General features: G+C 70.4%; 111 protein-coding genes and 1 pseudogene (2 of these 112 only partly in view). 64 read left to right on the forward strand and 48 right to left on the reverse strand.

Annotated elements, in window-relative coordinates:
- The 11 genes from ACZ60E_RS02210 to ACZ60E_RS02260 all read left to right on the forward strand — a co-directional run.
- Positions 1 to 567, forward strand: partial view of an SDR family NAD(P)-dependent oxidoreductase gene (locus ACZ60E_RS02210; protein ID WP_384796780.1) — the 3' portion only. Its footprint begins 258 nt before the window's first position; 567 of the gene's 825 nt are visible here — the last part of the coding sequence; its start codon lies off the left edge, out of view; its stop codon occupies positions 565 to 567.
- A complete protein-coding gene (locus ACZ60E_RS02215) occupies positions 560 to 1498 on the forward strand; it encodes an amidohydrolase family protein (protein ID WP_469437147.1) in 939 nt (312 codons plus the stop codon). Before ACZ60E_RS02210 ends, ACZ60E_RS02215 begins: the two co-directional genes overlap by 8 nt.
- Positions 1495 to 2880, forward strand: coding sequence for an FAD-binding oxidoreductase (locus tag ACZ60E_RS02220; protein WP_469437149.1), 1386 nt, complete (start codon positions 1495 to 1497; stop codon positions 2878 to 2880). The genes ACZ60E_RS02215 and ACZ60E_RS02220 overlap by 4 nt, the downstream gene beginning before the upstream one ends.
- A gap of 99 nt (positions 2881 to 2979) precedes the next feature.
- Positions 2980 to 4392 carry an FAD-binding oxidoreductase gene (locus tag ACZ60E_RS02225; protein ID WP_469437151.1) on the forward strand — a complete coding sequence of 471 codons (1413 nt, stop codon included), beginning with the start codon at positions 2980 to 2982 and terminating at the stop codon, positions 4390 to 4392.
- A gap of 174 nt (positions 4393 to 4566) precedes the next feature.
- A complete protein-coding gene (locus ACZ60E_RS02230) occupies positions 4567 to 5619 on the forward strand; it encodes an ABC transporter substrate-binding protein (RefSeq protein ID WP_469437153.1) in 1053 nt (350 codons plus the stop codon).
- A 21-nt stretch (positions 5620 to 5640) separates the two neighbouring features.
- The gene (locus ACZ60E_RS02235) at positions 5641 to 6513 is read left to right on the forward strand and encodes an ABC transporter permease (RefSeq protein WP_469437156.1); all 873 of its coding nucleotides are present in this window, start codon (positions 5641 to 5643) and stop codon (positions 6511 to 6513) included.
- A gap of 14 nt (positions 6514 to 6527) precedes the next feature.
- Positions 6528 to 7343 (forward strand): ABC transporter permease, encoded by an 816-nt coding sequence (locus ACZ60E_RS02240; RefSeq protein WP_453790191.1) that lies wholly within the window; start codon positions 6528 to 6530, stop codon positions 7341 to 7343.
- Positions 7340 to 8278, forward strand: coding sequence for an ABC transporter ATP-binding protein (locus ACZ60E_RS02245; RefSeq protein WP_469437158.1), 939 nt, complete (start codon positions 7340 to 7342; stop codon positions 8276 to 8278). The genes ACZ60E_RS02240 and ACZ60E_RS02245 overlap by 4 nt, the downstream gene beginning before the upstream one ends.
- A 3-nt stretch (positions 8279 to 8281) precedes the next feature.
- Positions 8282 to 8686 carry a VOC family protein gene (locus ACZ60E_RS02250; protein ID WP_469437160.1) on the forward strand — a complete coding sequence of 135 codons (405 nt, stop codon included), beginning with the start codon at positions 8282 to 8284 and terminating at the stop codon, positions 8684 to 8686.
- Between the two features lie 178 nt (positions 8687 to 8864).
- Positions 8865 to 9950: a LacI family DNA-binding transcriptional regulator gene (locus ACZ60E_RS02255; RefSeq protein WP_469437162.1), complete on the forward strand. Its 1086-nt coding sequence runs from the start codon at positions 8865 to 8867 to the stop codon at positions 9948 to 9950.
- Positions 9951 to 10018: 68 nt separating this feature from the next.
- Positions 10019 to 10921 carry a DUF1963 domain-containing protein gene (locus ACZ60E_RS02260; protein WP_469437164.1) on the forward strand — a complete coding sequence of 301 codons (903 nt, stop codon included), beginning with the start codon at positions 10019 to 10021 and terminating at the stop codon, positions 10919 to 10921.
- 104 nt (positions 10922 to 11025) lie between these two features.
- Here ACZ60E_RS02260 and ACZ60E_RS02265 read toward each other — a convergent pair whose 3' ends face one another.
- The gene (locus ACZ60E_RS02265; protein ID WP_469437167.1) at positions 11026 to 11895 is read right to left on the reverse strand and encodes an alpha/beta fold hydrolase; all 870 of its coding nucleotides are present in this window, start codon (positions 11893 to 11895) and stop codon (positions 11026 to 11028) included.
- Between the two features lie 77 nt (positions 11896 to 11972).
- A complete protein-coding gene (locus ACZ60E_RS02270; protein ID WP_469437169.1) occupies positions 11973 to 12950 on the reverse strand; it encodes an acetylxylan esterase in 978 nt (325 codons plus the stop codon).
- Between the two features lie 575 nt (positions 12951 to 13525).
- Between ACZ60E_RS02270 and ACZ60E_RS02275 the strand changes: the two genes are divergently transcribed.
- The 5 genes from ACZ60E_RS02275 (at position 13526) to ACZ60E_RS02295 (ending at position 19643) form a co-directional block, all read left to right on the forward strand.
- Positions 13526 to 14770 (forward strand): sugar ABC transporter substrate-binding protein, encoded by a 1245-nt coding sequence (locus ACZ60E_RS02275; protein ID WP_385832172.1) that lies wholly within the window; start codon positions 13526 to 13528, stop codon positions 14768 to 14770.
- 35 nt (positions 14771 to 14805) lie between these two features.
- On the forward strand, positions 14806 to 15786 hold the full coding sequence (locus tag ACZ60E_RS02280) for a carbohydrate ABC transporter permease (RefSeq protein ID WP_469437171.1): 981 nt from the start codon (positions 14806 to 14808) through the stop codon (positions 15784 to 15786).
- Complete coding sequence (locus tag ACZ60E_RS02285) at positions 15783 to 16661, forward strand: carbohydrate ABC transporter permease (RefSeq protein WP_384796822.1); 879 nt, start codon at positions 15783 to 15785, stop codon at positions 16659 to 16661. The genes ACZ60E_RS02280 and ACZ60E_RS02285 overlap by 4 nt, the downstream gene beginning before the upstream one ends.
- Before the next feature lie 174 nt (positions 16662 to 16835).
- Complete coding sequence (locus ACZ60E_RS02290; RefSeq protein WP_469437174.1) at positions 16836 to 18038, forward strand: glycoside hydrolase family 1 protein; 1203 nt, start codon at positions 16836 to 16838, stop codon at positions 18036 to 18038.
- 183 nt (positions 18039 to 18221) lie between these two features.
- Entirely contained in the window at positions 18222 to 19643 is a 1422-nt protein-coding gene (locus ACZ60E_RS02295; protein ID WP_469437176.1) for a glucoamylase family protein, read from the forward strand.
- Positions 19644 to 19666: 23 nt separating this feature from the next.
- Here ACZ60E_RS02295 and ACZ60E_RS02300 read toward each other — a convergent pair whose 3' ends face one another.
- Positions 19667 to 20533, reverse strand: coding sequence for an alpha/beta fold hydrolase (locus ACZ60E_RS02300; protein ID WP_469437178.1), 867 nt, complete (start codon positions 20531 to 20533; stop codon positions 19667 to 19669).
- A gap of 108 nt (positions 20534 to 20641) precedes the next feature.
- Here ACZ60E_RS02300 and ACZ60E_RS02305 point away from each other — a divergent pair, with 108 nt between their 5' ends.
- Positions 20642 to 21148, forward strand: a complete 507-nt coding sequence (locus ACZ60E_RS02305; RefSeq protein ID WP_469437180.1) for a CGNR zinc finger domain-containing protein — start codon at positions 20642 to 20644, stop codon at positions 21146 to 21148.
- 82 nt (positions 21149 to 21230) lie between these two features.
- Here the strand turns inward: ACZ60E_RS02305 and ACZ60E_RS02310 are convergent, their stop codons facing one another.
- The 3 genes from ACZ60E_RS02310 to ACZ60E_RS02320 form a co-directional block, all read right to left on the reverse strand.
- Entirely contained in the window at positions 21231 to 21407 is a 177-nt protein-coding gene (locus ACZ60E_RS02310; protein WP_384796837.1) for a hypothetical protein, read from the reverse strand.
- Between the two features lie 91 nt (positions 21408 to 21498).
- Positions 21499 to 22578: an NAD-dependent epimerase/dehydratase family protein gene (locus ACZ60E_RS02315; protein WP_469437182.1), complete on the reverse strand. Its 1080-nt coding sequence runs from the start codon at positions 22576 to 22578 to the stop codon at positions 21499 to 21501.
- A 52-nt stretch (positions 22579 to 22630) separates the two neighbouring features.
- Positions 22631 to 23077 (reverse strand): MerR family transcriptional regulator, encoded by a 447-nt coding sequence (locus ACZ60E_RS02320; protein WP_469437184.1) that lies wholly within the window; start codon positions 23075 to 23077, stop codon positions 22631 to 22633.
- 304 nt (positions 23078 to 23381) lie between these two features.
- Between ACZ60E_RS02320 and ACZ60E_RS02325 the strand changes: the two genes are divergently transcribed.
- A complete protein-coding gene (locus tag ACZ60E_RS02325) occupies positions 23382 to 23831 on the forward strand; it encodes a DoxX family protein (RefSeq protein WP_384796846.1) in 450 nt (149 codons plus the stop codon).
- A gap of 76 nt (positions 23832 to 23907) precedes the next feature.
- Here the strand turns inward: ACZ60E_RS02325 and ACZ60E_RS02330 are convergent, their stop codons facing one another.
- Positions 23908 to 24558, reverse strand: a complete 651-nt coding sequence (locus tag ACZ60E_RS02330; protein ID WP_469437186.1) for a TetR/AcrR family transcriptional regulator — start codon at positions 24556 to 24558, stop codon at positions 23908 to 23910.
- Positions 24559 to 24751: 193 nt separating this feature from the next.
- On the opposite strand from ACZ60E_RS02330, the gene ACZ60E_RS02335 reads away from it, so the two are divergent.
- The 3 genes from ACZ60E_RS02335 (at position 24752) to ACZ60E_RS02345 (ending at position 28782) form a co-directional block, all read left to right on the forward strand.
- A complete protein-coding gene (locus ACZ60E_RS02335; RefSeq protein WP_469437188.1) occupies positions 24752 to 26248 on the forward strand; it encodes an APC family permease in 1497 nt (498 codons plus the stop codon).
- A complete protein-coding gene (locus ACZ60E_RS02340) occupies positions 26248 to 27363 on the forward strand; it encodes an alcohol dehydrogenase catalytic domain-containing protein (RefSeq protein WP_469437190.1) in 1116 nt (371 codons plus the stop codon). The genes ACZ60E_RS02335 and ACZ60E_RS02340 overlap by 1 nt, the downstream gene beginning before the upstream one ends.
- An 84-nt stretch (positions 27364 to 27447) precedes the next feature.
- Positions 27448 to 28782, forward strand: a complete 1335-nt coding sequence (locus tag ACZ60E_RS02345) for an NAD-dependent succinate-semialdehyde dehydrogenase (protein WP_469437192.1) — start codon at positions 27448 to 27450, stop codon at positions 28780 to 28782.
- Positions 28783 to 28848: 66 nt separating this feature from the next.
- On the opposite strand, the gene ACZ60E_RS02350 is transcribed toward ACZ60E_RS02345, so the two are convergent.
- Positions 28849 to 29628: an SDR family NAD(P)-dependent oxidoreductase gene (locus ACZ60E_RS02350; RefSeq protein WP_469437194.1), complete on the reverse strand. Its 780-nt coding sequence runs from the start codon at positions 29626 to 29628 to the stop codon at positions 28849 to 28851.
- Positions 29629 to 29714: 86 nt separating this feature from the next.
- A complete protein-coding gene (locus ACZ60E_RS02355) occupies positions 29715 to 30533 on the reverse strand; it encodes an SDR family NAD(P)-dependent oxidoreductase (RefSeq protein WP_469437196.1) in 819 nt (272 codons plus the stop codon).
- A 108-nt stretch (positions 30534 to 30641) separates the two neighbouring features.
- On the opposite strand from ACZ60E_RS02355, the gene ACZ60E_RS02360 reads away from it, so the two are divergent.
- Genes ACZ60E_RS02360 through ACZ60E_RS02385 form a run of 6 tightly spaced genes read left to right on the forward strand, consistent with a single transcriptional unit; the run spans position 30642 to position 36504 of the window.
- The gene (locus tag ACZ60E_RS02360) at positions 30642 to 31514 is read left to right on the forward strand and encodes a fumarylacetoacetate hydrolase family protein (RefSeq protein WP_469437198.1); all 873 of its coding nucleotides are present in this window, start codon (positions 30642 to 30644) and stop codon (positions 31512 to 31514) included.
- A gap of 4 nt (positions 31515 to 31518) precedes the next feature.
- Positions 31519 to 32373, forward strand: a complete 855-nt coding sequence (locus ACZ60E_RS02365) for a fumarylacetoacetate hydrolase family protein (RefSeq protein WP_469437200.1) — start codon at positions 31519 to 31521, stop codon at positions 32371 to 32373.
- The gene (locus ACZ60E_RS02370; protein WP_469437202.1) at positions 32370 to 33656 is read left to right on the forward strand and encodes an amidohydrolase family protein; all 1287 of its coding nucleotides are present in this window, start codon (positions 32370 to 32372) and stop codon (positions 33654 to 33656) included. The genes ACZ60E_RS02365 and ACZ60E_RS02370 overlap by 4 nt, the downstream gene beginning before the upstream one ends.
- Positions 33653 to 35092, forward strand: a complete 1440-nt coding sequence (locus tag ACZ60E_RS02375; protein ID WP_469437204.1) for a carboxylesterase/lipase family protein — start codon at positions 33653 to 33655, stop codon at positions 35090 to 35092. Before ACZ60E_RS02370 ends, ACZ60E_RS02375 begins: the two co-directional genes overlap by 4 nt.
- A gap of 42 nt (positions 35093 to 35134) precedes the next feature.
- Entirely contained in the window at positions 35135 to 35698 is a 564-nt protein-coding gene (locus ACZ60E_RS02380; protein ID WP_469437206.1) for a carboxymuconolactone decarboxylase family protein, read from the forward strand.
- Entirely contained in the window at positions 35695 to 36504 is an 810-nt protein-coding gene (locus tag ACZ60E_RS02385) for an SDR family NAD(P)-dependent oxidoreductase (RefSeq protein WP_469437208.1), read from the forward strand. The genes ACZ60E_RS02380 and ACZ60E_RS02385 overlap by 4 nt, the downstream gene beginning before the upstream one ends.
- Before the next feature lie 63 nt (positions 36505 to 36567).
- Here ACZ60E_RS02385 and ACZ60E_RS02390 read toward each other — a convergent pair whose 3' ends face one another.
- Complete coding sequence (locus ACZ60E_RS02390) at positions 36568 to 37308, reverse strand: GntR family transcriptional regulator (RefSeq protein WP_107014712.1); 741 nt, start codon at positions 37306 to 37308, stop codon at positions 36568 to 36570.
- Positions 37309 to 37460: 152 nt separating this feature from the next.
- Here ACZ60E_RS02390 and ACZ60E_RS02395 point away from each other — a divergent pair, with 152 nt between their 5' ends.
- The gene (locus ACZ60E_RS02395; protein WP_469437211.1) at positions 37461 to 38435 is read left to right on the forward strand and encodes an alpha/beta fold hydrolase; all 975 of its coding nucleotides are present in this window, start codon (positions 37461 to 37463) and stop codon (positions 38433 to 38435) included.
- A 68-nt stretch (positions 38436 to 38503) separates the two neighbouring features.
- On the opposite strand, the gene ACZ60E_RS02400 is transcribed toward ACZ60E_RS02395, so the two are convergent.
- The 6 genes from ACZ60E_RS02400 to ACZ60E_RS02425 all read right to left on the reverse strand — a co-directional run bounded on the left by ACZ60E_RS02400 (position 38504) and on the right by ACZ60E_RS02425 (position 49339).
- Complete coding sequence (locus tag ACZ60E_RS02400) at positions 38504 to 40492, reverse strand: hypothetical protein (protein WP_469437213.1); 1989 nt, start codon at positions 40490 to 40492, stop codon at positions 38504 to 38506.
- Between the two features lie 290 nt (positions 40493 to 40782).
- Complete coding sequence (locus tag ACZ60E_RS02405; protein ID WP_469437215.1) at positions 40783 to 42201, reverse strand: erythromycin esterase family protein; 1419 nt, start codon at positions 42199 to 42201, stop codon at positions 40783 to 40785.
- A gap of 170 nt (positions 42202 to 42371) precedes the next feature.
- Positions 42372 to 45389, reverse strand: a complete 3018-nt coding sequence (locus ACZ60E_RS02410; protein ID WP_469437217.1) for a 3-keto-alpha-glucoside-1,2-lyase-like domain-containing protein — start codon at positions 45387 to 45389, stop codon at positions 42372 to 42374.
- Positions 45390 to 45612: 223 nt separating this feature from the next.
- On the reverse strand, positions 45613 to 46896 hold the full coding sequence (locus ACZ60E_RS02415) for a hypothetical protein (protein WP_469437220.1): 1284 nt from the start codon (positions 46894 to 46896) through the stop codon (positions 45613 to 45615).
- A gap of 111 nt (positions 46897 to 47007) precedes the next feature.
- Positions 47008 to 48555, reverse strand: coding sequence for a protein kinase domain-containing protein (locus ACZ60E_RS02420; RefSeq protein ID WP_469437222.1), 1548 nt, complete (start codon positions 48553 to 48555; stop codon positions 47008 to 47010).
- 19 nt (positions 48556 to 48574) lie between these two features.
- Complete coding sequence (locus tag ACZ60E_RS02425; protein WP_469437224.1) at positions 48575 to 49339, reverse strand: serine/threonine protein kinase; 765 nt, start codon at positions 49337 to 49339, stop codon at positions 48575 to 48577.
- 504 nt (positions 49340 to 49843) lie between these two features.
- Here ACZ60E_RS02425 and ACZ60E_RS02430 point away from each other — a divergent pair.
- From ACZ60E_RS02430 to ACZ60E_RS02440, 3 genes are all read left to right on the forward strand, one after another.
- Positions 49844 to 52120 carry an MMPL family transporter gene (locus tag ACZ60E_RS02430; RefSeq protein ID WP_469437226.1) on the forward strand — a complete coding sequence of 759 codons (2277 nt, stop codon included), beginning with the start codon at positions 49844 to 49846 and terminating at the stop codon, positions 52118 to 52120.
- Between the two features lie 182 nt (positions 52121 to 52302).
- Positions 52303 to 53499, forward strand: coding sequence for an ATP-binding protein (locus tag ACZ60E_RS02435; protein WP_469438307.1), 1197 nt, complete (start codon positions 52303 to 52305; stop codon positions 53497 to 53499).
- Positions 53496 to 54179 carry a response regulator gene (locus ACZ60E_RS02440; RefSeq protein WP_469437228.1) on the forward strand — a complete coding sequence of 228 codons (684 nt, stop codon included), beginning with the start codon at positions 53496 to 53498 and terminating at the stop codon, positions 54177 to 54179. Before ACZ60E_RS02435 ends, ACZ60E_RS02440 begins: the two co-directional genes overlap by 4 nt.
- Before the next feature lie 25 nt (positions 54180 to 54204).
- Here the strand turns inward: ACZ60E_RS02440 and ACZ60E_RS02445 are convergent, their stop codons facing one another.
- On the reverse strand, positions 54205 to 54918 hold the full coding sequence (locus ACZ60E_RS02445) for a TetR/AcrR family transcriptional regulator C-terminal domain-containing protein (RefSeq protein WP_385832129.1): 714 nt from the start codon (positions 54916 to 54918) through the stop codon (positions 54205 to 54207).
- 97 nt (positions 54919 to 55015) lie between these two features.
- Here ACZ60E_RS02445 and ACZ60E_RS02450 point away from each other — a divergent pair, with 97 nt between their 5' ends.
- From ACZ60E_RS02450 to ACZ60E_RS02465, 4 genes are read left to right on the forward strand one after another with little or no spacing between them, the layout of a single operon-like run.
- Positions 55016 to 56122, forward strand: a complete 1107-nt coding sequence (locus tag ACZ60E_RS02450) for an MBL fold metallo-hydrolase (protein ID WP_469437230.1) — start codon at positions 55016 to 55018, stop codon at positions 56120 to 56122.
- A gap of 11 nt (positions 56123 to 56133) precedes the next feature.
- Positions 56134 to 56694 (forward strand): ester cyclase, encoded by a 561-nt coding sequence (locus ACZ60E_RS02455; RefSeq protein WP_385832126.1) that lies wholly within the window; start codon positions 56134 to 56136, stop codon positions 56692 to 56694.
- Between the two features lie 28 nt (positions 56695 to 56722).
- The gene (locus tag ACZ60E_RS02460; protein ID WP_469437233.1) at positions 56723 to 58315 is read left to right on the forward strand and encodes a zinc-binding dehydrogenase; all 1593 of its coding nucleotides are present in this window, start codon (positions 56723 to 56725) and stop codon (positions 58313 to 58315) included.
- Positions 58312 to 59112 carry an MBL fold metallo-hydrolase gene (locus ACZ60E_RS02465; RefSeq protein WP_469437235.1) on the forward strand — a complete coding sequence of 267 codons (801 nt, stop codon included), beginning with the start codon at positions 58312 to 58314 and terminating at the stop codon, positions 59110 to 59112. Before ACZ60E_RS02460 ends, ACZ60E_RS02465 begins: the two co-directional genes overlap by 4 nt.
- Before the next feature lie 107 nt (positions 59113 to 59219).
- On the opposite strand, the gene ACZ60E_RS02470 is transcribed toward ACZ60E_RS02465, so the two are convergent.
- Together ACZ60E_RS02470 and ACZ60E_RS02475 are read right to left on the reverse strand one after the other, a co-directional pair.
- Positions 59220 to 60590: a hypothetical protein gene (locus ACZ60E_RS02470; RefSeq protein ID WP_469437237.1), complete on the reverse strand. Its 1371-nt coding sequence runs from the start codon at positions 60588 to 60590 to the stop codon at positions 59220 to 59222.
- Complete coding sequence (locus ACZ60E_RS02475) at positions 60590 to 61942, reverse strand: hypothetical protein (protein WP_469437240.1); 1353 nt, start codon at positions 61940 to 61942, stop codon at positions 60590 to 60592. Before ACZ60E_RS02475 ends, ACZ60E_RS02470 begins: the two co-directional genes overlap by 1 nt.
- A 106-nt stretch (positions 61943 to 62048) precedes the next feature.
- On the opposite strand from ACZ60E_RS02475, the gene ACZ60E_RS02480 reads away from it, so the two are divergent.
- Positions 62049 to 63311 (forward strand): glycosyltransferase, encoded by a 1263-nt coding sequence (locus ACZ60E_RS02480; RefSeq protein WP_469437242.1) that lies wholly within the window; start codon positions 62049 to 62051, stop codon positions 63309 to 63311.
- Here the strand turns inward: ACZ60E_RS02480 and ACZ60E_RS02485 are convergent.
- The 3 genes from ACZ60E_RS02485 to ACZ60E_RS02495 form a co-directional block, all read right to left on the reverse strand.
- On the reverse strand, positions 63297 to 63668 hold the full coding sequence (locus tag ACZ60E_RS02485) for a YybH family protein (protein WP_469437245.1): 372 nt from the start codon (positions 63666 to 63668) through the stop codon (positions 63297 to 63299). The genes ACZ60E_RS02480 and ACZ60E_RS02485 overlap by 15 nt on opposite strands.
- An 86-nt stretch (positions 63669 to 63754) precedes the next feature.
- Positions 63755 to 64468, reverse strand: a complete 714-nt coding sequence (locus tag ACZ60E_RS02490) for an SDR family NAD(P)-dependent oxidoreductase (protein ID WP_469437247.1) — start codon at positions 64466 to 64468, stop codon at positions 63755 to 63757.
- Positions 64469 to 64688: 220 nt separating this feature from the next.
- The gene (locus ACZ60E_RS02495; RefSeq protein ID WP_469437249.1) at positions 64689 to 65609 is read right to left on the reverse strand and encodes a LysR family transcriptional regulator; all 921 of its coding nucleotides are present in this window, start codon (positions 65607 to 65609) and stop codon (positions 64689 to 64691) included.
- Positions 65610 to 65726: 117 nt separating this feature from the next.
- On the opposite strand from ACZ60E_RS02495, the gene ACZ60E_RS02500 reads away from it, so the two are divergent.
- Positions 65727 to 66332, forward strand: coding sequence for a GOLPH3/VPS74 family protein (locus ACZ60E_RS02500; protein ID WP_469437251.1), 606 nt, complete (start codon positions 65727 to 65729; stop codon positions 66330 to 66332).
- 56 nt (positions 66333 to 66388) lie between these two features.
- Here ACZ60E_RS02500 and ACZ60E_RS02505 read toward each other — a convergent pair whose 3' ends face one another.
- Positions 66389 to 67057, reverse strand: coding sequence for a TetR/AcrR family transcriptional regulator (locus ACZ60E_RS02505; protein ID WP_469437254.1), 669 nt, complete (start codon positions 67055 to 67057; stop codon positions 66389 to 66391).
- A 23-nt stretch (positions 67058 to 67080) separates the two neighbouring features.
- Positions 67081 to 67554: a winged helix-turn-helix transcriptional regulator gene (locus ACZ60E_RS02510; protein WP_453790151.1), complete on the reverse strand. Its 474-nt coding sequence runs from the start codon at positions 67552 to 67554 to the stop codon at positions 67081 to 67083.
- A 113-nt stretch (positions 67555 to 67667) separates the two neighbouring features.
- Between ACZ60E_RS02510 and ACZ60E_RS02515 the strand changes: the two genes are divergently transcribed.
- A complete protein-coding gene (locus ACZ60E_RS02515; protein ID WP_384796948.1) occupies positions 67668 to 68165 on the forward strand; it encodes a PaaI family thioesterase in 498 nt (165 codons plus the stop codon).
- Positions 68166 to 68260: 95 nt separating this feature from the next.
- Here the strand turns inward: ACZ60E_RS02515 and ACZ60E_RS02520 are convergent, their stop codons facing one another.
- Positions 68261 to 68884 (reverse strand): CGNR zinc finger domain-containing protein, encoded by a 624-nt coding sequence (locus tag ACZ60E_RS02520; RefSeq protein WP_469437257.1) that lies wholly within the window; start codon positions 68882 to 68884, stop codon positions 68261 to 68263.
- Positions 68885 to 69010: 126 nt separating this feature from the next.
- Here ACZ60E_RS02520 and ACZ60E_RS02525 point away from each other — a divergent pair, with 126 nt between their 5' ends.
- Positions 69011 to 69964, forward strand: coding sequence for an alpha/beta fold hydrolase (locus ACZ60E_RS02525; RefSeq protein ID WP_469437259.1), 954 nt, complete (start codon positions 69011 to 69013; stop codon positions 69962 to 69964).
- A 6-nt stretch (positions 69965 to 69970) separates the two neighbouring features.
- On the opposite strand, the gene ACZ60E_RS02530 is transcribed toward ACZ60E_RS02525, so the two are convergent.
- Both ACZ60E_RS02530 and ACZ60E_RS02535 read right to left on the reverse strand, forming a co-directional pair.
- Positions 69971 to 70786, reverse strand: coding sequence for a PH domain-containing protein (locus ACZ60E_RS02530; RefSeq protein WP_384796957.1), 816 nt, complete (start codon positions 70784 to 70786; stop codon positions 69971 to 69973).
- Positions 70787 to 70862: 76 nt separating this feature from the next.
- Positions 70863 to 71459 (reverse strand): TetR/AcrR family transcriptional regulator, encoded by a 597-nt coding sequence (locus ACZ60E_RS02535; protein ID WP_469437262.1) that lies wholly within the window; start codon positions 71457 to 71459, stop codon positions 70863 to 70865.
- Between the two features lie 128 nt (positions 71460 to 71587).
- On the opposite strand from ACZ60E_RS02535, the gene ACZ60E_RS02540 reads away from it, so the two are divergent.
- From ACZ60E_RS02540 to ACZ60E_RS02550, 3 genes are all read left to right on the forward strand, one after another.
- Positions 71588 to 72652, forward strand: a complete 1065-nt coding sequence (locus ACZ60E_RS02540; protein WP_469437265.1) for an alpha/beta hydrolase family protein — start codon at positions 71588 to 71590, stop codon at positions 72650 to 72652.
- Between the two features lie 127 nt (positions 72653 to 72779).
- Complete coding sequence (locus ACZ60E_RS02545) at positions 72780 to 72998, forward strand: hypothetical protein (protein ID WP_469437268.1); 219 nt, start codon at positions 72780 to 72782, stop codon at positions 72996 to 72998.
- Between the two features lie 55 nt (positions 72999 to 73053).
- Positions 73054 to 73323 carry a hypothetical protein gene (locus ACZ60E_RS02550; RefSeq protein WP_384796969.1) on the forward strand — a complete coding sequence of 90 codons (270 nt, stop codon included), beginning with the start codon at positions 73054 to 73056 and terminating at the stop codon, positions 73321 to 73323.
- Between the two features lie 76 nt (positions 73324 to 73399).
- Here the strand turns inward: ACZ60E_RS02550 and ACZ60E_RS02555 are convergent.
- Positions 73400 to 73563 (reverse strand): annotated as a pseudogene (locus ACZ60E_RS02555) (LLM class F420-dependent oxidoreductase); the annotation flags it as partial.
- Between the two features lie 493 nt (positions 73564 to 74056).
- On the opposite strand from ACZ60E_RS02555, the gene ACZ60E_RS02560 reads away from it, so the two are divergent.
- The 7 genes from ACZ60E_RS02560 (at position 74057) to ACZ60E_RS02590 (ending at position 79396) form a co-directional block, all read left to right on the forward strand.
- Positions 74057 to 74923 carry an ABC transporter permease gene (locus ACZ60E_RS02560; protein ID WP_453790146.1) on the forward strand — a complete coding sequence of 289 codons (867 nt, stop codon included), beginning with the start codon at positions 74057 to 74059 and terminating at the stop codon, positions 74921 to 74923.
- A 155-nt stretch (positions 74924 to 75078) separates the two neighbouring features.
- The gene (locus ACZ60E_RS02565) at positions 75079 to 76134 is read left to right on the forward strand and encodes a taurine ABC transporter substrate-binding protein (RefSeq protein ID WP_453790145.1); all 1056 of its coding nucleotides are present in this window, start codon (positions 75079 to 75081) and stop codon (positions 76132 to 76134) included.
- Positions 76121 to 76942 carry an ABC transporter ATP-binding protein gene (locus tag ACZ60E_RS02570; protein WP_469437271.1) on the forward strand — a complete coding sequence of 274 codons (822 nt, stop codon included), beginning with the start codon at positions 76121 to 76123 and terminating at the stop codon, positions 76940 to 76942. The genes ACZ60E_RS02565 and ACZ60E_RS02570 overlap by 14 nt, the downstream gene beginning before the upstream one ends.
- 204 nt (positions 76943 to 77146) lie before the next feature.
- Positions 77147 to 77695 (forward strand): hypothetical protein, encoded by a 549-nt coding sequence (locus tag ACZ60E_RS02575; RefSeq protein WP_469437273.1) that lies wholly within the window; start codon positions 77147 to 77149, stop codon positions 77693 to 77695.
- Between the two features lie 51 nt (positions 77696 to 77746).
- The gene (locus ACZ60E_RS02580) at positions 77747 to 77935 is read left to right on the forward strand and encodes a hypothetical protein (RefSeq protein WP_469437275.1); all 189 of its coding nucleotides are present in this window, start codon (positions 77747 to 77749) and stop codon (positions 77933 to 77935) included.
- Between the two features lie 179 nt (positions 77936 to 78114).
- Positions 78115 to 78408, forward strand: a complete 294-nt coding sequence (locus tag ACZ60E_RS02585; protein WP_469437277.1) for a hypothetical protein — start codon at positions 78115 to 78117, stop codon at positions 78406 to 78408.
- Positions 78409 to 78661: 253 nt separating this feature from the next.
- Positions 78662 to 79396, forward strand: coding sequence for a VOC family protein (locus ACZ60E_RS02590; RefSeq protein WP_469437280.1), 735 nt, complete (start codon positions 78662 to 78664; stop codon positions 79394 to 79396).
- Here the strand turns inward: ACZ60E_RS02590 and ACZ60E_RS02595 are convergent.
- The gene (locus ACZ60E_RS02595; RefSeq protein ID WP_469437282.1) at positions 79374 to 80102 is read right to left on the reverse strand and encodes an alpha/beta fold hydrolase; all 729 of its coding nucleotides are present in this window, start codon (positions 80100 to 80102) and stop codon (positions 79374 to 79376) included. The genes ACZ60E_RS02590 and ACZ60E_RS02595 overlap by 23 nt on opposite strands.
- A gap of 253 nt (positions 80103 to 80355) precedes the next feature.
- Here ACZ60E_RS02595 and sigK point away from each other — a divergent pair, with 253 nt between their 5' ends.
- Complete coding sequence (gene sigK / locus ACZ60E_RS02600) at positions 80356 to 80964, forward strand: ECF RNA polymerase sigma factor SigK (RefSeq protein ID WP_469437284.1); 609 nt, start codon at positions 80356 to 80358, stop codon at positions 80962 to 80964.
- On the forward strand, positions 80961 to 81713 hold the full coding sequence (locus ACZ60E_RS02605; RefSeq protein WP_469437286.1) for an anti-sigma factor: 753 nt from the start codon (positions 80961 to 80963) through the stop codon (positions 81711 to 81713). Before sigK ends, ACZ60E_RS02605 begins: the two co-directional genes overlap by 4 nt.
- Before the next feature lie 153 nt (positions 81714 to 81866).
- Here the strand turns inward: ACZ60E_RS02605 and ACZ60E_RS02610 are convergent, their stop codons facing one another.
- The 3 genes from ACZ60E_RS02610 to ACZ60E_RS02620 are packed head-to-tail and all read right to left on the reverse strand — an operon-like array spanning position 81867 to position 83493.
- Complete coding sequence (locus ACZ60E_RS02610) at positions 81867 to 82289, reverse strand: hypothetical protein (RefSeq protein ID WP_469437288.1); 423 nt, start codon at positions 82287 to 82289, stop codon at positions 81867 to 81869.
- A complete protein-coding gene (locus ACZ60E_RS02615) occupies positions 82289 to 82912 on the reverse strand; it encodes an Asp23/Gls24 family envelope stress response protein (protein WP_469437290.1) in 624 nt (207 codons plus the stop codon). The genes ACZ60E_RS02610 and ACZ60E_RS02615 overlap by 1 nt, the downstream gene beginning before the upstream one ends.
- The gene (locus ACZ60E_RS02620; protein ID WP_384797006.1) at positions 82909 to 83493 is read right to left on the reverse strand and encodes an RNA polymerase sigma factor; all 585 of its coding nucleotides are present in this window, start codon (positions 83491 to 83493) and stop codon (positions 82909 to 82911) included. Before ACZ60E_RS02620 ends, ACZ60E_RS02615 begins: the two co-directional genes overlap by 4 nt.
- A gap of 312 nt (positions 83494 to 83805) precedes the next feature.
- Here ACZ60E_RS02620 and ACZ60E_RS02625 point away from each other — a divergent pair, with 312 nt between their 5' ends.
- The 8 genes from ACZ60E_RS02625 to ACZ60E_RS02660 all read left to right on the forward strand — a co-directional run bounded on the left by ACZ60E_RS02625 (position 83806) and on the right by ACZ60E_RS02660 (position 88836).
- Positions 83806 to 84318: an Asp23/Gls24 family envelope stress response protein gene (locus tag ACZ60E_RS02625; RefSeq protein ID WP_469437292.1), complete on the forward strand. Its 513-nt coding sequence runs from the start codon at positions 83806 to 83808 to the stop codon at positions 84316 to 84318.
- Positions 84319 to 84438: 120 nt separating this feature from the next.
- Positions 84439 to 84624, forward strand: coding sequence for a hypothetical protein (locus ACZ60E_RS02630; protein ID WP_384798237.1), 186 nt, complete (start codon positions 84439 to 84441; stop codon positions 84622 to 84624).
- Positions 84621 to 85805 carry a DUF6286 domain-containing Asp23/Gls24 family envelope stress response protein gene (locus ACZ60E_RS02635; RefSeq protein WP_469437295.1) on the forward strand — a complete coding sequence of 395 codons (1185 nt, stop codon included), beginning with the start codon at positions 84621 to 84623 and terminating at the stop codon, positions 85803 to 85805. Before ACZ60E_RS02630 ends, ACZ60E_RS02635 begins: the two co-directional genes overlap by 4 nt.
- Positions 85805 to 86386 (forward strand): Asp23/Gls24 family envelope stress response protein, encoded by a 582-nt coding sequence (locus tag ACZ60E_RS02640; protein ID WP_469437297.1) that lies wholly within the window; start codon positions 85805 to 85807, stop codon positions 86384 to 86386. The genes ACZ60E_RS02635 and ACZ60E_RS02640 overlap by 1 nt, the downstream gene beginning before the upstream one ends.
- Positions 86376 to 87335 (forward strand): YihY/virulence factor BrkB family protein, encoded by a 960-nt coding sequence (locus tag ACZ60E_RS02645; protein WP_469437300.1) that lies wholly within the window; start codon positions 86376 to 86378, stop codon positions 87333 to 87335. The genes ACZ60E_RS02640 and ACZ60E_RS02645 overlap by 11 nt, the downstream gene beginning before the upstream one ends.
- A gap of 54 nt (positions 87336 to 87389) precedes the next feature.
- Positions 87390 to 87728 (forward strand): ArsR/SmtB family transcription factor, encoded by a 339-nt coding sequence (locus tag ACZ60E_RS02650; protein WP_385832076.1) that lies wholly within the window; start codon positions 87390 to 87392, stop codon positions 87726 to 87728.
- Positions 87725 to 88201, forward strand: coding sequence for an SRPBCC domain-containing protein (locus ACZ60E_RS02655; protein WP_469437302.1), 477 nt, complete (start codon positions 87725 to 87727; stop codon positions 88199 to 88201). Before ACZ60E_RS02650 ends, ACZ60E_RS02655 begins: the two co-directional genes overlap by 4 nt.
- Positions 88198 to 88836, forward strand: a complete 639-nt coding sequence (locus ACZ60E_RS02660) for a dihydrofolate reductase family protein (protein WP_469437304.1) — start codon at positions 88198 to 88200, stop codon at positions 88834 to 88836. Before ACZ60E_RS02655 ends, ACZ60E_RS02660 begins: the two co-directional genes overlap by 4 nt.
- 217 nt (positions 88837 to 89053) lie before the next feature.
- Here the strand turns inward: ACZ60E_RS02660 and ACZ60E_RS02665 are convergent, their stop codons facing one another.
- The 4 genes from ACZ60E_RS02665 to ACZ60E_RS02680 all read right to left on the reverse strand — a co-directional run bounded on the left by ACZ60E_RS02665 (position 89054) and on the right by ACZ60E_RS02680 (position 92830).
- Positions 89054 to 89512, reverse strand: a complete 459-nt coding sequence (locus ACZ60E_RS02665; RefSeq protein ID WP_469437306.1) for a hypothetical protein — start codon at positions 89510 to 89512, stop codon at positions 89054 to 89056.
- Between the two features lie 127 nt (positions 89513 to 89639).
- On the reverse strand, positions 89640 to 90881 hold the full coding sequence (locus tag ACZ60E_RS02670) for an FAD-dependent oxidoreductase (protein WP_469437308.1): 1242 nt from the start codon (positions 90879 to 90881) through the stop codon (positions 89640 to 89642).
- Between the two features lie 171 nt (positions 90882 to 91052).
- Entirely contained in the window at positions 91053 to 92000 is a 948-nt protein-coding gene (locus tag ACZ60E_RS02675) for an ornithine cyclodeaminase family protein (protein WP_469437310.1), read from the reverse strand.
- Complete coding sequence (locus tag ACZ60E_RS02680) at positions 91997 to 92830, reverse strand: IclR family transcriptional regulator (protein ID WP_469437312.1); 834 nt, start codon at positions 92828 to 92830, stop codon at positions 91997 to 91999. Before ACZ60E_RS02680 ends, ACZ60E_RS02675 begins: the two co-directional genes overlap by 4 nt.
- Before the next feature lie 203 nt (positions 92831 to 93033).
- On the opposite strand from ACZ60E_RS02680, the gene ACZ60E_RS02685 reads away from it, so the two are divergent.
- A complete protein-coding gene (locus ACZ60E_RS02685; protein ID WP_469437314.1) occupies positions 93034 to 94344 on the forward strand; it encodes an amidohydrolase family protein in 1311 nt (436 codons plus the stop codon).
- Positions 94341 to 95414: a dipeptidase gene (locus ACZ60E_RS02690; RefSeq protein WP_469437316.1), complete on the forward strand. Its 1074-nt coding sequence runs from the start codon at positions 94341 to 94343 to the stop codon at positions 95412 to 95414. The genes ACZ60E_RS02685 and ACZ60E_RS02690 overlap by 4 nt, the downstream gene beginning before the upstream one ends.
- A gap of 39 nt (positions 95415 to 95453) precedes the next feature.
- Here the strand turns inward: ACZ60E_RS02690 and ACZ60E_RS02695 are convergent, their stop codons facing one another.
- The 7 genes from ACZ60E_RS02695 to ACZ60E_RS02725 all read right to left on the reverse strand — a co-directional run bounded on the left by ACZ60E_RS02695 (position 95454) and on the right by ACZ60E_RS02725 (position 103161).
- Positions 95454 to 96482, reverse strand: a complete 1029-nt coding sequence (locus ACZ60E_RS02695) for an iron-siderophore ABC transporter substrate-binding protein (RefSeq protein ID WP_469437318.1) — start codon at positions 96480 to 96482, stop codon at positions 95454 to 95456.
- 122 nt (positions 96483 to 96604) lie between these two features.
- Positions 96605 to 97504: an ABC transporter ATP-binding protein gene (locus ACZ60E_RS02700; RefSeq protein WP_469438309.1), complete on the reverse strand. Its 900-nt coding sequence runs from the start codon at positions 97502 to 97504 to the stop codon at positions 96605 to 96607.
- A gap of 98 nt (positions 97505 to 97602) precedes the next feature.
- Positions 97603 to 98733: a FecCD family ABC transporter permease gene (locus ACZ60E_RS02705; protein WP_469437320.1), complete on the reverse strand. Its 1131-nt coding sequence runs from the start codon at positions 98731 to 98733 to the stop codon at positions 97603 to 97605.
- Complete coding sequence (locus ACZ60E_RS02710; RefSeq protein WP_469438311.1) at positions 98730 to 99674, reverse strand: FecCD family ABC transporter permease; 945 nt, start codon at positions 99672 to 99674, stop codon at positions 98730 to 98732. The genes ACZ60E_RS02705 and ACZ60E_RS02710 overlap by 4 nt, the downstream gene beginning before the upstream one ends.
- Before the next feature lie 374 nt (positions 99675 to 100048).
- Complete coding sequence (locus ACZ60E_RS02715) at positions 100049 to 101659, reverse strand: sodium/solute symporter (protein WP_469437324.1); 1611 nt, start codon at positions 101657 to 101659, stop codon at positions 100049 to 100051.
- The gene (locus tag ACZ60E_RS02720) at positions 101656 to 102084 is read right to left on the reverse strand and encodes a DUF485 domain-containing protein (RefSeq protein WP_384797054.1); all 429 of its coding nucleotides are present in this window, start codon (positions 102082 to 102084) and stop codon (positions 101656 to 101658) included. The genes ACZ60E_RS02715 and ACZ60E_RS02720 overlap by 4 nt, the downstream gene beginning before the upstream one ends.
- Positions 102085 to 102708: 624 nt before the next feature.
- Positions 102709 to 103161 (reverse strand): MarR family winged helix-turn-helix transcriptional regulator, encoded by a 453-nt coding sequence (locus ACZ60E_RS02725; protein WP_210885660.1) that lies wholly within the window; start codon positions 103159 to 103161, stop codon positions 102709 to 102711.
- 179 nt (positions 103162 to 103340) lie between these two features.
- Between ACZ60E_RS02725 and ACZ60E_RS02730 the strand changes: the two genes are divergently transcribed.
- Positions 103341 to 104798, forward strand: a complete 1458-nt coding sequence (locus ACZ60E_RS02730) for an MFS transporter (RefSeq protein ID WP_469437326.1) — start codon at positions 103341 to 103343, stop codon at positions 104796 to 104798.
- 334 nt (positions 104799 to 105132) lie between these two features.
- Here the strand turns inward: ACZ60E_RS02730 and ACZ60E_RS02735 are convergent, their stop codons facing one another.
- Positions 105133 to 105507: a nuclear transport factor 2 family protein gene (locus ACZ60E_RS02735; RefSeq protein WP_469437328.1), complete on the reverse strand. Its 375-nt coding sequence runs from the start codon at positions 105505 to 105507 to the stop codon at positions 105133 to 105135.
- A gap of 58 nt (positions 105508 to 105565) precedes the next feature.
- The gene (locus tag ACZ60E_RS02740) at positions 105566 to 106486 is read right to left on the reverse strand and encodes a LysR family transcriptional regulator (protein WP_469437330.1); all 921 of its coding nucleotides are present in this window, start codon (positions 106484 to 106486) and stop codon (positions 105566 to 105568) included.
- Positions 106487 to 106666: 180 nt separating this feature from the next.
- Between ACZ60E_RS02740 and ACZ60E_RS02745 the strand changes: the two genes are divergently transcribed.
- Both ACZ60E_RS02745 and ACZ60E_RS02750 read left to right on the forward strand, forming a co-directional pair.
- Positions 106667 to 107932: an MFS transporter gene (locus tag ACZ60E_RS02745; protein WP_469437332.1), complete on the forward strand. Its 1266-nt coding sequence runs from the start codon at positions 106667 to 106669 to the stop codon at positions 107930 to 107932.
- 302 nt (positions 107933 to 108234) lie between these two features.
- Entirely contained in the window at positions 108235 to 109080 is an 846-nt protein-coding gene (locus ACZ60E_RS02750) for an MHYT domain-containing protein (protein ID WP_384797068.1), read from the forward strand.
- Here the strand turns inward: ACZ60E_RS02750 and ACZ60E_RS02755 are convergent.
- From ACZ60E_RS02755 to ACZ60E_RS02765, 3 genes are all read right to left on the reverse strand, one after another.
- Positions 109072 to 109893: a rod shape-determining protein gene (locus tag ACZ60E_RS02755; RefSeq protein ID WP_469437334.1), complete on the reverse strand. Its 822-nt coding sequence runs from the start codon at positions 109891 to 109893 to the stop codon at positions 109072 to 109074. The two genes, ACZ60E_RS02750 and ACZ60E_RS02755, sit on opposite strands and share 9 nt — an antisense overlap.
- A complete protein-coding gene (locus tag ACZ60E_RS02760) occupies positions 109890 to 110282 on the reverse strand; it encodes a TraR/DksA family transcriptional regulator (protein WP_469437336.1) in 393 nt (130 codons plus the stop codon). Before ACZ60E_RS02760 ends, ACZ60E_RS02755 begins: the two co-directional genes overlap by 4 nt.
- 65 nt (positions 110283 to 110347) lie before the next feature.
- On the reverse strand, positions 110348 to 110362 hold the 3' end of the coding sequence (locus ACZ60E_RS02765; protein ID WP_469437338.1) for a TraR/DksA family transcriptional regulator. 324 nt of this gene lie beyond the right edge of the window; only the last 15 of its 339 coding nucleotides appear in the window; its start codon lies off the right edge, out of view; it ends in the stop codon at positions 110348 to 110350.

Raw genomic sequence — 110362 nt, forward strand, 5'->3', positions numbered from 1 at the left:
TACTTCCGGGAGACCGAACGGCAGGCGGGACGCATCGACATCCTGGTCAACAACGTCGGGGGCTCCCGTGCCGGGGGAGCGGCCGAACTGTCCCTGGAGGACTGGGACAGCCAACTGCGCACCAACCTCACGAGCGCCTTCCTGGCCTGCAAGCACGCCGTCCCCATCATGCGGCGCGCGGGCGGTGGCTCGATCGTCAACACCGCCTCGGCGTCCGGACTGCGCTGGACCGGCGCGGCACAGGTGGGCTACGCGGCGGCCAAGGCGGCCGTCATCCAGCTCTCCCGGGTGACAGCCGTCCAGTACGCGCCCGACCGCATCCGGGTGAACACCGTCGTCCCCGGACAACTGCACACCCCGATGGTCGAGGCGCGCCTGGCCCACCAGCGTGCCGACGGCGACGTGGACAGACTGCTCGCCCAGCGGCAGGCCCGTATCCCGCTGGGATTCATGGGCGACGGCCGCGACACGGCGTACGCGGCGCTCTTCCTGGCGTCCGACGAGGCCCGGTTCGTCACCGGCACCGAGATCGTCGTCGACGGTGGAATGACGGCGCGCTGTGACTGAGCCCGCCCTCCGCGCGACGCACCCGGCACCCTCGCCGGGCTGCCCGCCCCCGCACCCGGCTCCGCGCAGACCCACTCTGGTGCTGCCGCCGGGCAGTTGCGACGCGCACTGCCACATCCTCGGCCCCGCCACGGTCTTCCCGTACGCGCCCGAGCGCACCTTCACCCCGGTCGACGCCCCCAAGGAACAGGTTGCGGCCCTCCACGCCCACCTGGGCCTGTCCCGGGCGGTCGTCGTCCAGTCGTCGTGCAACGGCCACGACCACCGCGCGCTCCTGGACGCCCTCACAGCGGGCCGTGGCACGCTGCGCGGAGTCGCCCTCATCGGCGAACGGACCACTCGGGTGGAGATCGAGGAACTCCACCGTGCCGGAGTCCGCGCGTTCCGGCTCAACTTCCTGCCGCACCTGCGCATCGCGCCCACCCGCGAGGAGATCGACTCCGTGCTGGAACGCGTCGACGGTCTCGGCTGGGCCTGCGAACTCCACCTGACCGGGGCCGAGGTCGCCGACCACGAAGCCCTCATCCGTTCCCTGCCCGGCCGGGTGGTGATCGACCATCTCGCGCGGGTCGACCTCGGCGACGGACCGCACGGTCCCGCCCTGCGCAGTCTGCGCCGCCTCCTCGACTCCGGTGCCGTCTGGCTGAAGGTGAGCGGCGTGGACCGGGTCTCGCGGCAGGGGCCGCCCTACGCGGACGCCGTGGCCCTGGCCGCGTCCTTCGTGCGGCAGGCGCCCGACCGGGTCGTGTGGGGCACCGACTATCCCCACGTGAACATCCGGGGCGCCGCGCCGGACGACGGCCTGCTGGTGGACCTGCTCGCCGACATCGCCCCCGATCCCGCCCTGCTGCACCGGCTCATGGTCGACAACTCGGCCGAACTCTTCGACTTCCCGCCCGACCCCGGCGACCCGCACGTGGAGCAGACATGAGCGACTTCGACGGCATCCTTCTCACCCGGGGCGCCCCCGGCTACGAGGAGGCGCGGCTCGCCGCCGTCTGGAACCTGCGCAAGCCCGACCGCCGTCCCGACGCCATCCTTGTGGCCGCCGGCGACCGCGACGTCCAGGCGGGAGTGCGCTGGGCGGCGGCCCGCGGACTGCGCGTCTCCGTCCGCTCCGGCGGCCACAGCTGGACAGGCAACGGGGTGCGGGACGGCGGACTGCTGATCGACCTCTCCGCCCTGGACGAGGTCGTCGTCGACGCCCGCCGACGCCGGGCCACCGTCCGCCCCGCCGTCCAGGGCAGCCGCTTCAACGCGCTGCTCGCCGCCGAGGGACTGGTCTTCCCCAGCGGCCACTGCCCCTCCGTGGGCGTGGGCGGATTCCTGATAGGCGGCGGCTACGGCTGGAACTCCCGTGCGCTGGGACCGGCCTGCTTCAGCGTGGAAGCGGTCGACGCAGTCCTCGCCGACGGCACCCTGGTGCACGCCACCGACGAGACCCACCCGGACCTCATGTGGGCCGTACGCGGCTCGGGGCCGGGCTTCTTCGCGGTGGTCACGCGCTTCCATCTGCGGGTGTACCCGGCGTACGAGCAAATCCTGCGCAGCGCGTACGTCTTCCCGCCCGAGCTGCGCGACGAGGTGCTGGCCTGGACCTACGAGGCCGTGCCGGGGATCTCCGACTCCCTGGAGATGTCGGCCAAGGTCGCCCATACGCCGGGCGTGCCGCGGCCCACCACGATGATCACGGCAGCCGCCTTCTGCACCCCGGAGGAGGGTCCGGAGATGCTGGAACCCCTGGAGAAGGCACCCTTCCTGCGTCATGCGCTGCGCAAGGTGGAGCGGGTGCCCTCGACCCTGGACGACCTGTACGCCCTCTCCGACGGCCTGACTCCCCGGGGCAGACGCTATGCGGTCGACGGAGTGTGGACGGAGGCGCCGGTCCACGACGTGCTCGACGCCGGCCGCGAGGTGCTGGACGGACTGCCCGGCCCGGACAGCTTCCTGCTCTGGATGCTCTGGGGCGGCCAGGCCACCCGGGAGAACGCCTGCTGGTCCACTCAGGCCCGGCTGTACTTCTCGCCGAACGCCGTGTGGCACGACCCCGCCGACGATCTGCGCCACGAGACCTGGGCGCACGACGCGCTGCGGGCCATGGCCCCGGTCGCGCACGGCACCCAGTTCGCCGACGCCAATCCGGCCGACCGTCCCGACCACGGGCTGGAACCGCGGCAGACCGTGCGCCTGGAGGAACTGCGGCGCCGGTACGACCCCGAGGGGCTGTTCCGCTCGTACCTGTCGCCCGAGGAGTCGACGACAGCGCTGGCCGCACACCGGCGCCAGAGCGGGCAGCCTACAAGCTCGCGCTAGTGTCGACAGAAAGCCGAAATTATCGGCGTACGGCCTCTTGACCTCCATTTTGTGTCGACAGTACCGTTCTGAATGTCTGCACCACCCAAGGAGCCACACTTGCCCAGGACGCCCGATCCCCATACTGCCCCGTCCCCGCGTGGAGCCGTCGGCGGAGATGTCACCGGCGCTCTCCTCCGCCGTGGCGACGCGAGTTATGAGAAGGCCCGTCTCGGCGCCGTGTGGAACGCGCGCAAGCCGGACCGGTTCCCCGAGGTCATCGTCGTCGCCGAGGACGAGCGGGACGTCGTCCTGGCCGTACGGCTGGCGCGGGCCGAAGGACTTCGCGTCTCCGTCCGCTCGGGCGGGCACAGCTGGGTCGGCAACGGCGTACGGGAGGGCGGACTGCTGATCGATCTGTCCCGTCTCCAGGGGATCGACGTCGACCCGCACGGCCGTACCGCCGCCGTCCAGCCCTCGGCGAAGGGGCCGGCGATCCAGCGGGCCCTCGCCCCGCACGGGCTGTTCTTCCCGACCGGTCACGCACCCACCGTCGGTATCGGAGGCTTCATCCTCGGCGGTGGCTACGGCTGGAACTCCCGCCACCTGGGGCCGGCCTGTCTGAGCATCCGCGCGATCGACGTCGTCCTCGCCGACGGCACCCTGGTACATGCCACCGACGAGACCCACCCCGACCTGCTGTGGGCGGCCCGGGGCAGCGGCCCCGGCTTCTTCGGTGTCGTCACCCGTTTCCACCTGGACGTCCACGAACGGCCGACCGAGATCCGGCGGACGGTGCACAGCTACCCCCTGGCACTGCGCGACGAAGTGCTCGCCTGGTCGTACGACCTCCTGGAACGACTGCCCAGCACCGTGGAGTTCTCCGCCAAGGTCGGCTTCACCCCGGGCCTCGGCACCCAGGCGATCTCCCTGACCGCCACCGCCTTCTGCACCCCGGCACACGGGCCCGGGACCCTGGCCCCGCTGGAGGAAGCACCCTTCCGCGACCAGGCCCTGCGTGCCACGGTCGGCGAACCGATCACCATCGACGAGCTGTACGACATCGCCGACCGCCTCAACCCGGAGGGCCTGCGCTGGGCCGTGGACGGTGTGTGGGCGGAGGGCACGGCCGAGGAGATCGTCGGGGCCGCGCGGCCGGTGCTGGACACCATCCCCGACGGGACCAGCTTCGTGCTGTGGATGCTGTGGGGCCACTACCCGCCGCGCCCCGAAGCCTGCTGGTCCGCCCAGGCCAAGGCCTATCTCTCACCCAACGCCGGCTGGTACGACCCCGCCGAGGACCTCGCGCACGAGAACTGGGTGCACGGCTCGCTGTCCGCCGTGCACCACCTGTCCCGGGGCCTGCAGTTCTCCGACAACAACCTCGCCGACCGCTTCGACCTCGGCCTCAGCGCCGAGAACGCCGAACGGCTGGAGAGGATCCGTGCCGTCCACGACCCCGACGGACTCTTCCGCACCTATATGACCCCGGCCGAGTCGACCACCGCCTACGCGGTCGCCCGCCGCGCGTGACGCCGTACGCCCTGTGCCGTGCCCTGTGTCTCATGCCTGACGAACGCCGCGCCTGAAGCCGTACGGCCCGCGCGGTTCGCCATCCGTACGGGCGACCGCCTCGCCCGGAGAGCCGCATCCGCCCGTGGGGCCGCATCCACGGGCCGCCACAACTGTGCAAAGGAGCACACCCTCATGCCGAAGAGCACGCGACGCATCAGAAGCACGGGAAGCACGCCGAGCGGGGGAAGGGAGCGAAGCCCGTTCGGCCGCCTCGCCGTCGGAGTGGTGACGCTCGTCGTCGCCGCCCCGCTCGCCGCCTGCGGGTCGGGTGACGCCACCTCGGCCGGCAGCGACGGGTCGGCCAAGATCACCGTGCTGCGCTCCAACGGCGCCCTGTTCGAGCCGCTGTACATCGCCGAGCAGCAGGGCTACTTCGAGGACGCGGGCCTGGACGTCACCATCAAGGCCGGCGCCCAGGACACCTCGCAGAACGCCCCGTCCGTCCTCAACGGCGAAGCCCAGTTCGCGATGACCGACAGCTCCGGCTTCCTCAAGGGCGCCGCGAAGAACATGCCGATCCGCATCGCCACCGGGCTGGTGTCCGCCACGACGAAGACCGACCCCACCGACGGTCTGCTGGTCAAGAAGAGCAGTTCCATCAAGGGGTTCGCCGACCTGGAGGGCAGGACCGTGGGGCTGTCGGCCCTCGGCGGCACGATCCAGTTCATCGTCGAGTATTTGGTCGAGAAGGAGGGCGGCGACCCCAGCAAGGTCAAGTTCGTCTCCCTGCCGACCACCTCGCTCACCGACGCGGCCACCACCGGCAAGACGGACGCCGTCTACTCCTTCGGGGCCTTCTTCGCGGCCGGCAAGCAGGCAGGTCTGCGCTCCATCGGCAACGGGATGAACGACCTGCCCGGCATCACCCAGGGCGTCCTCTTCGCCACCCAGAAGTACCTGTCGTCGAACTCCGCCACGGCGAAGAAGTTCACCGACGCCGTCGCCAAGGCGATCACCTACGCCAACGCGCACCCCGACGCCGTCAAGGCGATCGACAAGAAGTACACCCAACTGCCCGCGGACTACATCGAGAAGTCGCAGATCGCCTACTACGACAAGAACATCGACACCACCGTGATGCGCACCGTCATCACGAAGATGCACGGCTACGACCTGCTCAGCAGCGCTCCGAAGGACGACGCCATCTACTGGGACAAGGCTCCGACGGTCACCGCCGGCAGCTGAGAGCGGCAGAGGTACACCACCATGGCCATCTCATCGACGGACCGGCCCCCGGCGGCCCCGGCCCGAAAGCGCCCCGCCCGGTCCACCCGGCGCGCACGGCGTACCCGGCACACCCGGGCCGGGAACCCGGGGCGCCGCGTGCTCCTGATGCTCCAACTCTCCGCCGTCCTCGCCGTTCTGCTGATCTGGGCGGCGCTCGCGGCGGCCCGGCTGGTGAGCGCGACCGCGCTGCCCGGCCCGACGGCGGTGTTCGGGCAGTTCCCGCACCTGTTCGGCGACCCCGTCTACTGGCAGGCGGTGGGGGACACCCTGAACGGAGCGGTGACCGGCTTCCTCGCCGCCGCCGTCATCGGCGTACCACTGGGCCTGGTCACGGGCACCTACGCGGCGGCCGAGCAGTCGTCCCGGCTGCTCGTCGACGTCCTGCGGTCCTTCCCGGTCATCGCCCTGCTGCCGGTGTTCCTGCTGGTGCTGGGGTCCACGCCGACGATGAAGACCACGGTCGTCCTCCTCGCCTGCGTCTTCCCCGTCTTCCTGCAGGCCCAGTACGGCGCCCGGTCCGTGACCCCGATGATCGCGGAGACCATGGACAGCTACCGCGTCCCCCGGCTGCTGCGCTTCCGCAAGGTGATCCTGCCCAGCGCCACCCCCTCGGTCATGACCGGACTGCGGCTGGCGGCGACGACCTCCGTGCTGGTGGCCATCGGCGTCGAGGTGCTCACCACACTGCCGGGCATCGGCCACGAGGTCGTGCAGGCGCAGCAGGGCGGGGCCGCGGCACGGGCGTACGCCTACATCGTCACCGCGGGCGCGATCGGCTACACGATCAACCTGCTGTCCCAGTTCGCCGAACGACGCCTGTTGCGCTGGCGTCCGCCGACCCACACCGACTGACGAGGGGAGACACCATGTCCACGCGTTCCTCGGGCGCCCTGTGGCAGTCCCTGCTCAAGCAGTTGTGGCTGCCGGTCCTGTGCGTCGCCGTCCTGCTGCTCGCCACCGCGGGCAGCACCAGTTTCTACTTCCCGCCCGCCACCGATGTGCTCGCCACCCTGTGGCGGGAACTCCTGCACGGCGGACTCGTCGGCGACCTGCTGTTCTCCCTGCGCAACATCGCCCTCGGGCTTGCCCTCGCCACGGTCGTGGGGGTCGGCGCCGGCCTCGTCATCGGCGAGATCGATCTGCTGAGACAGGCGACCGGCCCGCTCCTGGACTTCGCCCGCGCGACCCCTACGGTGGCGTTCGTCCCGGTCATCATCCTGACCCTGGGCATCGGATCGGGCCCGAAGATCTTCCTCATCGCCCTCGGTTCGCTCTGGCCGATCCTGCTCAACACCATCAGCGGGGTGCACGGCATCAACCCGGCCGTGCACGAGACCGCCCGCGGCTACCGCATCCCCTGGAGACTGCGGTTGTTGAAAGTGGTGCTTCCCGGAGCCCTGCCGCAGATCTTCGCCGGTATCCGCGTGGCCCTCTCGATCGCGGTGGTCCTCATGGTCGTCAGCGAGATCTACGGATCCCCCGTGGGCCTGGGCAACTTCATCCTGCAGAGCGGCTCCAGCTTCGCCGTCCCGGAGACCTGGGCCGGCACCGTCCTGATCGGCATCCTCGGCTACGGCCTGAGCGTGCTCCTCCTGGCGGCCGAGTACATGCTGCTCGGCTGGTACCACCAGCGTCCGCCGCGTGCCCGGCGGCCCATGTCCCGAAGCGAGGCCAAGACATGACACAGCGACACGCGAAGACGGGCAGGGGCGGCTCCAGCCTGGTCGTGGAGGACGTCGGCAAGTCGTTCGGCCACGGCGCGGACGAGCACCGGGTGATCGAAGGCCTGTCCCTGCGGGTCGACCCCGGTGAGTTCGTCTGCGTCGTCGGCCCGTCCGGCGCGGGCAAGACCACCCTGCTGCGCTGTCTGTCCGGACTGATCCGCCCCACCACGGGCACGATCCGCTACGGCGACGAACTCCTCACCCGCCCGCACGCCGACATCGCGGTCGTCTTCCAGGACTACCGCGGTTCCCTGCTGCCCTGGATGCGGGTACGGGACAACGTGGCCTTCCCTCTGGAGGGAATGGGAGTCAAGCGCGCCGAACGCAACCGGCGGGCCGAGGAATGCCTGGACGCCGTCGGCCTGGCGGACGTCGGCGACAAGTACCCCTGGCAGCTCTCGGGCGGTATGCAGCAGCGGGTGGCCATCGCCCGCGGACTCGCCTACGAGGCGCCCGTACTGCTGATGGACGAGCCCTTCGGGTCGGTCGACGCCCAGTCCCGCTTCGACCTGGAGGACCTGACACTCTCGCTCCGCGCCTCCCTCGGCATCACCGTCGTCCTCGTCACCCACGACATCGACGAGGCCGTCTACCTGGGCGACCGCGTGGTCGTCATCGGCGGCCGTCCGACCACCGTCGTCGACAACCTCCAGGTCGGCCTGGGCCCCGACCGCGACCAGATCACCACCCGCGCCGACCACCGCTTCACCGACCTGCGGACCCAGGTCCTGACCATGATCCGCGAGGCACAGGGGCCGGGGAGGGGGCCCACCGTGCGAGCTGAGCCGGCGCCCGATGAGCCGGTGCACGACCGGTCGTCCGGCGACACCGCAGGTGGCACCCGGCGGGGCGACGGCCCGGCCCGGGAGAAGACCGTACGGGCGGTGCGCTGACCGATGACACGCTTCGACCACGTGGGCATCTCCGTGCCCGACCTGGAGGCCGCCACCGCCTGGTACTGCGATGCGCTGGACCTCACCGCGGCCCCGGTGTTCGCGATCCCGGGCACCGATCTGCGCGGGGTCATGCTCCTGCACGCCGGCGGCTACCGCATCGAACTGCTCCACCGCCCCTCGGCCCGCCCGGGCCCGACACCGGGCAGCGCCCTCGACGAGGCGGGCACACACGGCTTCGGCCATATGTGCCTGTGTGTGGAGGACGTGACGGCGGAGTTCGCACGACTCGTCGCGGCCGGCGCGGGAGTGAGCATGACTCCGCGCCCGGCCCCACGCCCCGGCGCCGTCATGGCCTTCGTCACCGACCCGTACGGCAACCTGATCGAACTGCTCGACCGCGACTGAGGGGCCAAGTCCGTTCAGCCGTTCAGCCGGTCGGGCTCGTCGGGCTTGGCCGTGGACTTGGCCGGTCAGAGAGGTTCCGGTTGCCTCACAGGCGTGCACGCCCCTAGTGTGAATGCGCTTTCATCGCCATGCATGCATCACAAGAGACGGGGGCCTGACCCATGAACGGCGCCGCATCGTGAACGCGAATCCCACGGTGTACGACGTGGCCGAACGTTCCGGAGTGTCCATCGCCACGGTGTCCAGGGTGTACCGCAGCCCCGACTCCGTACGGGCCGCCACCCGCGAACGCGTGCTGGCGGCGGCGAGCGAGCTGGGATACGTGCCGAGCGGCAACGCCCGGGGTCTCGCCAGCCGTTCCACCGGTGTCCTCGGCCTGTGCTTCCCGGACTACTCCGACCCCGACACGGTCGGCGCCGAGGACGACGACGCCGCGATGCTCTACTCGGACCAGATCATCCGGGGCATGGAACGCGCGGCCCGCCGGCACGGGTACGCGCTGCTCATCGCGGCCTCCCTCGCCGGGGGCCCGGAGAGCCTGGTGGCCCAGGTCGCCGGCCGGGTGGACGGCTTCGCCGTGATGGCCCGCACGGTGCCGACGGAGGAACTCGAAGCGATCTCCCGGCGCCGACCGGTGGTGATGCTGGCCGGACCCCGTGCGAAGGACCCCTCCCTCGACCATCTCGACCACGTCGAGGTCGCCAACGAGGACGGCCAGTACGAGCTGACCCGGCACCTGGTCCACGACCACGGGCTGCGCCGCCTCGCCTACGTGGGGCTCCTGGACGACTCACCCGATGTCGAGGCACGCTTCCGGGGCTTCCGCCGGGCCTGTGTCGAGGCAGGCATCGAGACCGCCGTCGCACCGGCCCTGCGCATGCCGATGATGACCCAGGCCGAGGGCGCCCGCGCCGCACGCCTGCTGTGCGAGGGAAGCAGCGACCGGCCCGAGGCGTTCGTGTTCGCCAACGACCAGATGGCGGTGGGCGCGCTCCAGGCCCTCGAACGCCGTGGCCTGCGCGTACCCGACGACGTCGTCGTGACCGGCTTCGACGGCATCCCGCTGAGCCGCATGGTGCGCCCCGCGTTGACCACCGTGCGCCAGCCGATGGTGCGTATGGGGGAGGAGGCCGTCGACCTGCTCGTACGACGGCTGGGCGCACAGCCTCCGCAGGAGCCCGTCTCCCTGATGCTGCCGGTCAGTGTGGCCCGCCGGGCGAGCTGCGGCTGTGAGGAGACGACGGTCCTGCCGACGGTCGTCTGACGTTCGTCCGGCCGCCCACGGCCCGGTGCCGGAGCCTGCGTGTCAGAGCCTCCCACTACGGTTCGACCATGACTTCTGGCATGGCTTCCGAGATGCAGGACCGGTTACGGCTGTTCCGTGACGAGTCGATCGCGCGCGGCGTCCCGGCCGACGACGTCGAGCGATGGACGAACCTCGCCCGCCCGTGCGCGACGCTCACACAGGGCGAGGGCGAGGGCGAGGGCGAGGGTGAAGGCGGCGGAGGCCCGGTCGTGGGCCGGTTCGGCGGTCCGCTCCTGCTTCCCGCCGACACACCGGATCCGGAGCACCCCTTCGTCGCCTCCATAGACCTCGCGGCCCTGCCCGCCGACGCGACGGACCTCCCGCTGCCTCCCGACGGCCACCTGCTGCTGTTCGCCTTCCCCGAGACGGCGGACGACCACGAGACCATGGGCAGCGCGGTGTACGTTCCGGTCGGCACGGCCGTCGTGGAACGGGACAGCCACGCCTGGAACCCCCACGACTTCGACGACTACGAGGCGATGTTCGAGGAGTTCCCGCAGGGTCCGCTGCGGGCGACGGCCGAGGTGTCGCTGCCGTACCACCACGCGGTCGAGATCTCGGGGAAGCCGGGGAGCGGACCGCTTCCCGGACATCCGCGCTCGGAGGAACTCGTCGCGGCCTGGGACCACACCCGAGGGGCGATCGCTCCCGAAGGGCCGCTGCAGATCGGGGGATACGCCGACGAGGAGGTCGTCTACACGGACCCGGTCGCCCGTGCCGTGTTCAGGGTGCTGCGGGCGGTGGAAGCGGGCCGCTGGGACGGACCGGTCTCGGACGATGTCGCGGACTGGGTGCTGCTGGCGGACTGGCATGCGGGCATGGACGTACAGGGCTGGGAGGGTTCCAGCGTCCACTGGGTGATCCAGCGGACGGACCTGGCGGCGCGGCGCTTCGACCGCACGTTCACCGAGGTGTTCTGGAACCCCTGATCCGGGCCGAGTGCCGGCACCGGTTCGCAGGCCCACGTCCCAGCAGCGGGTCCCGGAGCCAGGTCCCGACACCGGGTCCCATAGCTGAATGTCAGTGCCGGATCTCAGAACACCTGGATCAGTTCGTCCAGCATGCGGTCGGCGGCGCCCACGGCCACCGAGAGGTGGCCCTCACCGTCTTCGAGGTGGACCACGGCCCGCGGAAGGTTCGCCGCGAGCCATTGCCCGTGGGCGAACGGCACCATCAGGTCTTCACTGCCCTGCCAGACGAAGCCGGGCACCGTGATCTCCTCCAGCGAGAACCCCCAGGGCCTGGTGAACGCGAGGTCGTCATCGACCCAGCCGTCCACGCCGAGCCGCAGTCCCTCCGCGAAGTTCGCGGCCAGATCCTCGCCGAGCTCCTCCGTCAGCGCGGCACGGTCGACCGGGGACAGCACGCTCCGCATACCGGCGATCAGTCCCGCCGCGTCGGTGTCGCGCAGTCCGGCCGCCTCCCTCTCCAAGTAGGGGCGCAGCGCGGCCTCCCCGCGTACGGTCAGGCCGAACTCCTCGATGTTCCCCTCGCCCATGCCGGCCAGGAAGTCCATCTCCGGCAGGCCGTACGGCGCGACTCCGGCGATGACCAGGACTCCGGCGACCCGGTCGGCCAGCCGTGCCGCCGTGGCCAGGGCGTGTGGCCCGCCGCCCGACCAGCCGCTGACCAGGCAACGCGGCGCACCGAGGTGGTCGAGCACGGCCCGCACGTCCGAGGCCACGTCCACGACAGCGCGGCCCGGCGCGCGTGTGGACCCGCCGTACCCGGCACGGGAGAAGGTCACGAACCGCAGCCCGCGTGCGTGAGCAGCGCGTTCCATGGAGCGGATCGGCCGCAGGCTGCCGGGGGTGCCGTGGTGGAAGAGCAGCGGAATTCCGTCCGCGGGCCCGGTCACGGCCATGTCGAGCTGTCGGCCGTCGAGCGTCGAGATCGTTGTCATGAGGGGAAGTGTGCACGAGCCGACGAGAGACCTGTTTCCGGTAGCCGGTTATCTCCCCTCCTCGCCTCCTCCTCTCCTCACCCCAACCACGATCCGAAGAACTCCGACGTGACCTGCCCCAGTTGACGTCGCTGCTCCGGCTCACCCGGGTAGGGAAGGTGCCCGGCGTCCAGAACCTCCAGTCGGCGCGGACCGGCGAGTGCGTTGTGCACGGCGAACTGGCCCGGCGGTGGCACGACAGGGTCGAACAGGGCGCAGGCGGACAGCACCGGGATACGCAGGTGTGTCGCCGCGGTCGCCGCGTCGAAGTAGGCGAGGACATCGAGGGCTTCCGGATGCTCGCGTACATGGGTGCGCACGGACTCGCCGCTGCCGGTGCAGGGGAGGGTGCACCGCAGTGGGTGGTTACCGAAGGTCGGCACGGTCAGCCCGGCCGCGGTGAACCGGTCGTCCCAGGGCAGCGCCAGCGCGCCGATCCCGCCACCGAAGCTCTCGCCGAGGTAGCCCAGTCGCCTGCCGTCCAGCGCGGCCGAGGGAACCAGTTCCAGCAGGGCCGAGGCGGCGCCCCACACGGCCGCGACGCAGTCGCCGATGAGGTAGGTGTCCCGCGAGCCGATGCCGTGCAGGACGTGCCCGTCCGGGTCCGAGGGCACCCCCGGCCGCAGACCGAGAGCGGGAAGGCCGGGCGCGATCGGCAGGATCGCGGCGGACTCCGCCAGCGGAAGCGGGATGTCGGCGCCGGCATCCTTGCGTCCGCCGTAGCCGTGCCCGATGACGAAACCGTGGCGTACGGGCCCGTGGCACGGTAGCGCCAGCAAAGCGGCACACCTGCCGCCGAGCGCGTCGTAGAAGACCTCGTGCACGCGGAAGCCGTCGCGCTCCTCCACGACCTCGCCGAGCTGTGGCCGCGGTTCCACCCGAGCCGCCGCGTCCCGCCGCTCCTGCCAGAAGTGGCCAAAGTCCGCGGGCTCACGCGGAACCCCCACAGCCAACAACTCCTCAAGCCCGTACCCCCGGCCCGAACCCCCCGCAGAGAAGCAAAAAGAAGAAGCCACACACAGACTGTAACCAGCCACCCCATCCCCCAGAGGCCCACGCCCCCCCCACGACGACCGTCACCCGACGTCGGGCCGGGGCCCCGCAGGGGGCGCGGGGAACGGCGCGCTCAGCCCACAACGACCGGCACCCGACGTCGGGCCGGGCCCCGGAAAGGGGCGCGGGGAACGGCGCAATCAGCCCACCACAACCCGCACCCGACAACGGCCCGCCCTCCCCCGAAAGCGGCGCGAGGTGGTCGCGGGGAACGCCACAAGCCCCCCACCCCCACCCCCCATCCCCACCCCAAGCGGAGCGCCACCCCATGCAATGATCCGTTTTGCGTTGCTCCCGCACAGACTGTCCCCCACCCCTCTCCGGGCAGGGCGAGGCAGTCGAACACCAGAACCCGCCCACAAAATGTCCCGCCCGTTACGGGAGTGTGACCAAGCCCCCTCTTGCCAGGCCGGGAATCACTGCCACAGAGTGATGTATGCGCTTACAGGCAGCGCATACATCGTGAATGTCAGGCGTGCACCTCGGCCGTGAACTGCAGCCGTGAACGTCAGTCAGAACGCTCAAGGAGGAGCCGCCCATGAACCGCGCCGCCGCAACCGGGTCGATCGCACTCACCCTGGCATCTGCCCTCACCCTCACCGCCTGTGGCGGCTCGGGTGGCGCGGGCGTGGCAGCAGACGCCAAGCAGACCCTGACCGTATGGGCGATGGGCACGGAGGGGGAGAAGCTCGGCGACGTGGCCGAGGAGTACGAGAAGACCCACTCCAACCTCACGGTCAAGGTCACCCCGATCGGCTGGGACGTGGCCCACCAGAAGCTGGTCGCCGCCGCTGCCGCGGGCAAGCTGCCCGACGTGATGCAGATGGGCGGAAGCTACCTGGGTGAGTTCGCCGACATGGGCGTCCTGGAGCCGGTCGACTCCAAGACCGTCCACGAGACCGACTACTTCCCCGCCGCCTGGCAGCAGGGCTCCTACGACGGCAAGACCTACGGCGCCCCGTGGTACGTCGACACGCGCGTCCTCTTCTACCGCACGGACCTCGCCAAGAAGGCCGGCATCGAGAAGGCCCCGGCCACCATGGCCGAGCTGCAGAGCGCAGCCGAGGCGTACCAGAAGCAGGCCGACACCAAGTGGGGCCTGTCCATCCAGCCGGGCGGCCTCGACACCGTACAGAGCTTCTACCAGTTCCTGTACTCCGCCGGCGGCGCCATCATCGACGAGGACGGCAAGGCCGCCGTGAACTCCGCCGCGGCCGTCAAGGCGCTGGAGAACTACGGCAGCTACTTCGACAAGGGCCTGAGCGAGAAGTCCGTACGCCCCGGCTACGACGTCACCAAGGACTTCAACACCGGCGCCGTCCCCATGTTCTTCGGCGGCCCCTGGCTCACGAACCTCATCGACGAGAACTACCCCGACCTCAAGGACAAGTGGGCCGTCGCCCCCGTACCCGCCGACGTGGCGTCCGTGTCCATGGCCGGCGGTTCCAGCCTGGCCATCTCCGCCGACAGCGACCACAAGGCCGCCGCCAAGGAACTCGTCGCCTACCTCACCGGCGCCAAGGGCCAGGCCGACTGGTTCGAGCGGACCAACGACCTGCCCGCCAACACCGAGGCCTGGACGACCGGTGACCTCGCCGACGACCCGACCATGCAGGTGTGGAGGCAGCAGATGGACACCGCCCGCGCCACCCCCTCCCAGCCCAAGCTGACCGAGATCACCTCCAAGGTGGACACCGCCATCGAGTCGGTCACCCAGGGCAAGTCCTCCGCGAAGGAAGCGCTGGACAAGGCCCAGTCCGAGATCGAAGGCCTCGTGCAGTAGCAGGCAGCAGGAGGCCGTAGGAGAAAGTCCCCCTCATGTCCCTCACCACAGGACCGGCCGCCCCGCAGGCGGCGGCCGTCGACAAGAGCCCGCACGGCGGTGGCAAGGCAGGTCGCAAGCGCCGTGCCAACCGCTCGCTCAGCAAGCACAATCTGACCGGATGGCTGTTCTCCACACCGTTCCTGGTGCTGTTCGGCGTTTTCATGCTCTTCCCGATCGTCGCCACGCTCCTGATGAGCTTCACCGACTTCGGCGCCCGGAACGTCACCCGGCCGCTGGAGGCGGAGTTCGTCGGCCTGGACAACTACACCCGGCTGTTCCAGGACGACAAGTTCCTCAAGGCCCTGTTCAACACCGCCTACTTCGTGGTCGTCGGCGTACCCGCGACCATCGTTCTCGGACTGCTCGCGGCGATCCTGCTGAACAACGGCATCCACCGGGCCCGCACCCTGTTCCGCGTCGGCTTCTACGCGCCGGTCGTCACGACCATCGTCGCCGTGGCCGTCGTCTGGCGCTTCGTGCTCGACCCGTCCGACGGACTGATCGCCTCCCTCGCCTCCGAAGTCGGCCTGACCGCACCGGACTTCCTCGGCTCGGAGACCTGGGCGATGCCGTCCCTGATCACCGTGGCGGTGTGGCGCAACCTGGGCACCGTCATGGTGCTGTGCATCGCCGGCCTCCAGGCGATCCCCACGGACGTCCGCGAAGCGGCCCGTCTCGACGGCGCCGGAGTCTGGCAGGAACTGCGCGGCATCACGATCCCCCTGCTGCGCCCCACCCTGCTGTACGCCACGGTCATCACCACCATCGGCTACCTGAACGTCTTCGAGGAGCCCTTCGTGATGACCCAGGGCGGCCCGTCCGACTCCACGCTGACCGTGTCGCTCGACATGTACCGCGAGGGCTTCAACTTCTTCCACATGGGCTATGCCAGTGCCATGGCGTACGTCCTGTTCGTCGTGATCATGGGCATCACGGTGCTCCAGCTCCGACTGCTGAAGGACAACACCCGATGACCGCCGAGACCGCCGAGAAGACTCACAAGGCCCCGGCCCGCCGACGCACCGGCCGCGGGCGCACCCCGCTGCTGTACGTGATCGCCTCGGTCGCCCTGCTCGTGATGGCCGCCCCGTTCCTGTGGATGGCACTGTCCGCGTTCAAGACGAAGCAGGACCTCACGGCGAACCCGCCCGTATGGATCCCCTCCCGCTGGACGCTGGACAACTTCACGTCGCTGCTCGACCAGCTCGACATGCCGCAGTACTTCCTGAACTCGCTGATCGTGGCCGTCCTCGTGACCGTCAGCAATCTGCTGTTCTGCTCCATGCTCGGCTACGCGCTGGCCAAGCTCGACTTCACCGGGCGCTCCAAGGTCTTCGCCCTCGTGCTGGCCGCCCTGATGGTCCCCGGCAACCTCATGATCCTGCCGCTGTACGTGCTGATGAACGGCCTCGGCCTCATCGACACGTACGCCGGGCTGGTCCTGCCCTTCGCGGCGGGCGCGTTCGGAGTGTTCCTGATGCGGCAGTTCATGCAGTCCGTGCCCGACGAACTGCTGGAGGCGGCCCGCCTCGACGGCGCGGGGGAGTGGTACATCTTCTGGCGGATCGTGATCCCGCTGGTCAAGCCCGCCCTCGCGACGCTGACGATCTTCACCTTCCTGGGTTCCTGGAACAACTTCATCTGGCCCCTGATCGCCACCAACGATCCGGACAAGTACACCCTCCCGGTGGCGCTCGCGACCTTCGCCAACGATCCCAACCGCACGGTCGGCGGCGGCAACGGCATGCTGATGGCCGGCTCGCTCCTCGTCGTGCTCCCGGTCCTGGCCGTGTTCGCCGTCCTGCAACGGCACTTCACCCAGGGCATCGCGACGGCGGGCCTGAAGTAGCCCACCGGACACCTCTTTCCGCGGGCCTCCTCCGGCCTCCGTGCGCCCACTTCTCCCGGCCTCCCGCACCCGCCGGCCGAACGGTCCCTCCGTCGACCCCCGGGCCGGATCGCCGTGCCGCCACCACCGCGACTCCCCACTCCCACCCCCACACCAGAAAGACAGATACGGACGATGACGTACTCCACCACCCGCTTCCCCGACGGCTTCCTGTGGGGCGCCTCCACGGCCGCCCACCAGATCGAGGGCAACAACGTCAACAGCGACTGGTGGCGCAAGGAACACGACCCCGCCGCCGGGATCGCCGAGCCCAGCCTGGACGCCTGCGACAGCTACCACCGCTGGGAGCAGGACATGGACCTGCTCGCCGAACTGGGCTTCACCGACTACCGGTTCAGCATCGAGTGGGCCCGTATCGAGCCCGTGCGCGGTACCTTCTCCCGCGCCGAGATCGCCCACTACCGCCGGATGGTCGAAGGCGCCCTCGCCCGCGGGCTGCGCCCGATGGTCACCCTGCACCACTTCACCGTCCCGCAGTGGTTCGAGGACTTCGGCGGCTGGACCGCCGACGGCGCGGTCGAACTCTTCGCGCGGTACGTCGAGGAGTGCGCGCCCGTCATCGCCGACGGCGTCCGGCACGTGTGCACCATCAACGAGCCGAACATGATCGCCGTCATGGCAGGCCTCGCCAAGACCGGCAACCAGGGCTTCCCGCCCGCCGGTCTGCCCACCCCGGACGAGGAGACCACCCGCGCGGTCATCGCCGCCCACCACGCGGCCGTCAAGGTCATCCGCGCAGGTCACCCCGACATCCAGGTCGGCTGGACCATCGCCAACCAGGTCTACCAGGCCCTGCCCGGCGCCGAGCAGGTCACCGCCGACTACCGCCACCCCCGCGAGGACGTCTTCATCGAGGCCGCCCGCGGCGACGACTGGATCGGCGTGCAGTCCTACACCCGCACGAAGATCGCCGAGACCGGGCCCGTCCCGGCGCCGGACGACGTAGAGCGCACCCTCACGCAGTGGGAGTACTACCCGGCCGCCGTCGGGTACGCCCTGCGCCACACCGCCGAGGTCATCGGCGACGGCACCCCGCTCATCGTCACCGAGAACGGGATCGCCGCCTCGGACGACACCCGCCGCGTGGACTACTACACCGGCGCCCTCGGAGAGGTCGCCGCCGCGATCGAGGACGGCCTGAACGTGCAGGGCTACCTTGCGTGGAGCGCCCTCGACAACTACGAATGGGGCTCGTTCAAGCCGACCTTCGGGCTCATCGCCCTGGACCCGCAGACCTTCGAGCGCACGGCGAAGCCGTCCGCCGTGTGGCTCGGCAGTCTCGGCCGCGACCGCGTCCTGCCGCGCACCGCGGTCTGACCGCACCCCCCAGACCGGGAGCCGGCCGGCACCTGACACCGGCCGGTTCCCGCCCCACCCCCAGCTCCATCCCCACTTCACCGCGCCACCCCGCATTCCATTGCCTCACCCCTGTACCGCCGTTCAGCACCACGGACACGCACCCTTCCGCCTGCCTGCTCACCGCAGAGGAGCCAGAGCCGCATGAACCGTCGTAGCTTCCTGACCGCCGCAGCGACCACCGCCGCCGCCACGTGCGCCACCTCCCTCACCGGCACGGCCCACGCCGCCCCTACCGGGCGGACCGACACCGAACGCCGCCTGTTGCATGACTGGTTCGTCGCGACCCACCGCTCGATGGAGGCCATGACGACCGAATTCGGCCTGGCCGCCGACAAGATCGACGTCAGCGGCAGCGGGACGCCCGTACCGTCCGCGCAGACCTCACCGACCAACATCGGCTGCGGCCTGTGGTCCACCGTCGCGGCAGCCGGACTCGGTGTCATCTCCGCGGCCACCATGCACCGCCGGCTGGCCCGCACGATCGCCGCCGTGGAACGCCTGGAACGTGCCCACGGGATGTGGTTCAACTGGTACGACGCGCACGACGGTTCACTGCTGACGGCCTGGCCGGAGACCGGCGACCCGATACGGCCCTTCCTGTCCAGTGTCGACAACGCGTGGCTGGTGACCGGCCTGCGGATCGCCGCGGACGCCGCCCCCGAACTGCGTCCCCGCGTAGCCGCCCTCCTCGCCGACGCCGACTGGTCGTACTACTACACGCCCTACGACCCGGCCGACCCCGTCGCCGGTCCCGGGCAGTTGCGTGGCGGCTTCTGGCCGGACAAGCCCGGTAAGGGCGAGCCCACGGGCCACCACTACGGCGCCCTCAACACCGAACCCCGGATGGCCAGTTACCTCGGTATCGCCGACGGCACACTGCCCACCGAGCACTACTGGCATCTGCTCCGCACCATGCTGCCGGGCATGGGTCAGGAACAGGAACCGCGGGGCGAGTACGTCGAGATCGACGGCGTACGTGTGTGGGAGGGCCACTACACCTACCGCGGCCGGGACCTCGTCCCCACCTGGGGCGGTTCCATGTTCGAGGCGCTGATGGTCCCGTTGTTCGTGCCCGAGTCCGAGTGGTCCCCGCGTTCCTGGGGCACCACCCACCGGCGTTACGTCCGCAGCCATATCGAACACGGCCTGATCGAGGAGGACCTGGGTTACTGGGGCTTCTCCCCGGCCTCCATACCCGCCGGCGGCTACCGGGAGTACGGCGTCGACGCCATCGGTATGCAGGAGGACGGCTACAACTCCCTGGGCGTCGTCACCCCGCACGCCTCCTTCCTCGCCCTGCCCCAGGCCCCTGCCGAGGCCCTTTCCAATCTCCGCGCCCTGGACCGTGCCTTCGGCGCCTACGACGACCGCTACGGTTTCCGCGACTCGGTCGATGTGACGACCGGCCGCGTGAGTGACCACGTACTGGCCCTGGACCAAGGCATGATCACCGCGGCCATCGCCCAGCATCTGCGCCCCGGTCTGCTCCAGACCCCGTTCCGCACGGCGGGCTTCAACGCCCGGGTGCGTCCGCTGTTGCGCAAGGAGCGGTTCTCCATCTGAGAATCCCGGGCCACGGTCCGCCCTCAACCGGTGGCGGTCAGGAACCCGCGGATGTACCCGGCGACGGTGTCCAGGTGGCTTTCGAGCAGGAAGTGGCCGCCGCCGGGTATCAGGTGGATCTCCGCGTCCGGCAGGTGCCGGGCGAAGGCCCGCGCACCGTCCGGGCCGAAGATCTCGTCGCCCGCACCCCACACCGCGAGGAGGGGGACCCGGCGTTCCCGGAAGTAGGCGTGCAGCTCGGGGTAGAGAGGCGGGTTGCCGGCGTAGTCGCCGAACAGGGCGAGCTGAACGAGATCGTTGCCCGGACGGTTGACCTCGCGGTGGTCGGCGGCCCAGGTGTCGGGGTCGACCAGCTCGGGCCGGTCCACGCCGTGCAGATACTGCCAGCGGATGGCGTCGAGCGAGAGGGCGGCCCGGACGGCAGGTTCGGTCTCCGGCCCCGGGCTGTCCCAGTACGCCCGCACGGGCTTCCAGAACTCCGGTACGAAACCGTCCTCGTAGGCGTTGCCGTTCTGAGTGATCACCGCGGTGATCGCGTCCGGGTTGCGCAGGGCCAGCCGCCACCCGATGGGTGCGCCGTAGTCCTGCACGTACACGGCGTAGCGCGTGACGCCGAGCTGGTCCAGCAGGGCTTCGGTGATGTCGGTCAGGGAGTCGAAGGTGTAGGTGAACGCGTCCACGGACGGGGTGTCGGAGTTGCCGAAGCCGAGGTGGTCGGGGGCGATGACATGGAAGCGGTCGGCCAGCGCCGGGATGAGGTGGCGGAACATGCGCGAACTGGTGGGGAACCCATGCAGCAGCACAAGGGTGGGGGCCTCGCGGGGCCCTGCCTCGCGGTAGAAGACGCGATGTCCCCGCACTGTCGCGTACTGATGGCGGATCTCGACCATGGCTAACCTCTTCGATGGTTCATGACGGTTACCTCTCGGCGTCAAATAGACCGCGTTTGGGGTAACCTGTCAAACGTCTCAATGGAGTTAGTTGGTGAGGTGGGACCCGTGCTGGACGGCCAGGCCCTGATGCAGGCGCTGAACAGCACCCCTGTCGTGGACGGCCGACGCCAGGACCTGTGGCGTGCCGACCAGGAACTGGACAGGTGGGCGCGGGAGCACGGGGGTCTCGGCGGCGACGAGGAGCGCCGGTGGCTGCGCACCGCCCGGGACGCGCTCCAGGCGGTGGCGTCGGCCACGGCTGCGGAGACCCGGCTGGGTGAGCTGCTCGCGGGCGTTCACAAGGTCCCTCAGCCCAGTGCCTCGGGCATCGAGTGGCACCTGGAGGCGCCGGCGGAACGAAGACTCGCCGCGGAACTCGTCCTCGCGTGGGCGGACGTCAAGGAGCACATGCCCGGCCGGCTGCGGCCGTGCGAGAACCCCGAATGCCGCCTCTTCCTCCTGGACCGCAGTCGTGCCAACACCGCGCGCTGGTGCTCGATGAAGACCTGCGGGAACCGGCTCAAGGCCCGTCGGCACCAGGCTCGTACCCGGGAGACCTCCGGCCCCGAGTAGTGCCCTGCGTCCCGGCGCTCATGGGGAACTTCGCCTCCGCCCGGGACACGGAGAAGCCTCACCGGCTCCGGCCGGAACGGCCCTAGCTGTTGGCCTGGCCCCGCTCCGACCGCTCCGCCCACACCTGCGCCGCCTGCAGATCCGCTTCCTCCTGCGAGGTGCCCGCCTTCACCAGGATGATCCCGCGCGACCCGTCCGGGAACGTCACCTTCCGCATCGCTGTGCCCAACGGGCCTCCCGGTGTCGGTTCCTCCGGCATGGCGGCTCCTCTCGATGGCGAAACCCCCAGGCTAGCCGGGTCACCACGGCAATCGGGACAACTGAGCCAGGAGCGCAGGGAGCCGAGCCGGTCAGGGACGGCCTCCGTCGTCCGACGGCAGGGTCAGACCGCCCTCGATCAGGCTGGCCGCCGTCGCCACGATCGTCTCGGTGACGTCCCTCGGCTGCCAGCCCAGGACCGTACGGGCCTTCTCGTTGCTGATGACAGGGATGCGGCCCCGCAGGGTCGCGGCGTCCCGCAGGGTCGGATCGGTCTTCGCCGCCTCGCGTACCTGTTCGACGGTCAGTTCCGTGGCGGGCAGCAGACCGGCCGCGGCGGGAAAGTGCCGGCGCAGGATGCCCGCCATGTCGAAGAAGCTGATCGACGGCCCGCCGACGGCGATGAAACGTTCACCCGCCGCCTTCGGGTGCAGCATGGCGCGCAGATGCAGATCCACGACGTCCCGTACGTCCACGACACCGAAGTACATGACCGGCACCACCGGCAACTGCCCGGTCAGCATGCCCTGGACCAGACCGACGGAGCCCGAGGGCCGGTCGCCCAGCGGGGGACCGAAGATGCCCGTGGGGTTGATGACGGTCAGTTCGATGTCGCCGTGGGCGCGGGCGTAGTCCCAGGCCGCGCGCTCGGCCAGGACCTTCGACTTGTGATAGGCGGGCAGGCCCTCGGTGTCGGGGTCGGTCCAGTCCGTCTCCGAGTAGCGGTTGTCGGGCTTCAGCGTGTATCCGACCGCGGCGTAGGAGGACGTCATCACGACCCGCGGCACACCGGCCTCCCGGGCTGCCGCGATAACCCGCAACGCACCCTCGCGAGCGGGCCGGATCAGTTCGTCCTCCGTCTCCGGCGGCCTGACCGGGAAGGGTGAGGCGTGGTGCAGTACGTGGCCGACGCCGTCCAGGGCCGCTCCCCACCCGGCGTCCGAGCCGAGGTCCGCGACGGCGAACTCCAGCCGGTCCGCCGGATCGACCCCGGCGCGGCGCAGTGCCGCCCGCACCCCGGCTTCCTGCCCCGGCTCCCGTACCGTCACGCGGGCCCGGTGTCCCTCGCGCAACAGCCGGGCGATCGAGTGGCTGCCGACGAGTCCCGTACCGCCGGTGACGAGTACGGTGCCGAGTTCCTGGGAAGCGGTGTCGAAATCTTCTGCGTTCATGGTCGTCAGTCCTTCAATCCTTCGGTTCTGCTCTTCGGACGCGGAGTCAGAATCAGAATCGGTGCATCACGTCGAGGACGTCTTCGGCCGCCTGCTTCTCGGCGGCGGCGTCCCCGCGGACCCGGGCGTCCCACAGGTCCGCCTTGCGCCGCAGATACGTCAGGCGCAGCTGAAGCTGTTCGATGTCGGCGGCCAGTACCTCGGCCTGCCCGGCGAACAGGTCCCGCTGTTCGGCCGCGGCGGAGTCCCCTCGGGCGAGCAGGTCCAGATAGCGCCGCATCCCGGTGACCGTCATCCCGGCCGAGCGCAGGCAGGACAGCGCCTCGACACGATCCGCGGTCGCGGGCCCGTACCGGCGATGCCCGCTGGACTCGTCGCGGGCGACCGGGCCCAGGAGGCCGATCTTCTCGTAGTAGCGGAGCGTGGATTCGGCGAAGCCCGATCGCCGGGCCATCTCCTGGATGGTCAGGTCCGCGGCTTGCTGTCTGGTCGCTGACATGTGAGTAGCCTCCGCTACTTGAAGCGCTTCAAGTCAAACCGGACACACCGACCCCGTCACGAAGGCCCCCACGAAGCTCGTCACGGAGCCCGTCGCGAAGGCCGTCACGCAGCCCGGCTCGCGGACAGGAGCCGGTCAGCGGCCCACGACCTCGGCATCCGGTTGAACCCGGGGCGCCCCGCGCACGTACGGACGACTGAGGGACGCGACCCGGACTCCGTGGTCCATTTCCCCCTCATTCCATCGATCACGTACTGACCGGTCGCGCACCGACCGATCGCTTACCGACCTCTGAGGAGTTCTGATGACCACTTCGCGCCTCGGCGACTGGCTGACGTCGCGCCAGCCCTTCGTACTGGGCCTGTTCCGTATGGTCCTCGGCCTGTTGTTCACCACCGAGGGCGCTGCCACGGTCTTCGGGGTGCTGGACCGCAAGGCCAGTCCGACGGGCGACTGGCCCTTCTGGTACGCCGGGGTGATCGAGCTGGTGTGCGGCGCCCTGGTGCTCCTCGGGGTCGCCACACGCGGCGCGGCGTTCCTCAGCTCGGGGATCATGGCGTTCGCGTACTTCACGGAGCACCAGCAGGACGGCCTCTTCCCGCTGCAGAACGGCGGGCTGGCCCCGGTGCTCTTCTGCTGGGGGTTCCTGCTCATCGTGTTCTTCGGCCCGGGTGCCTTCGCGCTGGAACGCCTGGCGGGACGCGAGCGTGCCACGCGCCCCGTCACCGAGCCCGTGACGGAAGGGTCCCGGTGACCGTCTGATCCTTCGCGGCAGCACCAACGAGCACCTACGAGCACCCGCATGGTCACCCGTATGGTGCTGCCGCGCTTCAGGCAGGCTCGCTCGTTGGCTCCAACGCCCCCGCCCCGAGCCCCAGTTCGGCCTCCGCCACGGTCCTGGCCAAGTGGGTGATCGGGGCGCCGCGCTGTTCGGCGCTGGTGTTGATGTAGGCACTGGCCCCGTCGATCGCCACCAGGATGCGGACGGCCGCGGCCCGCGGGTTGGCGCAGACGAAGTCCCCTGATTCCGTACCGGCCGTGATCGCCTTCTCTATGCGCGTGCACCACAGCAGTTCCTGCGCCACGACGTGCTCGCGCAGTCCGGGGCGGTAGCGCGAGAGATGCCGGGCGTTGAGCCAGAGCCTGCTCACGTTGTCGAACTCGGTGCTGGACATCAGTGTGAAGAACCGCCGCAGGACCGCCCGCGGGGTGTCGTCGCCGGGGCCGTCCGGCCGCTCGGGCAGCAGGGTGTCCAGGTCGGCCATGGTGGCGGCCGTGAAGGCCTCGGCCACCAGGGTGTCGGCCGCGGGGAAGTAGTGGCCGACGAGTCCGGGCTGGACACCGAGTTCGTCGGCGACCCTGCGCAGGGTGATGCACTCGAGCCCCTCGACGAGGCCGACCTGCGCGGCGACCGCGACGATCTCGTGGCGGCGCTCCGCGGGAGCCTTGCGGACCCGCTTGCCCGGACCTCTTGACGTCATGCCGTGAATGTTATTGAGTATGCGACCAATAAGCAATTGGTCATGCGCCCAATAAGCGTTGCTGTCCGAATACCGCCGGCCGCGGTCCGAGAACCGCCCCTCGTCCGCCCCTCGGTGTCACGCCACGACGGACCGGGAAGGCCGGACGGCCGCCCGCACGCGCATCACTGTCAGGAAGCGTCAGGAGACGAACGTGGACGACACCCGCACCGATGCCGGTGAACTCGCCGAATACGGCTATCAGCAGGAGCTGAAACGGACCCTGTCCGCGTGGGCCGTCTTCGCGATCGGGTTCGCGACGATCTCGCCCGTGGTCGGCATCTACGCCGTCGTGCAGCTGGGCTTCGTCTTCGCGGGACCCACCTGGATCTGGGCGGTCGTCGTCGCCTTCCTCGGCCAGCTGCTGGTCGCCGTGGTCTACGCCGAGCTGTCCTCCCAGTTCCCGATCACGGGAGGCGTCTACCAGTGGGTGCGCAGACTGGGCGGTCCACGCCTGGGCTGGCTGGTGGGCTGGATCTACCTCGCCTCGGCCGTCGCCTCACTGACGACCGTGGCCTACCTGGGAGCGACCTGGCTGTACATGCTGGCCGGTGACGGCGTCCCCTCGCCCGCCCTGCACGTGCTCCTCGGCGTGGTCTTCGTCGCCGTCGCGCTCGGCATCAACCTCCTCGGGGTCAACCCCGTGAAGCACTTCCTGAACGCCGGCATCATCGCCGAGGGCGTCGCCTCCATCGCCGTGAGCCTGATCCTCCTGCTCTTCGTACGACACAACGGCTTCGGCATCCTCTTCGAGACCCTGGGCGCGCAGGACGTCTCCGGCGGCTCCGTCACGGCCGGACTGCTGACCTGCCTCGCGGTCGCCGGCTGGGCCTTCCTCGGCTTCGACGCGACCACGCAGGTGGCCGAGGAGACCGAACAGCCCCGCCGCAGCGTGCCGCGTGCCCTGCTGCGCGCCTACCTCTTCGTCGCCTTCACGGTCCTGCTGACCGGCCTCGCCGTGACGCTCGCGCTGCGCCGCCCCGAGGACGCCGTCTCCGGCGCGATCGTCGACCCCGTCTTCGAGGCCGTGACCCAGGGCCTCGGCGGCTGGAGCGAGAAGCCGTTCATCGTCGTCGTCCTGATCGCGTTCTTCGCGTGCGCCATCTCCATCCAGACCTACATCGGCCGCGCCGTGTACGCCTTCGCCCGCGACCGCCAGCTGCCCTTCTCCACGACGCTCGCGACCGTCGGCCCCCGCCAGATCCCGTACGTCTCGCTCATCGTGACCGCCGTCCTCGCCGGGCTCGGCCTGCTGCTGGGCCTGAACGGCAACGCGGCGGCCACCCTGATCGCGTTCGGCTCCGGCGGCTTCTACTTCGTCTTCCTGGCGGTCGCGGTCGTGGCCCTCGTGGCCCGGCTCGGCGGACGCTGGAACCCCGCCGCGGGCCAACTGCGACTCGGCCGCACCGGGCTCGTCGTCAACGTGCTCGCCGTCCTGTGGCTGCTGTTCGAAGCGGTCAACATCGCCTGGCCGCGCACCGAACTCGCCCCCGTCGGCGGCAGCTGGATGCAGGTCTGGGCCGTGATCCTGGTCTTCTCCGCCCTCTTCGTCATCGGCCTCGTGTACGTCGTGGTCGCCAAGCCCCACACCAAGCTCGCCCCGCGTCCGGCCACGGACGGCCCGACCGCAGAAGAAGTGAAGGCGTCCTGATGCCGTCGAAGTCCTCCCCAGCCGAGTCCTCCACCGCCATCGTCTTCGACCCCGAGGCAGGCCTCGGCACGCGCGAGGTGACCCTGCGTCCCGCCGGTCCCGGCGAGGTCGAGATCGAGGTACGCGCCGCCGGTGTGTGCCACTCGGACCTGCACATCGTGTCCGGGGACTGGCCCACCGACCGCCCGCTCGTCCTCGGGCACGAGGCCGCGGGCGTGGTCACCGGGGTCGGCCCCGGGGTCACCTCCGTGCGGCCCGGCGACCATGTGGTGCTGTCCTGGTTCGCGCCGTGCCGCCGCTGTCGCAAGTGCGTGGCCGGTCAGGGCTGGCTGTGCACCGGCACCAAGGCCGTCGCCAACACCCTCCCCGACGGCACGACCCCCTTCACCGACGCCGCCGGCGAGGCGGTCTGGCCCTACCTGGGCCTCGGCGCCTTCACCGACCGGCTGGTCGTCCCGGAGACGGCCGCGGTGAAGGTCCCCGAGGAACTGCCCTTCGGTATCGGCGCGTTGCTCGGCTGTTCCATCACCACCGGGATCGGCGCGGTCGTCAACACCGCGGGCGTACGGCCCGGTGAGTCCGCGGTCGTCATCGGCACCGGCGGAGTGGGTCTCTCCGTGGTGATGGGCCTCGCCCTGGTCGGCGCCGACCCGATCATCGCCGTCGACCTCTCGCCCGAACGCCTCGAAGCGGCACGGAAGTTCGGCGCCACGCACACCCTCGACGGGGCGCGCGACGACGTGGCCGCCTGGTGCCAGGAACAGCTCGGGGGAGTGGACTACGCCTTCGAGGCGATCGGCAGCCCGAAGGTCGTCGAGACGCTTCCGGCCATGCTCACCTCCGGCGGCGCGGCCGTCCTCGTCGGTATGGCGGCCACCGGCGCGACCGGCTCGTTCGACCTCTTCGACCTCGCCGACCAGGGAAAACGTATCCTTGGCTGCAACTATGGTTCCAGTGTCGGCGAGCTGGACATCCCCAAGCTGGCCCGTCTGTACCTCGCCGGCCGCCTGCCGCTGGACGACCTGGTCGGGAAGATCCGCCCGCTGAAGGAGGCACCGCTCGCGTTCGACGACCTCCGGTCCAACACCGGAGTGCGGACGATCCTCGAACCATGACGGTACGGCCCGGCCCGTGACACGCGGGCCGGCCGCAGCCCCGTACCCCCGCCCGACCATCACCACGCAGCACCTGGAGATCGCATGTACGCCGTCACCGACCCGGCCACCGCAGAGGTCGTCGAGACCTACCCGACCGCCACCGACTCCCAGGTCGCGGCTGCTGTCGACACCGCCCACGCCGCTGCCGCATGGGGCCGTTCCAGTACGGTCACCGAGCGGGCCGCCCTGCTGCGCAGGCTCGGTGACCTGCACGCGGAACACCAGGACGAACTGGCCGCGAGCATCGTGCGTGAGATGGGCAAGCCCCTCGCCGAGGCGGAGGGCGAGGTCGGCTTCTGCACCGAGATCTACCACTACTACGCCGACCACGCCGAGGCGTTCCTCGCCGACGAACCGCTCGACGTGACGTCCGGAGAGGGCAGTGCCGTCATCCGGCGCAGCCCGGTGGGTGTCCTGCTCGGCATCATGCCGTGGAACTTCCCCGCCTATCAGGTCGCCCGCTTCGCCGCCCCGAACCTGGCGATCGGCAACACCATCGTCCTCAAGCACGCCCCGCAGTGCCCCGCCACCGCCGCCCTGCTGGAGAAGCTGTTCGCCGAGGCGGGCTTCCCGGCCGGGGCGTACGTCAACGTGTACGCCACCAACGAGCAGATCGCCGACGTGATCGCCGACCCGCGCGTCCAGGGTGTCTCGCTCACGGGCTCCGAGCGGGCGGGCTCCGCCGTCGCCGAGATCGCCGGCCGCCACCTGAAGAAGGTCGTCCTCGAACTCGGCGGCTCCGACCCGTTCGTCGTCCTGTCCACCGACGACCTCGACGCCGTCGTCGACTCCGCCGTCGCCGCCCGCCTCGACAACACCGGCCAGGCCTGCAACGCGGCCAAGCGTTTCGTGGTCGTCGAGGGCCTGTACGAGCAGTTCGTCGACAAGTTCAGCGCACGGCTCCTCGCCGGGGAGACGGGCGCGCCCCTGTCGTCCGTGGCCGCCGCCGAGAACCTCGCCCGCCAGGTCGACGCGGCCGTCGCCGAGGGCGCGACCCTGCACAGCACCGGCCGGCGCGACGGGGCCCACTTCCCGGCGGGTGTCCTCACCGGACTCACCACCGAGGACACCGCCGCCCGCCAGGAACTGTTCGGCCCGGTCGCCATGGTCTTCGCCGCCACCGACGAGGACGACGCCGTCCGCATCGCCAACGACACCCCTTACGGTCTCGGCTCCTACGTCTTCACCACCGACCCGGCCCAGGCCGCGCGGGTCGCCGACCGGATCGAGGCCGGCATGGTCTTCGTCAACGGTGTCGGCGCCGAGGGGGCCGAACTGCCCTTCGGCGGCATCAAGCGCTCGGGCTTCGGACGCGAACTGGGCCGTCCGGGCATCGAGGAGTTCGTCAACAAGAAGCTGATCCGCACGGTGGCGTAGCCGACCGCGACCGGTGAACCGTGGCGGGATGGCGGCGGCCTTCGGTGAAGGAGCGCCGTCCTCCCGTCACGCGCCGATCATGTTGTAACCGCCGTCGGCGATCAGGAAACCGCCGGTGATGTGGTGCGCGTCCTCCGTGGCCAGGAACAGCGCGGCCCCCGCCAGCTCCTCCGGGCCGGGGATGCGCCCCATCGGAGTCGCCTTGCGCAGCTGCTCCCCGCGCCCGTTCTTCCAGTCCTCGCGGCCCAGCGTCGCGGGCGTCTCGATGAACCCGGGCGCGAAGACGTTGACCCTGACGGCAGGGGCGAAGGCGTGCGCGTACGACTTCGTCAGCCCGATGATCCCGTACTTCGCGGCGGCGTACTGAGGCGCCCGCGCACTGCCCCGCGCCACCACCGTCGACCCGATGTTGACGATCGAACCGCCCCCCTCCTGCTCCAGCATCCGTGCGCCGAACTCGTGCGTGCACAGGAGCGTGCCCTTGATGTCGACCGCGAGGACATGGTCGACGGACTCCTCGGTGAGGTCGCGCCAGGACATCTGCTCGCGGGCCACGTCTCCGACGTTGTTGACCGCCACGTCGAGCCGGCCGAACGCCTCCCACACCTCGTCCGCCATGCGCCTGATCTGCTTGTGCTCGGCTATGTCGGCCTGGACGACGACGGCCTTGCGGCCCAGCGCGGTCACGCGCTCGGCGGTGGCCGCCGCGCCCGCCCGCGAACTGCGGTAGTGGATCGCGACATCGGCACCCTCCTGGGCGGCCCGGACGGCGATCTCGGCACCGAATCCGGTGCCGGCGCCGGTGACGAGCACGGTCTTGTCGGTGAATCGCTGCGAGTTGGTCATGACGGCTCCTTGGGGTGTCGGGAGGGTCGGGCGGCGGGTCGGGACGCGGCTAGACGGGTACGGCGGGCGGTCGGGTGACCTGTGCGTCAGACGAGGGTCCGGCCGCCGTCCGCGTACAGCACCTGTCCGGTGATGAAAGCGGCCTCGGCGGAGGAGAGGAACAGGGTGGGACCGACCAGATCCTCGGGGCGGCCGAGCCGTCCGGCGGGCACCAGGGCCTCCATCGACGCGCGCGTGCCCGGTGTGGCGAGGTAGGCGCGGGTCAGGTCGGTCTCGGTGTAGCCGGGGGCGACCGCGTTGACGGTGACACCGTGGGGCGCCCATTCCCGGGCCATGACCCGCATGAGTTGGTTGATGCCGCCCTTGGTCGCCGCGTACGGCGCGTGGTCGCGATGGGCGAGCAGCCCCGACACGGAGGACAGGTAGACGACGCGGCCGTAGCCGCCGGGGACCATGACGTTGCCCACGGCCCGGCCCAGCCAGAAGCCGCTGCTGAGGTTGATGGCGACGAGGCGTTCCCAGACCTCGTCGGGTGTCTCCAGGACGGGACGGCGGTCGTTGGTGCCGACGGCGTGCACGAACACGTCGAGTCCGCCCAGGAGTCCGACGGCGTCCGTGACCGCGTCGTGGCAGGCGTCGGCGGAGGTGAGATCCACACTCAGGCCGCGCACGGTACCGCCGGCGCCGTGTGAACTGCCCGTCCCGCCGGTACTGACCACACCACCCCCGCCACCCGTACTGCCTGTACCGCCCGTGCGTGTGACCTGGGCCAGTTGTCCGGCGTCCCGGTCCAGCACGACCACGTCCGCGCCCGCGTCCGCCAGGGCCTCGATCACGGCGGAGCCGATGCCGCCCGCACCGGCCACGAGCGCGCGTGTGCCGGTGAAGTTCCACGTCGTCTTCATGCTGCGGACCGTAATCGACCTTCGTTCAATGTGTCCACACTTGACGCCACTGTTGACGTGAATACCGGAATCATGGAGGCTGAGTGTCGACAGTTACGAGGAGGTCAGATGAAACTGGTGACGTTCGACGACGGACTCGTGGGCCGCCTGGACGGCGACACGGTGATCGAGCTCGACGTTCCGTCGACCCGGGTGTTCTTCGAGCGCGACGGCCAGGTCGCCGAGACCGGGCGGACGTATCCACTCGCCGACGTCCGGCTGCGCGCGCCGATCGTGCCCAAGAAGTTCTTCCATACGGCCGGCAACTTCCGCGAGCACCACGAGGACCTGGTACGGGTCGACTGGTCGCACCCGGTCAACAAGGGCATCGTGTTCTTCCAGAACGTGGACGCGATCATCGGCCACGACGAGCCGATCGTGTACCCGGCGAACCTGACCCGGGAGGTGGACTACGAGCTCGAACTCGCCGTGATCATCGGCAAACCCGGCAAGTTCTTCACCGCCGAACAGGCCGTCGAGCACATCGGCGGCTACCTGGTCTTCAACGACATCACCGCGCGCGACATCCAGCGCAAGGAGATGGAGTCAGGTGTCTTCTCCTTCTCCAAGGCCATCGACACCTTCTGCCCGATCGGCCCGTACATCGTGACCGCCGACGAGATCGACGACCCGCACGACCTGGACATGGAACTGCGCGTCAACGGTGACGTACGGCAGAAGTCGAACACCTCCCGTATGTCGGTGTCGATCCCTCAACTGGTCGCCTATCACTCCCCGCAGACCTACAGCGCGGGCGACCTCATCACCACCGGCACCATCGCCGGAGTCGCGGCGAGCACCGAGGACCCCTTCGCCAACTACCTGAAGCCCGGCGATGTCGTCGAGGCCGAGATCGAGCGTCTGGGCGTGCTGCGCAACCGTGTCGTCTCCTGGCAGGACGCGTACGGCACGTCCGAGCCGCCCGCGGAACAGTGGGTGTGAGGCCATGCGGATCGCCAACCTCGCTGGCCGCCTCGCCCTGTTGACCGACGGTGGCGACGGCGGTGACGGCAGCGGTGCCGTGGACGTGTCTGCCGGCGGCTTCGACACCGACCCGGCCGCCGTCTTCGGTCAGTGGGACGCCCTGCTGCGCTGGTCCGCCGGCGTCGACCCGGCGACGGCCGTCCCGTACAAGGAGTCGGACCTGCGCGCACCCGTCCCCGAGCCGCGTCAGATCTTCGCCGTCGCCCTCAACTACCGCCCGCACACGGCGGAGGCGGGGTACGAGGAGCCGGCCGAGCCGCTGGTCTTCACCAAGTTCCCCAGTTGCCTGACCGGCCCGTACGACACCATCGACCTGCCGCCCGGTCATGTCGACTGGGAACTGGAGATGGTCGCCGTGATCGGCCGCGATGCCTACCGGGTGCCGGAGGAGGACGGCTGGGACCCGGTCGTCGCACTCACCGTGGGGCAGGACCTGTCCGAGAGGATCGTCCAACTCGCGGGCCGCCCGGCCCAGTTCTCGCTCGGCAAGTCCTTCCCCGGCTTCGGCCCGGTGGGACCCGCACTGGTCAGTGTCGACGAACCGGCCGACCGCGACGACCTGGAACTGACCTGCGAACTCAATGGGGAGACCGTCCAGCACGACCGCACCTCGAACATGATCTTCCCGGTGCCACGGCTGGTCGCCCACCTCAGCGCGATCTGCCCGCTGCGCCCGGGCGACCTGATCTTCACCGGGACCCCGGCGGGAGTCGGCAACCGGCGTACACCCCAGCGCTTCATAGGGACCGATGACACCCTCGTCAGCAGAATCGGAGACCTGGGCGAGATGCGGCACACCTTCAGGAGCGCACGATGAGCGACGGCAGGCCGAGCGTCAGGACCAGCGCCAGGACCGGTGACAAGACCAGCGACCGGACCGGTGACCGGACTGTCTTCACCGGAGTCCGGGTCTTCGACGGAACGGGACGTGATCCCTTCCCCGCCGAGGTCCTCGTCGAGGGCGAGCGCATCACCGCCGTCGCCTCCCGGATCCCGGCCGGCGGCCTGGCGGGGGCGCGGATCGTGGACGGCGGAGGGGGCACCCTGATCCCCGGCCTGGTCGACTCCCACACCCACCTCGGTTTCGGCTCCACCGTCGAGCACCGCTCCCGCCGCCGTGACGAGCCCGACGAGGAGAAGGCCCTGCTGGTGGCCCACGCGGGCCGTGTCCTGCTGGACCAGGGCTTCACCAGCGCGTACTCCGGCGGCAACCGTCTGCCGCGTACCGAGACGGCCGCCCGCAAGGCGTTCGACGAGGGCTGGATGCCGGGACCACGCTTCAAGGCGGCCTCCTGGGAAGGCACCGCAGGCATGGTCGAACCGGGGGTGTACGACTTCCCGGGCATCGACGGCCGGGCCTCCGACCCCGAGTCGGTGAGCCGCTTCGTCGGGGAGATGGCGGACCTGGGTGTCGACATCGTCAAGCTGTCGCTGTCGGGCGAGAGCGCGGTGGTGCAGGGCACCTCACGGATCGTGCAGTTCACCGAGGAGGAGGTCGCGGCGGCAGCGGCGGTGGCCCGTGAGCGCGGCGTCTGGCTGACGGCCCACGCCCACGCGGCCGAGTCGATCAAGATGGCCGTACGCCACGGCATCCGCGCGGTCTACCACTGCACCTTCGCCGACGAGGAAGCCCTCGACCTGCTGGAGGCCGCGCGCGACCGGCTGTTCGTGGCGCCGACCCCCGGCATCATTCACGCCAACCTGCACGAGGCCGACAGCGAGCCCGAGCCCGGCATGGAGGTCGAGGTCACGCAGAAGGCGGTCCGGGAGGTCGTCCCCGAACTCGTCCGGCGCGGCATCCGTGTCGTCCCGGGCGGCGACTACGGCTTCGCCTGGAACCCGGTCGGCCGCAACGCCCGAGACCTGCAGCTCTTCGTCGACTGGTTCGGCTTCACCCCGGCCGAGGCACTGCGCGCGGCCACCGAGTACGGCGGCCAGGTGATGGGCATGGGCGACGAACTGGGCCTGATCCGGGAGGGATTCCTCGCCGACCTGGTCCTCGTCGACGGCGACCCATTGGACGACATCAGCATCCTCCAGGACCGCGACCGCCTCCTGGCGATCATGAAGAACGGCTCGCTGTACAAGGCACCGGCGTGACTGGCCGGGGTGTGAGCGTCGCCTCCCGGATTCCGGCCGGAGGCGCCGGCGCTCCCCGGGCGCGCACCGGCGCCGGGCGGCTGGTGGGGGAGTGGGACGGCCAGGTCGCCGTCTTCCGGGGCATCCCCTTCGCCGAACCCCCGGTGGGCGACCTACGCTGGCGGCCACCTCGGCCCGCCGCCCACTGGGACGGCGAGCGCGGGGCCGAGCAGTTCGGTCCGGCGCCGCTGCAACCGCAGCCGCCGAGCGACTCGGTCATGTACCGCACCAACTTCGCCGACCGGCGCGCGCTGGTGATGAGCGAGGACTGCCTGTACCTCAATGTGTGGACACCCGATCCGGCGCCGGGCACGGGCCTCCCTGTCATGGTGTGGATCCACGGCGGCGGCAACCGCTACGGCCACGGCTCCCAGGACATCCACGACGGCCGCGCCCTGGCCGGCCGAGGTCTGGTGGTCGTCACCCTCAACCACCGGCTCGGCGCCCTCGGTTTCCTCTCCCACCCGGGCCTGGCCGCCGAGGACGACCTCGACGCCTCCGGCAACTACGGCCTCCTCGACATCGCCGCCGCCCTCACCTGGGTCCGTACACACATCGCGGCCTTCGGCGGCGACCCCGACCGGGTCACCCTCGCGGGCAACTCCGCGGGCGCCGCCCACATCTGCCACCTGATGGCCGCACCGGCGGCCCGTCCCCACTTCCGGGCGGCCCTGGGCCAGAGCGCCTCGGGCGTGGGCCGGGCGGAGGGCCCGCTGCCCGGACAGGGCGAGGCACAGAAGCGGGGACTGGCCTACGCGGAGGAGTTCGGCGGCCGGGACATCGACGGGCTGCGCCGCGTCTCCGGAGTGGAACTCATCGTGCGCGGTCACTTCGGACCCGTCGTCGACGGCAGGATCCTCACCGAACCGACCGACGACGTCTTCGACACGGGCCGCCAGCACCGGGTCCCGCTCCTGGTGGGCACCAACCGCGACGAGGGCACGGTGTACGCCTCCGCGGACCAGGACACCGGGGCCGTGGGCGACGCACGGTTCGTGGGACCCGTCTGGCAGTGGGCGCGATCGCACGCCGCGACGGGTACGCCGACCTGGATGTACCGGTTCGAGCGGCGGCCTCCGCTGCCGCCCGGCCTGGCCGAGCAGTCCGACCTTCCCGACCTGGGCGCTTACCACACGGCCGAACTTCCCTACGTCCTCGACAACCTCGATCGGCGGCCCGACTGGCCCTGGCAGGACACCGACCGGCGACTGGCCGCGCTGATGGCCGACACCTGGGCACGCTTCGTCGCCACGGGTGATCCGGGCCGTACCGGTCCTCGGGGCGACCCGGACCTGCATCACTGGCCCCGGTTCACCGGACCCGACACCTCACCCGCCCTGTTCTTCGGCGACACCGTGCGCCAGGACGTCCTGCGCCGGCCCGCCCCACCCGGGTGAGCACGCGCGGACCGACCTGGGGATCTCAGAAGGGAACGGCCCGTGGCTCGACTCCCGGGTACCGACGGAGCCGGTGACATCGCGGAGCGCATCCGCGAGCGGCGCGGTGGCACACTGCGCCCACTGGACCGGATGCTGCTCCACAGTCCGCAGGTGGCGGACGGCTGGAACAGTCTGCTGGGCGCGGTCCGGCAACGTATGACCCTGCCCGCCGACATCCGTGAACTCATCGTCCTGCGCATTGCCGTCCTCAACCGGGCCCCTTACGAATGGGCCGCCCACGAAGGCGACGCACGTGCCGCCGGACTCGACGACCGGCACCTCGACGCACTCCGTGCCGAGGACGCCGCCACCCATCCCGACCTCGACGAACGGCGGCGCCGGGTCGTCGCCTACACCGACGCCATGACCCGTGACGTCCATGTACCCGCCCACGTCTTCGACGCCCTGCGCCCGCACTTCGGCCCAACCGAACTGGTCGAACTGACCGTCACGGCAGCCGCGTACAGCATGGTCTCCCGTTTTCTGGTCGCGCTGGAGGTGGAGCTGCCGACGGCTCCGTCCCCGCAACCCGATCCCTACGTCGTTCCCAGGAGGACAACGTGACCGCTCCCCGTTCCGGGCCCACGGCAGAGCCAGGTACCGGTCGGCTGCACGGCAAGGTCGCCCTCGTCACCGGCGCAGGTGCCGGTATCGGTCAGGGATGCGCGCTGCTCTTCGCGGAGCAGGGCGCCACCGTGGTCGGCTGCGACGTGGACCCGGCCGCCGCCGAGCGCACCCGCAAGCTCGCCGCCGACCGTGGTCTGGCCGTCGAGGTGTTCGCCCCGCTGGACATGACCGACCCGGCCGACGCCCGGCGGTTCGCCGACGAGGCGTTCGCACTGCACGGCCGCGTGGATGCCCTGGTCACCGCCGGTGCCATCGCTCCGCACATGGCGACCGCGGCCGACATGGACTTCGACACACAGTGGACGCCGACCATGCGGGGCGAGGTCGATGTCGTCTTCCTGCCCGTGCAGGCCGCCTGGCCGCACCTGGAGGCGTCCGGGGGCGGTTCGATCGTCAACTTCGCCTCGGTCAACGCCTTCCGGGGCAGTGGCACCTTCGGGATGGTCGCCCACTGCGCCGGCAAGGCCGCCGTGCTCGGGCTGACCCGTCAACTCGCCGTGGAGGGTGGCCCCTTGGGCATCCGGGCCAACACCATCTCGCCGGGCATGGTCCGCACCCCCGCCACCGAGTCGGCCGGCGCGCACGAGGGCGCGGCCCAGCAGGCACTGCTGGCCCGTATCCCGCTGGGCCGGGTGGGCAGGCCCGATGACATCGCCTGGTGCGCCGTCTATCTGTGCTCCGACGAGTCGACCTGGGTGACGGGCGGGAACTTCCCCGTGGACGGCGGAGTGCTCGCCAAGTGAGCGGCCGAGCAGGTCGCGGAGGTCAGGGAGGGGCGGGTCAGGAGGGGCAGGTCAGGCCGGGTGTCAGTCGGCCGAGCGGCGTTTGCGGGCTGCCTTGCCGCTGCCCGGGGTGTCCTGCTCGATCTGTTCCTCCACGGCCCGCAGCGCCCGCACGGTCGCACCGGCGATCAGCGCCGAGGCGAGTTCCCCGTCCCGTTCCTCGCAGGCCTGGATGAGCCGTTCCTGGTCGTCCACGCTGTAGGCCAGACGGCCGGGACGGGTCAGGCTCAGGTGCCGCAGCATCAGGGTCCGCAGGGCGAGCGAGTCGAGGATCTGCTTGAGGGTGGTGTTGCCCACGATCTCGGTCATCCGCTCCTGGAGCAGCACATGACTCCAGAAGTACGCGTCCACGTCGGCGGCGTCGGCGAGTTCGCGCATCGCCTCCACCCGGGTGCGCAGCTCGGTCAGCTCGGCGTCGGTGGCCCGCTGGACCAGCAGTCCCGCCAGCATCGACAGCAGCTGACGGCGTACTTGGTAGATGTCCTTGATGTCCGTGAGGGAGGGGGCGGCGACCCGGGGGCGGCGCCGGGCCTTCATCTCGACCAGGCCCTCCTGTTCGAGCAGCATGAGGGCCTCGCGCACCGGGGTGCGGCTGGTGTCGAACCGGCGGGACAGCTCGACGCTGTTGAGGTCCTGGCCCGGCTGGAGCCGGCCCTCGATGATGCCGGCGCCGACCCACTCGGCGATCTGCGCCACCAGTGGTTCCCGTCGGTCCCGTAGCCGCAGCAGTCGCTCCAGCACCAGGTGCGTGTCCTGATCCGACATGCGCCGTGTCCCCCTGTTTCGGGTCCAGAGATCTTCAAAGGTGGCTCAACGGTGTCGACACTACCGCATGAGGAGATCAGTCCCGGCGGCGATCAGGTACCCCCTGTCGACACCTGTGAGGAAGCGCAAAGGGAATGCATAGGAGGAGAAGAGTGGAGAACGACAGCAGGATTCCATCGTCCGTCCCGGGCCTCAGCAGGCGGGCCGTGGTCGGCGGAGCCGCCCTCGCCGCGCTGACGACGACCGGCGCGGTCGCGGGAACCGCCCGTGCCACCACCGGTTCAGGCCTTCCCTGGCGGCCGGTGCCGGTACCCGCCCAGCGGCCCGTCACCGAGTACCAGGTGCCCGTGGCCGGCGGCGGCAGTCTGTGGTGCTGGGACACCGGCGGAAGCGGCGAACCGGTCGTGCTGCTGCACCCCGGCTCCGGCAGCGGGGAGAGCTGGCCGTACCAGCAGCCCGTCCTGGCCGCCGCAGGTCACCGTGTCATCGGCTACTCCCGGCGGGGCGCGTACCGTTCCGTCGCCGGCACCAAGGCGGAGGCCGACACCGCGTCCGGGGACCTCGACACGCTCGCCGACCAACTCGGACTCGACCGGTTCCATCTCTCCGGCTCGGCCGCCGGGGGCCCGTTGGCGATCGACTACGCCCTCGCGCACGAGGACCGGCTGCTCAGCCTGACCGTCTCCGGCAGCATCATGGGCGTACAGGACGCCGCGTATCTGGAACTGACCGAGGCGCTCCAGCCGGACCCGTTCGGGGACCTGCCCGTTGCCGTCAAGGAACTGGGGCCCTCCTATCGCGGCGGTGACCTGGACGGAGTGGCGGCCTGGCTGGCCATCAACGCCCGCGCCCGGACCGCCGACGCCTTCGCGCAGTCCCTCGCGCACACCATCACCTGGGCGGTACTGGAAACACTGACACTCCCGGTCCAGCTGATCACCGGGGACGGCGACCTGTACAGCCCGCCGTCCCTCATGCGTCTCAACGCCCTGCACCTTCGCAGAGCGCGGACCCATGTGGTCGACGAGGCAGGGCACAACCCGCACTGGGAGCAGCCCGCCGCCTGGAACCGCCTCCTGGTCACGTTCCTGAAGAAACACGCCCTTGGGAAGCACGGCCGACGCTGACAGGAGCGGTACGACGCACTCCGGCCCCCGGGATGTACCGCCACCCCGGGGGCCGGTTCACGTCCGGCTCACGCCACCGTCAGCGTGAGGGCCCCTGTGTAGGAGTGGCCCGCCTCGATGGCGGTGGGTGTGCCGTCGACCGTGAGCGTGACGGTCCTGCCCCGCGGGGCCTTGACGGTCGCGTCGGCGGCCAGGGTCAGCGCGCTCAGATACGAGGTGCCGGTCACCGTCCAGCTGGAGCCGCTGCCGAGGGTCACCACGACACCGTTGTTGACGACCGGGGACACGGTGTTGGTGACCTCGCTGATCTCCCGGTACTCGGCGATGGTGAGGGTGGGGACCCGGTGCTTCGTGGTGGTGGCGGAGATGACGCCCTTGAGGGTGGTACGGGTGAAGTGCAGGACCAGGTTCTGCCCCTGGAGACCCGCGTTGCCGCCGCCCCGGACCGCGTTGTAGAAGTCGCCGCTCAGCTTGATGTCGGTGAAGGAGGCGGTCGCGTCGGTGGCCTGGGCGCTGGTGGTGACCCAGGTCGACGACTTGGCGGGGGAGCCGGTGGGCTCCGTGTAGGTGCCGGTCATCTCGGTCTTCCAGGGCTTGCCCGTGACCGCGACACTGCTGGGCCGGTCGGTGTCCATCAGCTGGAAGATGACACCGTTGCCCGGGTCGAGGGTGGCACCCTCGGAGCCGTCGACGCTGACCCTGGCCGCGACGGCCTTGCACATGAAGGTGGACTTGCCCGTGGTGACCCGGGTGCCGCCGTCGACGGTCACCGAGCCGGCCGCGTACCAGAGAACCATGAAGCGGCCCGCCTCGATGACGGTCGGGCGGACCGGGAGGTTCCTCAACTCGGCTTCGGTGAGGCCGATGTGCAGGGAGTCGTTGAGTGCAGCGACGGCTTCCTTGGTGCTGTCGCCGTAGTGGGCCGAGGCGCCCCAGTGGATGAGGGCGTAGTCGCCGACGTCGAAGGTGCAGCCGAGGAAGTGTTCGGTGACGCTGCCGATGGCGTAGGAACCGTAGCCCTGGCCCTTGGTGTTGCCGATATGGCTGTTGATCGCGGTGAGGGTGCACTTGCTGCCGCCGTCGACGGACAGGGCACCCCATTTCTCTGATGTGATCGAGGAGTTGACGTATGACGCCCGGGTGCTCGCGCCGAGCAGGTTGGTGGTGCGGACGTTGCCCGACAGGCCCAGCATCCACGGCACGGTGATCATGTACCGGGTGTCGCCGGTCCCGGTCGCCGGATACTCGTCGGGTACGTGACTGCCGTCGGCGCAGTGGAGTGTGGAGTTCTTGACGACGACGTTGGCGGTGGCGTCGGCGATGACCGCGGTGCGCACCACGCCCTCGTTCTTGATGACGGCCCCGTCGACGACGAGGTTGGTGCCCTCTCCGGTGCCGACGACGGAGGCGCCGTACCCGATGAAGTCGCAGCGGCCGTTGCCGTCGAAGGCGATCCGCGGCCTGGTCAGGGTGTAGGAGCCGCCGCCCGTGACGTACACGCCGTTGTACGACTCGCCGTTGGACAGCAGGGTGATGTCGCGCGCGGCGGTGTCGGTGACGGTGCCGCCGCGTACGTTGGAGGGCACGGACTTGGTCTCGTCGACACCGGCGGAGTCGACGTAGAGCGCCTGCCGGATCGGGAAGCTGAGGTCGCTGAAGGGGACGTCGTTGGCCGCGGCGACGTCCAGGACCACCTTGCCGCGGTAGGTGCCGGCGGCGACAGCGGTGGCCAACCCGCCGTATCCGTCGGTCAGTTCGCTCAGCTTCGCGCCCGTCTCCACGCCGTTGACGGTGAGGGTGAGGCGGTACCCTTCCGGGGCGGCGACGACCCCGCCCTCCTCGATGACGAGCCGGCTCACCGTGGTGGTCGCGGTGAGTTCCAGGGTCTCCCCGGAGCCGACGACGAGGGTCCTGCCGCCCTTCACGGAGTGCGCCGTGGTGTGCCTGTTGGAATGTGCCGAGGCCGGGGTGGTCAGCGCGGGGGTGACCGCGAGTCCGGCGATCGCCACGAGGAGAGCGCGGGGGCGGGCCCGGTAGGTGACGTCCTGGTCCAGCACGGACGCTCCGGCCGGCCGGTCCGCACCTGGACTGCTTCTGCGTACCACTGTGAACTCCCTTGTCTTCCAGTGCATTCGGGCATGGCCGACCGTCACCGGCGCGGCGAACGGCGAAGGTGGCGGTCGGCGGGCGAACCCATGGAGAAGGCCTGCAGGCGAGGTTCGACTGCACGGTACTGTCGACACTTAAAGGCCTACAAGGGGTGTGACGGCAATACATAGCTAGTTTCTGGCGACACTAGAGAGGGAGTTCCGGGAGATCCGGGCTTTCAAGCGGTCCCGTCCGAGGGTCAGGGAGTGCCCAGGTACTTGGTGGCCTCCACCTCGTTCAGATGAATGAGGATGTTGTGCGCCTTGCCGAGGCCGATCTTGTACGTCATCGGGTCGGGCCAGCCCGCGCCGATGTTGTACGTGACACGCGGCTTCGCCAGCCAGGCGCGGGCGGCGTTCGGAGCCGTACGCATGTCGAGGATGTAGTCCTCCTGGCGGACCTTGTCCAGGGTGTCCTCGTTGGAGCCCGCCGGAGCCGCCCCCACCCGATAGGTCCGCATCACGTTGTCGTCGGCGCCGAACGCCGCGAACGCGCCCTGGTGGAAGCTGAAGCCGATGCTGACGTAGTCCTTGCCCAACGCGTCGTGCAGGAAGGCCCCTTGGGTCTTGGGATACCGCTCGTCGAACGAGTCGTAGGACACATGGGTGTTGTGCGCCGACAGCAGGATCTTGTCGCCGGTGTGCTTGCGCCACCACGCCACGTTTTCGGCCATCACCTCGTCGCGCATCCTCATCATCTTCGTGACCTCGGTATCGTCGGTGATGTCGAGGGAGTACCCCTTGGCCATCTGGTGGATGGCCCGGGCGTGCTGCACGGCCCACAGGTGCGCCTGCCGGTCGCCGCGCGCAGGCCGCTGATCCCGCAGCAGCTCGTACACCTTCCGCGTCCGCTCCGACCGCTCCGCGCGCTCGGTGAGCGGCAGTTGGAGGTACTGCTCGCTGTAGGTGCCCGCATCGGTGGTCGGAGCCAGCCCGCGGTAGAGCTCGGTGACCTGCTCCAGCAGTCGCGGGTGTTCGCGGGCCACGTAGTCCGTCACCCGCTCGTACGACTCCGGTCCCGCGTAGCCCATGTCGTTGCCCATGAACTGCACCGGATCCTTCGGGTGGCTGCGGTTGTAGTCGCGCATCCACTCGATGAGGTCGATGTAGTCCTGGTTGTTCCAGATCCGGTACGCGCCCAGGAACTCCTCGCGCGCTATGTCCTTCAACTCGCCGTTGCCGTGCAGCACATACTCGTTGACCCGCACACCACTGCTCCAGGCCAGCTCCAGGGAGAACGTCCGGAAGCCCTTCTTCTCGACCAGGTAGCGGAAGACCCGGTGCTTCATCCGGAAGAAGTCCTGCGAACCGTGGGTGGCTTCGCCCAGGCCCACCACATCGGCGTCCCCGACCATCCGGCCCAGCGCGTCGAGGTCCCGCAGACTGCCCTCGGGATCGGTGCTCTTCAGGGTGCGGGCACTGCGCTCGATGGCGTCGACCACACTCTCCAGGCTCTGCCCGGAGGCCGCGGACCGGGACGCGGTCGTGGTGGTCGACGCCGAGACCGGAGCCGGCGCCGGCGAGCCCTTCACCGCGTCCGCGAGGGCGGGAGTGGCGACCGCCATGGCGCCGAGGGAGAGGAGGACCGAGGGAATGATTACTGCCTTGCTTCGCGTCATGCCCCTAGATTCCCGCGCGGACAGGGGGCTCCACGAACCCATACGCTGCCCGCCCCGAGGTACCGCAGGCACTACCGCCGACCCCCGGCAGACCCCACATGCGAGAGCCGGGCCCGGTGTCGACCGGGCCCGGCCTCGGATCAGTTCACGTCACTGCGCACCACTTCAGGTCATGTGAGCGGCTCCAGTGTGATGTTGCGGAACCGGACCTTGTTGCCGTGGTCCTGCAGCCTGATCGCCCCCGTCGACGGCGTCTCGGCCCGGCCCGAGGCAGTGGGGCTGTCGAGGGTGATGTCGTCGTGCACCTTCTGGCCGTTCCACACCACGGTCAGCCGGGCGTCCGCGGTCTTCTTGCCGCTGTCGTCGTAGCGGGCGGCACGGAACACGATGTCGTACGTCTGCCAGGTCTCGGGCGCCTTGGCCGCGTTGACGTCGGGCGCCTTCTTCAGATAGATGGCCCCGGCCTCGTTGGTGTCCAATGTGGTGTCACCGTAGGAGTCGAGGATCTGCAGCTCGTAGCGGTCCTGGATGAAGATGCCGCTGTTCCCGCGGTTCTGCCCGGTGACGTCGTCGGGCAGCAGCGGAACCCGGAACTCGGCGTGCAGCTTGAAGTCCTGGTACGCGTCGATGGTCCGGATGTCACCGCAGCACACCTCCATGGACCCCTCGTCCGCGAGCGGCCACTCCAGCCGCCGTCCGTCCGTGTGCTGCCACTGCGACTGCGAGGCCGCGGTCCCGTCGAAGAGGGCGGGGGACGCTCCCTTGGGCCGGACGGTGATCAGGTCGAGGTTGACATGACCGGTGTCCCCGGCCTCGAAGCGGTACGAGATGGTGTTGTCGCCCTTGCGCAGCTCCACCTGTTCGGTCTGCGTGGACCAGGAGTTCCAGTCACTGGTGGAGGCGAGCTTCACCTGCCGCAGCTTCTTCCCGTTGGCGTACAGGGAGAGCGACTTGGTGCCCTGGAACGGGTTGGGGCCGTTGGAATAGCGCAGGTTGACGTCGTACGTGCCCGACTTCTTGACCTGCACGTCGAAGGTCGTGGCGACCTTGCCCTCCGTGTTGTACCGCGCGACGAACCCGCTGCCGGAGTAGCCGGGGTGGTCCGTGGCGATGCCGGCCGTGCCGGTGAGCCGGGCCTCCTCGGCCTCGTACAGGGTGGCGGCGGGCGGCTGCTTGCCGGGCATGGCGTTGAGCGTGTACCAGGCCTCGGTGTTCCACAGCGACTCACCGGACTCGGAGGTGAAGGGGCGCGGGGAGCGCAGGTGCACGACCCGGCCGGGCTTCAGGTCGTCGAGCCGCAGCTTCACGGTGCGCTTGTCCTTGGACAGCTCGGCCGACCGGACGGGAAGCACCTCTTCGGCGATCTTCGGGCCGCCGTAGTCGCTGGTCGGGGTGTACCGCCACTGCTCGGCCTTGTAGTGCTTGGCCAGCTCCTCGGCCGTCTTCGCCGACACCGGCTGGGTGTACGTCAGGTCGAAGCCGCCGGGTACGGCACGCATCGTCTTGACGTCGAAGGTGTTGCCGCCGTTCGGCGTGAGCTTCTGCAGGCCGAACTTGAGCTTGCCCTCCTGACCCCAGTTGCCGTCCGCGCCCAGACCACCGGCGTAGATCGAACCGTCGGGACCGTAACTGAGGCGGTTCACACCCGCTTCGAGGCCCTGCGTGTAGCGGAACACGGCACCCTGGTACTGGCCCTTCACCTTCTCCAGGTACGCGCGCTGCAGACCGCCGTAGGTCACGTCGCCGATCAGCATCTGGCCCTTGAACTGGCCCTTCTTCACATACAGCGGTGTGGAGGGCGAGTTGGCGATCTCGTTCTGCGGCAGCCACAGCACCGGCGCGGTCGGAGTGGCCGCGTCGAAGGCGCCGGACGGCTCGGTGTAGTGGTTGAAGAAGCGGCCCTGCTTGACGTGCACGAGCTTCGACGAGGGCAGCCAGCCGCCCTGGTTGTCCGTCGCGAAGATCTCGCCCTTCGGACCCCAGCCGATCCCGTTCGGCGTCCGCAGTCCGCCCGCGATCGGACTGATCTTCCCGGTCTTCCTGCTGACCTTGTACGTGGTGCCGCGGCCCGGCGCCGGCTGCGGAACGGTGGTCGCGCCGCCCAGGTTGATGGAGACGGACAGGTTCACGTAGAAGTAGCCGTCGCGGTAGAGGAGTCCGAAGGCGAACTCGTGGAAGTTCTTGCCGTACGGCCACGTCGCGACGGTGCGGTGCTCGTCGGCCACGTCGTCGCGGTTCTTGTCGACGAGCCGGGTCAGTTCGTGCTTCTGCGAGACGTACAGCGAGCCGTCCACGTACTTGATGCCCATGGGCTCCCGCAGCCCGCTCGCCACCTTCTTGACGGTGACCTTGTCCTTGCTGGTGTCACCGGTCACGTTGTCGAGCAGGTACACCTCTCCGGCAACGTTGTCGGAGCCGCCCCAGGTGCTGATCGCCAGCCGTCCGTCGGGCAGCCAGTCCATCCCGGTGACCTGCGGTTCGAAACCGTCGGGGCGCAGATCGGTGAGCTTGAGGTCGGGGCGTACGTCGGTGAGCGGGAGGCCGTCGCCGGGGGTGTCGCCGCTCGCCTCGCACTCCTTGCGTCCCGGGGCCGTGACCCGTACGACCCCGGCGTCCGTGCTCAGCGCCTCGCGCGGCACGGTCGTGAAGTCGCTCGCGCCCGGCGGCTTCCAGGCCAGCCGCAGCTCCTGTCCGCCGTCCCGCTCGAAGTGGTCGATGCGCAGGGGGTGCGAGCCCGCCGTGAGCTGGACGGAGGTGTCCTTCGGCTCCGCGCCGTGGAGTCCGTCGTGGTCGATGACGGTGGTGCCGTCGATGCTCAGCCGGGACCCGTCGTCGCTGGTGAGGCGCAGGCCGTAGGTGCCGTCGCTCGGCACGACCAGGTAGCCGGTCACCTCCGACACGAACCGGTCGGAGAAGCCGCCGAAGTCATCGGTCGTCGACCAGTCCACCGTCGACTTGAGCGCGTCGTGGTTGGGGGTCTGGCCGGGCTTGAGGGTGCACAGCTTGCTCAGCGGCGTCTGCACGTCGAACACGCGCAGGGTGACCCCGGGCTCCTGGGGCGGGATGGCCGCGGCGGCGTTCGTGGCGGCCGAGGATCCCGGTGCGGCGAGGAGGCCGCCGGTCAGAACGGCCCCGGTCAGTAGAGAGGTGAGAAGTCTTCGGGCACGCAGGAACTGATGGTGGGACAACGGTCCTCCATGAAGCGGGACCGGACCGTGCCGGATTGCGTTCCGGTCTTCTCTGACGTGGCTGCGGTGCGCCGCCAACCTACGGGGCTTTCACTTGGCATGTCCATACTTTGTACTGTGAGTGTTCAAAGTCCTGCCGGCCGAACGAACCGTGGGGGCACCGCCGTTGAGCGGTGCCCCCACGGAGCCGATCACCGAGGCGCTGTTCCGGGTCCGGCGAACATCAGGAGGTGCAGACCGGCACGTCGGGCAGCTTGTTGTCCGGAGCACTGACATAGATGTTGGACATGTAGCCGCCGTACTGGGGCAGATACGCCCACCAGTTGTTGGTGTACGGCGGTACGGAGACGGTCTCGCCCTGCTTCTGGCAGCTGATCAGGACCTCCACACCGGCGGGCAGACGCGACTTGGAGCCCGACGTGGTGGTGGCCGCCCCCCGGACGGCCACCCGCTCGCCCCAGGTGCCGTACCACTTTCCGGCCGGCCTGGTCGCGCCGGGCACGTCGAGACTGCGGGTCAGCCTGCCGAGGTCGGTGTAGGCCTGGCCGTAGGTGGTGCCGAGCGGGTGCAGGGTGAGGACGGCGACGATGGTCCGGTCGCCCGTGCCGACCGTGCCGGTGGTGTGCAGGGCCGGCCGGGACAGGTTCACCGCGTCCGCGGCCTTCGTGTGCTGTGCGTCCGCCGACTTCGCTCTCACAGCCTCCCGGCCCGCGGACTTCGACGCCGCTTTCGCGTTCCTCGCGCTGTCCGGACCGCAGGTGCCCGTCTCGAACGCGCCCGACCAGCCCTGCTTGACGGCCCAGGGCCGGTCGAAGGCCCCGGCGATGCCGAAGTGCTGGTCGAAGGAGTCCGAGGCGCAGCGCGTCGACTGCCGCAGGTTGGACATGATGAACTCCCGTACGGGCGCCGCGGCCTGTTCCAGGATGTAGCGGTAGATCTTGACCGTGTCGCGGGCCGAGAGGGCCGTGTAACCCCAGAAGCCCTCGTATCCGGCGGGCGGACCGGCCGTGTCGTCCAGCGCGAGGTCCTTCTTCATGCGCTGGATGATCGCCGTGCCGCCGTTGACCTCCCAGTAGTGGTCGGCCGCGTCGTCGAGGCTGCTGCGGAGCATCGGTTCCAGCAGGGCGCGGTCCGCGGCCGGGATCGTGTAGTTCGGACCGCGGTCCCGGAAGAAGTCGAGCACCAGCAGCAGTTTGACGACGGATGCCGAGCGGAACTGCATGCTCGTGTTCAGCTGTTCGGTGAAGGTCCCTGTCTGCCGGTCGTAGACCGCGACACCGGCGGTGACATCGGCCGGGACCTCGACCTGGGCGGTCGCGGGGGACACCGAGCCCCCGGCGTCGGCCGTCGTGCCACCCGGTGCGGCCGGAGCGGCGGACGCGGTGGTGCCCGCCGTGGCCAGGCAGAGCAGCAGGGCGCCCGCCGAGAACAGTGCCCGCCGCGCCCCCTTCGGCCCGCTGCGGACGACCGCTCTCGGCCCGCTGCGGAGGGATGAGAAGTACCGCATGATCAGATGCCCCCTGTTGCGTACGGTGACGGAGTGATCCGCCGACGCTATGCGGGGGACGGCCGGGGCCGCTCCTGACGCATGTCAGGGGCGGCCCCGGGGCCTGCTGTGTCAGGCGGTGTACTCCTTGAGATTGGCGAGGACCTCGTCCACGTAGGGCTGTACGGCCTTCGGCACACCACCGGCCTCGATGACGGTCCGGTCACTCGTGCGGTAACCGGCTGCGATCAGACCGGGCAGGTTCTCCCGGAGGTCGTTCTGCTTGAAGCGCTGGTCGAGCCAGCAGGTGAACACGGACATCGTGCCGATGGCGTCGGCGGGTGACATGTAGTCCTTGTCCCCGTCGCGGTCCCCGTCCACCGCCCATGCCTTGAACACCGCGGGCGTCCACATGGCGATGCCGTGCTCGCCGGTGGCGGGCCGGGACGCCTTCGGGTCGAAACCGCTCTCGGCCTTGAGCATCGCGGCCAGCAGAGCGGGGGTGACCTCCTCGTCCGTGCACCGCTTCGCGGCGTCGGTGATGATCCGCCGCAGTGAGACGGGCACATCGGAATCGGCGGGGATGGCCCCGGGAAGCGCGGTGTCGGAGAGCGCGGTCGCCGTCGCCGAGGACTTCGACTTCTCCGGGGCGCCCCCGCCGTCGGAGGGTACGAAGGCCACTAAGGTGCCGGCGACGGCGGCACAGGCGGTGAGACCGGCGGCGAGCAGGACCGCCGGACGCCGGTACACGGGCCGGGGGAGACGTTCGGCGTGCAACGCCCCTACCCGGCGCGACAGTTCACCCGCGTCCAGGGCCGCTCTGGAGGCGTGATCGGGGGCCAGACACTCCCCGATCAGTCTGCGCCACTCCGGTTCGAGGGAGTCGTCCAGGCGGAGCGGGGCCGAACCGTTGGCATAGGCCTGGGCCGCCAGCGAGCGAGCCCGGGCCGTTCCGCCGGGGAACGGATGCATCCCACCGGTCAGCACCTGGTGTGCCAGCACACCGAACGCCCAGATGTCCGCCGTCTTGCGTACGGTCGTGCCGTGGACGCCGGTGCGCTCCGACCACCACTCCGGGGGCACGTGGTCGAGCGACCCCAGCGGCGGAACGTACGCGTGCGTGCCCTCCAGCTCCACGGTGAGCCCGAAGTCCGCGAGCCACACGGCCCGTTCGGGACCGAGGAGGATGTTCGCGGGCTTGAGGTCCGCGTGGATCCAGCCGTGCGTGTGCATGTGTGCCAGTCCGGAAGCCACCCCGCTGAGGATCCGCTCGGCCTCCGGCAGCGGATGCCCGGTCCCGCCGGCCGCCAGGAGGTCCTGGAGGCTGCGCTCCGCACGGTCCATCACCAGCGCGGTCATGCCGTCCAGTTCGGGCCGCTCGGGATCCCTCAGGGTCACGACCGCATGGGTGCGTACGAGATGGGGGTGGTCCGCCTCCGTACTGAACTGTGCTTCCTTGCGGGCCAGTTCCTCCATCGACGCGCGCTGTCCCGGGGTCAGCAGGTCGGTGCGCAGGAGCTTGATGGCGACGGCCGAGCCGCCCGCGGCACCGTCGACGACCTTCTCCGCCGCGTACACACTGCCCCAACTGCCCGAGCCGATCAGGTCGGTGATCTCCCAGTCCGAGATCCGGTAGCCGGGCGCGGGATCGAGCGGGGGAGTGGGATGCGAGTGGTTCATCCTGGGTGAGCCTTTCGGTTCAGCGTCTGACGGCTGGGGGGAGCAGAGCCAAGTGCTCTTCACGGACCAGATTGAACCGCAGTGCGAGGCTGACCAGCCGTTCGCGCTTGCCTCCCGCCTCGCCGTACGAACCCCCGGGGCCCTCCCGCAGCCGTAGCTTCGTGTCGGCGAGATAGTCGATGTGGTAATTGAGCGCGGACCGGGTCAGATCATGGCAACTCGGCAGCCGTCGCAGCCGTTCGAGAACGTCCCCCACGCCCGGGACGGCCGCGCTCGAAGGGGAGCGCAGCCGAGGTTCGCACAGGGCCAGCAGGACCAGGAAATACTTGGCCGTGGGGTTCAGCGAGAAGGGGCTCGTGGTCGGTTCTCCGGCGGAGCTGTCGCACCCGGCTTCCGCATACGCGTGCTGGGGTGCGAACACCTTGAATTCCATGGGGTTTTCAGCCGCGGGCAGAATTACCCGGGACAGCTCGAACGGGACGGGTGCACCAATCCGTCCCGGTGCGACACGGATGTGTTCCCCCGCGCCTTCGAGGTTCTCCACGACGTACGTCGCCTCGGCGCTGTAATTGGAAAGGCGCCAGTAGTCCTCCACTGCGGCGACCTGTCCGGCGCACCGCGACACCGCGGGGTCACGCAAAGGTATGGGCAGCGGTGTCCCGGGCTTCCCCCGCCCGAACTCGGCACTCTGGCCAGGGCTCAGCCGCACCAGACGCGGCTCGGGCCTGGGGTCGTCGGAGTGGCGGACGACGGCGTCGGAAAGCTGCACAATTACGGTGGTCACTGCGAATAGTCCCCAAATGGTCAGCGGCTCGACGGGTATTCGGCGCACGGTGCGGGAGGGTGAATGCGGGGTGTGCTCGGGTCTCGGTGAAATGTCAAGCAAAGCGCAGAGGTGGCAAGCCCGATACGTTTGACGCCGGGAGTGTGGCAGTAGTTCCCCGGAAGGGCACCTGAGAAGGGTGAATCGCGAAGCTCCGGTGGCGGGAAATCGCTTTCCGCGGCACATGTGCGCAAAGCGCCCGCTGGGTGCTGAGCGCTGGGCGCGTTGGGTGGCGCGCTGCGTGTTCGGTGCGGGGCACGGTCGTACTCGTTACTCAGGCTCGCACTCACGCTCGTACCCGTGCAGTAGTTCCCGTCTTCTCCCGCTCCTCCTGAAGTAGGAGACGGGCGCGACAGCTCGTGCCTGGTCATCAGACGGCATTGCCAGTAGGCGCACGATGCCCTGCCGCACCCCGTCACGTCAGGCTGGCCACCTATTCGAACCAGACCTGGAGACCTCTTACTCGTGGCTACTTTGCTCTATCGGCTGGGCCGGACCGCCTTCCGGCGGCGTTGGCTGGTGACCCTGCTGTGGGTGGCGATCGTCGGCGGCGCCGGTGCCGGTGCTGTCATGGCCCCCGCCGCCTCCGACGACACCACCTCCTTCATGCCCGGTATCGAGGCGCAGAAGGCGTTCGACCTGATCGGCGAGCGCTTCCCCGGCTCGTCGGCCGACGGGGCCACCGCGCAGATCGTGTTCATCGCACCGGACGGCCGGAAGGTGATCGCGGCCCACGAGCGCGAGGCCATCACCGCACTGGTGGGGCAGGCCGCGGACGAGCCCCGGGTCTCCAGCGCCGTGAACCCCTTCACGGCGGGTGCGGTGAGCAAGGACGGTTCCACCGCCTACGCGACGGTGAACTTCGAGGTCGCGGCCTCCGAACTCACGGACGAGGACAAGGCCGCGCTCGAACGGGCCATCGACGAGGCACGCGACGCCGGTCTCACGGTCGAGGCCGGAGGCAGCGCGCTGGCCGCCCAGCCCGCGGCCGGAGGCTCCTCCGAGGTGATCGGCATCGCGTTGGCGGCCGTCGTACTGCTGATCACCTTCGGATCGCTCGCCGCAGCCGGACTGCCCCTGCTGACCGCTGTCGTCGGAGTCGGTGTCAGCATGGCCGCCGTCATGGCGCTGGGCAGCACCCTGGGACTGTCCATGACCTCGGGGACGCTCGCCTCGATGCTCGGGCTCGCGGTCGGCATCGACTACGCCCTCTTCGTGGTCTCCCGCTACCGGGAGGAACGCGCGGCCGGCCGCGACCCGCACGAGGCCGTCGGCATCGCGGTCGGGACGGCGGGTTCGGCGGTCGTCTTCGCCGGCCTGACCGTAGTGATCGCACTGGCCGGTCTCTCGGTGATCGGCGTACCCATGCTGACCAAGATGGGCCTGTGCGCCGCGGGTGCCGTGGTCGTCGCGGTACTGATCGCCCTCACGCTGGTGCCGGCGCTGCTCGGGATGTGGCCCGACGCGGTGCTTTCGCGCCGCAGCCGCCGCCGCGAGGGCAGCCGCAACCGGAAGCGCGGCCCCGCCGCCGACGGTCGTTCGGCAGTCGGTCATGCCGCGGGCGCGACGGAGAACGGCGGGTCCCGGTGGGCGCGGTTCGTGCTGCGCCGCCCGGTGCCCGTACTCGTGCTGTGCGTCGCGGGGTTGGGCGTCCTGGCGCTGCCCGCCACCGAGCTGGAGATGGGCATGCCGGGAGCCGAGTCCAAGTCCACCGCGTCGACGGAACGGCGCGCCTACGACGCACTCGCCGAGGGCTTCGGCGCGGGATTCAACGGGCCCCTGACCGTCGTGGCGGACGTCGCCGATGTGCAGGACCCGGCCGACGCCCGGCAGGCCGTGAAGGTGATCGCGGAGAAGATCGGCAGCACGAACGGCGTGGTGTCCGTCTCCTCACCGCGGTTCAACGAGGCGGGTGACGCCGCGCTCTTCTCGGCGGTGCCGTCCACCGGCCCCAACGACGAGAAGACCAAGGACCTGGTCCAGAGTATTCGCGCCGAGCGGGCAGGTCTGGAGAGCGAGACGGGGGCGACCTTCGAGGTCACCGGCAGCACCGCGATGAACATCGACGTGGCGCAGGCCCTCCAGGACGCGCTGCTGCCCTACCTCGCCGTCATCGTCGGCCTGGCCCTGCTCCTGCTGCTGGTGGTCTTCCGTTCCCTGCTCGTGCCGGTCAAGGCGGCCTTCGGGTTCCTGCTGTCCGTGCTCGCCTCCCTCGGCGCGGTCGTCGCGGTCTTCCAGTGGGGCTGGGGCGCGGACCTGCTGGGCGTGGAGCAGCCCGGCCCGATCATGAGCCTGATGCCGATCTTCCTGGTGGGCATCGTCTTCGGCCTGGCCATGGACTACGAGGTGTTCCTCGTGGCCCGTATGCGGGAGGCGTACGTCCATGGGGACCGGTCGCCCCAGGCGGTGGTCACCGGGTTCCGGCACAGCGCCCGGGTGGTCGCCGCGGCGGCGGCCATCATGATCGCGGTGTTCTCCGGATTCATCGGCGCGGAGGAGTCGATGATCAAGACCATCGGTTTCGGTCTCGCGGTGGCCGTCCTGTTCGACGCGTTCGTCGTGCGGATGGCCTTCGTCCCGGCGGTGCTGGCCCTGCTCGGCGACAAGGCCTGGTGGATACCGCGCCGGCTGGACCGGGCGCTGCCCCATGTCGACGTCGAGGGCAGCGGACTCGGCACGCATGCCGTCGACGGGCCCGCGGCCGACGAGTCCTCAGCGCCGAGGCAACCGGCTCGAATCTGACGGGCGGCACGTGTCTGCACGTATCGGACGCGGACGGCCGTCACCGCTGTGAGCCGTCTGCCACGGAGGTGAACCGGCCGGCGCGGCGGTGAGCCGTCACCCCGGGCCGCGGTGCCGTGCGAAGCGGCGCCGCGGCCGACGACCTGTGATCATGTCTGTCCTCGGACCCGACTCGGAGCATGATGAGCACAAGCTGGCAGCGACTGACCACGACCCGTCCCGGAGCCGTCGAGGCCGTGACGCTGGCCCTGCTCCTCGTCTTCACCGTCTCCGGCGTCGTGCTCACCCGGACGGTCGCGACCGAACCGCCGCGCGTATGGCCCGGCGTCGTCCTGTCCGTCGTGGCCTGCGGTGTACTGCCCTGGCGCCGGAGCCACCCCCTCAAGACCCTCGCCGTCACCCTCGTGTGCACCGTGGGCCAAGGAGCGCTCGGCTACCTGCTGACGCCTCTGCTCATGGGACCGCTGCTGGTCGCCCAGTACGCGACGAGCGTGCGCGTCCGCCGCACGATCACCTGGCGCAGCGCGCTGACCGGCGCGGCCTGCATGGTCGTCACGGGTCTGCTCTTCACCTCGGTCCACGACTCGCTGATCCTCGCCGTCGTGAACCCCGCGGCCTGGGTCCTGCTGTCCGCGGCCTTCGGCGGCTACATCCGACTGCGCCGCGACTACGCGGTGGCCCGGGCCGAGCACATCGCCCACGAACGCGAGGAGGAGGCACGGCACCGGGTGGTGCAGGAGCGCATGCGCATCGCCCGCGAACTGCACGACGTGGTGGCCCACCATCTGACCCTGGCCAGCGCCCAGGCAGGTACCGCGGCCCACCTCTCCCGCACCCACCCGGAGCAGGCCTTCCAGATCATCGACCAGCTGGCGGAGACCACCGCCGCGGCGCTGGACGAACTCAAGGCGGCCGTGGGCCTGCTGCGCCAGGACACCGACGACGGCGACGACCTGGCCCCCGCGCCGGGGCTGGGCCAACTGCCCCACCTCGTCGAAGCGTGCGCGGCGGCCGGACTGGAGGTCACCGTCACGATCGAGGGCCCGGCCCGTCCACTGGCCCCCGGCGTGGACCTGACGTGCTACCGGATCATCCAGGAGGCACTCACCAACGTCACCAAGCACGCCGCGACCCACGCCGCTCGGGCCCGGCTCGCCTACACACCGCACCGGCTGACCCTGACCGTCACCAACGACGCGGCTCCCGGTAGACCCGCACCACCACCGCCCGGCAGTGCACGCGGTTTCGGCCTGCTCGGTATGCGCGAGCGCGCCACGGCGGCGGGGGGCACCTTCCACGCCGGGCCGCGCCCGCAGGGTGGCTTCGAGGTCAGCTGCGCCGTTCCGCTCGCCGGCAAGCCAGAAAGTCCCTCCCCATGACCATTCGTGTACTGCTCGCCGACGACCAGGCCCTGCTCCGGGCCACCTTCCGCATCCTCATCGAGTCGGTCCCCGACATGACCGTCGTGGCGGAGGCCGCCGACGGACAGGAGGCCGTCGATCTCGCGGAGACCCACCGCCCCGATGTCCTCCTCATGGATCTCCGCATGCCGAATCTGGACGGAGTGTCCGCCACCGCAGTCATCTGCGCCCGGCCGGAACTCTCGGCGACCCGCGTCCTCGTCCTCACCACCTTCGAGAACGACGAGAACGTCGCCAAGGCGCTGCGCGCCGGTGCCAGCGGGTTTCTCGGCAAGGGCGTGAGCCCCGAGGTACTGCTGTCCGGCATCCGCACCGTGGCGGCCGGGGAGGCGCTGCTCTCGCCCGGTGCCACGCGCTCACTCATCATCCGCTTCCTGGCCGCCCCGCGGAACGACACCTTCCCCGCGCTGCCCGACATCCTCAAGGCCCTGACCGAACGGGAGCGCGAGGTCATGGCGCTGGCCGCGCACGGCAAGTCCAACACGGAGATCGCCGATCAACTCGTCCTGAGCCCGCTGACCGTACGCAGCCACATCCAGCGGGCCATGAACAAACTCCACGCCCACGACCGCGCACAACTCGTCGTCATCGCCTACCAGAGCGGCCTGGTGAAACCGCCTTCGCAGCCGCACTCCTGACGCGCGGGAGTCAGAGCGAGGACAGTCATGACCGGCCGCCGTCGCCGACCTTCCTCGTGACGGCGGTGACGATCAGATCGAGCGCGTACTCGAACTCCTCGTCGTGACTGAACCGCGCCAGGTGCGGAGCCGCTTCGACGAGCACGGGCAGGCCTGAAGCCTCCAGGTCGCGCCGGCGTGCCGCCGTGGCCTCGGGGCCGACCACCCCGAAGGTCGGACCCGCCGCGACCTCCCGCAGCAGGGTCCCGATGACCGAGGCCAGCAGCGTCCTGAGCAGGTGCACCGCCTCGTCGGGTCCGCACCCGGCGGCGCGCAGCACCGACAGCACCGTGGCGACGGGCTGCAGACCGGCCGAGGACGAGAGCTGCCGGGTCAGTACGAGGGCACCGGCGCGGGGATGCGCGAGCGTGGCGGCCCGGAACGTCCTCCCGATGGCGCGCAGATCCGCGTCGAGCGAGCCCGTCGGCTCCGGGAGCGCCACCTTGACCAGGATGTGTTCGGCGACGGCGTCGAGGAGGTGGTCCTTGCCGTCGACGTAGTTGTAGAGACTCTTCGCGTCGACTCCCAGGCGCCGGGCCACGGTTCGCATGCTGACACCCTCGACGCCCTCCTCGTCGATGACCGAGATCGCGGCCCCGATGACGGCGTCCCTGGTCAGCGTTCCGGCACCTTTACGAGGCCGGCCGCGCCGGGGCGGGGTTCCGGGCTGCTGGTCGGCGGGCGCTGTCCGAATCGTCACCCCTTCATCATGCCTCATCCTTGCGGAAATCCACGGTGTGGAATATAACCGTGATGCGTAATACCCACGACGTGGAATTTAACCGATGGAGACCGGCATGCAGCCCTTTCCGTGGAACACGGCGAACGTGGTCGACCTGCCGGGCGTCGGCACCCCGGTCGACTCACTCACCGATCCGAGCCGCATACCGGGCGGGCCGGGCGCACGTCTGGCCGCGGCCCGCACCGAAGGAGTCAGGTTCAAGCGCGAGTTCGCGACGACGGGTACCCCGGACAGCATCACCACCTGCGATCTGGTCACCCTGCCCTACCCGACGCGGTTCGGCCTCTTCCGCGCCTCGCGAGCCGTCGCGCCGTTCCTGTCGATCACCAACCGCATGCTCGTCATCCGCTGGCACGAGAGCGACGGCCGGGCCCGGGTGCTGCTGTTCGAGCCCAGTGACGTCGAACTCGGCCAGTACACCCCGTACTTCGACCGGCTCAGCCGGCGGACGCCCGCCCCCGTGGCCCGTCTGATGCTGACCCGGTACGCCACGGTCCTGGAGCATCTCGCCACGCTGGGCATCGCGCCGCAGGACGTCGACTACCTGTTGTTCGACCACCTCCACACGCAGGATCTCCGGCGCTGGGTGGGCACGACGGCGTACCAGGAGGACCTCGGCGGTCGCCCGGAGGCGGCCTTCCCGAACGCCAAGGTCATCGTGCAGCGCGACGAACTCGCGGGCATGGCCGAACTGCATCCGCTGCAGAAGCCCTGGTACCAGCCCGCCGCCTACCGTGACGTACCGCCCGAGGCGTTCCTGCCGATCGAGGGCTCGGTGGTCCTCGGCCCCGGCGTCGCCGTGGTGAAGACACCGGGCCATGTGTTCGGCAACCAGAGCCTGGTCGTCAACACCTCCACCGGCATCTGGGTCAGCAGCGAGAACGTCATCGCGGCCGAATGCCTGACACCGGAACACTCGAAGCTGCCGGGGCTCGCCAGGTGGAGCCGCGAGTGGGCGTACGAGGCCGTCCTCAACGCCAACACCATCGAGACCACGGCCGACCAGTACAACTCGGTCGTCCTGGAGAAGACGCTCGCCGATCCGAGTCAGAAGGACCCGCGTTTCCTGCAGTTCTTCCCGTCCAGCGAGCTGACAGGTGCCTGGACGAACCCCGGCACCACACCGACGTTCAGCCACCACGCCCTCACCCACACCCGTTAGAGAGCCCGACCATGAACCGCTTCGTGCTGCCCGACGAGTCCGTGCTCCGCGCCCGGGAGACACTCGTCCTCGACCACTTCCGCGACGAGGTGGCCCAGGACTGGGACGCCACCCTGTCCACCTTCCCGCACCCGCACTACGAACTCATCGCGCAGATGAAGGTGCACCACGGCGACGCGGACGTCCGCGCGTACTACGACGACACCCGTGTCGCCTTCCCCGACCAGCGCCACGAGATCATCGCGTTCCGGCACAGCGTCGACGCGGTCATCGTGGAGTTCTGGCTGCTGGGCACACACCTCGGCCCCCTCGGCAAGATACCGCCGACGGGCGGCGAGCACCGTACGCGCATGAACGCGTTCTTCGTCTTCGACGAGAACGAGAACCTTGTCACCGAGCGGATCTACTTCGACCAACTGACCATCCTGAAGCAACTGGTGGCGGGCGTCGACAAACGCAAACCGAGCGGCCTGCTCAAGCTGGCCCGCATCGTCAGGGGAGTCCTGTCCATGGCGGGCGGCACACCGGATCCGCGGCTCGTCGAGACCACCCCGCCCGACTTCGTCAAGTGATCCGCCACCCAACGCAGGAGGTTCGACCATGACCATGCGCGCGCTCATCGGCGGCAAGGGACAGGACTGGACCGTCGAGCGGATCGACCTCCCCGAGCAACTGGGGGCCGTCCGCGTCCAGGTGATGGCCGCCGGACTGAACCGTGCCGACCTGTACGCCCTCGACGGCACGTACACCGCGAACTCCCAGGGCGAGGGCCCGTTCACCGCCGGAATGGAGATCGCGGGCGTCGTCGAGACCAGCAGCCTGCTCGCACCCCGACTCCCCGTGGGGACACGGGTCATGGGCATCACGGCGGGCGCGTTCGCCGACTACGCCCTGTGCCACCCGCGCATGCTCGTCCCCATACCCGACGGCCTCGGCTTCGAGGAGGCGGCGACGCTGCCCGTCGGCCTCATCACCGAGCATGACGCGCTCGTTACCCAGGCGGGGTTCGAGCCCGGGCACTCGGTACTCGTCGTCGGCGGCACCAGCTCGGTCGGCCTGGTCGGCATCCAACTCGCGAAGGCCCTCGGGGCGGGCACGGTCATCGCGACCACGACCAGCAAGGCCAAGACCGCCGTCCTCCTGGCGGCGGGCGCCGACATCGCGGTCGACACCCGCACCGAGTCCCTCGCCGACGCCGTCCTCGCCGCCACCGGCGGGAAGGGCGCCGACATCACGCTCGACCACGTCGGCGGAGACCTGTTCACCACCCTCGCGTCCGCGACCGCCGTCGGCGGAACGATCGTCAGCATCGGACGCCTGGCAGGCGCCAGTACCGGCATCGACCTGGACACCCTCGCGTTCCGACGGCAGAAGCTGATCGGCACGACGTTCAGCATCCGCAGCCGGGCCGAACTCGGCGATGTCGTCGCCGCGTTGTACGAGGAGGTGCTGTCCGCGGTCGCGGACGGCAGGATCACTCCGCGCCTCGACACGGTCTTCCCCGCCGAGCGCGCGAAGGACGCAGCCGACCTGCTCCGCGCCGACGGCGCCACGGGCAAGGTCGTACTGTCCTTCGCCGACGCCCACACCGGCCCCGTACCCGCACCCACCGCCACGGCGAACATGTTCGGCAGCATCGCCCAGATCGGTTACGTCGTACGGGACATCGAGGCATCCATGCGCGACTTCGCCGCCTGCGGAATCGGCCCCTGGTTCCACCTCAAGGGCGTCCGGCCCGCCGACTTCACCCACCGGGGCCGGCCCTCCGACATGGCCATGGATGTCGCGCTCGCCAACAGCGGTGACATCCAGCTCGAACTCATCACCCCCGTCAACGACGCCCCGTCGATGTACCGCGACTTCCTGGACGCCGGACACGAGGGCGTCCAGCATGTCGCGTACTGGAGCGAGGACTACCAGGAGCTGTACGACCGCGCGCTCGCCGCGGGCTTCACCGTCGGGCAGGAGGGCCGGATCGGCGACGACGGGCGCTTCGCCTACCTGGAGACCGGGCACCACCCCGGCACCGTGATCGAGATCTCCGACCTCGGCGGCAGCAAGAAACTCGTCTTCGACCTCATCAAGACGGCCGCCGCCCACTGGGACGGCAGTCACCCGGTCCAGCGCGTCGACGCCGCACTCATCGAGGGCGGACCCTCGGCCATGGCCGAGATGATGGAGGCTCTCGGATGAAGGTCCACCACCTCAACTGCGGGACGATGCGCCTGCCGGCCGCCCCGCTCGTCTGCCACGTCCTGGCGGTCGAGACGGACAAGGGACTGGTCCTGGTCGACTCGGGTTTCGGGACGCAGGACATCGCCGAACCGGCCCGTCGCCTCGGCGGCATACGCCACATCGTCCGCCCTGCCCTCGACCTCCACGAGACCGCACTGCACCAGATCGGGCAGCTCGGCTTCCGGGCGGAGGACGTCACCCACATCGTGGTGACCCACTTCGACCTGGACCACATCGGAGGCCTCGCCGACTTCCCGGACGCACAGGTCCACGTCACGGCGGCGGAAGCACACGGGGCCCTGTCACCGGCCACCCGACTGGAGAAGAGCAGATATCGATCCACGCAACTCTCCCACCACCCGAAGCTGGTGCGTCACGACCCGACCGGAGAACAGTGGCGGGGATTCGCCGCCGCCGAGCAGCTCACCGGGATCGACGACGGCATCGTGCTGGTGCCGATGCCGGGCCACACCAGAGGCCACGCCGCGGTCGCGGTCGACGCCGGCGACCACTGGGTCCTGCACTGCGGAGACGCGTTCTACCACCCGGGCACACTCGACGGCACGACCCATGTCCCGGCCGCACTCCGGATCCAGGAACGCCTGGTCGCCCACGACATCAAGGCCCTGAGAGCCAACCAGACCCGCCTCGCCGACCTCCACAAAGACACCGAGACCGACCTGACAGTGGTCAGCGCCCACGATCCGACCCTGTTCGAGGCTGCTCGCGCCCGCGGTAGGGGCGTGAGCATGTAGCGCATGCCTGCTGGGTCGGTGAGTTGAACGAAGGAGGGGGTGGCCCCGGGGCCACCCCCTCCTCCTGTTGGGCTCCTCCTGTTGGGCCAGCGGTCAGTAGTGTCGTACTACTTCGCGGCGGCCGTGACGGTGAACGTGCCGCGCTGGTACTCGCAGCAGCCGGCGAACACACTGACGTTCCAGGTGCCGGTCGCGGCGCCGGTCAGGTCGAGGGTCGCGGTGAGTGTCCGGTTGTCGGCGGAGACCGACTGCGTGGCAGCGGTGAGGGTCTGGCCGCTCTGACTCAGCCGTACGGTGGCACCGGCGGGCAGCGCGGTGCCGGTCACCGTGAGCGTGACCTTGGCGCCGACGGCCCCGGTGCCCGGGCCGACCCCGGTGACACTCACCTTGTCCGTGCCGCACAGCGTGGAGGAACAGACCAGCTTGGCGCTGTAGGCGGTGCTGGACGCCTTCTCCGGCAGGCCGAGCACGAACACGGTCGGGCTGGCGGCCGAGGACGACCCGCCCACCGAGCACGGAGTGCCGGAGGAGGTCGGCGTACAGCCGTTGTTCCAGGCGCTGTTGTACAGAGCCGGCACCGCGGAGGTGGTGGCGCCGGTGGTGTCCGTGATCTCGGCGTTGAAGCGGTCGAAACCGCCGGTGGGCAGAGCCGCGCACACCGCGGAGTGCGACTCGTCGAGGGTGCCGGTGATCGGACCGTAGCCGTACGACACGGACGGCACCTTGGTGCACTCCGCGGCCGGACCGTCCGCGGTCGCGATGCGCAGGGCGTCCAGGTGGTATTCCGGTGCCGCTTTCAGCGTGGCCGGGGTCTGCACCACGACCTGGTGGGTGGTGGAGCCGGTGGCCGCGCAGGACCGGTTGCGGAACGAGCACTCGGTGGTGCCGTCTTCGCCGAGGACGACGATGTTGGCGGTGCCCAGCGCGTCCCGTACGTCGAGGTGCAGGACATCGGTGGCCGCGTCGGTGGTGATCTGGTGGCAGTTCAGGGTGCCGGGGGCGCCGTAGGAACCAAGAACGGACGGACCGCCGACCTTCGAGGCACCGGACTTCACACAGCCCGCCGAGGAGGCCGTCGAGGTGACGTCGTACCTGGCCAGTGTGTAGGTGGCGGCCTGGTCGCGGCCGGTGACGAGCACGGTGTGCGCCGCCCCGGGAGTCAGTGGGCAGAGCGTCCAGCCGTCGGTGCTGGCACTGCGTTCGCAGACCTTCTTGCCGGTGTCGTCCAGTACCGAGAACTTCCCCGCCACACCGCCCGAGGCGGCGGTCAGGTGGAAGAGCTCGGACTTCGTGTGCGCACCGGCCGGAACACTCAGGCAGTGCGAGAAGACACCGTCGCCGGTGTCCAGCGTGGCCTTGGCACCGGCGGCGGTGAAACTGCCCGCGGGCAGCACGCGGCAGTCGTTCGCCGCGTCGGTGCGATGGAACGCCACCGAGTACGGGCCCGTCGCGCCGTCACCGCTGTCCGTGGTGTGCATCAGCGCCGGTAGGGAGCCGCACCGGTCAGCGCGCAGTAGCCGCCGGACAGATCGGCCGCGCCGCACTGGACTTTCCCGTCCTGGTCGAGCACCTCCACATCGGCGTCCACGCCGGGGGCGGAGAGCGCGGTCAGCGCGGCGATCCTGGCACCCTGAGGAGCATCCAGCGTCAGACAGTCGTACTGTCCCGGAGTGGTCAACTCGCCTTTGTACAGGCCGGTTCCGGCTGCCAGGCAACCGGCGTCGGAAGTCCGGTCGAGGAGGACCAGATCCGCGCGGGTGCTGCGGAAGGGATAGGTGCCGTCGAGGACGGCCGTGTAGGTGCCCGCCGCCTTCACCGTGCACGGGTCGGCCCCGTAACGGCACACACTCAGCCCGGCCGCGTCGTACACCCGGGCCACCCCCACCTCACGATTCTCGTCCACGGAGTGCACGGTGTACGGGCCTGCCGCGTCGGCCGTGAACGTGAAGCACGGGTTGACGACGAAGTCCTGCTGCTCCAGCGGGCCGTAAGGGCGGACCGGGGCCGTGGTGCAGCCCTGCGGGTCACTGAGCCGGCGCACCTTCACCGCGTACTGGGCGGGGAAGCCGTTCTCGGCGTACCGGATGGTGGAGAGGGCCCGGTAGGGACCGTCGCCGGGAAGGACGCAGCTGTCCTCGTTGTCCTCCGGGAAGCGCTCGCAGATGCGGGCGCCGGTGTCATCGGTGATCCAGGCGAGCGATTCGCCGGACGACTTGGAGCCGTGCGTGAGCCGGACCCGGTCGCCGCGCTTCCCTTCGAAGGGCTGGCAGTCGACCTCGACCGGGCTCACGGTCGTTCGGGCCGCTTCCGGCTGGTCCCAGTTGGTCCCGGCCTCGTCCGCGCAGCCCCGGGTCGAGCCGAGCGGTACCAGGGTGACCGAGGTGGTCTCGTCCTCCCAGCCTGTGTTGAACACCTTCAACGTGTAGGCGCCGGCCGCGGGCACCGCGCACATGCCGTTCGTGGTGTACGAGTCGCCGGAACAGTCCACCTTGCTGCCGTCGGCTGCGAGCAGTTCCCTGGTCATCTTGTTGCCGCCGGCGTCCAGCGCCGGCGCGAGATGGAGCCCCGGCGTCTCGACGGTGACGGTGTAACAGACACTTGAGCCGGGTGCGACGGTCGCCTTCCCGACGGCACTGCCCGGATCGCCGAAGGGCGCGAGCGCGAGCGGCGAGCACTCCTCGGCCGCGGCTGCCGTGTCCGCTGCCGCAGCCGGGCCCGCGCCGGGCAGGATCAACAATGAGGCGAACAGTGCGACGAGAGCAGCGAACACGGCCGGTAATGCGGCCGGTCGGCCCCGTCTCGCGGGCAGGCCGAAGTTGCCGTCCAACATGAAACCCCCTGGGTCATCGGTCGTTGATGCGATAGTTGCACACAGGTGTGACATCGCACTCGTGAGTAATCAGGGGCTGAAGGCTTTGCTGGGGCAGGGGTACTGAATGCGTGTGGTGTTGGCGGCCTATGACTCTCGCGGTGGGGTCGAACCGCTTGTGGCGCTCGGCGTTGAGCTGCGGGGGCTCGGTGCGGACGTGTGCGTGTGTGCGCCGCCCGACGAGGAGTTCGCGGAGCGGCTGGCCGGGGTCGGTGTGGAGATGGTGCCGACCGGGCAGTCGGTGCGCCGGTTGGTGACCGGCAGGACACCGCCGACGGCCGGGGGAGTCCCCAAGCGTGCGGCCGAGTTGGTCGCCGCCTTCCACGACAACGTCATGGCGGCGGGCGCGAGGGCCGATGTGCTGGTGGCGACCGGCCTCGTACCGGCCGTGGCAGGTGTGAGGTCGGCCGCCGAGACACTGGGCATCCGGTATGTGTACGCGAGTTACCAGCCGGTCAGCCTGCCCTCACCCCACCACCGGCCCATTCCGCGGCCGGGCAAGCCGCTGGCGGCGGATGTGACCGACAACCAGGCGCTGTGGGACCAGGACGCGCTCGACGCGCAAGCCGTGTTCGGCGAGGCGATCAACACCCACCGGGTGTCGGTCGGTCTGCCGCCCGTCGGCAACGTCCGCGACCATGTCTTCACCGACCGTCCGTGGCTGGCCTCCGACCCGGTCCTGGCCCCGTGGCAGCAGCCGTCGGACCTGGAGGTGGTGCAGACCGGCGCGTGGCTCGTGCCGGACGAACGCCCGCTCCCCGACGCGCTGTTGGCGTTCCTGGATGCCGGTGCGCCGCCGGTGTACGTGGGCTTCGGCAGCGTTCCCATGGGCGACCCGGTGGAGGTCGCGCGGGTGACCGTGGGAGCGGTCCGTGCGCAGGGCCGTCGCGTGATCGTCTCCCACGGCTGGGCCGGCCTGGCCCCGGTCGACGGTCAGGACGACTGCTTCGTCGTCGGTGAGGCCAACCATCAGGCCCTGTTCGGCCGGGCGGCCGCCGTCGTCCACCACGGTGGCGCGGGTACGACCACCACGGCCACCTGGTCCGGCGCACCGCAGGTGGTGGTGCCCCAGGGTGGCGACCAGCCGTATTTCGCCGCCCGTGTGGCCGAGTTGGGGATCGGTGCGGCCCACGACGGTCCTGCTCCGACCGTCGAGTCCCTGTCCGCCGCGCTCAGGACGGCCCTGGCCCCCGAGACCCGCGTACGGGCCACCGCCGTGGCCGGTGCGATCCGCACCGACGGGGCGGCGGTGGCCGCCAGGCTTCTGCTGGCCGACAGCGACCGAGCAACAGTTCCCGGTCGGCAGCAAACCGGCTCAACTGGGCTGTGAGACCTGGTAGTAGCTGATCTGCCAGTCCTCCTCTCCGTGCCGCACCAGCACACCGAGGTTGACGCCGAGTGTGGGGCGGTCCGTGAACGAGAAGTCGACGCTCAGGTAGCCGAGCACGAGGTCGTCGGCGGGGCGCCGGGTTTCGAGGATCCGGTACTCGGCCGTCAGCCCGAGGGGCTGGGACGCGTAGTAGGCGGCGACGCCCGGCCTTCCGACGCTGTGGGGGTGCAGTCCCTGAAAGATCGCGTCCTCGGTGAACTGGGCGGCCACCCGCTGCGGTTCGTGCTGGTCGACGGCGGCCTTCCACCGGTCGAGCACATCCCGCAGGATCGCTTCACTGTCTGTCATGTCGCTCATCGGAGTTCTCCTGTCGCTGGGGCCGGGCTCGCTGCAGTTGGGGCGTGGCGTGCCGGGGCGTCGTGGGTCGGGTCGGTCGCGGCGGGTCAGTGGCCCGCGCTCGTGCCGCCGTCGACGTGCAGGATCTCGCCGGTGACGAACGGGGCGTTCTCCAGGTACAGCACCGCGTCGACGATGTCGCTCTCCTCGCCGAGTCGGCCGACCGGCTGCAGGGCGGCGAGGGCCGCATGACTCTCCTCGGGGTGCATCGGGGTCTTGACGGTGCCCGGGGAGACCGCGTTGCTACGGATGCCGCGGGTCGCGTACTCGATGGCGAGGGACTTGGTCGCGGACTGCAGCCCGCCCTTGGTCAACGAGGCCAGCACGGAGGGGACCCTGGAGTCCGCGTTGTCGACCAGGCTGGTGGTGATGTTGACGATGTGGCCGCCGCCCTGGGCGAGCATGTGCTCGACGGCCAGCTGGGTGATGCGGAAGAAGCCGGTCAGGTTCACGCCGGTCACGGTCGCGTAGTCGTCGGCGGTGTAGTCGGTGAAGGGCTTGGCGACGAAGAGACCGGCGTTGTTCACGAGGGTGTCGATCCGTCCGAACTGCTGGACGCCGGCGGCGATGACGCGCTCGGCGGTCGCGGGATCGGCGATGTCACCCCGCACGGTCACGACGCCCGCGTCATTGGAGAGTTCGATGCTGCGTGAGGTGGCGACGACGGCGTAACCGAGCTTGCGGTAGGCGTCGACGAGGGCCGCGCCGATGCCCTGCGAAGCACCGGTGATGACGGCGACCTTCTGGTTCTGGGAGCTCATGATGACCTTCTTCGGGGTGAGGTGGTTTCTCGTCCGATCCGCTAGCCGACCGGTCGACTATCCGGAATGTAGGCCGCTCCAAGAGGGGAGTCAAAGGTCGACGGGGCCCTGGTCAGGACCGGTTTCCTAGCTGTTGGTAGGCGCAGCCTTCCAGCGCATGTCAGCGGCACAGCTGCAGAGCGGCGGACATGGCGGCGGACAAGCCCCGAGCTGATGCGCTCTAGCGGTGCGGGTCACCCTCGGGCAGCCAGGCGTCCGGGGCGTGGAGGCCGAGGTTGCCCACGCCGTCGCAGAGCGCGTCCACGAGGGCGAGCACCGCGGGACGGTCCTCGCCCTCGCGGCGGACCAGGGACCAGGTCCAGTGGATCTCCGGAGCGACGACCGGACGCCGGACCAGATCGGCCGGCAGGGGAGTGGTCTGTCCCTTGGGCGAGTTGATGACCGGACGGTCGTTGCGGCGCACATGGTCGAAGAACGCGGGCCCGGTGATACCGCCGTCGGTGATGCGTACCGCACGGGTCCCGGTGTCACGTGCCAGCAGTTCGGCGTAGGTGTTCCAGGACGACCAGGAGGTGGTGTCGTCGTCGAGGAGGACGGCGGTGTCCCGGGCCGCCACGCTGCTCGTCATGTCTCCGGTGGAGACGGCGTAGAGCCGGTCGGCGCCGATCAGCCGGGCGTGCAGGCCACGTCGTTCCAGGTCCTCGGTCCTGACCCAGCAGACGGCGAGGTCCAGGCTGCCGTCGGCGACCCGCGCGGCCTGCGTGTGCGAGGGCGCGATCCACGCGTCGATGTGCAGTCGGGCCACCGCTGCGGCGCGCGTGGTCAGGTCGGGAGGCAGCCAGTTGACGTAGCCGAGCCGTACGGGCTCCGATCCGGCCAGCCGTCCGGCGCGCCGCTGGAGGTCACCGGCTCGTTCCAGCAGGGCGCGGATGTGCGGGAGCAGGTCCGAACCGGCCGGAGTGAGGGACACCGAGCGGCGGTCGCGGTCGAACAGTCGCACACCCAGGTCGCGTTCGAGGGCCTTGATCTGCTGGGACAGGGAGGGCCCCGCGATCAGCAGGCGCTCGGCGGCCCGGCCGAAGTTCAGTTCCTCGGCGACCGCGACGAAGTACCGCAGTTGGCGCAGCTCCATGCCCGTCATGCTACGTGGACGAGAGGTCACGCCTCCCGGTCGGCGGGAGCCTAAGGTGATGATGTCGGGACCGATATCTCTGACACCGGTACCTCCGACGCAGATGCCTCTGACATGGAGCTCGTCATGACCACACCGCGCGATTTGTTGATCATCACCATGGACGTGGCGTCCAGCAGTCCCGTCGGACAGGGGGACCTGTCGCTGGCCCTCGCGGGAGCCGAACTGATCGATCTCGGCAAGGCCCAGGCCCTTACTCTGGACGACGACCGCATCGTGCCCGGCCCGCAGGGAGCGTCCGGTGACCGCCTGTTGGACGAGGCCGCCTCGGCGCTGACCCGCGAGGCGCCGTACGAGACCGTCGAGGACTGGCTGTGGCGGCGGGGCCGTGGACTGTCCTCCGCCTACCTCGACCTCTTGGGCGAGGAAGGGGGGACCACTCGCCCGCGCCACCAGTGGATCCCGTTCCGGAGCGACACCACGACGTTGACCGACTCACCGGCCCGCCGCCGGGCGGCCGACCGCTGGACGTCCGGCGAACCCGTCCTCGCCTTCCTCGCGGCGGCCGTGGGCGTCCACGAGGAGCCCGCCGAAGACGCCGCGACCCTCGTCGACGACACGGTGGTGACCGTACTGGCCGCGGTCAATGACGCGGTGCGGGAACTGGAGGCCGTACGGCAGCGCCGGAGCATCGAGAACGCGGCCTTCGACAACATCTGGCGCGGCCAGTGACGAAGAGGTGACGAGACCTCAGGTGGCCGCCGCGGCCAGGTGCCCTCCGGTGGGAGTCAGCCTCCGACCGTGACCTCACTGACCGTGGCTTCACGGACTGTGGCTTCACCGGCCGCGCGGCCACCGAGCAGGGCCAGGCAGTTCGTCCACAGCGAGCCGAGGCGTCGGGTGTTGTTGTAGAGCTTGGCGAACAGCACCTGTCCCTCCAACTGCGCGACCACCGAGCGCGCGGCCTCCCGGGTGTCGGTCACGGTGACCTCCTGGCGGGCGAGGGCCTCGGCGATGACCGCGTCGACCATCTCGACCTGGGCCTCGAAGATCTCCTGGAGCCGCGCGCGGACGGACTCCGTCTGGTTGCTCATCTCCAGCGTGAGGTTCCCGAACAGGCACCCCGAGACGCTGCCGCAGCTCTCCTGCCCGGCGAGCTGTCCGGCCTCGGTCTCCTCGAACAGCCGGCGCAGCCGGTCCAGTGGGTCTGCGTTGGCGCCGGTGTCGGTATCAGCGCTCAGGATGCGCTCCCAGGCGCGCCGCTGGCCGGTCCAGTGCTCATCGATCACGGCCAGCGCGAGCGCTTCCTTGGATTCGAAGAAGTAGTAGAAGCTGCCCTTGGGCACCCCGGCCGCCTTGCATATCTCGGCCACACCCAGGGCCGAGTAACCGCGCAGCTCGATGAGTGACCGGGCGGCGCTGAGGATCTTCACCCTGGCATCGCTGGTCCGTCCCATACGGCGAGTGTACGACCGGTCGTCTACTGCCTGCCGACGGGCCGGGCGGCAGGCCCCGGGCGGGTGCGTGCCTCCTGAGGGCGCAGGGGGCCGTGGCCGTGACCACAGGTGACGACCGTGTGTACGGGTTCACCGCAGTCCGCATGGAAGACGTCGAGCGGTGGCCCCTCCGCGTCGGCGGTGTACCGGTCTCCCCACCCCTTGAGGGCGAGCATGACGGGCCACAGGTCCCAGCCCTTCTTCGTGAGCCGGTACTCGTTCCGGGTGCGCCGGCCGGACTCCTGGTAGGGAACGCTGTCCAGGATTCCCGCTCCGACCAGCTTGCGCAGCCGGTCCGCGAGCACCGCGTCCGAGAGGCCGATGTGCCGCCGGAAGTCGTCGAAGCGCCGGACCCCGTTCATGGCGTCCCGGAGCACGAGAAGCGACCATTTCTCGCCGATCACGTCCAGTGTTCGCTGGACCGTGCAGTTCTCGGTGCTGACCTCGACCCACTCCATGGGACGACCCTAGGCCAGCTTCACCATTGACAGCCAGAGGGCGGACTGGCTAGCTTCGATAAAAATAGTCAGCCGGGGAAGCGGCCGGGAAAATGACTGGTGGAGAAGGGGTCATGGACAGAACGCGCACGTTCACCTGGGAGGATCCGGCCGTCTCGGCGGGCGCCGTGGGAAAGGCCACCGGCCTGGACTTCCTGCGCGACATCGTCGCCGGACGCCTGCCCGCCCCGCCCATCGCCGCCGCCCTGGGCTTCGCCCTGGAGGAGGTCGAGCCGGGCCGGGCCGTCTTCGTCCTGGAGCCGGGCGAGGAGCACTACAACCCGATCGGCAGCGTCCATGGCGGTGTCTACGCCACGCTGCTCGACTCGGCGGCCGGCTGTGCCGTCCAGTCGGTGCTGCCCGAGGGCATGGCGTACACCTCGCTCGACCTCTCCTTGAAGTTCCTGCGCCCGATCACCGTGGACACGGGCAAGGTCCGCGCTGTCGGCACCGTCCTGAACAGCGGCCGCCGTACCGCCCTCGCTCAGGCGGAACTCCTCGACTCCACCGACCGGTTGCTCGCCCACGCCACCAGCAGCTGCCTGCTCTTCCCCCTGCCGACGGCCGGCTGATCGCACCGACCGGGCGAGCGGGGCGGGCTCGTCCGGCCGGGTCTGTGCGGCGTGCGGGGCCGGTGCTCGGCTCCGTTTTTGGCTGCGGCCTCGGGTCAGGCCCCGCCCCGCGCCGCCTTCAGGTTGGCCTTCTTCATCTTGTTTCCGCAGGTTGCCATGGAGCACCACCGGCGTCGTCCGCCGCGGCTGGTGTCCATGAAGAGCCCGCCGCAGGTGGGCTGCTCGCACCGCTTGATCACGCCGTCGCGGTGGCCGCCGAGCGTCGCGACGGCGTCCAGGGCGACGACGGCGAGCGCGGCGCGCGCGGGGTCGGTGTCCGGGAGATGCCACTGCGCCCGTCCGCCGGTGAGGGCGAGCCGCGCCCGGTGACGTGCGGTCCAGCGGTTGAGCAGTTCCTCGTCCGCCGGTTCCGGCGTGCCGCCCGAGGCGACGGCACTCCCTGCCCGGTGAATGGCCTCGCGCAGCTCGCGGGCGTCCCGCAGGAGTGCGTCGGAGACCGGCATGTCCGTGCCGCCGAGGTCATTGGCCGTGCACCAGGCCCGCAGCTGTTCCGGGGTGGTGATCCGTTCCAGCGGCTCGGCCCGCCGCTCCCCGAGCGTGGCGACGAAGCGGAACGCGAGGATCTCGTTGCCGAGCCGGAAGTCCTGCGGGCGGCGCCGCGCAGGGGTCGCGGAATGGACCGCGGTAGGGGTGCCTCGGGCGGCAGGTGAACCGGTCATGGTGGTTCATGGTAGTCGCTCCGCCGAAGGGAGGCCAACGTTTGACATGGGTTTGGCGAACCGGTTTAAGTGGTTCGCAAGAACCAGTTGAACGGGTTCTTTTTCGCATCCCCGAGGAGAACGTCCATGACCGTGACGACCCACCGCCCACTCGCCGGATTCGGCACCGTGAGCGGAGTTCCATGGCTTCCCGACGGCTTCACCGACGTCTTCGAGAGCTCCCTCGTGCGTGTCGGCGAGGTGGAACTGCACACCGTCCAGGGAGGCGCCGGACAACCTCTCCTGCTCGTCGGAGGCTGGCCGCAGAACTGGTACGTGTGGCGCTTCGTCATGCCGCGTCTGGCCAAACACTTCCGCGTCGTCGCGGTCGACCCGCGCGGCGTCGGACGGTCCGACAAGCCGCACGGGGGATACGACACGGGCACCGTGGCCGCCGAACTCGTAGCCCTCATGCGGGTGTTGGGCCACGACCGTTTCGCCATGGCCGGACACGACGTCGGCATGTGGATCGGCTACGCCCTCGCCGCGGACCACGGCGACGCGGTCGAACGCCTCGCCCTGCTCGACGCCACCATCCCCGGACTCGCGCCCGCCCTGCCCGTCTTCGGCCCCGAGGCGCAGAACGACATGCTGTGGCACTTCGCCTTCAACCGAAAACGATCCGTCAGCGAACAACTCGTCCGCGGTCGTGAACACATCTATTACGGCGACCAGTTCCGTCACAAGGCCGTGCGGCCACTGCCGGACTCGGCGGTCGACTTCTACGTCGAGACCATCGCCCGCGACCCCGAAGCGCTGCGTGCCAGCTTCGACCACTACCGGGCCACCGACGACAACATCGCCCAGAACGAGCGCCGTAAGCAGCATCCGCTCACCATGCCGGTCCTCGGTGTCGCCGGGTCCCGCGGACAGGGCGACCGTCTCGAAGCCCTGCTGGCCCGTGTGACCGAGCGGCTCGACAGCGTCGTCCTGCCCGACTGCGGTCACTACGTACCGGAGGAACGCCCCGACGCCCTCCTGGAACACCTGCTCCCGTTCCTTCTCCGGACTCCCGACCTTCTCCGGACTCCCGAGGTCTGATCCGCGTCAGCCGCTGCTGCTCCGACGGCTGCGGTACGAGGCCGTCGCGGCGAGTACGAAGATCAGGGGCGCCCCCACCCCCATGACCAGGAACGGTGTCAGGACCGACGCCAGCCACTCCGGCAGGTCGACGAAGAGGGGCAGCAGCATCAGTACGGTCAGCGGGATGAACGCCAGCATCACGGCGGCGAATCCCATCATGAAGGCCGCCTGACGGGCGTCGCGCCGGTCGATGAGGAAGGCGGCCTGCGGGTCGGGGACCCAGTCCTCGCCGCGCAACTCCTCCCAGGCGCCGATCAGCAGTTGCAGTTCGCGTTCCACGTTCACGTGCAGGTCGTCGACGAACGGCAGCAGCACCTTGCTGCCGTCCCGACCGTAGGCGTGCACCAGGACGTTGGCCGCACCGCTCTGTACCGCCGAAGCGGGATTGAGCTCCGCCCTGATGTCCTGGATGTCCTCCCATGCCAGCCGTCGGCGCTTGGCCATGCCGCGTACGTGGATCGCCTTGATGTCCACGGCGGTCCGGCAGCGGAGCGTGGCGTAGAAGAGCCACCCCATCAGGGCCACCCATGCCAGGAGGAAGGGGTACCGGAGCGAGGCGGACAGGTCGTCGGCGCTCCACAGGGGCAGCACCAGGGTCAGTGTGCCGATGGCGATCACCCAGAGGAACGCGTGTTTGCGGGACCGTCTCATCCGGTACTCGCGCGGCAATCGTTCGTACTCCACGGCCACCCCCGGCTCGCCCCGCCGGTCGACACCCCACTGCCGACCCATGATGTGCGCACCATGGTGATGTCCCAACTCCGTTGTGTCCAGAGTCATTTGGGAAGTCGTGACAGCCTTCGGGGGATGTCGTGACGTCCTTGTGGCGAGCGAGTCGGCGCGGGGACCGTCCGGCTCAGGTCTGCCGAGGCTGCCGCAGCCCCAGGAGCAGCAGCTCGATCAGCCGCCGCGGGTCGTAGCGCGGGTCGCTGTCCCGTCCGATGCACAGGTTGCCGATGCCGCGCATCAGCTCGTAGGGCTGTGTGCCGGGCCTGATGTCCCCGGAGTCGACCGCGGCCGTGAGCAGTTCCGTGCAGACGGGTCCCAGGCGGTCGAGGAAGTAGGTGTGCAGCGCGGTGAAGCGGTTGCTGTCCGACTGGAGGGCGTCGGCGAGTCCGTGCTTGGTGACCAGGAAGTCGACGAAGAGGTCGATCCACTGGCGGAGGGCGTCGAACGGCGAATCGGCCTCGGCCAGCAGTCGCGGACCGGCCTCCGCGCACGCCTCGATCTGGTGGCGGTAGACGGCGGTGACGAGGTCCGCCCGGGTCGGGAAGTGGCGGTAGATCGTCCCCATCCCGACCCCGGCCTTGGCCGCGATCTGGCGGATCGGCGCGTCGACGCCCGAGGTGACGAAGACCTCGGCGGCGGCGGCGAGCAGCGTCTGCTGGTTGCGCACCGCGTCGGCCCGTTTGTTGCGGGCCGTCGCCTTTCCGGCGGGGTTCTCGGTGGACACCAGGCTTCCTTCCGGCTGCGGTTGACAAAGCGGAGCGCTGTTCCGAATACTATGTGGAGCAACGTTCCGGTTCAGGTTAGCCGAGACCGGACATGCCTGACCACCCGACCAGAAGGGAACCGCTGATCATGAGTGCGTACACCCACACCGACACGGACAGCGACACCGGCAGTGACATAGCCGGGGGCACCGGCAGTGACATCGGGGCGGAGGCCGGGACCGAGGCCGGGGCGCAGGCCGCGAAGGGCACGGCCACCGTCCTCGGCTCACCCGCGCCCGTCCTCTCGTACAGCCCGGTGGTGCTGTCCGTGCCCGGACGGCCCGTGGACCTCCAGGTGCGTGTCTCCGCGCCGGCGACCGGCACCGATCTGCCCGTGATCCTCCTCTCCCACGGTCACGGCGGCTCGAACCATCTCTCCTCGTTGCACGGCTACGCGCCGCTCGCCGACTTCTGGGCGGCGCACGGGTTCGTGGTCCTGCAGCCGACCCATCTCAGCTCCAGGACGCTGAGCGACGTGCTCGCCGGCGCCCCCGGCGGACCCTTCTTCTGGCGCTCGCGTGCCCAGGACATGACGCACATCCTCGACCGGATCGATGTGATCGAGGCCGCCGTGCCGCAACTGGCGGGGCGCATCGACCACGGGAAGGTCGCGGTCGCGGGTCACTCGCTGGGCGGCTTCACCGCCGGTCTGTTGCTGGGGGCCCGCGTCACCGACCCCGACACTGGGGAGGAGGTGGACCTCGCCGAACCCCGTATCAAGGCAGGTGTGCTGCTGGCCGCTCCCGGCAGGGGTGGTGACGTGCTGAACGGCCCCATGGCCAAGGCGATCCCGTTCTTCAAGGTGGTCGACTTCTCCACGATGACCACACCCGCGCTGGTCGTCGCGGGAGACAAGGACGACTCGCGGCACTTCACGGACATGGGGCCGGACTGGCACGTGGACCCGTACACCCTCGCGCCCGGCCCCAAGACCCTGCTCACCCTCTTCGACGCCGAACACGGGCTCGGTGGGATCGCCGGGTACGACGTCGCCGAGACCACGGACGAGAACCCGGAGCGGGTCGCCGCGGTCGGACGGCTCACCGCGGCCTACCTCCGTACGCGGTTCCACCCCGGCGACGACGCGTGGCAGACGACGCGGGACGCGCTGACGACCGGCGCGAAGCCGTTGGGCCGGGTCGAATCCAAGTAGACCGCCGAGTGATTCTCCGAGTGGTCCTCCCGGGGCTCCGCCCCGACGGCTTCGGGGGAGTCATGGCTCGCTCCCTGGGCACCCGGCCTCCGCACGATGGCCGGTCCGACCGCGAGCAGGAGATGTCATGACGGAGAACGACAGCGACCGCGAAGCACATCGCCGTTGCAAGGTGTGCGGCAGCAGGCCCGCCGTGCACGACACCGTGTGCGAACACTGCAGAACCGTACTCGAACTCCCGGATCCGTCCGGTCTGGTCGAGGACCAGGGGGCGGCGGTCCGGCGTGACTTCGAACAGCGTGGCGGTCGGCCGGGAGCCGGGGGGACACAGGCCGATGACCGGTGAATCGGGGAGCATCGGGGGTACACGGTCCGGCATGGCACCGAAGAAAGATCACTCCATGCCCCTGAGGGCCGTGCGGCAGCTGCACCGGATGCGCACCTTCTACGCCGCCGCCGTCCTGCTGTGGGCCGCGTCGGCCGCCTGGGTGGGCTGGCAGCATCCAGGGAGCCGGCAGATGTGGGTGTCCGCGCTCTTCATGCTGGTGTTCACGGGTCTGCTGGCCGTGACGTCTCTGTGGCTGCGACGCCTGCAGAGCACGGGCGCGGACAAGCCCGCGCACCATGCCGCTCCGCGCGGGACGGCCGCGCGCCGTCACGTCAACGCTTGAACTGTGTGTGCCTGAACCGTACGTGTTCGAACCGTGCACGCATGAACCGTGGACGCCCGACGTCTTCTCGGGTGTGCGCCGGTTCCCCGAGCAGTTTCCCGTTCCAGGTGCGCCGCCGGTCCGCCTCCCGGCCAGGTCCGTCGACGTGAACACCACCTCCGTCGCCCCGGCCTCGCGGTAGCGGCGCACCTCGGCGGCGGGGGTCTCCCCGTCGTCGAGAACGGCCGGGTCGACTGCGCGCGTCCGGTCGGCGCTGCCTGTCTCCAGCAACTGGCGCACGGTGGTGAGGAGTTCGCGGAGCCGGCCGATGGGGCGCTCGTCCGGGATGCCGAAGGCCGCCTTCCGGACCACGCGGAGCGCAGTCGAGCCTCCTGAGCCTCATGCGCGAACGGCCCTGTGGACGTACCCGCGGCGGCACTTGGTCCCAGGTATTGGGACACCTCTTGGTGAAGTGCCGTGGCTGCTGTACAAATGGGCCCCATGAATCACGAACCGCTGGTGCGACGCCTGGTCATCGACCTGTGCCGACGCCCCGTTTCGTGTTGTTCGTGTTGTGCATGTTGTTGATTCCGCGTTTCTGACGCGCCCCGCCGTCCGGTGATGTGCCCGGCGGCGGCTTCCGCAGTCCGCTCTCCCGCATCCCGGTGCGTTCTCTGAGCCATCCCGGCCCCCGGCCGCACTCGACGACCGCTCATCTTCCTGCGCCCATGGCGCCCATGGAGGCCCCGTCCCCATGTCCACCATCCCCTCCCTGCCCCCGACCGACCTGGCTCCGCCGCCAGACGAACCGCCTGTGCGGCGACGGCGTCGCGGCACGGCCCGCGTACGCCACATCGCCCTGCCCTTCGGCTCGCTCCTGCTGTTCCTCCTCCTGTGGCAACTGCTGGCGGCGAGCGGCACATGGAGCGAGACACTCGTCCCGCCCCCGGCCAAGGTCTGGAGCGCGTTCATCGACGTGTCCACGACCCACGACGGCGTACGCGGCTACAACGGCACCACCCTCATCGAGCACCTCGGCATCAGCCTGCGACGCATCGCGCTCGGCGCCGGCATCGGCATCGCGCTCGGAGTGGTCTTCGGGCTCGTCATGGGCACCGTCGGCTGGGTCCGTTCGCTCTTCGAGCCCTGGATCACCTTCCTGCGGACCCTGCCGCCGCTGGCGTACTTCTCGCTGCTCATCATCTGGCTGGGCATCAACGAGGAACCCAAGATCACACTGCTGGCCGTGGCGGCCTTCCCGCCGGTGGCGGTCTCCACCACCACCGCGGTGACCGCCGTGTCGCAGAGCCTGATCGAGGCGGCCCGTGCCCTCGGCGGATCCCGGTGGGACGTCGTCAAGGACGTCATCGTGCCGTCCGCCCTGCCGGAGACACTGACCGGCATCCGGCTGGCCGTGGGCGTCGCCTACTCCTCCCTCGTCGCAGCCGAACTGGTCAACGGACTGCCCGGCATCGGCGGCATGGTCAAGGACGCCGCCAACTACAACAACACCCCGGTGGTGCTCGTCGGCATCATCGCCATCGGGATCTCCGGACTCGTCATCGACGGCCTGCTGCTCCGGCTGGAGCGGGCTGTCGTGCCCTGGCGCGGACACGTCTAGGGGGCTTCCTCCGGCGAAGTTCCGCCGGCAGGCCCCGGCCCGCATCTCCACCCAATTCCCCTATCAAGACTCCGACTTCCATATCCCGACTCGGACTCCCGACTCCTTTCTCCCGTCTCCTGTCCCTCGCTTCTCCTTACAGAAACGGCCCCACCATGTCTCGCTCCACCCCGCACGGCCCATCCCGACGCCTGCTGCTCGCCGGCGCCCTGGCAGCGGTGACCGCGGCGGCCACCGGCTGCTCCTCGGACAGCGAGGCATCCTCCTCCGGCGGTTCCAAGCGGCTGCGCATCGGCTACTTCGCCTTCCCCAGTGGCGACCTGCTCGTGAAGAACAAGAAACTGCTGGAGAAGGAGCTGCCGGACTACAAGATCACCTGGATCAAGTTCGACTCAGGCGCCAGCGTCAACCAGGCCTTCCTCGGCAAGTCCCTGGACATCGCCGCGCTGGGCTCCAGCCCGTTCGCCCGCGGGATCTCCGGGAGTTCGCCGATCCCGTACAAGGTCGCGTTCGTTCTCGACGTGGCGGGTGAGAACGAGGCTCTGGTGGCCCGTAAGGACGCCGGCATATCCGATGTCGCCGGTCTCAAGGGGAAGACGATCGCCACTCCCTTCGCCTCGACCTCGCACTACAGCCTGCTGGCGGCGCTGGAGACGGCCGGGCTCAAGACGTCCGACGTCAAGCTGGTCGACCTGCAACCGCAGGCGATCATCGCCGCCTGGCAGCGGGGTGACATCGACGCCGCCTACGTCTGGCTGCCGACCCTGGACGAGCTGCGCAAGACCGGCACCCAGCTCACCAGCAGCAAGGAGATCGGCGCGGCGGGCAAGCCGACCCTCGACCTGGCCGTCGTGTCCGACGAGCTCATCTCCAGGGACCCGAAGGCGATCGACACCTGGCGAAAGGTGGAGGCACAGGCTTTGAGCCTGCTCAAGTCCGACCCCGACGGCTCGGTCAAGGCCGTCGCCGCCGAGCTGGGCATCAGCGCGGCGGACGCCAAGGCCCAGCTCGCACAAGGGGTGTTCCTCACCCCGGACGAGGTCGCCTCCGCCGACTGGCTGGGCACCGAGGGCAGTCCGGGCAAACTGCTGGGCTACGTCACCGACACCGCCGAGTTCCTGGCCGGCCAGAAGCAGATCGATGCCGCGCCGTCCCAGGACGCCGTCCGCAAGGCCTTCTATCTGAAGGGACTCCCCGATGTCCTCAAGTGACACGGTGAGCAAGGGAGTTGAGACCGAGGGCGCCGAGCGGGCGGGGTCCGTCCGGCTCGACCACGTCACCCACCGGTACGGCCGGGGCGGCGAGACGGTCACGGCCGTCGGGCCGGTCGATCTGACCGTCCCGGCGGGGGAGTTCCTGGTCCTTGTGGGCGCGTCCGGCTGCGGCAAGAGCACACTGTTGCGGCTGATCGCTGGGTTCGAGCAGCCCACCCAGGGCTCGGTGCGCGTCTCCGGCGCCGCGCCGCGCCCGGGCGAAACGGCGGGCGTGGTGTTCCAGACGCCTCGGCTGTTCCCCTGGCGGACGGTGCAGGGAAACATCGACCTCGCGCTGCGGTACGCGGGGGTCGACCGCGCCCAATGGCCGGAGCGGCGGGCGGAGTTGCTGGCCCGCGTCGGCCTCGAAGGCACGGGGAAGCGGCGCGTGTGGGAGATCTCCGGCGGCCAGCAGCAGCGCGTCGCCATCGCCCGCGCCCTCGCCGCCGAGAACCCGCTCTTCCTGCTCGACGAGCCGTTCGCGGCACTGGACGCACTCACGCGCGAACGGCTCCAGGAGGACGTCCGGCAGGTGACGGCCGAGACGGGCCGGACCACGGTGTTCGTCACCCACTCCGCCGACGAGGCGGTGTTCCTCGGCTCCCGCATCGTGGTCCTCACCAAGAGCCCCGGCACCGTGGCCCTTGACCTGCCGATCACCCTCCCGCGAGGTGCCGTCGACGCGGACGAACTGCGCGAGTCGAGCGAGTTCGCCGACCTGCGCGCGCAGGTCGCCCACGCGGTCAAGTCGGCCGCCGCGGCCTGATGCCTTGCTCCACACCCGCCGGCCGTCCGCAGGGCCGGCCGGCGGGAACCTGATCCCCGCCTCGGGCCGCGGCCTCTTAACATGTCACCCGTAACGCATCACCCGTAACGCATCACCCGTAACGTGGCACTCGCAATGGGCCACTCGTGAGGTGCCAAAAGCCCGTGCGCGTACGTCAGTTGTGCGCCGTTTACACTCTCGCCCATGATCTCTCTGGACGACCCGCGCTGGCCCGCCCTCGACCACCGGGGCTGGTCCGAAGGACGGGGTGCGCCGGACGCGCCCTTCGTCCCGGACGAGTTGTGGCAACTGGTGGCGGATCCCACGAACGGTGAGCGTTTCAGCGACCTGTGGCCCTACCTGTGTTCCGAGGGAACCGCCTGGCCGGCCGCCTACGCCGCCGTGCCCCACCTCGTCACCCTCGCGCGGGGCCTGCCGACGGTCCGGTCCGAGCGCGACGACTACCTGTACGTCGTCGGCCTCGTGGCCATCTGTTCCGGCGACCTCGGAGAGGTCCCCGACGACCTGCCCGACGACATCGCGGACGCCTACCGACAGGCCCTCCCCGAGGCACTGGGTCTCCTGGCCGAGACACTGGCCACGGCGGAGCACGACCAGATATCGACCCGCTACCTGCTCGCCGCCATGGCCGCCCTCAAGGGCCACCCCGAATACGCCGAGATACTCAACGAACTCGACGTCTACGCCGAGTGCCAGTCCTGCGGCGAGCCCATGCTGGAACTCCCGGAGTAGCCGGGGCTCTGGCGACGCACACAGCGGTGGCGCGCCTGAGGTCCGGAGGCCGTGGTCAAGGTCTCCGGCACGTTCCGGTCACGTCGTGCGGACAAGTCCGACAGCCTTGTACGTGCCGCCGTCGGCCGGGCCATCGACGGCGTACCGCGTCACACCTGGTCCGGCCTACGGGTCCCGGCCGGCCACTCCGCCGCGCTGAGCGTGATGGAGCCGTCGGCCGTCGGAGTGCCGGCACCCTGATCACGCTCGTCGCGATCCAGGGGACGCGGTGGAGGGCCGCGGGTAGTTGCTAGGGGGCGAGGAGGCATCGCCCCGCTGAGGCGAGCCGCGCGCGCCGCCGAACACCTCGACGTAGTCGGTGTCGCGTCCTGCCGCGACCGGGGCGTACCGCCGAACTCTCCGGCGGCGAACAGCAGCGCGTGGCCGTCGTGCTCGCCACGGCCGGCGCGCCCCGGGTGCTGCTCGCCGATGAACCCACGGGCGAACTCGACGCCGCGACCGGCGAGGAGGTTGTCGCCGCACTGCGCCGCGCCAACGCGAAACTTGGCGCCACCACCCTCGTCGTCGGCCCACGACCCCCTCGCATCCGAACAGGTCCGTCGCACGGTCCGCAGCCGCGACGGCCGTACGTCGACGGAGACCCCGAGCGGGCCCGGCGGCGGGGGCGCCGGGCCAGTACCCCGTCCTGGACCGCGCGAGCCGCCTCCAGCTGACCCGGGACCACGTGGAGCGTTACGGTCCGCGCGGTCGCGTCCGTCTGACGGCGGGACCGGGCCGTGTGGGTGTCTGGCCCGACCGGGCCCGGCGCGGGACCCGTCACTCGACCGACTCCGACCCCGACCCCTCGGTGTGAGCGCCGGCGCGTCGGCGGAAACCCGGATGCGGGTGAGGCGGGCGCACGCCTAGGCTCGCGTGCGAGGTGGCGACCACGCGCCTTGCCGCCAGCACCAGTCAGGGGGACCGGAGATGGACCGGGATACGAGTCGTCAGCTGTTCGCGTTGTGCTTCGACGCGAGGGAACCAGAGAATCTCGCGCGGTTCTGGTCCCGCTTCCTCGGCTGGGAGACCGTCGACGATCCTCAGGACGGCATCGTGCTCCTGCCCAGCGACGACACCGGATTCCGCCTCCGTTTCCTGCCGTCGCAGGAGCAGAAGGCTGGCCAGAACCGGATGCACTTCGATCTGACGAGTACGTCCCTGGAGGACCAGCAGCGGACGGTGGACCGGGCGCTGGCACTCGGCGCACAGCACATCGACATCGGCCAGCTCCCGGAGGAGGAGCACGTGGTGCTCGCGGACCCGGAGGGCAACGAGTTCTGCGTCATCGAGCCGGGCAACAACTTCCTCGCCGACTGCGGCTTCATCGGAGCGCTGGCCTGCGACGGCTCGCAGGAGGTCGGGTACTTCTGGAGCAAGGCACTCGGCTGGCCGCTGGTCTGGGACCAGGATCAGGAGACCGCGATCCGCTCTCCGCACGGCGGACCGAAGGTCACGTGGGGCGGGCCGCCGCTGGCGCCGAGGACGGGCAGGGACCGGCTGCGCTTCGACCTCGCTCCCACCGCGGACGGCGATCTGCAGACGGAGGTCGACCGGCTGCTCTCCCTCGGGGCGAAGCGCCTCGACACCGGCCAGGACGAACCCGGTTACGTCGCGATGACCGACCCCGACGGCAACGAGTTCAGTGTCCTGACACCTCGGTAGCCCCAGTAGCCCCAGTAGCCCCAGTAGCACCGGTGGTCCCGGTGGCGGGCGGCAGCATCTCCAGGACGGTGGAGACCGCGGTGCGGTGCCAGTCCCCGGCGTGGCGGAGCATCGCGTGGTCACCGCCCGCCATGTCCACGAACGCCGCCCGGGCGCCTGCCGCACGTGCCCGGTGTACGAGTGCCTTGGACAGCCGGGGATCCGTGACACGGTCGCGGTCTCCGTGCAGCACGACGACCTCCTTGTCCCGCAGCTGGGCCACCGGCTCGCCCTCGGGGCACCAGGGAGCCAGCGCCAGCACGCCGAGGACCTGTGGCGCGCCCGCCGCACGCAGCGCCGCCCGGCCGCCCATCGAGTGGCCGACGAGAACGACCGGGACGTCCGGAGCGAGGCGCTGGAGTTCTTCGAGCGCCCGCCGCGCGTCCCGAAGGGAGTCGGCGTCGCTGCCGTTCCAGCCCCGTACGCGGTAACGCACCTCCGCCAGCAGGACGTCGTCGTCCGGTATCGCACGGGCGACGGCGCGTACGAACGGCTTCATGCGCACGGCCGCGAGGTGCCAGGGACGGGACGGGGCACGGCTGTCGGACCTGCCGCCGTGCAGGAACAGGACGGCGGCGCGGGGTGAGCGGGGCAGCTGCCGCACCGCCAGCGCGGGGCCGTGCGCGCCCGCCGACTCATCGGTGGACGCCTGTTCGTGCACTGTCATTCCCGCTCCCGCCTGTCGAGCCGCCGCAGCTCATCGGACCTGTCTCACCCAATATTCGTTGCCGACCGGCCGGTGGCTTGGTCGGGGGCTTGGCCGGCCGGTCGGGACGGCACCGTACGCCCTTTCGTCCGCCTGCCCGCGCAGTCCGGCTTCACCTGCGATTTCATGGGTGTCAGAAACCAATCCGCCGCGGCCCCGGCACCGGATTACGTCCGGAGATGTCCTGACGGATGTCCCATGGATGTCTGTACGGATGTCCCGACGACGGAGGACCCCGGTGAACGAAGTCGCCCAGATCGGCAGACACCATTCGGCTGACCCTGATCTGCAGGAGCTGCTGCGGCGTGTGGCCCTGGGCGACGAGCAGGCGTTCGCCTCGGTGTACGACGCCGTGGTGAGCCCGGTTCTCGGTGTCGTCCGCGCGGTCCTGCGGGACCGCGCCCAGTCGGAGGAAGTGGCCCAGGAGGTGCTGGTGGAGGTGTGGCGCACAGCCCCGCGCTTCCGTGCCGACCGTGGCACGGCCGTCAACTGGATCCTCACGATGGCCCACCAGCGGGCGGTCGACCGGGTGCGCTCGGTGGAGGCCGCGGCCGCCCGGGACCACAAGGCGGCCCAACTGGACCGCACGCCCGACTACGACGACGTGACCGAGCAGGTGGAGGCACGGCTGGAGCGGGAACAGGTGCGGCGCTGTCTGCGCACCCTGACCGACATCCAGCGTCAGGCCGTAGACCTCGCGTACTACCGGGGGCTGACCTACCGAGAGGTGGCCGAGGCCTTGGCGCTTCCGCTCGGCACGGTCAAGACCCGGCTGAGGGACGGACTCATCCGACTGCGTGACTGCCTGGGGGTGACCGCGTGACCACTGCGGATCTGCACACAATGACCGGCGCCTATGCCCTGCACGCCCTGTCCGACGAAGAACGCGAGGCGTTCGAGCGGCACCTCGGGGAGTGCGAGCCGTGTACCCAGGAGACGGCCGAACTGTCCGCCACCGCCGCCCGGCTGGGACTCGCCGTCTCCCTGCCGCCCCGCCCCGCCATGCGGGAACACGTGCTGCAACAGATCCGGACCGTCCGGCAGGCGGGACCCGGTGGCCCGGCCCTGCCGCGCCACGCACGGACGACATCGCGCGGGCGCCCAGTGGCGCGCTGGGCACTGGCCGCCTGTCTCGCGGCAGCCGCCTCGCTGGGCGGTACCGCGGTGTGGCAGCACCAACGTGCCGAGGACGCATTGGAGCAGGCACGCCGGGCCGACCGGGGAGCGAACGACATCGCGGCTGTGCTCACTGCGGCGGACGCCAAGAGCCGGACCACGAAACTGGCCGGTGGCGCCACCGGCACCGTCGTCGTCTCCGACAGCCGTGACAGGGCCGTCTTCATGGCCTCCGGGATGACCGAGCCGCCTCGCGGCAAGGTCTACCAGCTCTGGTTCGACGACGACGGCACCATGCGATCCGCCGGTCTGATGGATCCCGCGCGCACCAGCCAGGCCGTGCTGATGAAGGGCGCTGTGGCCGGAGCGTCGGGCATGGGGGTCACGGTCGAGCCGAAGGGCGGCTCCGAGCAACCGACCTCCACGCCGCTGACCCTGCTGAACCTCCCCGCGTGACGCGTGACGCGTGACGCGTGACGCCTGACGCCTGACGCGTGACGCCTGAAACCTGAGGTCTGAGGAAGGAGGCCGGCGGTCGCGGAAGCGGGCCCCCTTCGTCAGACGTCGGGGACCTCACCGTCACCAGTCCGGCGTCACACGGGCCCGGCGTCACACCTGCCCGGTGACGGTCACAGTGACCCGGGCCGGTGCGGGCTCCGCCGGGAACCTCTCGACCAGATGGGCCTCGACGCGACGGCGTGCGGCGCGGGCCACGTCCAGTGCCCGTGCCTGTCTGAGCGCGACGAGGTGGATCTCGACATGGCGGCGCCCGGTGCCGTCCGGCCGACCCAGCCGAACGCCCGCTGCCGACCCTCCTGTCATCGGCATCCCTGGCGTCAACAATCCCGCGGTGAGTACCCCCGCCGTCGGAGCCCCCGCTGCCGGAGCCCCGTCCATGCCGCGCTGCGGCCGTACCCGGGTCGAGCGCAGTCGGCCGGCGAGCCCCGGCCGGAGAAAGGCCACCCCCGGCACGCTCTCCACGGCCTGGGCGATCTCCTCGGCCAGCGAGGTGTGTGCGGTGTCGCGGGTCATCAGGTACGACCTTCCTGGCTGTCGTCCGCGGTGTCGATCAGGTCGGTGACATGGACGTCTATCGTCGCCACGGCCACGCCCAACTCACGGTCCGCGGCCTCCCGGACCCGCCTGCGCACCTCTTCGGCCAGCTCCGGGAGTGAGACGCCGGCCGGGGCGTGGATGCCCAGGCGGACCTCGACCGGCCCGTAGGCGGTGTCGGAGGTGGAGAGGGGGAGGAGACGGCACGAACCCGCCCGTACGCCGGTCACCGTCTCGGCCGCCGCACGCAGGGCACGGGCAGCGACCGATTCCATGATCCACAGATCCTCGTCGGGCTCGCCGAGAGGTACAGGGCGGCCGGGACGCAGTTCGAGACGCACGACCTCCATCACGCGCCGCGTCAGCGACGTCGCCTCGGATGCGTAGCCGTCCGCCGTCTCGTCGCGCAGGCCGCGGACCGCGAACTCCAGATCGTCCAGATCGAGGACGGCCTGCCGGCAGTGCGGGCAGGTCTGCCGGTGCGGGTCGTCGGTCTGCTGCTCCCAGTCGTCCCAGACCCGGGACAGCAGCCTGCCGCACGGCAGCTGCTCGTCGTCGACGCCGCCGGTGTCCGCGCTGGGCGGGTCGGTGTGAGAGGTCATCGCCAGGCCCCCATTGCTTGTGTCAGGCAGCGTCGTGCGCGGAAGACGCGGGCGCGCACAGCCTCCTGGCTGATGCCGACCGTGTCCGCGATGAATTCGTAGGACTGACCGTCCAATTCTCGCAGTACCCAGCAGGCGCGCTGTTCGACCGACAGTTGATCGAGTGCCTCGCCCAGCTCACGCACCGCGTCGCGTGCCTCGGCGATCCGGGCCGGGGAGGCCGAGTGCTCGGGAGCCGCAAGCTCTCCCGCGGCCTCCAGAGGTGCCACCGGCTTGCGGGCGCGCAGCACGTTCAGACAGCGGTTGGTGACGATCCTGTACATCCATGTGCTGAACGACGACCGGTGGCTGAACTCCGGGAGCCGTCGCCAGGCGCTGATGAACGCGTCCTGCACGGCGTCCTCCGCCTCCGCCCGCCCGCCGAGCAGGCGGGTGGCCAGCCGGATCAGTGACGGAGCATGGCTCTGTACGAGAACGGCGAAGGCGTCCTCGTCCCCCTCCGCGGCCCGTACCGCCAGCAGGGCGTCGTCGGTCTCGCCCCGGGCGTCCGGTGGCGCGTTCTCTCTGCGGGCCCCCGCCACTGAGCGGCTCCTCTCGTCCGGTTCCGCAGGTTGGACACGTCGGTGGCGCCCGCTGTGACGCGGGTGCCACCGCTTGTTTCGCGTGAGCCCGTGAAACAGCCAGGGGACAGGTGTGTCCCTCCGCATGATCCGTTGCCGGCACCGTTGCGGATGGCCCGCGAAGGCTCGGACATTCATGCGGACATATAGGTGAGACGGACGCGGGTGTCAGGAGCTGAGCGGAGATTTTTCGGGTATCCGCGTCACAGGCGTGGCCGCGGCGGGTCCATCGCAGTGAGAGCAGCCGACCGGCTACAGGAAGAAGGACGTGCCATGACCACGCAGACCGTACCGACCGCGTCGACCGTCAAGGACGTATCGGCGCCGCAGGGCAGCAGGACGGCGCAGACGACGACGGCGTTGTCCGGCGGTGTCACCGGCGCCGACCAGCCGGCGGCGGACCGCGGACGGACATCGATCGCCGATGTCGTCGTGGTGAAGGTCGCGGGTATCGCGGCTCGCGAGATCCCGGGTGTGTACGACATGGGCGGCGGCCTCTCCCGCACCATCGGCGCCGTTCGCGACCGCGTGCCGGGCGGTCGGCCGAACGTGGGACGCGGAGTGAAGGTCGAGGTCGGCGAGCGTCAGACGGCCATCGACGTCGACCTGGTCGTGGAGTACGGCGTTCCCATCACGGACGTGGCCCGCGATGTGCGGGAGAACGTGATCTCGGCGGTGGAGCGCGTCACCGGCCTCGACGTGGTGGAGGTCAACGTCACGGTCAATGACGTGCATCTGCCCGAGGAGGACGTCGAGTCGCCGACGACGGACTCCCGCGTGGAGTGAGCGGGCCCTCGCACACCGCAGGGCGCCCAGCCGGTGCCAGAGAACTGGTGCATGAGGACCGGTGCATCAGGACCGGCGAAAGAGGAACGGTGAAAGAGGCCAGGACATGGACGTGACCACGTGACCAGAGCATTCGTCGGGATGATCGCAGGGATGGCGTTGGCCTTCGCCGGTTTCTTCGGAGGCTTCGGGGCGTTCCTGCTCGTGGCCGCGCTGGGCGGCCTGGGGTGGGCCGCGGGCCACTGGTTCGACGGCGGAGGCAGCTTCCAGGATCTGCGCGACGGCTATGAGCGGAGCCGTCGATGACCACGGCGGACCGGCGCGGCACCACGACCGTCTCGGAGAAGGCGGTCCGCAGGATCGCCGAGCGCGCGGCCACCGAGGCCGTCCCGGACCCGGCAACCGGGACCGTGACCGGGACACGGGCCGGGACTGGGACAGGGGCCGGGACTGGGACGGGCACAGGAACCAGCACCGGGATCGGCGCCGGCATCAGGGCTCGCGCCTCCAAGGGCTCGGCCGACGTGCACGGTCGCCGGGCGGACGTGCGTGTCGACGTCACCCTGCCCTACCCGGCGCCCTTGCCGGAGACGGTCCGCCGACTGCAGGACCATGTCACCGCCCGTACGCACCAGTTGACGGGCCTCGACGTCACCAGAGCACGCGTCGGCGTCACCGCTCTGGTCCCGGCACCGGTGACGACACCGGTCCCGGCCCAGGGCGGAGTGAGAATCGGACCGGCGGAGGGGCCTGCCATGTACGGGCCCCCCACGGACGGGCCCGCGACGGACAGGCCCCCCACGGACGGCCCTCCCGCGGGCGAGCCCGCCCAGGCGCCGCCGACCTCGCGGACGCCGCTGCGGTGGTGGTCCGGGCGACGGCTGCCGACCCTACTGCTCGTCCTGTCGGCCCTGGTGGCCTGCGGCACCCTGGCGGTCGACCTGATCCTGGTGCACGCCGCCGGCCGGTCGGCCGCGGTCTGGCGCACCGACGCACTGCACTGGCTCTCGCGGCACGGCCCCGGTGAGGCGGCCGTCACGGCTGGCGCCGCCGCGGTCGCGTTCCTCGGCCTGCTGATGGTCGTCCTGGCTCTCACCCCCGGACATCGCGGACTGCTCACGGTCACCACGCCCGCTCCGCACCTGTGGGCGGCCCTGGACCGTACGGCGGTCGCCGCGCTCGTCAGGGACGCGGTGGGCCAGACGCAGGGGATCGGTCCGGTGAAGGTGCGGGTCCGCCGTCGCAGCGTCAGCGTCCGGGCCGGTCTCGCCTTCGGCGACCGCGCACACGCGCTCGAAGAGGCACGGCACCTGGCCCGCGGGGCGCTGGACAGCTGCGATCTGCGTCGCCCGCCACGACTGCGCGTCAGGGTGAGGCCCGGGGCCGCCTGGGATCCCGGTACGACCACGGTTGGGGACGGCGGTGCAGCGCAGCGTACGCTCACGGCCGGTGCCGACGACACGGCCCTCGAAGGAGTCACCCGCTGATGCGACGTTCCCGTACGGTCCTCGACCGGACCGCCCTCGCCGTGGTCGGCCTGGTGTTTCTCCTCGGCGGCACGTGGCTCGCCCTGACCCGGGCATCCTGGGCCACACATCTTCCGGCCTGGTGGCCCGAGCCCGGCGCCCGTGCCGTGCTGGTGGATCCGGCCGGACTCGCCGAACTGCGCTCCACGGGCTGGTGGACGCCCTCGATCATGGCCGCGTCGATCGCCGCGACCGCGCTCCTCGCGCTGTGGTGCGTCCGCCTGCTGCGCGGCGGGGCCCGCCCGTCGCTGCCGCTGCCCGCGCCCGGCGGCACACTGCGGACCCGGGCCCTGGAGGACGTCGTGACCCGGCACGCGGTCGGGATCGGCGGAGTCAGCCGCTGCCGCACCCGAGTGCTCGCACGACGGAAGCAGTTGCAGGTGCGCCTGCATGTCCGGCTCCAGCCCGATGCGGCCCCGGCCGCCGTCCTGCCCGCCCTGGCCGAGCTAGCCGCCCGGACGGAGAGCTCCCTCACCCCGTACAGCGTGCGGACGCACGTCCGCTTCTCCACCCGTTCGCACCGTAGGTCTCATGTCCGCTGAACCAGGGCCCGCCGTCACGGGCGGCGGCCCGCGCGCACTGGAGCCGGTATGGCGTCGTACCCGGACCCCGGCTGCCTGGGGCGTCGCCCTGCGCCGTACGCCGTTGTCGATGTGGCGGGACGACGTCTCCGACTACGCGGCAGCCCTCACCTACTACGCGATCCTGGCGGTCCTGCCCTCCCTGCTCGTCACCGTCATCGCCTTCAGCATGATCAGCCCGGGCACCGCCGAGGACTTCATCGCCCACGTCACCGCCTACGCCCCGGACCAGTCCGGCACGCAGCTGCACGACGTGCTGACCCAGACGCTGCGAGACGGCTCGGCCGCCTGGACGCTGCTGGGCGGCGGCATCGTGAGCGCCCTGTGGTCCGCCTCCAGCTACCTGGCCGTCTTCCGCCGCGCCCTGCACCGGATGCACCACGAGGCCGACCACCGGTCGCCCTGGCACACGGCACCCCGCATCCTGCTCACCGCCTTCGGCCTCCTGGGCCTGCTGCTCGTCAGTGCGCTCCTCCTGCTGCTGACCGGGCCGATCGCCGAGACCGCCGGCCGCCTTCTCGGCTTCGACGCGGTGGCCGCCTGGGCCTGGAACCTGCTCCGCTGGCCGCTCCTGCTGTGCCTGGTGGCGCTGCTGGTCGTCATCGTCTTCCACACCGGACCCGTACCGGCCCGCCGCCGGAAGCACAGCGTCCCCGGCGGGATACTGGCGGCGGGCCTGTGGCTCGTCGTCTCCGGTGGCTTCGCCCTGTACACCTCCGCGCTCGGCACCTACAGCAAGCTCTACGGCTCCCTCGCGGGCGCCGTGGTCTTCCTCATCTGGCTGTGGTTGTCCAACCTCGCCCTGCTCGCCGGGGCGCAGTTCACCGCCGAACTGAGTGGACTGAGCGGACCGAGCAGGCCAGAGCAACCGGCGCAGCCGTCGGCGGAGGGTCCCCCCGAAGCGGCCTGAGCCCGGTGACGTGATCCCTTGCGTCGACCTTCATGTCTCGCAATACTTAGCCTCATGGCACAGTATTCGACGCAGCTGGACGGCGTGTTCGTCGCGCTCGCCGACCCGACCCGGCGCGCGGTCGTCCGGCGTCTCGGTCGTGGCTCCACGAGCGTCGGGGAACTCGCCCGCGAGTTCCCCATGACCCTCCCCTCGTTCATGAAGCATGTGCGCACGCTCGAAGCGAACGGGCTCATCCGCACGGTCAAGTCCGGCCGGGTCCGCACCTGTGTGCTCAACCGCGACCGGCTCGCCCTCGTCGACGACTGGCTCGCCGAGCAGCGCCGGACATGGGAGGAGCGCACGGACCGCCTCGAACAGTTCGTCACCGATCCGGAGGAGAACCGACAGTGAACCCCGACCTCGATCTCAGTCTGGAGCGGATCATCCGCGCCCCGCGCGCGACCGTGTGGAGCGCCTGGGCCGACCCGTCCCGGCTGGAGAAGTGGTGGCTCCCCGCCCCGATGCGCTGTCGGGTGGACCACCTGGAACTGCGGCCCGGCGGGGCGTTCGTGACACGGATGAGCGACGACGCCACCGAGTTCGTCCCGCATCTGGACGCGTGCTTTCTCGCCGTCGATGAACTGCAGCGGATCGTGTTCACCAACGCCGTCGACAGCACCTGGCGTCCGGCGAACCCCGCCCCGGTCACGATGACCGCCACGATCACACTGCACGAGCACCCGGACGGCACGGACTACCGGATGCTCGTACGGCACGGCGACCCGGAGTCCCGCGCCCGGCACGACAAGCTCGGGTTCGCCGACGGCTGGGGCACGGTCGCGGGTCAACTGGCCGCGCTCGCCGAGAGCATGGCCCCGCGATGAAGATCACCCTCACCGAGTTCGTCACGCTCGACGGGGTCAGCCAGGGCCCCGGTTCACCTGACGAGGACACCAGCGACGGGTTCACGCGCGGCGGCTGGCTCGTACCGCACATCGACGAGGTGTTCGTCCAGCGCGTCTCCGACTGGCTCGACCTCGCCGACGGTCTGCTGCTCGGCCGCCGCACCTATGAGGCGTTCGCCCGCGACTGGCCGAAGATCACCGACCCGGCCGATCCGTTCACCGGGCGGATGAACTCGCTGCCGAAGTACGTCGTGTCGAACACCCTCACCGAGGGGACCTGGCACCCCACGACCGTGCTCAACGGCGACCCGCTCAAGACGGTCGCCGAGCTGAAGGCGCGACCAGGACGGGAACTCCAGATCCATGGCAGCGCCCGCCTGGGCGAAGCCCTGCTCGCGGCGGACCTGATCGACACACTGCGCCTCGTCGTCGCCCCCACGATCCTGAGGACCGGCCGACGGCTGCTGACCGGCCCGGGCATTCCGTCCGGCCTGCGACTGCTCCACCACGAAGCGACGCCGAACGGCCTGCTGCTCCTCGAATACGGGACGACGGGCGAGGCATCCACCGGCGAGTACCAGGGAGTCACCGACTTCGTCGGGACGTCTCCCTGAGACGGCACAGGCCCTAGGCCCGGTCGTCAAATTCCCGCCTGCCGGGCGACGCCTGGCACGCTCCCCCAGCCTCCGGCCGGGGGGACCCCCACTCGCCGCACCGGGCGAAAGCCCAAGTACGTCCAGTACGCGGACTTCCGCCCGGCACACCGAGAGCACGCACCAGACGCCGCCCGGCCCGCCCTCCGGGCGGACGTCGGGAATTTGACGACAGGACCTAGGACGGGGTGTCCGGGCTGTCCGGGCGGGCGGTGTGGTCGCGGTGGCCCGTCGTACGGCGGTCCTCCTTCATCTCGGCCTCGTAGAGGTGGTCGCGTCCGTCCGCGAGGTCGCGCAGGGCACTTCGCTCCAGATCCTTGAACGGCTGGTAGTAGGTGCCGTCGTAGGCCTCGACGATCTGGAACGTCCAGTGGCCTGGGATCACATTGCGGCCCAGGACCTCGCGCTCCACACGGTCGGCGTACGCGGTGTGGCCCGCCTCGCGGAGGAGCCCGACCGCGCGGTCCAGCTCCAGGTCGGCCCCTCCGGTCAGTTGGTGGAACGAGTACAGGTGTCCCCGGGCCCGCTCGGTGGTCTCCAGTGCCTTGGACAGCGCACCGAGCGCTTCCACGGTCTCGTCACTGACTCCCTCGGGGCGCCGATGGGCGCGGTCGGGACCGTCGTTCGGTTGGTTCATGCTCTGCCGCATGCCCGCGGAACGCGGACACCTATGCCGCTTCGGCGGTACCAGTGCCCGGATGGCGCACGAGGTCTGCCGACGCTGTCAGTGCCCGCCGCCCCTCAGCGCCGTGACCGCCCGCGGATCACGGCGTCCGGTCGTTGCCGGCGTCTCCGTTGACTCCGGCGTCTCCGGTGAACATGGCGATCAGGCTGTGGGGTGTCTTGTCGCCGTAGAGCAGCTCATGGAGTTCGGTGCCCTCGGCGGCGGCTTCGGCGCCACGGGTGAACATGGCCTGCTCGTACTCGGCGAGGGCGCCTTCGACGTCGTCGGGGCGGGCGGCGAGGGCCTTCCCGAGTTCGGCGCCGTCGTACATGGCGAGGTTGGCGCCCTCGCCGTTCGGGACCGAGAGGTGGGCGGCGTCGCCGAGCAGGGTCACCCCCGGGACCCTGTCCCACCGGTGTCCGACGGGCAGGGCGTTGAGGGGACGCAGGACCGGCGCGGTCTCACCGTCGGTGATCAGCGCGGTGAGCTCAGGTGCCCAGCCGGCGAACTCCTTCGCGATGCGTGCCGTGACCCCGGCGGAGTCGCCGAAGTCGATGTCGGCGAACCACTCCCGCGACTCGCTGAGCATCACGTAGGTGTGGAGGGTGCCGCCGCTCTCCCGGTGGGCCAGGATCGCCCTGCCCGGCGTGAGCGCGAACATCGAGCCGCCGCCGACCGCCTTCGCACTGGCCGGGTGCCGGGTCTCGCTGTCGAACAGGTAGGTCTCGACGAACGACATCCCGGCGTACTCCGGGGTGATGGCGGTGAGCAGCGGCCTGACCCGGGACCAAGCGCCGTCCGCGCCGACCAGCAGGCCCGTGTCGACGGTGGTGCCGTCGGCGAAGGTCACCTCGTGCCGTCCCTCGCCGAGCGCACGCGTACCGCTGACCTTGTGCCCCCACCGGACGGTGCCGGCCGGGAGCGAGTCGAGCAGCAGCTGCCGCAGCTCGCCGCGCAGCACCTCGGGGCGGACGCCCGTGCCGTCGTCGGCCTTGTCGAACAGGACGGACCCGTCCACGTCGAGGACCCGTATCGCCTCGCGGCCCTCAAGGATGAGCTCGCGGAACTCGTCGGTGAGGCCCGCCGTCTCCAGAGCCAGCTGGCCGTTGTAGTCGTGGATGTCGAGCATTCCGCCCTGCGCACGCGCCGTCGGCGATGCCTCGGCCTCGTAGACCGTGGCCGGGATGCCGTGGACGTGCAGAACGCGGGCCAGGGTGAGTCCGCCGAGCCCGGCGCCGATGATCGTGACGTGAGTGCTGTCAGTGCTGTCAGTGCTGTCAGCGCTTCCAGTGCTGTCAACGGTGCCGGCGTTCTGAGTGCTTCGGGTGTCCTGAGTCGTCATGGTGAGGATTCCTTGCCTGTCGCCTGTCGTACGCCTGCCGGAAGTGCGCCCGGCGGATCTCCTGCAAGGTTTCAGTCCGCGCCGACAAGCCGCCGACACCGGACCGACAGCTCCCGACGGCTGTCTACAGGCGACCGACACGCCCATCGGCATCGGGCGGGCAGCGGGCGCTCACAGGTCGACGGTCGTGCCCCACCCCTCGCGCACGGCGACAGCGTGGGCGACATGGGCCGCGGCCACGTCCAGAGCGGCGTGCCCGGTGGACTTGAACAGGGTCAGTCCGGTCTCGTCCCGGCGACCGGGGTTCATACCCGCGAGAACGGAGCCGAGGAGGGTGACGGCCTTGCCCTCGGGCAGGTCCTGCAGCTCGTGCGCGCCCGCCGGCGGCGCGGCGGCTGCGCCGGGCCACTCCGCGAACAGGACCGCGTCCCGGACGGTGTCGGCGTCCACCTCGGGGCCGTGGGAGCCGCCCACCGAGCTGACATGGGCGCCCGGTGCGAGCCAGTCCCGGCGGATCACCGGGCGGACGGCGCCGGTGCAGCAGAACACCACAGCGGCCTCCCGGACAGCCTCTTCGGCGCTCGGGGCGGGTTCGGCCGCGGGGTGCAGACCGATGGCGTCGCGGACCCGCCGCGGGTCGCGCCCGGCCACGGCGACGGGCGTTGTGGGATCGAGGAGGGCGAGCAGGGAGAGCTGTGCCCGCGCCTGGGCTCCGGTTCCGACAACGGCGATGCGGCTCGGGCGGGGCGCGGCCAGGGCGAGGGCGCTGTGGGTGGCTGCCGCGGCGGTGCGTATCTCTGTGAGGGATTCGGCGTCGAGGAGGGCGAGGGGGCGGCCGTCCTCGGGGTCGAAGAGGGCGACGATGCCGCGATGGCTGCTCCGTCCGGCCTGCGCCGGGTCCGCGAACACGGAGACGAGCTTGGCCGCCAGCCCGAGCCCGGGAACGTACCCGGGCATGACGCCGAGCAGTCCGCCCGGGGCGCGCGCGGCGACGCGCGGTGGTGCGGAGGCCTCGCCCCGGCTGACGGCGATCAGTGCCTGTGCCACCGCGTCCATGACCCGGTGCGGGTCGAGCGCGGCGCGGGTGCGGGCGCGGTCGAGAACGAGGACACCAGTCATACCGGTCCGTTCGCGGGGTCGGAGGAGGTCGCGGATGCGCCGGGCGCGGTCAGGAGCCGTTGCAGTGTGTCGGTGGCCTCGCGCAGGTGCTCGCGCAGTCCGGGGAGGCGGGAGGGCGTGAACTCGGCGTCCAGGCCGACGACCGTCAGCGCGCAGACGGGCGCGCCGGACGTCGGTGAGACGACGCGGCCGAGCGAGGCGACGGGCTGTTCGTTGCGGCCGTGTTCGACGGCGAACCCGGTCCGTTCCGCGCGTTCGATGTCGGCCAGCAGCCCGTCGGGACCCTCCAGCGGGTGCCCGGCCGCCTCGGCGGGACGCAGATAGGGGGCGCGGGCGGCGGGGGCGAGCGCGGCGACCAGGGCGAGGGGGCCCGCGAACCGGTGGACGGGCAGACCCTCGCCGATCAGGTCCGTGATCATCGCGAGCCGGTCGGGCCGTACGGCGTCGATCACCCGTGACCGGTCGTCCTCCAGCACCTGGAGGTTGGCCATCATGCCGGTCCGCGCCGACAGCTCGGTGAGCACGGGGCGGGCGATGGCCGTCAGTGAGTTCCTGGCCGCGGACGACGACAGCTGGAGCACCGCGGTGCCGGGCAGATAGCGGTCACCGGCCCGCAGCACCCATCCCCGGCGTACGAGATCGAGGAGGACGCGGTACGCGGTCGCGCGGTGCAGGCCGACCTCCTCGGCCAGGTCGGTCAGGCGCGGCGGGTGCGGTGCCCGCGCGACGGCCTCGACCAGGTCCAGGGCCTTGTCCACTGCGGTGCGGGGTGCTTCGGGCAAGTCCGACCACTCCTTGTGGCGTCGGCGTACGGCGGCGTACGGTGTCATGTGTTGCAGGAGACGTTACATGTGTTACGTACAGCGCAACAACACGTACACCACAACATCCCGCGTGACCCCCCTGGGCCAGCCGGTCACCCCTGGGTCAGCCGACCACCCTGGGCCGGCCGACCCTCCCCAGAACCGGCGGGCCACCCCGGAATCAGCAGGCCACCCCTGAGCCGGCTGACCACGATGAGCGAGAGGCGAAGATGACGAACGAGGCCTCGGGAGCGCCGACCCCGCACGCCCCGCCCCCGGCGGGGACGGTCGCCGTGTATCGCGGTGCCACGCTGTTCGACGGAACCGGCCGGGCGCCCCGCCCCTCGACGTCGATCGTCATCGACGGCGCGACGATCCGCGCGGTCGGGGACGACGCGGAGATCGCGGCCTCGCTGCCGGCCGACGCGCAGGTACACGATCTCGACGGACGCTTCGTCATGCCGGGTCTGATCGACTCGCACCAGCACATCGCGACACCGCCCGACCGGCCCGCCGCCGAAGCGGTCCTCGACCGACTCGTGCACAGCGGTGTCACGGCGATCCGCGACATGGCGGACGACCTGCGGCAGGTCGGCGACCTCGCGCGGGCCGCCCTCGTCGGCGAGATCCCCGGCCCGGACATCCGCTACGCCGCGCTGATGGCCGGACCCGGCTTCTTCGACGACCCGCGCACCCACCAGGTCTCCCAGGGAGAGACCCCGGGCGCCGTGCCGTGGATGCAGGCCATCACCCCGGACACGGACCTGCGCGTGGCGGTGGCCCTGGCGCGCGGCACGCACGCCGCCGCCATCAAGGTGTACGCCGACCTCGACGACAGCACGGTCGCCGCGATCACCGCCGAGGCACACCGCCAGGGCATCCCCGTCTGGGCCCACGCCGCCGTCTTCCCGGCGACACCCCGACAGGTCGTCGAGGCCGGTGTCGACAGCGTCTCCCATGTCACGCTGCTCGCCTTCGAGGGCGCCGACGGGCCGCTGACGACGTACAAGGACAAACCACGTTTCGACCACCAGCGGTTCGCCGCCGAGGACGATCCGCACCTCGACGCACTCTTCGCCCTGATGTGCCGCCGCGGAACCGTCCTTGACGCGACCGCCGGCATGTGGGAGAGCGACGAGCTGGCGGGGGAGGGGCCCGAGGACGCCGCACGCGCGCGGGCCAACGCCCGACTCGCCGCGCACATCACGGCTCAGGCGTACCGCGCCGGTGTGGACCTCTCGACGGGCACCGACTACGAGACCGCTCCCGAGGCCCCTTTCCCCGCCCTGTTCGAGGAGTTGGCGTTCCTCGTGAACCGCTGCGGCATCCCGCCCGAGGAGGTGCTGCGCTCGACCACCCTGATCGGCGCCCGGAGCGCCGGAGCCGAGGACGTCATGGGAAGCGTCGAGGCGGGCAAGCTCGCCAACTTCGTCGTCCTGGACGAGAATCCGCTGCTCGACATCGACCACCTGCGCAGCGTCACCCTCACCGTCAAGCGCGGCCACCGCTTCGAGCGCGGCGCGTACAAGGAAGCCCGATGAACTCCACTCCCATGATCATCAACGCGCTCGGGCAGCTCGACAACCCGAACGCGCCCCGGTCGGCCGAGGCCGCCGCACAGCTCAACCAGACCAGCGAGCAACTCACCGTCGACGCCCGCACCCTGGCGGACGCCCGCGCCTCGGGGCTCACCGCCGTCAACATCACCCTCGGCTACACCATGGGCGATCTGCCCCCGTACGAGCACACGCTGCACGAGATCGACGTGTGGGACGGGATCGTGCGGGAGCACGCGGCGGACCTGCTGAAGGTGCGCACGGTCGCCGACCTCCACCGGGCACGGGAGGAGGGCCGGATCGGTGTCGTCTACGGCTTCCAGAACGCCGTCGCGGTCGGCGAGGACATCGGCCGCATCGCCACGTTCGCCGAGTTGGGTGTGCGTGTCGTGCAACTCACCTACAACCAGGCCAATCACCTCGGCGACGGTTCCATGGCACCGGCGAACCGCGGCCTGAGCGACTTCGGCCGCCGCGTGGTCGAGGCGCTCAACGAACACGACCTGATGGTCGACCTCTCGCACAGCGGCGAGCGCACCTGTCTGGAGGCCGCGGCCCTCTCCCGTGCACCGGTGTCGATCAACCACACCGGCTGCCGGGCGCTGGCCGATCTGCCCCGCAACAAGACGGACGAGGAGCTGCGGCTGGTCGCGTCGCGCGGGGGGTTCGTGGGCATCTACTTCATGCCGTTCCTCAGCCTGTCCGGTCATGCCACGGCCGCGGACGTCGTCGAGCACATCGACCACGCCGTGAACGTGTGCGGTGAGGACCACGTCGGCATCGGCACCGACGGGCCCGTCACCTCGATCGACGACCTCGACGCCTACCGCGCGGATCTCGCCGAGCATGTGGCGCTGCGCCGGGCGGCCGGAGTCGGAGCGGCGGGCGAGCGCGCCGACACGTTCCCCTTCGTCCTCGATCTGCGCGGGGTGGACCAGTTCAGGGAACTGATCCACCTCCTGGAACAGCGCGGATACCGCTCCGAACGCATCGAGAAGATCCTCGGACGCAATTTCCTCGACTACGCGGACCGGGTGTGGGCGAGCACCGCGTGAGGCCCCTGAGCCCCCTGAGGCCTCTGAGGACCGTGAGAGCTACTTGAGCGCCGCCGCGAACAGCGGCACCACGTGCTCCAGCGCGTAGTCGACCGACAGTACGGAGTCCATCGCGAACGCCGAGCTGATGTTCTGGTCGTCGAAGACGACGGAGTGGCCCTTCTTCACGGACGGTACGGCCTTGAAGAGGGGATCGGAGCTGATCTTCTTCGCGGTGACGCCGATGGGAGCCATCACGGTCAGGTCGGCGTCGAGGAGGCCGAGGTTCTCCTCCGAGACGGGCACGGAGAACGCGGAACCGGCCTTGGCCTCGATGGCGGGGCTGTTCTTGAACCCGAGCCGCTCGACGAAGTCGACCCGGCCCGTGCCACGGACGTACGCGCCCCAGGCGGACGCGGTCCGCGACCCGAGCGTGATGGTCTTGTCCTTGAACTCCGGGTGCGCCTTCGCGGCGTCGGAGAACTTCTTCTCGGTCTCGGCGATCAGCTTCTTGCCGTCGTCGGAGAGACCGAGGGCCTGGGCGACCATGGTGGTCTGCTTCGCCCAGGAGATCTTGTACTGGTCGCCGCCCTTCGGCACTCCGACGGTCGGCGCGATCTTGCTCAGGGTGTCGTAACGCGTCTGGTCGCCGCTGGACTTGGTGTCCAGGATCAGGTCGGGCTTCAGGGCCGCGATCTTCTCGTACTCGGGCTCCAGCGTGCCGATCTTCTGCGGGCTCTTGTCGTAGAGGCCCTTGGCCCAGGGGCCGAGACCGTCGCCGCCGAAGGCGAGCCAGTCGCTGGCCCCGACCGGCTGCACGCCGAGCGAGAGCGCGGCCTCGGCGTCTCCCCAGCCGAGCGCCACCACACGCTTGGGTGCCTCGTCCACGGTGACCGTGCCGAACTTGGTGGCGACCTTCGCCGGGAACGCGCCGTCGGACGGCTGGGCGGCGCTGTCCTGGCTGCCGGACTCGTCGGACGAACCGCAGGCGGCCAGCGCTCCCATCAGGGTGAGCGCGAGGGCGCCGGTCAGCAGGCGCAGACGGCCCGGGCGGCGTCGGGAGCCGGAGTCGGCGGGGCGAGAGGACATGGTGGCTGCTCTTTCCGGGAGGTTCATCGAAGTACTCGACAGAGGTGAGAGGTGAGAGGTGACAGGGGCGAAAAGCTGAGGGGAGAAGGGGGCGGCGAGGAACGGGACCAGGGGGCAGAGATTCAGGAGACGGTCGGGGACTGGGACTTGGACTTGGACTTGGACGAGGCGAGCGGGGTGTCGTCGGCCGGGGACGCCGTGATGTGATGCCGCCCCATCGGCACGATCAGCGGAGTGGCCGACGCCGGGTCGGGGACGACCGCGCTGCGCAGCCCGAACACCTCGTGCACCAGCTCCTCGGTGACGATCGCGGTCGGAGTGCCCTCGGCGACGACCCGGCCGTCCTTCATCGCGATGAGGTGGTCGGCGTACCGGCACGCGAGGTTGAGATCGTGCAGGACGACGGCGAGGGTGACACCGCGCTGCCGGTTGAGGTCGGTCAGCAGGTCCAGGACGTCCAGCTGGTGGCTGATGTCGAGGTAGGTGGTGGGCTCGTCCAGCAGCAGGATGTCGGTCTCCTGGGCCAGGGCCATGGCGATCCAGACGCGCTGGCGCTGCCCGCCGGAGAGTTCGTCCAGCGGCCGGTCGGCGAGGTCGAGGACGTCGGTGGCGAGCATGGCCGCGGCGACGGCCTCGGTGTCGGACGCCGTCCAGCGCCGGAACCAGCCCTGGTGCGGATACCGGCCGCGACCGACCAGATCGGCGACGGTGATGGCCTCCGGCGCCACCGGCGACTGCGGGAGCACGCCCAGCGTCGCGGCCACCTGCCGGGTGGGCAGCTCCTGGATGTTGCGGCCGTCGAGGAGGACGGCTCCCGCCGACGGCACGAGCAGCCGTGCCATCGAGCGCAACAGCGTGGACTTGCCGCAGGCGTTGGGGCCCACGATGCAGGTGATGCGGCCGGGTGGCAGATCGACGTCGAGCTTCGAGATGATCTCGCGCTCTCCGTATCCGAGCGTGAGGTCCCGGGCCTGAAGGGTGTGCGGGGTAGGCGGGGAGGGCGGGTCAGGCGGGGTGTGCAGGGCGTGCGGGGCGTGCGGGGAGGTCACCGTCGTCTCCTTGAGGGTGCGGAGCGGTTCACGGACCTCGCCGGAACCTTCGTCTGAGGGTCGTGTCACGGTCAGCCGCCCTTGCCCACGCGGTTGGCGCGCGCGAGCAGCCACAGCAGGTACGGCGCGCCGACGAGGCTGGTCACGATCCCCACCGGCAACTGCGAACCGGGGATGAGGTGCTGGGCCGCGTAGTCGGCGAGGAGCACCAGCGTGGCGCCGACCAGGGCCGAGGGCACCAGGGCCGCGCCGCGCCCGGGAAGCAGGCGCCGGGCGATGGGCGGGGAGACGAAGGCGACGAAGCCGACGGGCCCGGCGGCGGCCGTCGCCAGGCCCGCGAGGGCGGTCGCGCAGGCCAGCATGGCGAGTCGGCTGCGTTCCACACGGGCGCCCAGACCGCCGGCGGCCTCGTCGCCCAACTGCAGGGTCGGCAGGGCACGCGAGGCGATCAGGGCCAGGGGCAGCAGCACGACCGCCCCGCCGAACAGAGGCCAGAAGTGGGTCCAGGAACGGCCGTTGAGACTGCCGGTCAGCCAGAGGAACGCGTTCTGCGCCTCGGTGACGTCCGACCGCGTCATGACGTACGAGACGACGCTCGACAGGCCCGTACCGATGCCGATGCCGACGAGGACCAGCCGGTAGCCGCTGATCCCCTTGCGCCAGGCCAGCAGATACACGGCGGCCCCGGTCAGCAGCGCGCCCGTCAGGGCTACCGCCGACAGGGCGATCCCGCTCAGGCCGAGGACCATGCTCGCGAGGACGGCGGCGGCGCTGGCCCCCGCGCTGACGCCGATGACATCGGGGCTGGCCAGCGGGTTGCGCAGCAGGCCTTGGAACACCGCTCCGGAGAGGCCGAAGCAGCCGCCGACCAGGAGGGCCAGCAGGGCGCGCGGCAGGCGCAGTTCGAGGACGACGAACTGGGTTCCCGTGTCGCCGCCCCCGGCCAGGGTGGCGAGGACGTCGGCGAGCGGGACGACGAAGTCGCCGGTGGTGAGGGACAGGGCGAACGCCGCGAGTACGACGGCGAGCAGGACCCCACTGACGAGAGCACCGCGGGCCTGCCCACGGCGTCGGACGCGGGCCAGCCTGGCGACGGCGTCGTGCGCGGCGGCGGGGGAGGGACGGCCGGTCGCGCCGGTCGCAGCGGTCGGCTCCGGGTGCGCGGTGGCCGTACCGCCCGCGGACGTGGTCCTACGGTTCACAGTTCGACCACGTTCCGACGGCGGACGAGCAGGACGAAGGGGATGGCGCCCAGCGCGGCGGTGATCACACCGACCTGTACCTCGCCGGGCCGCGCGATCAGGCGCCCCACGACGTCCGCGAAGAGCAGCAGGGTCGGCGCGAGCAGCGCGCTGTAGGGGAGGATCCACTTGTAGTCGGGGCCGGTGATCAGGCGTGCCGCGTGCGGAACGGCCAGGCCCAGGAAGCCGATCGGCCCCGCGATCGCCGTTGCCGCTCCGCAGAGAAGGACGACACTCACGGCGCTCGCCAGCCGTACCGCGACGATGCGCTGGCCCAGGCCGCGCGCGATGTCGTCGCCGAGGGCGAGGGCGTTGAGGGAGGGGCCCAGCAGCAGGGCCAGCACTCCGCCGACGGCGATGAAGGGCAGCGCCTGCCACAGGACATCGATGTCACGGCCGTTGAGCGCGCCCACCTGCCAGAACCGGAACTGGTCGAACGTCCGGCTGTCCCCGAGCAGCATGGCGCTGGTCAGCGAGCCGAGCACGGCGGTGGTGGCCGCTCCGGCGAGGGCCAGTTTCACGGGCGTCGCACCCTCGCGGCCCAGGCTGCCGATGCCGTAGACGAGTACGGCGGCCACGCAGGCCCCGAGGAAGCCGAACCAGATGTACTGCGCGGGCTCGGTGAGCGACAGGACGCTGATGGCGAAGACGACGGTGACGGAGGCGCCCGCGTTGACGCCCAACAGGCCGGGATCCGCCAGGGGGTTGCGTGCGACGCCCTGCATCAGGGCTCCGGCGACACCGAGCGCCGATCCGGCGAGCAGACCGGCGAGGGTGCGGGGGAGGCGGACCTCCTGGATGATCATCTGTCCGTGGACGGAGCGGTCGGGACTGAACACCCCGGCCACCACGTCGTGCAGTGCCACATCGCCCGAGCCCACGGCGAGGCTGAGCACGCTCATGGCGGTCAGTGCCAGGGCCGCGGCGAGCAGGCCCGCGCTCAGTGCGGGTCTGCCGTGACGTCGGCGGACGCGTTCGGCGTCCGCGAGGTCGGGCGGGGAGAGGGAGACGGTCACGCGACGCGTATCCGGGGGTGCGTGCCGCGGGTGAACGGCGACGGGGCGAAGCGCACTTGAGGTCGTCCTTGTCGGCCCGCTCGCGGGCAGCGCAGAGGTACGGAACTGGGTGTTCCGTTCAGTAAGGTAAGCCAAACCTAACATCAAGAAAGATGCTGTACGCACCCGGTCCGGGCGAAGTCGTCTCGGCCCGGGCGTGGTCATCTCGGCCCGGGCGTGGTCATCTCAGCCAGGGCGTGGTCATCCCGGCCCGGGCATCCTCATCTCGGCCTGGGCTCCGGCCCCGCCAGGATTCTGGCCTCGATCCGCTCGTAGTCCTTCTTCCGCCGCTGGGTCTCACGCCGTCCCGAGAACATCGTGCCGAGCCAGCCGAACGCGAAGCCCAGAGGAATGGAGACCAGACCGGTCGTGGTGAACGGGAACCAGTTGAAGTCGGCCTGGGGAAAGGCCGCCATCGGTGTCCCGGACACGAGCCGGGTGCCCGGCATCAGGACGAGGACCGTGAGCGAGCCGCCGATCATCGTGCTCAGCAGACCGGTGCGCGTGTACCGGCGCCAGAAGAGGCTGTAGATCAGCGCGGGGGCGATGGCCGAGGCGGCCAGGCAGAAGGAGAGCGTCGCCAGGGGCTGGAGGCTGCGGTGCTGGATGAGGCCGGCCAGCACGATCGTCGGGATTCCGACGGCGAGCGCGGAGACCCGGGCCACGGTCATCTCCCGTACCGGTGAATGAGGGGTGGCGCGGCTGGCGTAGACGTCGTGGGCCAGGGAGTTGGCGCAGGCCAGGATCATGCTGGCGACCGAGGCGAGCAGGGTGAGGAAGATAGCCGCCGTGACCGTGGTGAACAGGAAGGTCTCGGCGCGGGTGACGTGCGTGCCGAAGACCGCGCGGGAGCCGACGAGGTAGGCCGTGTTGCCGCGCGGGTCGGCCGTGGTGATCCCGGACCGTCCGAGGAGCGCGGTCGCCCCGATCGCGACGACGGTGATGATCAGCATGAACAGGGCCACCGACGACACCGCCCAGGACATCGAGCGGCGTACCTGCCGTGCGCTGTCCGCAGTGAACATGCGCATGGTGACGTGGGGCAGACAGGCGCCGCCGAGCACGATGGCGAACTGCGTGCTGATCATGTCCAGATCGGCGTGCGGACCCCCGGCGAACTGCAGGCCGGCGCGCAGGAACGCGTCGCCCGCCCCGCTGTGTTCCGCCGCCGTGCGGAACAGCTCTCCCGGGTCCCACGCGAAGGCGCGCAGCATCAGGAAGGCGACCACGGAGCCCGAGCCGAGAAGCATGACCATCTTGAGGATCTGGATGAGGGCGGTGCCCTTCATCCCGCCGATGGCCGCGTAGGTGATCATCAGGCCGCCGACGCCGATGACGCACCCCGTCTTCATCGTGGTGCTGCTGAAACCGAGGATGAAGGCGAGCAGTTGGCCGGTGCTGGCGAGCTGGACCAGCATCATCGGCATCAGCGAGGCGATGGTCACGACACATGTGGTGATGCGCACGGCACGGCCGGGCATCCGCCGGGCGATGGCGTCCCCGGTGGTGAAACGGCCGGTGTTCCGCAGGGGTTCGGCCAGCAGGAACATCAGGAGCAGCAGGGACAGGAGGGTGCTGAGGGCGAGGACGACACCGTCGTAGCCGCACAGCGCGATGACTCCGCCGATGGTGAGGACGGTGGCCGCGGAGATGTAGTCGCCCGCGATGGCCAGGCCGTTGCGCATCGGGGACAGCGAGCGGTAGCCGGTGTAGAACTCGTCGAGATCGTCCCGGTCCGGGCCCGCGATGACGCAGAGCAGCAGGGTCACGGTGACGACGGTGCAGAAGGCGACCAGGGACCAGGTCTGTGCGGTGCCGCTGAACTCCGTCATTGTCCGGGCTCCTGCTCGGCGAGCAGAGCCGTGCGCTGCCGCATCCGGCGTGCGAGCGGATCGACGTACCGGCTCGCCGTGTACTCGAAGAGCACGATCGCCAGCCAGGTGACGGGGAGTTGCACCAGGCCGAGCACCATGCCGGTGGACAGACCCCCGGAGACCGGCTTCGTCATGAAGGCCGGGGCGCGGACGGAGAGGATCAGGAAGGCGGTGAAGTAGGCGAGGACGACGAAGGTGGCGACCCGGCGCTGTCTGCGATAGGCCCGGCGCAGAATGCGCAGGTCACGGTGGTGCCCAGGTGCTGAGGGGCGCGTGACGCGCTCGGGTAAGTGCTCTTCGGTGGTGGCCCAGGCGGGCGGGACGGTGGGGTGCCTGGCCCGGTGGGGCTGCGGGGCGTACGCATCCGAGGGGTCGTCGGACATCCCGGTTCTCCTAGCGCGGCAGGGGTCCGTGACGTGCGCGGACCGCAGGGAGGTGGGGAGAGGTGTTCGATTTCTCGCACGCTATTCGGCGAGACCGTCAAGCGAGGCCTTTTGGTCGATCTGGCTCGTTTGCGCGTGTCAGTGGCGCCGGCCTCGGACGACGGGCCCGGCAACCGGTGAGGGAAGTGCGGGAAGGGGCAGGTGAGGGCAGGCGGGGGTCGATCGGCGGCTTAAGGGCAAGGGCTTTCGGTCGTCAGGGCGCTTGCTGGGTCGCAGGGCCCCCGCGCCTGGTATCTTCCGGTCTCCCTCATAGGGCTCATGAGTACCCCTCCGCGGGCACCATGAACCCGTCACCGTCCCTACTGCCGTGCCTGTGACGGGAGTTGAGGGGAGGGGCGGGAGCGATCGGCCGGAGATTCCGGTGTGCCGGCTGCCTTGGATGAGCGTCCGGCCGCCGCCGACGAGTGTTCGACCGCCATCGACGAGCGTCCAGGCCGCCGCCGAGGAGTGTGCGACCGCCGTCGACGAACTTCCGACCGATGTCGATGTCGACGCCGACGCCGATGCCGACGCCGATGCCCATGCCGACGCCATCGACGAGTCTTCGACCGGCGCCCACGAACGTCAGGGGCGCGGCCAGGGCCGTCCGCCGAGCCGTTCGATGCCGGTGTTGAACCGCCGCAGATAGCCGGCGAACTCCGCGATGTCCTCGTCGGACCAGTCGGCCATGACCCGGTCCAGGGAGCCGACGGTCCGCTCACGCTCCTCGTCGAGTATCCGCGCCCCCTTGTCGGTGATGCGGAACTTGCGGGCCAGTCCGCCGTCGGGATCGGGAATGCGCTCCGCGAGTCCGGCACGCATGGCCGAGGCGGTCTGCCGGTTGAGGGTGGAGGCGTCGAGCCCGAACGCGTCGCTCAGCTCACCGATCGACATGGGCCCCTGTACGCGGATACGGCTGAGCAGAATATAGGAGCTCCGCTCCAGCACGCTCTCCTTGCTGCGCCCGCCGTGCGCCGCGAGCGCGTGCCTGCCGAGCAGCATCTGCTCGTACTCGACCTCGTACGTCGGCCTGCCCATGTGCCACTGCCTCCCACTGTCCTGAACAGGGCCGACGCGGCAAATTTCTGCGCCGACCCCGCCCCCATCTTTGCACAGGCTATGCAATGCGCACATGTCATGCATGATGCATAAGGTATGTAGACTGCATCTCCGGTAGCCAAAAGAGATGCCCCGAAAGAGATGCAAGGAGTCCCTTGATGGGAACCCCACCGACGTCCCGCCATACCAATGGCGTGATCGCCACGCTGGCCTTCGCCGGCACCACGGCGGCGATCATGCAGACCCTGGTCACGCCGCTCATCGCGGACCTGCCGCAGATCCTGCACAGCTCGCCCTCGAACACGGCGTGGGTGATCACGGTCACCCTGCTGGTGGCGGCAGTCTGTGTGCCCGTCACCGGACGTCTGGGCGACCTGCTGGGCAAGCGGCGGATGCTCCTCGCCTGCTCCGTGCCCCTCATCGTGGGCTCGGTGGTGTGCGCGCTCTCCTCGTCCGTCGTCCCGATGATCGTCGGCCGCGGCCTGCAGGGCATGGGCATGGGCATGGTGCCGCTCGGCATCGCGCTCCTGCGTGACGTGGTCCCGGCCGAGAAGCTCAGCTCCTCCATCGCGCTCGTCAGCGCGTCCATGGGCATCGGCGGCGGTCTCGGCCTGCCGATCGCCGCCGCGGTCGCCCAGTACGCGAGCTGGCGCGTGCTCTTCTGGGGCTCCGCCGTCCTGGCCGTGGCGATCGCCGTCCTGATCTGGTTCCTGATCCCCGACGTCCCCGCCGGGGCCAAGGGTCAGCGCTTCGACGCACCCGGTGCGATAGGCCTCGGCATCGGTCTGGTCTGTCTGCTGCTCGCGGTCTCCAAGGGCGCCGAGTGGGGCTGGGGTTCGGCGACGACGCTCGGCCTCTTCGCCGCCGCCGTCCTGGTGCTGCTCGCCTGGGGCGTGTGGGAGACCCGCACCCGGGATCCCCTGGTCGACCTGCGCACCACGGCCCGCCCCCGGGTCCTGCTCACCAACCTCGCCTCGCTCTTCGTCGGCTTCGGCATGTACTCCGGCATGCTGATCGTTCCCCAGCTGCTGCAGTTCCCCGAGGCGACCGGCTACGGCCTGGATCAGTCGATGCTCGCGGCGGGCCTGTGGATGGCCCCCGGCGGCATCATGATGATGGTTGTCTCCCCGCTCGGCGGAAAGCTGACCGACGCACGCGGCCCGAAGTTCACGCTGATCTCCGGCATCCTCGTCATCGCCGTCGGGTACGGCGTGTCCCTCGCGCTGATGGGCTCCGCCTGGGGCCTGATGCTCGTCCTCATGATCACCAGCAGTGGCGTGGGCCTCGCCTACGGGGCGATGCCCGCCCTGATCATGAGCTCGGTCCCGCTCTCCGAGACCGCCGCCGCGAACGGCTTCAACACCCTCATGCGCTCGCTCGGCACCTCCGTGGGCGCCGCCGTCGTCGGCGTGGTCCTCTCCCAGCTGACCGTCGACATGGGCGGCTTCACCGTCACCTCGGAGGACGGCTTCCGTACCGCCCTGATCATCGGTGGCGCCGTCGCCCTGGTGGCCGCCGTCATCGCGGCCGTCATCCCGGCCGCCCGCCCGGTCGAGGCCGACAAGGCTCCGGCCGACCGTCTCGACGAGCCGGAACAGGCCGCGATGCAGGCCTGACGCCCGCCCGGCAGGAAGCGGCCCCGGAACTCCTGAGGGAGTTCCGGGGCCGCTTTCATGCCCGGTTCAAGGGGGCTGTCCGGCTCCGCCCATGCTTCAGGGGGACGGCCGAGCCCCGCCCCTGGGGGTTCTGGGGACGGTCGGGCCCCGCCCTTGGGTTCTGGGGACCGGTCGGGTCCTGCCCACGGTTCGCGGGAACGGTGGGCGGTCGGGTCTCGCCCGCGGTCCAGCGGGCCCCGGCGGTCAGGTCTCCCCGACGGCTCAGAGGACGGAGGACGGTCCGGTTTCCCCGACGGTTCAGGGGGACGGAGGACGGTCCGGTCTCCCCGACGGTTCAGGAGGACGGCTTGGGCTCGCCCGCGAAGACGATGATCTGGTCGATCAGCGACCGCCGCAGATGGACGATGTCGGTCCCGGTCAGGCGCGGGCCGTCGGCCGGGGTGGCGAACGCCCACTCGTAGCGGGCCCATTCGTCCGGCATGTCGACCTCCGAGCAGCGGGTCATCGTGCCGGTTCCCGCCGGGTGGCGCCGGATGTCCAGCACGAACCGCTCGACCGCCTCGATGCCCTCGCTGCGCCCCAACGGCCCCCAGAGGACCACGTCCGAGGTCAGGGCCTGGGACAGCAGGTCGATCACATAGGTGTCGCTCGAGGCGTTGAACGCGGAGATGAACGTGTCGATCGCGGACTGCGCAGTCTCTTCCGGCATGCACCAGTAATAGCAGCCGCCCGGCGACACGCGGTGACGGCCCCGATGGGCCGGACCCCTACGCCCACGCCGGTGTCCAGGTCCCCACGCCGGAGTGTCCACCCGACCCGGAGCAGTGGTGGTCGCGGAGTGCGGCGAGCGCCGGGTGGGCGTTGTCGCGATGCCACAGCAGGGAGTGCGGATAGACCGGGGCCGGATCCTGCACCGCGATGCGCCGCAGCCCCTGGTCGGCGGGCCAGCCGAAACCGGTCAGCTCGCCGACGAAGGTGGCCAGTGACGAGGAGTCGGCGAGCGTGTCCAGCAGGGGCTTCACACCGAAGTCGGGGCCGGTGACCTCGATGGTGAGGCCGAACGCGGCGGCGAGATCGCCGTAGTAGGCGGCCCACTCGGTGCCGGGAACGATGCCGGGCATCCAGATCCGGTGGCCCACGAGCTCGGCAGGGGTGACCGCGGTGGCGTCGGCGAGTGGATGGTCCGGCCCCACGAGGAGCTGAATGGGCTCGTCGAAGGCCCGGGCGGCCCCGATGCCGGCCGGAAGCTGACTTCTGGTGACGGCGCGGAAGGACGCGTCGACCGTGCCGGATCCGATCGCGTCGACCGCCGCGTCGGCGTCGAAGAGGGTCACGACATCGAGCTCGATCCCTGGGTGCGCACGATGGAAGTCGCGTACCAGGTCGGCGGGTGCCAGCCGGCGACCGATCACATCGACGCGCAGCGCACGGCGGCCGGGCCGGACGGAGTCGATCGCCCGCTCCTCGGCCCGCAGGAGATCGCGGGCGTGGGGCAGGAACGCCTGTCCGTCGACGGTGAGCTTCGCTCCGCGCGCGGTACGGGCGAACAACCGCACCCCGAGGGCCCTTTCCAGCGAGGCGACACGTTTGGAGACGGCCTGCTGGGTGATGGCCAACTCGTCGGCGGCGTCCTGGAACCGCCCCATGTCCGCGGCGGCCACGAAGGTACGCACGGCATCGAGATCCACGCCGACGACCTTAGCGGCACAGCGACGGCGGCACGGCGACGGTCACGCTCGTCCGCCGACCCGCACAACCAACGGTTGTGCGGCCCCCGTGATGCGGTTGTTTGATCTCGTGATCTGCTACTCGCTTTGATGCCGACGGTCAGTGTGTGGTCGTTCGGATCGGCGAGGGGTGCATCGGGGATGGCGGGCGGACGGACGCTGGGACGGCGTTTCACCTGGTTGTGGGCGGCCTTCGCCGTCAGCTCGTACGGCACCTGGATCGGGTTCGGTGCCTTTCCCCTGATCGCGATCCTGGTGCTGCACTCCGGGCCGGCCCAGGTGGCGGCGCTGGCCGCCGTGGGACGCGCCGTGGGGGCCGTGCTGGCGGTGCCGCTCGGACCGTGGGTGGAGTTCCGTCGTAAACGGCCGGTCATGATCGCGATGGACCTGATCCGCTTCGCGGCGCTGATGAGCGTCCCCGCCGCGTTCGCGCTCGGCCGGCTCGGCTTCACCCAGCTCCTCCTCGTCTCCGTCGTGGTCGCGACGGCCGACATCGCGTTCAGGGCGGCGAGCGGCGCGTATCTGAAGGGGCTCCTGCCACCGGCGGACCTGCTGGTCGCGAACAGCCGGTTCGAGTCCACGACCTGGACCTCGACCATGGTCGGACCACCCCTCGGCGGGTACGCGATCGGGGTGTTCGGCCCGGTGACGACCCTGGTGGCCAACGCGGTCAGCTATCTGCTCTCGGCACTGGGCATCCGTGCCATCGGCGGCGGCGAACCCGTTCCCGAACGAACCGGTGCGCCCCGGCTGAAGGCCCGCGATCTGCTCGAAGGCTGGCGTCACATCCTCGCCCACCCCGTGCTGCGCCCGCTGCTCCTCAACGCGATCGTGGTCAACGGTCTGATCATGGCCTCCGAGCCGCTGCTCGCCGTACTCCTGCTGGACGACCTCGGGTTCGCACCCTGGCAGTACGGCCTGGTGTTCGCGGCGCCCTGCGTCGGCGGACTGGTCGGCGCCCGCCTCGCACACCGGCTCGTGGCGCGGTTCGGTCAGCACAAGGTGCTCCGCACCGCCGGGGCACTGCGGGCGTGCTGGCCTCTCGGCCTGGCGTTCGTCCAGCCCGGTGTCCCCGGGATGATCCTCATCATCCTTGTGCAACTCGGCCTGGTGACCTGCTGCGGTGTGTTCAACCCGGTGCTCGCCACCTACCGCCTCGACCACACCGACCCCGGCCGGGTCGCCCGCACGCTGACCGCCTGGTCGGTCAGCAGCAGCGCCGCCATCGCGGCCATGACCGCCGCCTGGGGTCTGCTGGCGGCCCTCATCGGCCCCCGCGCCGCCATCGCGGTCGCCGGAGTCGTCCTCCTGGTCACCCCGCTGCTCCTCCCACGCCGCGCGGACCGGCATCCGAGGAGCGAGGACAGGTCGACCGGGACCAAGACAGCGGCCAAAGGTGAGATATAGGGGCAATCTGCATGATGGCATGCAGGAGGAATATGCCTGTACAAGTCTCAATTTGATTGCGTCGCAGATCTCAAGGTGACAAGCAGGGGGCACATACCTAGCATTGGCCTCCCGCTCACCCCCCGAGGCCATGGCATGACGGAACGTCATGTACTGGGCCGCCGTCCGCCCCCAGGGTCGGTTCCGGAGCGAGTCAGACACAGGTGCCGGTGAACTCGGCTCGTCTGCCCGCACGGACGGTTCTGCGGAAAGGTTCCTGCAACGCGGACCCCGTACGGGTCCCGCGGTCCGAAAGGCGTTCGGTGAACAGCACAGTCAGCCAGTTCAACTACGGAATGATCACTCCCGTCGTCGCGTTCCTGATGGCCTGCGCCGGTGCGGCGCTCGGTCTGCGCTGCACGACACGGTCGGTACGCATGGGTGCACAGGGCCGTCGCGGCCCGTGGCTCACCCTGGGTGCGATCTGCATCGGATCAGGCATCTGGACCATGCACTTCATCGCCATGATCGGATTCACCATCGAGGGTGCGTCGATCCGGTACGACGCGGCCCTCACGTTCCTCAGCCTGGGTGTCGCGGTGGCCGTGGTCCTCCTCGGCGTGTTCATCGTGGGGTACCGCGGCGCCTCGCCCCTCACCCTGGGAGTCGCCGGTGTCATCACCGGCGCGGGCGTGGCGGCGATGCACTACATCGGAATGAACGGCATGAAGTTCGCCGGGCACATGAGCTTCGACCCCGTGACGGTCGGCCTGTCGGTCCTGATCGCCGTCACGGCTGCCACCGCCGCACTCTGGGCGGCCGTGTCCCTGCACACCCTCGCGTCCGCCGCGGCCGCGAGCGTCATCATGGGCATCGCCGTCACGGGCATGCACTACACCGGCATGGCCGCCATGAGCGTGCACGTCGACGCGAGCTCCAGGGTCCAGGGCCAGTCCTCGATGGACCTGCTCTTCTCCCTGATCCCCATGGTGGGCGGACCGATCGTCGTACTGGTCCTCGCCGCCGTGATCGTCATGTTCGATCCCGACATGCTGGTCGGCAACGAACCCGTCCAGAACGTCCAGGGCCGTGGCCACGGGCACGGTCATGAGCCGGAGTCCGCGGCCGTCGCGGACACGCGGCCCACCGCCTCGTGGCCCTCACTCTGACCCTGCGCCGACACCGACGACCGGCAGCGACGGGTGACCGTGGGCGGTCCTGAGCAGTTGCGCGGCGCCGCGGACCGCCGCGGTGTGCGGCGCCGGCACGGGCCACGCGGGAGCGTGCAGCCTGCCGGCGAGACGGTAGGTGATGTCGGGGCGCAGGGCGCCTCCGCCGGCGAGGAGCACACCCCGCTGGAGGGCGTCGAGCGTCTCGGGGGTGCGGTCCTGTTCCAGCATGCCGGTCACCATGGCGACGATCGCGTCGGCTATCAGCGCGGGTGAGGTGTGCCCGTCCAGGTCGCCGGTGCCCAGGGCGGTGTGACGGGCGTCCACCACGTCGCCGTCGGCGAGCAGCGTGACCTCGGTGAGATGGGCCCCGATGTCCACGACGAGCAACGGGCGGGTCAGGTCGGCGTCCACGGCGACGGCCACGGCGCGTGCGGTGGGGACCGTCAGCACCGTACGCGGGCGCAGGACCTCCACGGCGGTGCGCGCCTGGGTCCGGAAGGCGACACCGCCCAGCACGGGTGTCGTGAGAATGAGCAGCGGGCGGCCGAAACGGGGCAGCCTGTGGCCCAGCAGCCGGTCCAGCATCCGGGAGGTACCGGGGGTGTCGACGATGGTGCCGCGCTGAATGGGGTACGTGGCGCCGCCGCCCGGGAAGGTCACCGTGGGCACGTCGAGGATCGTCCGTCGTCCGGACGTCCAGGCACGGGTGCGGGCGCTGCCCAGGTCGAGGGCGATGCCGGTGCAGTGCCGGCACCAGGGCCAGGAGCGGTGCCGGCCCGCGAGGCGGCGGGGGTCTTGCGAGGTGGTCATCGGCCGGCCTCCCTGACCTGCTGGCACCGCGTGCAGTAGCGGCCCTGCGGTACGACCGTCAGGCGTGCGCGGTCGATGGGCTCCTGGCACAGTTGGCACCTGCCGTAGCCGCCCTGGTCCATGCGCGCGAGCGCGGCCTCGACGTCGGCGAGGACCATCCGGGCGGAGGCGGCGAGCTTGCCCCGGACCTCGGCCTGAGGGCCGGTCCGGCGGTCGTGCGGCACGTCGGTGCGGTTCGGGGCGGTGGCCGGGAGCTCCTGCGCCTGGTGCAGTTGCTTCAGCTGTTCGCGGCGGAACAGGCGCTGCTCGTGCAGGTTCTCGCGCAGTGCGGCGAGGTCGTCGGCCGACAGGGCCGTGTCGTGGTCGTCGATGATTCGGTCGGTCACCATGTCACCCCTTGGGCAGGGCGGGTATCGGAGGGCGGACGGGTTGTCGTCAGGCGGACGGGCTGTCGTCAGACGGTGTCGCG

The sequence above is a fragment of the Streptomyces sp. NPDC102514 genome (assembly GCF_055584525.1).

What these genes read in the sequence shown, in the direction of transcription:
- ACZ60E_RS02220 (WP_469437149.1), top strand. Translation starts at nt 1,495, where the DNA reads ATGAGCGACTTCGACGGCATCCTTCTCACCCGGGGCGCCCCCGGCTAC.
- ACZ60E_RS02230 (WP_469437153.1), top strand. Translation starts at nt 4,567, where the DNA reads ATGCCGAAGAGCACGCGACGCATCAGAAGCACGGGAAGCACGCCGAGC.
- ACZ60E_RS02235 (WP_469437156.1), top strand. Translation starts at nt 5,641, where the DNA reads ATGGCCATCTCATCGACGGACCGGCCCCCGGCGGCCCCGGCCCGAAAG.
- ACZ60E_RS02240 (WP_453790191.1), top strand. Translation starts at nt 6,528, where the DNA reads ATGTCCACGCGTTCCTCGGGCGCCCTGTGGCAGTCCCTGCTCAAGCAG.
- ACZ60E_RS02245 (WP_469437158.1), top strand. Translation starts at nt 7,340, where the DNA reads ATGACACAGCGACACGCGAAGACGGGCAGGGGCGGCTCCAGCCTGGTC.
- ACZ60E_RS02250 (WP_469437160.1), top strand. Translation starts at nt 8,282, where the DNA reads ATGACACGCTTCGACCACGTGGGCATCTCCGTGCCCGACCTGGAGGCC.
- ACZ60E_RS02260 (WP_469437164.1), top strand. Translation starts at nt 10,019, where the DNA reads ATGACTTCTGGCATGGCTTCCGAGATGCAGGACCGGTTACGGCTGTTC.
- ACZ60E_RS02265 (WP_469437167.1), bottom strand. Translation starts at nt 11,895, where the DNA reads ATGACAACGATCTCGACGCTCGACGGCCGACAGCTCGACATGGCCGTG.
- ACZ60E_RS02275 (WP_385832172.1), top strand. Translation starts at nt 13,526, where the DNA reads ATGAACCGCGCCGCCGCAACCGGGTCGATCGCACTCACCCTGGCATCT.
- ACZ60E_RS02280 (WP_469437171.1), top strand. Translation starts at nt 14,806, where the DNA reads ATGTCCCTCACCACAGGACCGGCCGCCCCGCAGGCGGCGGCCGTCGAC.
- ACZ60E_RS02285 (WP_384796822.1), top strand. Translation starts at nt 15,783, where the DNA reads ATGACCGCCGAGACCGCCGAGAAGACTCACAAGGCCCCGGCCCGCCGA.
- ACZ60E_RS02290 (WP_469437174.1), top strand. Translation starts at nt 16,836, where the DNA reads ATGACGTACTCCACCACCCGCTTCCCCGACGGCTTCCTGTGGGGCGCC.
- ACZ60E_RS02295 (WP_469437176.1), top strand. Translation starts at nt 18,222, where the DNA reads ATGAACCGTCGTAGCTTCCTGACCGCCGCAGCGACCACCGCCGCCGCC.
- ACZ60E_RS02300 (WP_469437178.1), bottom strand. Translation starts at nt 20,533, where the DNA reads ATGGTCGAGATCCGCCATCAGTACGCGACAGTGCGGGGACATCGCGTC.
- ACZ60E_RS02310 (WP_384796837.1), bottom strand. Translation starts at nt 21,407, where the DNA reads ATGCCGGAGGAACCGACACCGGGAGGCCCGTTGGGCACAGCGATGCGG.
- ACZ60E_RS02315 (WP_469437182.1), bottom strand. Translation starts at nt 22,578, where the DNA reads ATGAACGCAGAAGATTTCGACACCGCTTCCCAGGAACTCGGCACCGTA.
- ACZ60E_RS02320 (WP_469437184.1), bottom strand. Translation starts at nt 23,077, where the DNA reads ATGTCAGCGACCAGACAGCAAGCCGCGGACCTGACCATCCAGGAGATG.
- ACZ60E_RS02325 (WP_384796846.1), top strand. Translation starts at nt 23,382, where the DNA reads ATGACCACTTCGCGCCTCGGCGACTGGCTGACGTCGCGCCAGCCCTTC.
- ACZ60E_RS02330 (WP_469437186.1), bottom strand. Translation starts at nt 24,558, where the DNA reads ATGACGTCAAGAGGTCCGGGCAAGCGGGTCCGCAAGGCTCCCGCGGAG.
- ACZ60E_RS02340 (WP_469437190.1), top strand. Translation starts at nt 26,248, where the DNA reads ATGCCGTCGAAGTCCTCCCCAGCCGAGTCCTCCACCGCCATCGTCTTC.
- ACZ60E_RS02345 (WP_469437192.1), top strand. Translation starts at nt 27,448, where the DNA reads ATGTACGCCGTCACCGACCCGGCCACCGCAGAGGTCGTCGAGACCTAC.
- ACZ60E_RS02350 (WP_469437194.1), bottom strand. Translation starts at nt 29,628, where the DNA reads ATGACCAACTCGCAGCGATTCACCGACAAGACCGTGCTCGTCACCGGC.
- ACZ60E_RS02355 (WP_469437196.1), bottom strand. Translation starts at nt 30,533, where the DNA reads ATGAAGACGACGTGGAACTTCACCGGCACACGCGCGCTCGTGGCCGGT.
- ACZ60E_RS02360 (WP_469437198.1), top strand. Translation starts at nt 30,642, where the DNA reads ATGAAACTGGTGACGTTCGACGACGGACTCGTGGGCCGCCTGGACGGC.
- ACZ60E_RS02365 (WP_469437200.1), top strand. Translation starts at nt 31,519, where the DNA reads ATGCGGATCGCCAACCTCGCTGGCCGCCTCGCCCTGTTGACCGACGGT.
- ACZ60E_RS02370 (WP_469437202.1), top strand. Translation starts at nt 32,370, where the DNA reads ATGAGCGACGGCAGGCCGAGCGTCAGGACCAGCGCCAGGACCGGTGAC.
- ACZ60E_RS02390 (WP_107014712.1), bottom strand. Translation starts at nt 37,308, where the DNA reads ATGTCGGATCAGGACACGCACCTGGTGCTGGAGCGACTGCTGCGGCTA.
- ACZ60E_RS02405 (WP_469437215.1), bottom strand. Translation starts at nt 42,201, where the DNA reads ATGACGCGAAGCAAGGCAGTAATCATTCCCTCGGTCCTCCTCTCCCTC.
- ACZ60E_RS02415 (WP_469437220.1), bottom strand. Translation starts at nt 46,896, where the DNA reads ATGCGGTACTTCTCATCCCTCCGCAGCGGGCCGAGAGCGGTCGTCCGC.
- ACZ60E_RS02420 (WP_469437222.1), bottom strand. Translation starts at nt 48,555, where the DNA reads ATGAACCACTCGCATCCCACTCCCCCGCTCGATCCCGCGCCCGGCTAC.
- ACZ60E_RS02435 (WP_469438307.1), top strand. Translation starts at nt 52,303, where the DNA reads ATGAGCACAAGCTGGCAGCGACTGACCACGACCCGTCCCGGAGCCGTC.
- ACZ60E_RS02440 (WP_469437228.1), top strand. Translation starts at nt 53,496, where the DNA reads ATGACCATTCGTGTACTGCTCGCCGACGACCAGGCCCTGCTCCGGGCC.
- ACZ60E_RS02450 (WP_469437230.1), top strand. Translation starts at nt 55,016, where the DNA reads ATGCAGCCCTTTCCGTGGAACACGGCGAACGTGGTCGACCTGCCGGGC.
- ACZ60E_RS02455 (WP_385832126.1), top strand. Translation starts at nt 56,134, where the DNA reads ATGAACCGCTTCGTGCTGCCCGACGAGTCCGTGCTCCGCGCCCGGGAG.
- ACZ60E_RS02460 (WP_469437233.1), top strand. Translation starts at nt 56,723, where the DNA reads ATGACCATGCGCGCGCTCATCGGCGGCAAGGGACAGGACTGGACCGTC.
- ACZ60E_RS02465 (WP_469437235.1), top strand. Translation starts at nt 58,312, where the DNA reads ATGAAGGTCCACCACCTCAACTGCGGGACGATGCGCCTGCCGGCCGCC.
- ACZ60E_RS02470 (WP_469437237.1), bottom strand. Translation starts at nt 60,590, where the DNA reads ATGCACACCACGGACAGCGGTGACGGCGCGACGGGCCCGTACTCGGTG.
- ACZ60E_RS02475 (WP_469437240.1), bottom strand. Translation starts at nt 61,942, where the DNA reads ATGTTGGACGGCAACTTCGGCCTGCCCGCGAGACGGGGCCGACCGGCC.
- ACZ60E_RS02480 (WP_469437242.1), top strand. Translation starts at nt 62,049, where the DNA reads ATGCGTGTGGTGTTGGCGGCCTATGACTCTCGCGGTGGGGTCGAACCG.
- ACZ60E_RS02485 (WP_469437245.1), bottom strand. Translation starts at nt 63,668, where the DNA reads ATGAGCGACATGACAGACAGTGAAGCGATCCTGCGGGATGTGCTCGAC.
- ACZ60E_RS02490 (WP_469437247.1), bottom strand. Translation starts at nt 64,468, where the DNA reads ATGAGCTCCCAGAACCAGAAGGTCGCCGTCATCACCGGTGCTTCGCAG.
- ACZ60E_RS02495 (WP_469437249.1), bottom strand. Translation starts at nt 65,609, where the DNA reads ATGACGGGCATGGAGCTGCGCCAACTGCGGTACTTCGTCGCGGTCGCC.
- ACZ60E_RS02500 (WP_469437251.1), top strand. Translation starts at nt 65,727, where the DNA reads ATGACCACACCGCGCGATTTGTTGATCATCACCATGGACGTGGCGTCC.
- ACZ60E_RS02505 (WP_469437254.1), bottom strand. Translation starts at nt 67,057, where the DNA reads ATGGGACGGACCAGCGATGCCAGGGTGAAGATCCTCAGCGCCGCCCGG.
- ACZ60E_RS02510 (WP_453790151.1), bottom strand. Translation starts at nt 67,554, where the DNA reads ATGGAGTGGGTCGAGGTCAGCACCGAGAACTGCACGGTCCAGCGAACA.
- ACZ60E_RS02515 (WP_384796948.1), top strand. Translation starts at nt 67,668, where the DNA reads ATGGACAGAACGCGCACGTTCACCTGGGAGGATCCGGCCGTCTCGGCG.
- ACZ60E_RS02520 (WP_469437257.1), bottom strand. Translation starts at nt 68,884, where the DNA reads ATGACCGGTTCACCTGCCGCCCGAGGCACCCCTACCGCGGTCCATTCC.
- ACZ60E_RS02525 (WP_469437259.1), top strand. Translation starts at nt 69,011, where the DNA reads ATGACCGTGACGACCCACCGCCCACTCGCCGGATTCGGCACCGTGAGC.
- ACZ60E_RS02530 (WP_384796957.1), bottom strand. Translation starts at nt 70,786, where the DNA reads ATGACTCTGGACACAACGGAGTTGGGACATCACCATGGTGCGCACATC.
- ACZ60E_RS02540 (WP_469437265.1), top strand. Translation starts at nt 71,588, where the DNA reads ATGAGTGCGTACACCCACACCGACACGGACAGCGACACCGGCAGTGAC.
- ACZ60E_RS02545 (WP_469437268.1), top strand. Translation starts at nt 72,780, where the DNA reads ATGACGGAGAACGACAGCGACCGCGAAGCACATCGCCGTTGCAAGGTG.
- ACZ60E_RS02550 (WP_384796969.1), top strand. Translation starts at nt 73,054, where the DNA reads ATGCCCCTGAGGGCCGTGCGGCAGCTGCACCGGATGCGCACCTTCTAC.
- ACZ60E_RS02560 (WP_453790146.1), top strand. Translation starts at nt 74,057, where the DNA reads ATGTCCACCATCCCCTCCCTGCCCCCGACCGACCTGGCTCCGCCGCCA.
- ACZ60E_RS02565 (WP_453790145.1), top strand. Translation starts at nt 75,079, where the DNA reads ATGTCTCGCTCCACCCCGCACGGCCCATCCCGACGCCTGCTGCTCGCC.
- ACZ60E_RS02570 (WP_469437271.1), top strand. Translation starts at nt 76,121, where the DNA reads ATGTCCTCAAGTGACACGGTGAGCAAGGGAGTTGAGACCGAGGGCGCC.
- ACZ60E_RS02575 (WP_469437273.1), top strand. Translation starts at nt 77,147, where the DNA reads ATGATCTCTCTGGACGACCCGCGCTGGCCCGCCCTCGACCACCGGGGC.
- ACZ60E_RS02590 (WP_469437280.1), top strand. Translation starts at nt 78,662, where the DNA reads ATGGACCGGGATACGAGTCGTCAGCTGTTCGCGTTGTGCTTCGACGCG.
- ACZ60E_RS02595 (WP_469437282.1), bottom strand. Translation starts at nt 80,102, where the DNA reads ATGACAGTGCACGAACAGGCGTCCACCGATGAGTCGGCGGGCGCGCAC.
- sigK (WP_469437284.1), top strand. Translation starts at nt 80,356, where the DNA reads ATGTCCCGACGACGGAGGACCCCGGTGAACGAAGTCGCCCAGATCGGC.
- ACZ60E_RS02610 (WP_469437288.1), bottom strand. Translation starts at nt 82,289, where the DNA reads ATGACCCGCGACACCGCACACACCTCGCTGGCCGAGGAGATCGCCCAG.
- ACZ60E_RS02615 (WP_469437290.1), bottom strand. Translation starts at nt 82,912, where the DNA reads ATGACCTCTCACACCGACCCGCCCAGCGCGGACACCGGCGGCGTCGAC.
- ACZ60E_RS02625 (WP_469437292.1), top strand. Translation starts at nt 83,806, where the DNA reads ATGACCACGCAGACCGTACCGACCGCGTCGACCGTCAAGGACGTATCG.
- ACZ60E_RS02635 (WP_469437295.1), top strand. Translation starts at nt 84,621, where the DNA reads ATGACCACGGCGGACCGGCGCGGCACCACGACCGTCTCGGAGAAGGCG.
- ACZ60E_RS02640 (WP_469437297.1), top strand. Translation starts at nt 85,805, where the DNA reads ATGCGACGTTCCCGTACGGTCCTCGACCGGACCGCCCTCGCCGTGGTC.
- ACZ60E_RS02645 (WP_469437300.1), top strand. Translation starts at nt 86,376, where the DNA reads ATGTCCGCTGAACCAGGGCCCGCCGTCACGGGCGGCGGCCCGCGCGCA.
- ACZ60E_RS02650 (WP_385832076.1), top strand. Translation starts at nt 87,390, where the DNA reads ATGGCACAGTATTCGACGCAGCTGGACGGCGTGTTCGTCGCGCTCGCC.
- ACZ60E_RS02660 (WP_469437304.1), top strand. Translation starts at nt 88,198, where the DNA reads ATGAAGATCACCCTCACCGAGTTCGTCACGCTCGACGGGGTCAGCCAG.
- ACZ60E_RS02665 (WP_469437306.1), bottom strand. Translation starts at nt 89,512, where the DNA reads ATGAACCAACCGAACGACGGTCCCGACCGCGCCCATCGGCGCCCCGAG.
- ACZ60E_RS02670 (WP_469437308.1), bottom strand. Translation starts at nt 90,881, where the DNA reads ATGACGACTCAGGACACCCGAAGCACTCAGAACGCCGGCACCGTTGAC.
- ACZ60E_RS02675 (WP_469437310.1), bottom strand. Translation starts at nt 92,000, where the DNA reads ATGACTGGTGTCCTCGTTCTCGACCGCGCCCGCACCCGCGCCGCGCTC.
- ACZ60E_RS02680 (WP_469437312.1), bottom strand. Translation starts at nt 92,830, where the DNA reads ATGACACCGTACGCCGCCGTACGCCGACGCCACAAGGAGTGGTCGGAC.
- ACZ60E_RS02685 (WP_469437314.1), top strand. Translation starts at nt 93,034, where the DNA reads ATGACGAACGAGGCCTCGGGAGCGCCGACCCCGCACGCCCCGCCCCCG.
- ACZ60E_RS02690 (WP_469437316.1), top strand. Translation starts at nt 94,341, where the DNA reads ATGAACTCCACTCCCATGATCATCAACGCGCTCGGGCAGCTCGACAAC.
- ACZ60E_RS02695 (WP_469437318.1), bottom strand. Translation starts at nt 96,482, where the DNA reads ATGTCCTCTCGCCCCGCCGACTCCGGCTCCCGACGCCGCCCGGGCCGT.
- ACZ60E_RS02710 (WP_469438311.1), bottom strand. Translation starts at nt 99,674, where the DNA reads ATGAGCGTGCTCAGCCTCGCCGTGGGCTCGGGCGATGTGGCACTGCAC.
- ACZ60E_RS02715 (WP_469437324.1), bottom strand. Translation starts at nt 101,659, where the DNA reads ATGACGGAGTTCAGCGGCACCGCACAGACCTGGTCCCTGGTCGCCTTC.
- ACZ60E_RS02720 (WP_384797054.1), bottom strand. Translation starts at nt 102,084, where the DNA reads ATGTCCGACGACCCCTCGGATGCGTACGCCCCGCAGCCCCACCGGGCC.
- ACZ60E_RS02725 (WP_210885660.1), bottom strand. Translation starts at nt 103,161, where the DNA reads ATGGGCAGGCCGACGTACGAGGTCGAGTACGAGCAGATGCTGCTCGGC.
- ACZ60E_RS02730 (WP_469437326.1), top strand. Translation starts at nt 103,341, where the DNA reads ATGGGAACCCCACCGACGTCCCGCCATACCAATGGCGTGATCGCCACG.
- ACZ60E_RS02735 (WP_469437328.1), bottom strand. Translation starts at nt 105,507, where the DNA reads ATGCCGGAAGAGACTGCGCAGTCCGCGATCGACACGTTCATCTCCGCG.
- ACZ60E_RS02745 (WP_469437332.1), top strand. Translation starts at nt 106,667, where the DNA reads ATGGCGGGCGGACGGACGCTGGGACGGCGTTTCACCTGGTTGTGGGCG.
- ACZ60E_RS02755 (WP_469437334.1), bottom strand. Translation starts at nt 109,893, where the DNA reads ATGACCACCTCGCAAGACCCCCGCCGCCTCGCGGGCCGGCACCGCTCC.
- ACZ60E_RS02760 (WP_469437336.1), bottom strand. Translation starts at nt 110,282, where the DNA reads ATGGTGACCGACCGAATCATCGACGACCACGACACGGCCCTGTCGGCC.